Origin of the sequence: Janthinobacterium sp. TB1-E2, assembly GCF_036885605.1 — a bacterium.
Classification (GTDB): Bacteria; Pseudomonadota; Gammaproteobacteria; order Burkholderiales; family Burkholderiaceae_D; genus Janthinobacterium; species Janthinobacterium aestuarii.
In genome coordinates this window covers 4296998-4409686 of record NZ_CP142523.1, presented here as the reverse complement: position 1 = coordinate 4409686, position 112689 = coordinate 4296998, and the positions used below count along the sequence as shown (strand labels likewise).

Here is a 112689-nt window from a genome sequence, read left to right as displayed (position 1 = left end):
GGCGGGCCGGGCAATGCCACCACGTTCCTGTCGCAGTACCTGACGCAAAAGGCCGTGGGCCAGTTCGACTTGGGGCCGGCGTCCGCGTTTTCCCTGATCTATTTCCTCATCATCCTGCTGTTCTGCTTTGTGCTGTACACGTGGATGCAGCGCGTTGGCACGGGAGACCAGAAATGATGCACAAGAAAATGAGCAGCACCATCCTCGTCGTCTTCCTGCTCGCGTCCCTGTTGCCCATCTACTGGATGCTCAACATGTCGCTCAAGACCAACGAGGAAATCGTCGGCGTGCTGAGCCTGTGGCCCCAGCAATTGACGTTCGCCAACTACCACACGATCTTCACGGATCGGTCCTGGTACAGCGGCTACATCAATTCCATGATCTACGTGGCCTTGAACATGGTGATGTCGGTCACGGTCGCATTGCCGGCCGCCTATGCTTTCTCGCGCTACAACTTTGTCGGCGACAAGCATTTGTTCTTCTGGCTGCTGACCAACCGCATGACGCCGCCCGCCGTCTTCCTCGTACCTTTCTTCCAGCTGTATTCGACGGTGGGCCTGATGGACACGCACCTGGCCGTGGCGCTCGCGCACATGGTCTTCAACGTGCCGCTGGCCGTGTGGATACTGGAAGGCTTCATGTCCGGCGTGCCGAAGGAAATCGACGAAACGGCGTATATCGACGGCTACAGCTTTCCCCGCTTCTTCATCCGCATCTTCTTGCCGATGATCAAGTCGGGCGTGGGCGTGACGGCGTTCTTCTGCTTCATGTTCAGCTGGGTGGAGTTGCTGCTGGCGCGTACCTTGACGTCCGTCAATGCCAAGCCGATCGCCGCCACCATGACGCGTACCGTGTCGGCGGCCGGCATGGACTGGGGCGTGCTGGCGGCGGCCGGTGTGCTGACCATCGTGCCCGGCGCGCTGGTGATCTGGTTCGTGCGGCATTACATTGCCAAGGGTTTCGCGATGGGGAGGGTGTGACATGGAAAATACCGATAGCACGGCCAGCCTGTTCGGCTGGATGGCGTGGACGCCGGAAGTGGCCATCTTCTTCATTTGTATCGGCTTGATGCTGGCCGGCATGACTGTGTGGCAAATCCGTTCGCCCAGCATCGAACGCAAGGGTTTTTTGCCCATGCCGACCACGCGCGGCGACCGTTTGTTCATCGGGCTGCTCACGGCGGCCTATGTGAACCTGGCGTGGGCGGGGTTTACGGAAATGCAGCAGGCGATTGGTGCTGCCATCAGTTTTGTAGTGTTGTTAGTGGTAATGCGTTGGGGATAAGTCGTAGATGAGAACACTGGCCCGCTATCGCAGGCCAGATGACAACTAAAAAGGAGATTCACGATGAAATTGAAGTTCACGGTCTTCGCGGCTGCGGCCATGCTCGTGTCGAATGCGGCCCTGGCCGACGCCAAGCAGGCGCAAACCTGGATCGACAAGGAATTCCAGCCATCCAGCCTGAGCAAGCAGCAGCAGCTTGCTGAAATGAAATGGTTCATCGATGCGGCGGCCAAGCTGAAAGCCAAGGGCATCAAGGAAATTTCCGTGGTCTCGGAAACCATCGACACCCACGTCTACGAATCGAAGACCCTGGCCAAGGCCTTCGAGGAAATCACGGGCATCAAGGTGCGCCACGACATCATCCAGGAAGGCGACGTGGTGGAAAAGCTGCAAACGTCGATGCAGTCCGGCAAGAGCATCTATGACGGCTGGATTTCCGATTCCGATTTGATCGGCACCCACTACCGCTACGGCGCCGTCGAACCGCTGTCCGACTACATGGCCGCCAAGGGCAAGGAATTCACGAATCCGGGCCTGGACCTGAAAGATTTCATCGGCATCAGTTTTACCACGGCGCCCGATGGCAAGGTCTATCAACTGCCCGACCAGCAATTCGCCAACCTGTACTGGTTCCGTGCCGACTGGTTTGCGCGCAAGGATTTGCAAGCCAAGTTCAAGGCCAAGTATGGCTACGAGCTGGGCGTGCCGCAAAACTGGTCCGCGTATGAAGACATCGCCGATTTCTTCACGAATGACGTGAAGGAACTGGACGGCAAAAAAGTCTATGGCCACATGGATTACGGCAAGAAAGATCCGTCGCTGGGCTGGCGCTTCACCGATGCGTGGCTGTCGATGGCTGGCGCGGCCGACAAGGGCATTCCGAACGGCATGCCCGTCGACGAGTGGGGCATCAAGGTCGCGGCCGACAAGTGCACGCCCGTTGGCGCCTCGATGTCGCGCGGCGGCGCCACCAATTCGCCGGCGGCTGTCTTTGCGCTGACGAAATACATCGACTGGATGAAGAAATACGCGCCGCCGCAGGCGAACGGCATGAATTTCTCGGAATCGGGCCCCGTGCCGGCGCAGGGCGAAATCGCCCAGCAAATCTTCTGGTACACGGCGTTTACGGCCGGCATGACGAAACCGGGTTTGCCAGTGGTGAACAAGGATGGCACGCCGAAATGGCGCATGGCGCCGTCGCCGCACGGCCCGTACTGGAAAGAGGGCATGCAGAACGGCTACCAGGACGTGGGTTCCTGGTTCCTGTTCAAGTCCACGCCCGATGACCGCAAGGCCGCCGCCTGGCTGTACGCGCAATTCGTCACGTCGAAAACCGTGTCGCTGAAGAAATCGATCGTCGGCCTGACGTTTATCCGCGATTCCGACATCCGCCACGATTACTTCACGAAACACGCGAACGAATACGGCGGCTTGATCGAGTTCTACCGCAGCCCCGCTCGCGTGGCGTGGACGCCGACCGGCAACAACGTGCCCGACTATCCGAAGCTGGCGCAGCTGTGGTGGAAGAACGTGGCCACGGCGATCACAGCGGAAAAAACGCCGCAAGCGGCCATGGATAACCTGGCCGAGGAAATGGACCAGGTCATGGCGCGTTTGCAGCGTGCCGGCATGAAGGCGTGCGCGCCCAAGCTCAATCCGAAGGTCGATCCGAACCAGTATCTGTCGGACCAGCACGCTCCATGGAAAAAGCTGGCGAATGAAAAGCCGAAGGGTGAAACGATAGCCTACGACAAGCTGCTGCAAGCCTGGAAAGAAGGCAAGGTAAGGTAAACTGCCGCCGCAGTGCTGAGGGCACGGAGCTTGATGGCTCCGTGCCTGTTTTTACCCGTTTTTCGCACCACCAGACAATGACCAAATACATACTTGCTTTAGATCAGGGCACCACCAGTTCGCGCGCCATCCTGTTCGACCATGCGGGACGGCCGCACGCCAGCGCGCAGCGCGAGTTCCGCCAGATTTTCCCCCAGCCGGGCTGGGTCGAGCATGACGCGAACGAAATCTGGGCCTCGCAAGAGGGCGTGCTGCACCAAGTGCTGCGCGACAGCGGCGTGGCCGCGTCCGACGTGGCCGCCATCGGCGTGACCAACCAGCGCGAAACGACGGTGCTGTGGGACCGCGCCACGGGTGAACCCGTCGCCAACGCCATCGTCTGGCAAGACCGCAGAAACGCCGCTTACTGCGAGCAGCTGGTCGAGCAGGGCAAGGCGGACGTGATCCAGCAAAAGACGGGGCTCGTGCTGGACGCCTATTTTTCCGCCACCAAACTTAAATGGCTGCTCGACAACGTTCCCGGCGCCCGCGCGCGCGCCGAACGGGGCGAGCTGGCCTTCGGCACCGTCGACAGCTGGCTGATCTACAAGATGAGCGGCGCCCACTTGACGGACACGAGCAACGCGGCGCGCACCATGCTGTTCAATATCCACACCCTGCAATGGGACACGGACCTGCTGGCGCTGCTCGACATTCCCGCCTCCCTGCTGCCCGACGTCGTGCCCTCGAGCGGCGTGGCCGCGCACACGCATGCGGCACTGCTGGGCGTGTCCGTGCCGATCGCCGGCATCGCGGGCGACCAGCAGGCCGCTACCTTCGGCCAGGCGTGCCTGAAGCCGGGCATGGCCAAGAATACCTATGGCACGGGCTGCTTCATGCTGATGAACGTGGGCAAGCGCCCCTTGCCATCGAAAAACCGTCTGTTGACGACGGTGGGCTGGAGCCTGGGCGCGGGCAGCGACAAGACCGATTACTTGCTCGAAGGCAGCGCCTTTATCGCCGGTGCTGCCGTGCAATGGATGCGCGACGGCATCGGCATCATCCGCGACTCGTCCGAAGTGGAAGCGCTGGCCACCAGCGTGCCCGATTCGGGCGGCCTGGTCTTCGTGCCCGCGTTTGCCGGCTTGGGCGCGCCATACTGGGACCCGTATGCGCGCGGCACCCTGATCGGCATCACGCGCGGCACGGGCAAGGCCCACATCGCGCGCGCGGCGCTGGAGGGTGTGGCTTACCAGAACGTGGATGTACTGTCCGCCATGCAGGACGACGCGGGCATCGGGCTTTCCGAACTGCGCGTCGATGGCGGCGCGGCCCGCAACGACATGCTGATGCAGTTCCAGGCCGACATATTAAATGTGCCCGTGGTGCGCCCCGTGGTAACGGAAACGACAGCCTTGGGCGCCGCCTACCTGGCGGGCCTGGCCGTGGGTTTCTGGGAATCGCAGGAAGAAATCGCCGCCCAGTGGCAGGTGGGGCGCCGCTTCGAACCGAAGATGGCGGCCGATGAACGCTTGAGCCGGCTGCACAAGTGGCAGCGCGCCGTGGAAAGGTCGCGCGACTGGAGCGAGTAAATGTATTGGCTCAGTGCAGCGCAAAATACACGGCGTAACCTACCGTTTCGCGCGGCACCGAGTACACGTCGCGCAGCTCGAAATAGGGCGCATGCACGTTGCCGCTGACGGTGATGCCGCTGCGCTCCAGCGCCAGCCGGAAGCGGGGCACGTGAAAGTATTGCGTAGCCACCATGGCCGTGTGCCAGCCGTGTTGGCGCATCAGGGCTGCAGCGTTGCGGGCCGTGGCGTCCGTCGTCCAGCCTTGATTATCTTTGATGATGGCGCCAGCCGGCACGCCGCGCGATTGCAGGTAGCGGGCCATAGCTGCGGCCTCGTCAAAACCTTCCTTGCCCGTCGCCCCGCTGACGAGGATGCGCGGCGCCCTGTGTTCCTGAAATTGCTTGAGCGCGACGTCGAGTCGCGCCTGCAGCCGGGGGCTGGGCGTGCCGTCTGACAGGATCGTATTGCCCGGCACGACGATCACGTCGGCAGGGGCCAGTTTGTCGTTGAGTCCCGCCAGCACCAGGGCGGCGGTGGCCAGGAGGAAAACAGCAAGAGCACTCAAGCTCAGGAGTATGATTTTTCGCATCGTTGATGGTGAAACTTGTCGTGGACGCATCATACGCGCCCACTCCTGCATGTGTCAGTTCTGCAGGCGCGGTGAACGGCCAAGTAAAGTTGCAACTTAGTTCAGCGGGACAATCCTGGCATGCACATCGGCGTGCTCGCGCAACAGGTACAGTAAGGCTGATCCGTCTATCAGTTCGATCGGCTTATCAGATGAAAAAACATAGGCATCGGGTCCATAGCGGCTGGTCGTAACCAATATGCCTTTGTTCGCACCTTCATTCAGCATGGTTCCGTACAAATCGCGAACGGCGCTCACGCCAACCGCATCCTTATATCGTTTGGCCTGGATGACCACCTTGCCACCCAACACAGGACGGATATCAAATGCCACGGCGTCTACACCACCGTCGCGCGAACCGCGGGTGAGCTTGGTTTCGAGTCCCATTTTGCTGAACAAATTGGCGACCAGGTCTTCAAATTGCGATGGGCTTAGTTCGAGCAAGTTGGAGCGGTTTTCCAACTCGTTCAAGGAATTGCCCTGCACAATGAAGCGCTTGTCGACCATGTTGAATTCGATGATAGGTTTGACCGCGAGCAGTTCCTCGGGACGGGGTGAAACATGGGCGCCCAAGGTGCGCAAGCATGCAACGGGATCCGCCCGCTGCAAATTTATGGCAAGAAACGTGTCACGCGCCGTACGCACTGAAATAACGGGCACGCGGATGTCATGGCCCGTTGCGGGGTCATGGGTATTAATGATTCCCGTAAAGGCGAGTACTTTGATTGCCGATGCCTGATCCGCCTCAAACAGTTCATGCATGGTGCGCAGGGCGATTTCAGCGATCAGCTGCCGGTAAATATCCTGAATTTCCGATGGCTTGCGGATCTTTGATTCGATGCTGTCCTTACTTTTGACGTAGCGAAATTCGCTTGTCGTCGGCACGATGGAAATCAAGGGCAACTCATATTCGACAGCCAGTGTGCCATTCAAACCGTCATAGGCAACGCGAAATTCCTGGGGAAAGTCGTTCAGTGGGTATTCTGATCTGGATAGCACCATGTCGCAATAGGTGACCACGGCATCGCAGTCGTGCGAGAAATATTCCGCCTTGAACTGATCAATTGCACTGTTCCTTTCGGCTTGGCCAGCATGGAAGGCCGCTTTTCGCGCATCGTATTCGCGACGTTCTTGATCTTTGAAAAATTGTTTGGCGATTTCCTGGATACTGAAAGCGATTAACTGCCGGTGATAGTTTTCTGTTGAATTTTTTATTTTAAGTTCATGACGTTTTGCTACATGGGGCATGAATGCTGACCATGAAGGAGGCGGGTGGTGCAGAACTTCCTCCGGAGCGGAGGTGCTGAATAAACGGGGGGATATTTCAAACGGGGCGAATTTTTCTGTTGGCCGAAGACTGTCGAAACTGATCGTATCGTCGACATCAAGGGTGTGGGCCAGCACGCCGCGCAAACCAGCGAGGCAATCCTCAATCTCTTCATTCTTGTCTGCGACCTCCTGTTGCCTCAAATCCAGATAGTCGATCTTTGCCTGCTTTTCTGCCGCCTTTGTATCGCGCATCGATTGCGCAGCAGCCATGCGTTCGTTGCGTTCATGAACCCGCCGTATCGTGGCTGCGCCTCGTGCTTGTCTTGCTTGCTCTCTCTCGGCAGCTGCGATAGCTCTGCTCGTGGCACGGATGAAACCTTCCAATCCAGAGCGTCGGCCCATGTCATATCCCTAGTTCATTGTGGTAATAATAGAATACCGCAAGAAAGTTTTTATCTGGACAATAAATTGATATTCCCAAGTGATCATTGCATTTTTACCATATGCCCAGGAGCCCGCGAGGTTAACTAGGTGTATCTGCATTCAAAATGGATGAAGCGATTGCACCCAAAGATCTTGGCCTGCGATCAGGAATGACCTCCGGATGGATATCCTCATCGGCCGCGATGACATCCGTGGCCCGTTCCAGCTCAATAGCCTGAACCGTCCCACCGTGGTGATCAACCGCCGCAGCGGCGTGATCACGGTCGACGGCGTGATCAAGTTCAGCGGGCGCTGCGACGCCGATGACGGGCACCGGCGCTTTTAGTTACCGCGTCAGACGGACGCAGCCTTGCGCGCGCGCTGGTTCGACAGATAAATATTGTCGATTTCCAGCGGCTTGCCTTCGCTTACGGCCTTGAGCCAGTCCTGCGTGCTGGCGACGGCGGCGAAATTCGAGTGGAACACGGCGCTGAAGACGCGGTGGATTTCCTCGGCGCTGGCCGTGCCGCCCGCATTGGCGTAGGGCAGGGTACCGGTGGCGTCCTGCAGGAATTCCACCTGCAAGCCATCGTGCGCGGCCTGGTAGATGGTGGCCGCGTCGCAGTTGTGCGTCATGTAGCCGATGACGCTCAGGGTGTCGATGCCGTGACTATCGAGCCAGGCGCGCAAGTCCGTGCCCGCAAAGGCGCTGCCCATGGTCTTGTTGATGCGGTGGTCTGCGGCAAAGGCGGCCACTTGCGGATGCAGCTGCCAGCCGTCGCTGCCCTTGGCGAAAATGGGCGAGGCTTCCGGCGCGTCGTGCTGGACGACGATCACGGGTACGCCGGCGGCGCGCGCGGCGGCCATGGCCTGGACGATGTTGGGCAGGGAAATGTCGACGGACGGATATTCGATGGGCATGTCGCCCGTGAAGTATTCATTTTGTACGTCGATGACGAGCAGGGCGCGGCGTGGGGTGCTGGACATGGGTTCTCCTTGAGCGGTTGAAAGAGGAGACAGTTCCTCGATACAGCCATTTTCAAGCTGCGGGGCGTAAATAAAAAGTGGCCCGAAGGCCTATCTAAGATAAAATCGGGCCATGACTACTTCTCTTGCCTTTGCCGCTCCGTTGACGGTGGCCGTGATCGCCTTCGACGGCATGACGCCGTTTCACCTGTCCGTGCCTTGCCTCGTGTTTGGCGCCCAGACCGACGAGGCCGATCTGCCGCCTTTCCACGTGCGCGTGTGCGCCGCCGATCCCACACCGTTGCGCACGGCGGCCGGTTTCGGCATCACGCCCGAGTTCGGCCTGGAAGGACTGGACGGGGCTGATATCGTCATCATGCCGGCCTGGCACGACGATTGCCGCGATGCGGCCGCGCCCCTGGTCGCGGCGCTGCAAGCGGCCAGCCGGCGCGGCGCGCGCATGGTGGGCCTGTGCCTGGGCGCGTTTCCCCTGGCGCAGGCGGGCTTGTTGGATGGAAAGAGCGCGGCCACGCACTGGGGCATGGCGGACCGGTTGGCGGCCCGTTATCCCAAGGTCAGGGTGGACCGGGAAGTGCTGTATGTGGACGATGGCGCCGTGCTGACGTCGGCTGGCGTGGCGGCCGGCCTCGATTGCTGCCTGTATCTGCTGCGCCAGCTGGCGGGCGCCGAGGTGGCGAACCGGGTGGCGCGCCGCCTGCTGGTAGCGCCGCACCGCCAGGGCGGCCAGGCGCAGTTCATCGAGCGCCCGCTGCCCGTGTCCGGCAGCGAAGGGCGCTTTGCCGACGTGCTCGCCAGCGTGACGGCCAGCCTGGGCCAGGCGCACAGCATCGATGCGCTGGCCGAACAGGCCGCCATGAGCCGGCGCAATTTCACGCGCCACTTCCGCCAGGCCATGGGCACGTCGTTCAAGCAGTGGCTGCTGAACCAGCGCCTGGCGCATGCGCAAGGCTTGCTGGAAAAGAGCGCGGCCTCGATCGACATCGTCGCGCAAGAGGCCGGCTTCGGCACGGCCCTGTCGCTGCGCCAGCATTTCCGCGCGAACTTGCAGACGTCGCCTTCGGCGTATCGCAAGCTGTTCCGGCAGCAGCTAGGCCAGGTCGTGGGGCCATAGCGTGGCCGGGTCCCGGCTGCCCTGCGGCAGCCCCGCGCTGACGGCGATTTGCCGTGCGATGAAGGCGGCAGGATCGAAGGCGTAGCGTTCCTGGAACGAGACGGTTTCCGCGCTCATCAGTTCGGCATACGTTTGCATCAGGGTCGAGGCGCGTATCGAGTCGCCCTGGGCCAGGTAGTCGTCGATGGCAGCCAGCAGCACGCAATAATCCCCATTTTCCTTGCTGCCGCCAAAGTGGAACGACAACTGCCCGCAGGCGCGCCAGATGGGGTCAAGCTCCCCCTCCGGCACCGGCTGCGTGCGCAGCCATTGCAAGGCTTTCAGGGGCGGGCCGCCGAATGACGGGGGCGAGATGATGGCCTGGATGGCCACTTTGACGGCATCAGCGGTTCTTCCCGCGCGCACGTCCTGGCCGTGCAGCAGTATCAGGGCGTCCGTATATTCGGGAACGATGGCCAGCGCCGCTTCCAGCAAGGCGATGGCCGCCTCCGGCTTGCGCTGCGCGATCTGTTCCTTGGCTTCCAGGAAAACGGCGCGCGGCGAAGCGGGGTCGTCGGCCAGTGATGGCGTGCCGACATACTCATCCTCCGCTGCTGCGTAGGCTTGCAGAAACGCCGTCAGGCTGGAAAAGTGCGGCTGGATGCGCCACTCGTCGTGCCACGTTTCGACGACGATGGGTTCGCTCGCTTCGCGGCCGATGGGCCAGTACAGGCCGAACGTGTCGCCATTGCCCAGTGCACTTTCTGCAAACGGGGTGAAACCGAGCGGTGGATACGCAGTCGTGTGTTGCCAGTCTTGTTGCGCCGAGATGTGGGCGAGGCTTGCGGGTAATTGCATGGAAGCACCGGAGGAGAAAACGCCAGTGTAGGGCAAGAGGACGCGGCGGGCGCGCGCATCTGCGCATCAGCAAGCGATCACTGAGCTGATAAAATGGAGACTTCTTCGCCCAGGCGGTCTCGCCATGTCCAGTCCATCACAATCTACCATCGGCCTCAGCTTTCGCAGCTATGCGGACATCGGCGCGCCGGACCGCCACGATTTCGTACAGCTGGTGCTGCCCATCAGCGGACAGCTATTGCTGGAAATTGATGGCAGGCAGGGGAAAGTCGATACGCAGCTGGGCGTGGTGATTCCGGCGCACGCCTGGCATGTCCAGCATAGCCAAGTGGCCAATCATTCCATCATTGTCGACGTGGATGCGGCCGCCGTGGCGCACAGCGGCTGGCAACGCCTGCTTGACGGTCCCTACACGGCGATCGGGCCGGGCGCCCGCAAGCTGATGGATTACCTGGGCGTCATGGCGCAGCAGCGGGCGCTGACGCCGGCCATCGTCACGGGCTGGACGCCGCTGTTGCTCGATACCTTGTTGCTGGGAGAGCCGCAGCCCCGTTCGCGCCTGGGCGCACTGCTTACCCGTGTGCAAGCCGAGCCGGGCTTGCCGTGGTCGACGGCGTCGATGGCGCACTTTGCGAATCTCAGCGTCAGCCGCCTGCATGCGTTGTTTCGTGAAGAAATGGATGCCAGCCCGCATGCCTGGCTGTTGCAGCAGCGCTTAGGACGCGCCTGCGACTTGCTTGCCGCCGGCGATGCCAGCCTCGCCGAGATCGCGCTGGCGGCCGGCTTTTCCGAACAGAGCGCATTGACGCGCGCCATGCGCGACAGCATGGATGTCACGCCAGCGGCCTACCGGCGCGCTTGTCGCGATAAATGGGAGAAACGGTCAACAAGGCAGTAGTTGGCGCCAAGAATCGACGCGGCAGACTTGCCACAATCTCCTTTTCAGGAGATTGACCATGCATCAAGAAAACAAGAGCCGGCTGGGCATGCTGGCTGGCATCGCCGCAGGCGCACTGTGGGGGCTGGTATTCCTGGCGCCGGCGCTGATCCCCGCTTTCCAGCCGCTGGAACTGTCCGTGGGCCGCTACCTGGCGTATGGCCTGATCGCGGCCGTGCTCGTTGCACCGTCGTGGCGGCGCCTGCTGCGCGCCTTGAGCTGGCGTGAATGGCGCGGGCTCGTCTGGCTCAGCCTGACAGGCAATATCGTGTATTACGTGCTGCTGGCCAGTGCCGTGCAGACGGGCGGCGTGGCGATGACGTCGATGGTGATCGGCTTGCTGCCGCTGGTCGTCACGCTCGTCGGCAGCCGCGACCGGCATGCCGTGCCGCTGCGGCGCCTGCTCCCTTCCTTGCTGCTGAGCGCGGGCGGGCTGGCCTGCATCAGCTGGCAGTCGCTGGCCAGCCCCCGCCATGCGTCCCTGCTGGGGCTGCTGTGCGCGCTGGCGGCGCTGCTTTCGTGGACGGTGTATGCGGTCGGCAACAGCCGCTGGCTGGGACGGCTGCACTCGGTATCGGCGCAGGAGTGGAATTTGCTCACGGGCGTGGTGACGGGCGCTGCCGCGCTGCTGCTGGCCATTCCCGTCGCGCTTGCCGCACCTGCCGCGCATGGCGGCACGGCCTGGCTGCAGTTTGCGGGTGTCGTCATGGGTGTCGCGCTGCTGTGCTCCGTCGTCGGCAATGGCTTGTGGAACCATGCCAGCCGCGTGTTGCCGCTCACCCTGATGGGGCAGATGATCGTCTTTGAATTCCTGTTTGCCTTGCTGTACGGCTACTTGTGGGAGCAGCGCTGGCCTACGCTGGCCGAGGCAGTGGCCACCATGCTGTTGCTGGCAGGCGTGGCGGCATGCGCCGCGGCGCACCGGCCGCCTACTTGCGCGGCTCGTGTATCCGGAATTTCCTGACGATACCGGCCTGGTCGAACATGACGGCCACTTCGCGCGTGCCTTTTTCGCCGAGCAGGGGGATCAGCCGCGTCACCTTGGGCGCTTGCAGCTGGTTCTTGTAGACCCAGACTTCATAGCCGGGATCGAAGCTGACGACGGTGGCGTTGCCCAGGGCCGCGTCGAGGTCGAGGCGGGTGGTCTTGCCGACCTTGATGTTTTGATAGATGGCGCCATTGTCCGGCGCGCGGTTGACCTTGTATTCACTGGCGGTGCACATGGCCACGGCCAGGCCCGCGAGGCAGGAAGCTGCCAGTTTGATCAATGTGTTCATAGGGACTCCCAGTGTGCATCACTGCTTCCAATCTCAGAGGGGACGGGCGTGATGTCAGGAGAGGAGTGTGCTTGCGAACCAGGTAAAGTGCTACAAAATTATACAAAGGTGCAAAAAACGATGCCTTTGGTTCCGGCAGACGGTACTTTTATCGGCTCTGCAATACGTCGGTCGACAGCGCCAGGGTTTCCTTGATTTCTTCCATCACCACATAGCTTTTCGATTGCGCGGCGCCGGGCAGCTGCAGCAGCATGTCGCCCAGCAGCTTGCGGTATTCGGCCATTTCATGGATGCGCGCCTTGATCAGGTAATCGAAGTCGCCCGACACCAGGTGGCATTCCTGCACCTCGGGAATTTGCAGCACTTCGCGGCGGAATTGCTCGAAGGCGGACGCGGATTTTTGATTGAGCGTAATCTCTACAAAGACGAGCAGCTTGGCGCCCAGCGCGGCCGGGTTCACCTTGGCATGGTAGCCCGTGATGACGCCGTCGCGCTCCATGCGCTTGACCCGCTCGATGCAGGGCGTGATGGACAGTCCCACCTGTTCACCGAGGTCTTTCATCGAGATGCGGCCATCCTGTTGCAGGATGCGCAGGATGTGGCGGTCCAGCTTGTCGAGGCCACGTGCCGATTCTTTAAGGATTCTCATGATTTATTGCTGAATATCTCGATTTATACGTGAACAAATACTGGCTCTTTCCCAATATGATAGCGGTTAATCTGGCGTCAGCCTAAAAAAATATAATGAGGAAACTATGCGTATCGTGATTCTGGGTAGCGGCGTCATCGGCGTCACCAGTGCTTACTATCTGGCCAAGGCAGGACATGAGGTGACCGTCATCGACCGCCAGCCGGGCCCGGCACTGGAAACCAGCTTCGCGAATGCGGGGCAAATCTCGCCCGGCTACGCTTCTCCATGGGCTGCGCCCGGCATTCCCCTGAAAGCCGTGAAGTGGATGATGCAGCGCCACGCGCCCCTGGCCATCTCGCTCGACGGCAGCGCCGCTCAGCTGAAATGGATGTGGCAGATGTTGCGTAATTGCACACCGGAAGCGTATGCCGTGAACAAGGAACGCATGGTGCGCCTGGCCGAATACAGCCGCGACTGCTTCAAGGTGCTGCGCGCCGAGGCGGGCATCACCTATGAAGGCCGCCAGCAAGGCACGATGCAATTGTTCCGCACCGAAAAGCAATACAACGATGCGGCCAAGGATATCGAAGTGTTGAAAGACGCTGGCGTGCCGTACGAAGTACTGCAGCGCAACGAACTGTCGCGCGCCGAACCGGCCCTGGAAGCCGTCAAGGATAAGCTGTTCGGCGGCTTGCGCCTGCCCAACGATGAAACGGGCGATTGCCAGCTGTTTACCACGCGCCTGTCCGAGATGGCTGTGGCACTGGGCGTGAAGTTCCGCTATGGCGTATCGATCGACGCGCTGCTGACGCAGGGTGATGAAATCGCCGGCGTGCAGTGCGGCGCGGAAATCGTCAAGGCCGATTCCTATGTGGTGGCCCTCGGTTCCTATTCGACGGGCTTCATGAAGCCGCTGCTCGATATTCCCGTGTATCCATTGAAAGGCTATTCGATCACCGTGCCGATCGTCAACGCGGCCAAGGCGCCCGTGTCGACCATCCTCGATGAAACCTACAAGATTGCCGTGACCCGTTTCGATGACCGCATCCGCGTGGGCGGCATGGCGGAAATCGCCGGCTACAACCTGAACCTGAACCCGCGCCGCCGCGAAACCCTGGAAATGGTCGTCAACGACCTGTTCCCTGGCGGCGGCAACACGGCGGAAGCCACGTTCTGGACGGGCTTGCGTCCGATGACGCCGGACGGCACGCCGATCGTCGGCCGTACGCCGCTGCGCAACCTGTTCCTCAACACGGGCCACGGCACCTTGGGCTGGACCATGTCCTGCGGTTCGGCACAGTTGCTGGCCGACCTGATGTCGTCGAAGAAGCCGGCCATCCTGGCCGACGACCTGTCCGTCAGCCGCTACAGCGGCGCGCAGGGACATGGCAAACTGCAGCACGCGGCGGCCTGAGATGGGGGCCAGCATGCCTCCGAAGGAACGTAGCGGCGCCATCCTGACGGTGGACCTGGACGCCGTGCGCGCCAACTACCGCTTGCTGCGCGACAAGGCGCACCCGGCCGCCTGCTCGGCCGTCGTCAAGTCCGACGCGTATGGCCTGGGCGCCGCGCAAGTGGGCGCGGCCCTGTATGAAGAAGGCTGCCGCCATTTCTTCGTGGCGCACCTGGAAGAGGGCATCAGCCTGCGCCCGCACGTGGCGCCGGACGCGGACATCTTCGTGCTGCACGGTCCGCCCGTCGGCACGGAAGGCGAATTCACGGCCCATGGCCTGATTCCCGTGCTCAACAGCGAGCCGCAGGTGGCTGGCTGGCGCGCGCATGCGAAGGCGCTGGGCAAAACCTTGGAAGCGAATGTGCAGGTCGACACGGGCATGTCGCGCATGGGTTTGTCGCCGCAGGAAATCGACGCCTGGCTGCTGGACCCGCACTTTCTCGACGGCATCAAAGTGCGCTACCTCATGAGTCACCTGGCTTGCGCCGACGAGCGCAGCAACCCGATGAATGGCGAGCAGCTGGCACGTTTCACGGCCATCCGCGCCCGTTTGCCGCAATACCGCGCCAGCCTGGCCAATTCCTCGGGCATCTTTTTGTCGCCCGACTATCACTTCGACCTGGTGCGCCCCGGTGCCGCCCTGTACGGCATCGGGCCGCAGGGCGGCGAGCCGAATCCCCTGCGCTCCGTGGTGCGCCTGCAAGGCAAGGTTTTGCAGACGCGCACGATTGCCGCCGGCGACCACGTGGGCTATAGCCGCCGCTATACGGCCAGCGAGCCGCGCCAGGTGGCCACTGTTTCCGTCGGTTACGCCGATGGCTGGCTGCGCAGCATGAGCAACCAGGGCCTGGCCATCGTCGACGGGGTGAAAGTGCCGCAAATCGGCGCCATCTCGATGGATTCCATCACCTTGGACGTGAGCGCCATCGCCGAAGAACGCGTCGCGCCGGGCAGCCTGGTCGACCTGATCTGCGCCGAACACCCGGTTGACGCCGTGGCGGCCATGGCCAATACCATCGGCTACGAGGTATTGACGAACCTGGGCGGGCGCTATTACCGCGAATACCAGGGATTGGCTGGCGCACGCTAAACAGCGCGAAACCCATGATTGTGTGGCAAGATAGCCCCGGTGTGAACTCCACTCTGGGGCTTCTTTTTAACCATCATCGGGGATATATATGAGCCAATATAACGTTGCTATCATCGTCGGCAGCCTGCGCAAGGATTCCTTCAATCGCAAGCTGGCCGACGCCATCGTCAAGCTGGCGCCGCCCGAATTTTCCTTCAAGCACATCGAAATTGGCGACTTGCCGCTGTACAACCAGGATGACGATGGCGCACAGGCCGAGCAGGTGCTGCGCCTCAAATCCGACATTTCCGCCTCGCAAGCCTTGCTCTTCCTCACTCCCGAATACAACCGCTCGATTCCCGGCGTGCTGAAAAACGCGCTCGACCACGGTTCGCGTCCGTATGGCCAGAGCGTGTGGGGCGGCAAGCCGGGTGCCGTGCTCGGCGTGTCCGTCGGTGCCACCGGCACGGCCCTGGCGCAGCAGCATTTGCGCAATGTGCTGTCCTACCTGGACGTGCCGCTGCTGAACCAGCCTGAAATGTTTATCCAGGCCAAGGACGGCCTGTTTGACGAACATGGCGGCATCGGTCCGGCCAGCCTCGGTTTCTTCCAGGGCTGGATGCAGCGCTACGTGGACTGGGTCCGCAAGCACGCTATCCACGCTTGATGCAGATCAAAGCGGCAGCGTTCTGCGTTGCCGCTTGTACATTTTCTTTGACCATGGATGCCAACATTTCAATATTGGCACGGGCGTCTCGGTATAATGCGCTCTTTCTTTAGCGCAATACTTTCCTATTTCTTGCCGACCCCATGTGGACTAAACCTGTTCTGCGCATGAACCTGCGCCGTTTGATCGTGCTCGTGGCCTTTGCCAGCGCTCTGGTGTCTCTGGCCAATACGTTTTATGCCAGTTACAGCGTGCAGCGCCAGCTGCTGATCGATACGACCCTGGAAGCGAACCACGCGTATGCGAGCAAGCTGGCCAGCACGGCCGAGGATTTCCTGCAGTCGGCGCGTCAGCAATTGGCCTACAGCGCCGGCGGCCTGCCCTCGCGCATGGGCGACGATGGGTGGCTGACGGACGAGGCGCAGCGTTTGCGCCTGCAAACCAACAGTTTCAATTCCGTGCTCATCGTCAATGCGGACGGCAAGGTGCTGGGCGTATCGCCTGAAACCCTGGCCCTGAAAAACCGCACGCTCGACTCCGTCGGCGCCGTGCAGGCGTTGCGCGAACGGCGCCCGCTGGTGACGCAGCCCTACGTGTCCTCGGCCGGCAACCTGGTGGTCTTCATTTCGCATCCCATCATTGGCAAGGATGGCCGCTACCTCGGCTATGTGGGCGGCAGCATCTACCTGAAACAGAAAAACATCCTGTACACCATGCTGGGCCAGCATTACTACCGCGACGGCTCCTACCTGTACGTGGTGGACCAGAACCGGCGCCTGCTGTACCACCCGGACCCCGAGCGCCTGGGCGACCTGGCCGGCAAGAATGACGTCATCGACACCATCGTCGCGCAGCAGGGCGGCGGCAACCGGCGCATGAGCAACAGCCTGGGCGTGGACATGCTGGCCGGCTACGCCGTCATGCCGTCGACGGGCTGGGGCATCGTGGCGCAGCGTCCCACGGCCATGACCCTGGCCCCGCTGAACCAGCTGATGGCCAACACGGTATGGCATTCGCTGCCGATCGCCTTGCTGAGCCTGCCATTCATCTGGTGGCTGGCCAGCCTGATTTCACGCCCCCTGATGCAGCTGGCCGACGGCGCGCGGCGCATGGATGCGCCCGGCACGGCCGAGCACATCGCCGGTATCCGTGCCTGGTATGTGGAGGCGGCGCAAATCAAGAAAGCCCTGCTGAAGGGCTTGGCGTTGTTGCAGAACAAGATCGGCAAGTTGAAGACCGACGTGCAGACAGACCCGCTGACAGGCCTGTCGAACCGGCGCGGCATGGCGGCGGCGCTCGACGTCTGGCAGGCGCAGGCGCGGCCGTTTTCCGTCATCGCCATCGACATCGACCATTTCAAGCAAGTCAACGACCAGTGGGGCCATGCCGTGGGCGACGACGTCATCCTGCGCCTGGCGCAGCTGATGCGCGCCTGTTCGCGCGATGCCGACGTGCTGTGCCGTACTGGCGGCGATGAATTCATCATGCTGCTGCCCGACGCCGACCTCGACGCGGCCCTGCAGGTGGCCGAGCGTTTGCGCGCCAGGGTGGCCGCCGCCGTGATTCCCGGCGCGGGCGCCATCACGGTCTCGCTGGGCGTCGTGTCGTCGGAACAGGAGGCGGGCACCACGGACGCCGTGCTGCTGGCCGCCGATGCCGCGCTGTACGTGGCCAAGGAAAACGGACGCAATTGCGTGGGCATCACGGAGCCTGCCTGATAAACTGATCCGCTGTTTTCTGTTGCATCTGAGCCTGTCCGCTTTGCCCGCCAGCGCTTACCATGTGACCCTGATCAGCTACAACGAGGACAACGGGCATGGCAGGGATGGATATTGATGACGTTTGAGCAAGCACCTGGCATCCGTTGCGAAGTCGCTGGACAGCCGCACCCGCTGTCCTATCTGGGCTGCCGCGGACTCAACTATGGCCAGCACAGCGTGCTGCCGCTGCACCCGTTCCGCCTGAGCGTGCCGGAAGCGGCGCTGGCGGATTTGCTCGACGAGCCGTTCAACAGTTTTATCCAGACTTGCCGCGAGGACGACCTGCAGGACGAGGAAAGCGACTTGCCCGCGCTCAAGGAAGCGGGCTATCCCGACATCACGGCCATGCTGGCGTGCCACCGGCAGCTGCTGGCCGAAATGCTGTACGACTTCATGATCAGCGATTTAATGGACGCGATCGGGCGAGCCAGCGGCTACCGGAGTCAGGTTCCACGCTACTGGGGCGATGTGGAGGCGGCGGACAACCGCGCGTATTTCATCGTCAATGAAGTGGAGACAGTCTCCTTTGCCGATGGTCAGGTCATATTCGAAGGGCAGGGCTACTACGGCACCTACGTCATCTGGCTGACGCACGGCTATGTCCGTAAATAGGGGCTTGACCTTCCTCATGTGGGAAGGTTTATAGTTGTGCCATGAACCGTGCCTTTTTCCGCTTTCTCGCCCGCTCGCTGCTCTGGCTGCTAGCCGTCACGCTGCCCTTGCAGGGCTTTGCGTCGGCCATGCGCAGCTGCTGCGTGGATGAGCTGGCGGTCGCTGTCACGGTCACTGCTGCCGCAATGGAGGCGCCCCCGTGCCACGACATGACGGATATGCAGATGCAGGACCAGCCGATGAAAATGGCCATGGACGCTGGCGGCGCCACGCACCACGGTCACGATTGCAGCAACCATGGCGCTTGCACGGTGGGTGCCACGGCGCCGCCCGGCATGCCTGCCTTGCACGCCTTGACCCTGCGCGCGCCGCCTCCGGCGCTGGCGCCCGATTCCCTGTTCGCCGGGCATATCCCGCCTGGTCCCGAACGTCCCCCGAGAAGCACGCGCTCCGCCTGACCGCCCGTTGAACCTGGCGGTGCCGCCGTCGCACGTCCCAGCATCCTGAGCCTTGCACCGGCCGCGCCAGCGTTCCAGTCGCGCGCCCGCCGCGCCATACCCTGTCATTCAAGGAATACCATGAAACACCTGTTCAGCCTCGCGCTGGCTGTGCTGCCGCTGGCTGCCGCAGCGCAGTCCCAGCCCGCCCCGCAAGAGGCGCAAGCATCCGTGCCGGCCACCACCTACCGCTCCGCCTTCGCCGGCTACCGTCCCGCCGCCGAGGACGAGGCCACGCCCGACCAGACCTGGCGCGCCGTCAACGACAAAGTCGGCAAGGCCGGCGGCCATATGGGCATGATGAAAATGGATGGCCACAAGATGGATGGCCACAAAATGGAAGGGCACAAGATGCCGATGGCCCAGCCCAACCCCAACCCCAAGCCCGATGCCAAGCCTGCCCCGCAACATCAGCACCACCAGCATGAAGGACACTGACATGACGCGTTTCAAGAACCCGTATGGCCTTACGCCGCTGGCCCTGGCGGCCGTCCTGCTGCTCAGCGGCTGCGCCAGCTTCAGCCAGGATGGCGGCATGCAGACGGTCTCCGCGCTGGCCGACGCCCGCACGGGCGCCCCGGCGGCGCTGGCGGACAAGGGCGGCGAGGACAAGCTGACGCAATTGCTGGCCCAGCCCCTGGACGCCGACAGCGCCGTGCGCATCGCCCTGATGAACAACCACGGCATGAAGGTGGCGCTGGCCGAACTGGGCGCGTCCGAATCGGACCTCGTGCAAGCGGGGCGCTTGCGCAATCCCGGCCTGTCGTTCGGCCGCTCGCACGGCAGCCACGGCAATGAAATCGACCGCGGCGTCAGCTTCGACCTGGCTGGCCTGCTGACCATGCCGATGCGCGTGAACATCGAGCGGGGCCGTTTCGAGCAAGCCAAGCTGCAGGCCGCCAGCAGCGCCGTGCAACTGGCATCCGACACGCGCCGCGCCTACTTCAACGCCGTGGCCGCCGTGCAGACGGAAGCGTTCATGCAGCGCGCGCTGCTGTCGGCCGAGGCTGGCGCCGAACTGGCCACGCGCTTGCAGCAGGCGGGCAACTGGAGCCGCCTCGACCAGGCGCGCCAGCAAGTGTTTTATGCGGACGCCGCCGGCGACCTGGCGCGCGCCCGCCACCAGGCATTGGTGACGCGCGAGCACCTGACGCGCTTGCTGGGCCTGTGGGGCAAGCAGACCAGCTTTACTTTGCCATCGCGCTTGCCCGACTTGCCGGCCCAGGCGGCGGACGCGGGCAATATCGAGGCGCAGGCGATGGAGCAGCGCCTCGACGTGCAAAGAGCGAAACTCGACGTGCATGCGACGGCCGATGCGCTGGGCTTGTCCAAGGTGACGGGCTTCATCAATGTGCTCGACGTGGGCTACACCAACAAGAGCAGCAGCGAGGCGCCGCGCGAAAACGGCTATGAAGTGTCGCTGGAATTGCCGCTGTTCGACTGGGGCTCGGCGCGCAATGCGAAGGCGCAAGCCTTGTACGAGCAGTCGCTGCAGCGCACGGCGGGCACGGCTGTCAAAGCCCGCTCGGAAGTGCGCGAAGCGTATTCGAGCTACCGCACGGCCTACGACCTGGCGCGCCACTACCGCGATGAAGTCGTGCCGCTGCGCAAGACGATCTCGCATGAAGTATTGCTGCGCTACAACGGCATGCTGGCCAGCGTCTTCGAGCTGCTGGCCGACGCGCGCGAACAGGTCGCCAGCGTCAACAGCGCCATCGAAACCCAGCGCGATTTCTGGATCGCGCAAACCGAATTGCAGTCAGCCATCAATGGCAGCGGCCCAGCCAACAAGGAATAATGATGATTACACGTAGAAACTTTTTCATGAATGCGGGCGCCGTCGCCCTCAGTGCCGCGGCCGTCAGCAGAGTCGGTGCGGCATCGTTGCCGGAAGCCGTCAGCATGGCTGGCGCGGACACCAAGGCGCCGCCACCGCCGCCGAACGGGCGTCCGTACAACCCCGTCGTCACCCTCAACGGCTGGTCCTTGCCCTGGCGCATGAACAACAACGTCAAGGAATTCCATCTGGTGGCCGAACCCGTCGTGCGCGAACTGGCGCCCGGCATGCAAGCGAACCTGTGGGGCTATAACGGCCAGTCGCCAGGGCCGACGATTGAAGTGGTGGAGGGCGACCGCGTGCGCATCTTTGTCACGAATAAATTGCCGGAACACACGAGCGTGCACTGGCATGGTCAGCGCTTGCCCAACGGCATGGATGGCGTCACGGGCCTGACCCAGCCGGGCATCGCCCCCGGTAAAACTTTTGTGTATGAATTCGTTGCCAAGCGGCCCGGCACCTTTATGTATCACCCGCATGCCGATGAAATGACGCAGATGGCCATGGGCATGATGGGTTTCTGGGTCACGCATCCGAAAGACCCGAACTTCATGAAGGTGGACCGCGATTTCGTCTTCTTGCTCAGCAACTACGACATCGATCCGGGCAGCTACACGCCGAAGATCATGACCATGACGGATTTCAATTTGTTCACCTTCAACAGCCGCGTCTTCCCCGGCATCGACCCGATGGTCGTGCGCCAGGGCGACAAGGTGCGCGTGCGCGTGGGCAATCTCACCATGACGAACCACCCGATCCACATGCATGGCCACGAATTCGAGGTGACGGGCACCGATGGCGGCTGGACGCGCCCCGAATCGCGCTGGCCCGAAGTGACGACCGATATTGCCGTGGGCCAGATGCGGGCCGTGGAGTTTACCGCCACGGACCTCGGCGACTGGGCTTTCCACTGCCACAAATCGCACCACACGATGAATGCCATGGGACATGATGTGCCCACCATGATCGGCGTCGACCACCAGGGCGTGGCCGCGAAGATCAACCAGCTCGTGCCCGGCTACATGGTGATGGGCGAACGGGGCATGGCCGACATGGGTGAAATGCAGATGCCGATTCCCGACAATACCCTGCCGATGATGGCCGGAGACGGCCCCTTCGGCGCCATCGGCATGGGCGGCATGTTTACCACGGTCAAGGTACGCAAGGACCAGAAACCGGGCGACTACCGCGACCCGGGCTGGTACAAGCATCCGGCCGGCAGCGTGGCCCATGAATGGACGGGCGCCTTGCCGGCACCCGTGCGCGGCCAGGGCGCGGGCAAGCCGGCCACAAAAAGCGGCGTCGAGATGACGGTGCGCAAGCCGGGTGGGCACAGCGGGCATTGATGCGCCCCCTCCCGGGGACTTGCTAACACGGCAAGCCCCGGGGTGTGTTGCTTCAAATCAATGAATTGTTGGTTAGTGACAATCCGAGCATTTTAGTGACTGTTTTTTCCTTATATTCAAGTCATACGCTTGAATTATTGGCTATCGTCTTGCCTAGGAGGAAACATGTTGAATCAAATGAAAGTGGGGACGCGCCTGCTTGCAGCCTTCTTTTGCGTCGCGCTGATGGGAGCCATCGTGGCCGGCATCGGCATTTTCAACATGGGCAAGATCGATACCATGGCGGGGCAGATGTACAACCATGAGTTGCTGGGACTGTCGTACATCAAGGAAGCCAATATCGCCCTGATCAAGGTGGGCCGCGCGCGCAGCAATTTCCTGCTGGCTACCACCAGCGAAGAGCGCGCAGGGCGCCAGGCCGATATCGCCAAATACCTGGAAGAGAACAAGAACAACCTGGCCAAGGCCCAGCCGCTGTTCGTCACGCCGGCCGCCAAGGAGCTGTTTGCCCGCTTCGCCACCGTTGAGGCCGAGTATGTGAGCACCTTGCAGCAGTCGCTGGCGCTGGCGGCGGCCGAGCCGCTGGCGCAGCGCAGCGCGCAGCTGACGGCGCTGCTGGCCAAGACGCGCCAGCACGCCGATGAGCTCGATGGCGTGCTCGATAAATTGTCATTGCAGAAGGAAGCGCGGGCCAAGGCGGCTGCCGAGCAGGCATCGGGCGTGTACCAGGCCAGCCGCAGCTTCATGATCGCGCTCGTGCTGGGCAGCGTGGCGGCCGGTCTGGCGCTCGGGGCGCTGATCACGCGCGGACTGACGCGCCAGCTCGGTGGCGAACCGGCGTATGCCGTCAAGATCGCTGGCGCCATCGCCGAGGGCGACCTCACCGTCGAGATCCGCACGGCCAGCCACGACAGCGCCAGCCTGCTGTTCGCCATGAAAACCATGCGCGACAAGCTCGTGGGCATCGTCAGCCAGGTGCGCTCGGGCACGGACACCATCAATACGGCCTCGGGCGAAATCGCCCAGGGCAACCTCGACTTGTCGTCCCGTACGGAAGAGCAGGCCAGTTCGCTGGAAGAAACGGCGTCGTCGATGGAGCAGCTGACGTCGGCCGTGCGGCAGAACGCGGACAATGCGCGCCAGGCCAATGCGCTGGCCGGCGCCGCGTCCGACGTGGCCGGCAAGGGCGGCGCCGTGGTGGGGCGGGTGGTGCAGACGATGGAATCGATCAATGCGTCCTCGCGCAAGATCGTCGACATCATCAGCGTCATCGACAGCATTGCCTTCCAGACGAATATCCTGGCCTTGAACGCGGCCGTGGAAGCGGCCAGGGCGGGCGAGGAGGGGCGCGGATTCGCCGTCGTCGCAGCGGAAGTGCGCAACCTGGCGCAACGCTCTGCCAGTGCCGCCAAGGAAATCAAGACACTGATCGGCGACTCCGTCGAGCAGGTGGAAATCGGTTCCAGACTCGTGCATGACGCGGGCAAGACGATGGATGAGGTGGTCACCAGCGTGCGCCAGGTGGCCGACATCATGCAGGAAATCACGGCCGCCAGCGCCGAGCAAAGCGCCGGCATCGAGCAAGTCAACCAGGCCGTGCTGCAGATGGATCAGGTGACGCAGCAAAACGCGGCCCTCGTGGAAGAGGCGGCGGCCGCCGCCGAATCGCTGCAAGACCAGGCGCAGACCTTGACGGAACTGGTGGGCGTATTCCGCCTGCATGCCCAAGCGCAACAGATGGCCGTGCCGGCGGCCAGCAACGTCACGCCGCTGCGCCGCTCAGCGCCGGCCGCCAGGCAAGACGTGCGGCGCCTGGCCTGATAACGGCGGGCCCGGGCGCAATCGGCGCGGCGGTGGTAGGCTGTCGCTATTGCGCGTTTGCCACTTCCGGATCTTTCATGCCGTCTCCCCGCTTGCTTTGCTTATCTCTGCTGCTGTCCCTGGCGCCGCTGGCGCAGGCGCAGCAGGGTGATCCCGTCCTGCCTTACCGGCCTTCCGTAGCCAGTCCCGCCCAGCTGCCCGTGCCGGGCCAGCTGGAATTCGAGGCCGGCGGACTGCTATCGAAAACGGACGACACGCGCCGCGCCAGCCTGCCTTACGCTTTCAAACTTGCGTTCACGCCCGAATGGGGCGTGTTGCTCGAAGGCGAGGGTGTTGTGCGTGCGCACGACGGCACGGCGCGGCGCGAAACGGGCGTAGGCGACACGACGTTCGTGCTCAAGCGCGCCTTTTTGCTCGACAGCGCCACGGCGCTGGGCCTGGAGCTGGGGTGGAAGTTGCCCACGGCCAAGGACAGCATCGGCAGCGGCAAGAGCGACGTGTCGCTGAACGGTATTTTCAGCCGCGACCTGGGCGCCGTGCACGTGGATGCCAACCTGAACGCCACACGCCTGGGGGCGTCCGACCCGGATGCGGGCAGGGTGCAGACGGGCTGGGCGACCTCTTTTTCCACGCCCGTCAGCGGCCGCTGGGGCGCCACGGCGGAAGTGTCGGGCACGCGCCTGCGCGGTGCGCCGTCCACGGCGCAGCTGCTGCTGGCCGCCACCTACAGTCCCACGCCACGGCTGGCCATCGACATCGGCATGGCGCGCGGCTTGACGGCGTCGTCGCCGGACTGGTCGCTGTTCAGCGGTGTGGTCGTGCCCTTGGGCAAACTGTGGTGAGATTGCCACGGAGTTCCTTATGTGTCCTTGCGAACAAACAGTTAGTCACACAAGGTCTACAATGACGGCATAACTAAAAGGAGTGTCACCATGAAAACCCTGATTCTTGCCGCCGCCTTGCTGTCGGCAGCTACCGCCGCCGTCGCCCAAGTCGGCGTCTCCGTTACCGTCGGCCAGCCAGGCTTTTACGGACGCCTCGATATCGGCGACTATCCCGCGCCGCAATTGATCTATGCCCAGCCCGTCATCGTACAGCGCCCGCAATACTATTCGGCCCGTCCGATCTATCTGCGCGTGCCGCCCGGCCATGCCAAACACTGGTCCAAGCACTGCCGCAAGTATAATGCCTGTAACCAAGAGGTATATTTCGTCCAAGATAGTTGGTATAACAACCAATATGTGCCCCGTTACCGCCAGCAGCATGGCGACCATGGCCGTCCCGATTACGGCGACCGCGGCCGTCACGACTACAAGCATGATGACAAGCGCGACAAGCATGAAGGCAAGCGCGACAAGCATGATGACCATCCGGGCAAGGGCCATGGCAACGGCAATGGCCGCGGCAACGGCAACGGGCACAAGGATTAACAGGCAGGAGGATATTTGCATAGTAAAATCGTTATCGTAGGAGGAGGTGCGGGCGGCCTGGAGCTGGCCTGCAAACTCAGCCGCAAGCTCGGCCCCGGCCAGGTCACCCTGGTCGACAGCCGCCTGTACCACATCTGGAAACCGTCGCTGCATGAAGTGGCGGCCGGCACCCTGGACATTCATCAAGAGGGCCTGTCGTACCAGATGCTGGCGCATGACAATGGTTTTACCTATGTCTATGGTCCCTTGATCGCGCTCGACGCCGGCTCGAACAGCCTCACCGTGGGCGCCATCGCCACGGACAAGGACGAGCAGCTCTTGCCGCAGCGCACTGTCAGCTATGACCAGCTGGTGCTGGCCGTGGGCAGCACGTCGAATTACTTCGGCGTGCCCGGCGCCAAGGAAAACACGATTTCCCTCAATGCCACGGAAGACGCGGAACGTTTCCGTTTGACCCTGCTGAAACTGCTGGCCATGGCCGAGCAGCGCCAGGGCGACGCGGGCCATCCCGGTGTCGACATCGTCATCATCGGCGGCGGCGCCACGGGCGTCGAGCTGGCGGCCGAATTGCGCGAAGCGAGCGGCGTGTATGCCGCGTATGGTTTTCAGAATCTCAACGCCATCAAGGATGTACGCATCACCCTGCTCGAAGGGGCGCCGCGCATCCTCGCGCCGCTGCCCGAGCGCGTCTCCATTGCCGCCTCAAAACTGCTGCACCAGCATGGCATCACCGTGGTGACCGATACGCGCGTCACCACGATCGAAGCCGACAAAGTGACGGTGGCCAGCGGCACCAGCTATGCGGCCGACATCTGCGTGTGGGCCGCCGGCATCCGCGCGCCGGAATTCCTCGCCACTTTGGGCTTGCCAACCAACCGTTCCGGCCAGCTGGAAGTGACGGGCATGCTCAACGTGCAGGGCCATGCGAATATTTTCGCGCTGGGCGACTGCGCCGCCTGCACGGGGCCGGACGGCAAGCTGGTGCCGCCGCGCGCCCAGGCTGCCCACCAGCAAGCCGATTACCTGTTGAAAACATTCCTGCTGCAAGCGAAGGGCAGGCCGCCGCAAACGAAACCGTACGAATACCTGGACTACGGTTCGCTCGTGTCGTTTGGCCGTACCACCTCCGTCGGCACCCTGATGGGATCGCTGAAGGGCCTGAGCTGGTTCGTCGAAGGCTTTGTCGCGCGCATGATGTATGTGAGCCTGCACCTGATGCACCACAATGCCGTGCTGGGCAGCGTGCGCACGGCCGTCATGGCCATGGGCCGTTTCCTGATCAAGCGCAGCACGCCGCAGGTCAAGCTGCATTGATGTGCGGTAAGTAGGGAAATCCAACGGGGCCGCAGTGCCCCGTTTTTTATGGCAGCGTACGCATTGCGCGAGTGGCGTTGGCCGGGAACCGCAGCGCCGTCCCGCGGTCAGAACAAGGGCAAGCACACGCGCCATGAGCGGACAGCTTGATGAGGGGAGGCAGGCATGCCATCACGCTTACTGCAAGTCATTGCCCTGACCTTGACGGCCCTGGGGCTCGCGCCGGGTGCCGCCCATCTGCTGGAACTGCCCGTCAAGCTGGCGTATCCGCCAGCGCTGTATGCGCAGGTGACAAGCACGCTGTATGCCCTGTTTGGCCCGATAGGGGGCGCCGTGCAAATGGCCGCCATGGTGACCGTGGCCGTGCTGGCTTTTCGCTCCAGGCGCCTGCCCCAGGGCCGCCTGCTGGCCGCGTCGGCAGCCGCACTGCTTGCCTCCTTGCTGCTGTGGGCTTTCCTTGTCGCCCCCGTCAATGGGGAGTGGGGGAGTAGCGCCGACGTGAGCCAGGCGGAGTTTGCCGCAGCCTATGCGCGTCTGCGTGCACGCTGGGAGTATGGCCACGTGGCGGCCTTCATTGCCTGGTTCGCTGGCTGGCTGGGCATGGCCGCCGCCTTCACCATGCCGCCTCCTGCGGGTGCGGGCGTTCGCTTGCAGCCTTGACGCAAGAAGGGCCGCAAGATGCGGCCCTGGTTCCTGCCTTGACGCCGGTTGTTATTTGCTGCGCGGAATTGGCGCCGCTTCGCAGCGGCCCCGCGTCATGGGGAAATCGATAGTGGTGAGCTTGCCCTTCAAGGTGCCGGTAATGCTGGCGTGCAAGATGCGCTCGCTGTCGTGGCGGTAGATGATGCGGCTCGGGAAGTCATTATCCAGGTTGGCGAAGATGAATTCATTCGGCTTGTCCTGGCGCAGCAGGTTGAAGATCACGGGCGGCTCGCCCGACGGCTGCACGATGTAGGCCAGCTGGCCCGGCTCGGTGAGGCGGATCTGCACGAATTCAAACGCCGTCGTCTTGCCGCCCTTGACGGTGCGGCTGGTGCCGAGGATGGTGCCGCCGGCAGCCGTGCTCCATTGTTCTCCGGAACCGGGCTCGGCGCCGTCGACGTTCCAGCAGCCGGCCAGCCAGGCCAGCTTGTCCACGGTTTCCGGCGGCGGCACGGTATTGTCGGCGGCCTGGGCGGTGCCCATGGCCAGCAGCGCTGCCAGCAGGGTGGGGATCAGTCCTTGCATGCGGTCTCCTGTCGTCGAATCGTTCTGCGGTCCGGGGTGCCCCGGCAGTGTTCTGGCTTGATGTGGCCTGGCAAAGACTATTCTTTCGGAGCCACACGCGGCAAGACGACGGTCAGGGCCGTGCCGCCTTGCGGATTGGCCGCCAGGCTCAGGCTGCCACCGAGGTAATGCACGCGCTCGCGCACGGAGCGCAGGCCGTGCTTGCTCATTTCGACGGGCTCGCTGGCGGGCAAGCCCACGCCGTCATCCTTGACGGTCATCATCAGCGCTTCGTCATTGTCGTCGATGATGATGTCCACTTGCGTAGCATTGGCGTGCGCGGCGATGTTGCCGAGCGCTTCTTCCAGGGTGCGCAGCAGGGCCACGCCCACGTTGCGCGGGCAAATCAGTTCATCTTCGGGCAGGCTGCAGCGCACGGTGATGTTGTGCTGTTCGGCAAATTGCGTGGCCAGCTCGCCTAGCGCGACATTCACGCCGAGAAACTCGAGCTTGTCGTTCCACAGCTTCATCTGCATCTGGCGGTTGGTCTCGATCACATTGAGCAGCAATTGCTTCATGGTCGCCGCACGGTCGAGCAGGGCCGCTTCCTGCGGCATCTTTTGCGTCAGCAGCGACAGGTGCATGGTCAGTGCCGTCAGCGACGAGCCGAGGCTGTCGTGCAGCTGGCGCGACAGGGCGCGCCGTTCATTGTCCCAGCTGGTGTTGACATGGCCGAGCAACTCGCTGAGATCGGCGGCGCGTTCCGCATCGGCCTGGGCCGTTTCCTTGTTCGGATCTATTTGTGCGGACATAGCGCCCCGTGAATGGTGAAAGGTGGACCAAATTCAAGTTGTGGATCATACATGATGATTTCATCGCGGGGCGCATGGATGGAAAATTTCTGTCTTTTCGGCAATTTTGATCTCCTTCCATCACTTTTATATTGCAGGCAATATTATCGTTTGCCCCAGCAGCTGCCGTTCCTGCCGTTACGTACGGCTGCGCACATACCGGGGCGCCGCACGCTGCCATAGTGGTGTCATGCATTTTCTCCATGCAGCACAGGCCCGCTTACCGAAACGAAAGGACATGCCATGAATATCGATACCATCGTCGACCAGGAATACGCCGACAAAAGCTTCCGCGACATCGTCAATGCGCCCATCAGCGCCCTGCGCGGCGTCAGCCCGAAAGATGCCAAGGCCTTGCAGCAAGCGTTTGGCGTGCACACCGTGCGCGAACTGGCCAACCTCAATTTCGTCAAATGGGCCAGCGCATTGGCCATCCTGGCCGATGAAGAGGGCATGAGCGGCGAAGAGCGGGCCAAGGAAGAGCTGCTCGACGACGCCGTGGAAATGACTTTCCCCGCCAGCGACCCGATTTCCGTCGATGCCGGCATCACGCGCATCGAAGTGCCGCCCGAAACGGTCGACGCGCAAACGGACCACCAGCATGCGGGCCAGCATGAGGCAGCCGCTGGCAAGAAATAAAGCGTCCTGCGCATAAAAAAACCGGCTGGCCGTGAAGGCTTGCCGGTTTTTTTGCGTGCGGTGCGGTAAGAAAACTCAGGCGATCGACGGAATGTTGTTTTTTTGCATGTTTACTTGCGACTGCGCGGCGATCACCTCGTGCGGGATGCAGCAAAAGCGGTTCTTGCCGGCACGCTTGGCTTCGTACAGGGCCGTGTCCGCCGCGCCCAGCAGCGAGTCGACGGTACTGGCGTCGTCCGGGTAGATGGCGATGCCGATGCTGGTCGACAGGCGCAGGGTCAGGTCGTTGATGAAATACGGCTCGGAAATGACTTCGATCAGCTTGGCGGCCGGTTCGCGCGCGTCGCCCTTGCCGGCCAGGTTGCCCAGCACGATGACGAACTCATCGCCGCCGATACGCGCCACCGTGTCTTCCTTGCGTGAGGCGCCCACCAGGCGGGCCGCCACCATTTTCAGGATTTCATCGCCATAGCCGTGGCCGTAACTGTCGTTGATGGCCTTGAAGCCGTCCAGGTCCAGGTACAGGATGGCCGACTTGCCGCGGCTGCGGGCCGATTGCTGCAAGGTATGCTCGATGCGGTCTTCCAGCAGGCGCCGGTTCGGCAAGCCCGTCAGCGGGTCGTGCAGCGCCAATTCCTGCTGCTGTTTGCTGTATTGCGCCAGTTCCTTGTACAGCAGGCGCACTTCCAGCATGTTGTGGATGCGCTTGTGCACTTCCATCAGGTCGAAGGGTTTGCTGATGAAGTCGCGCGCGCCCGCTTCCAGGGCGGCGATCTTGAAACTCGGTTGGGCCGTCAGGGCCAGCACGGGCAGGTAGCCGCCATGCTCGATTTCCTTCAAGCCTTTCATGACCTGGAAACCATTGAGTTCCGGCATTTGCAGATCCAGCAAGATCAGGTCGTAGCAATGCTCCCGGTGCAGGGGGCAAACCTGGGCCGGACGCATGGTGGCCGTCACATTGGTATAGCCGGCATCGCGCAGGATTTCCAGCATCAGGTCAACATTGTCGGGTGAATCATCGACGACCAAAATTTTGGCTTTCAAAATCTCATCTTGGCTGGGCATGTAAGGTCTCGGTTATACGGTCTATGCAACGCTGGCTTCTACCGCAGATGATAGGCTGACGGCTGTGGAAAGATAGTAGCGCCTTGCAACAAGATAGGGCGCACAACAGCGCATGAGTTCGCTTCTGCCGTTCTCGCCGGCCAGGGCCGCCGTCTCCGGCCTGCCGTGCAGGTGTGCTTCTGCATTTCAGTGTAGCAAACTTTCGCTTAGTTGCTTGTAGGACAGTGCCGCGTCTGAAAGTAGGAAAGCTAACCCATGAAAATAGTCATTTTGTACTGCACTATGTATTTCTTTGCATCATCTTTTTAGGGGGGCGTATTGCGGCCCTGTTCAGGGCGGAGGGGACGTTCCGCGCTGCGCGGCCAGCTGCGCCACGGCCGCCAGCAGTTCGACCGGGTCTATCGGTTTCGAGATCCAGGCCTGGAAGCCGCTGGCCAGCGCCCGCTGGCGGTCCTGCGGTTGCGCGAACGCCGTCAGCGCCAGTGCCGGCAGACTGGCGGCATCGGGGGAGGCGTGCGCACGGATTTGCGCCAGCAAGTCGAAACCGTCGGCGTCGGGCATGCCGATGTCGCTGACCAGCACATGCGGGTGCACCTGGTCCAGCAGTTGCAGCGCTTGCGCCACGCTGCCCGCGCCATGTACGTCGGCGTGGCTGTCGCGCAGGATGCGCGCCGTCAGTTCGCGCGCATCGGCCTCGTCATCGACCAGCAGCACCGTAACGCCGCGCAAGTCGTGGCTGGCGGACAGCTCGCCGCCCTTCGGGCGCACCGGTGCGGCCCGCGTCCCCAGGGGCAGACGCACGGTAAAGCTGGCGCCCTGCATGTCGCCGGCGCTGCTGACCGTGACCGTGCCGCCATGCTGCTCCACCAGGTGCTTGACGATCGCCAGCCCCAGCCCCAGGCCGCCATGGCGGCGCGTGGTGGAGGCGTCGGCCTGGCGGAAACGGTCGAACACGTGGGGCAGGAAGTCTTTCTTGATGCCGACGCCGTTGTCGGCCACCGTGATGGCCAGGCGACTCGCCTCGCGGCGCACGCCGATCTCGACCCGCCCCCCTTGCGGCGTGAACTTCAGGGCATTCGACAGCAGGTTCCAGATCACTTGCTGGATACGGCTGGGGTCGCCCGTGATGGTGCCCGCATCGCTGGCGATGTTGCTGTGGATGGCGATGTGCTTGGCGTCGGCCGCCGGGCGCAGGGTTTCGATGGCCGAGGCGATGATGCTGGCGGGCACGATGGTTTGCAGGTCCAGCAGCACCTTGTCTGAGGTGATGCGGCTCATGTCGAGCAAGTCTTCGATCAGTTGCGCCTGCGCGCGCGCATTGCGTTCGATGCTTTGCAGGCCCCGGTGCAGGTCGGCCTGGTCGCGCGTGCCGCGCCGCAGCACCTGGGCCCAGCCCAGGATGGCCGACAGCGGCGTGCGCAGTTCGTGCGACAAGGTGGTGAGGAAATCGTCTTTCAGCTGGTTCGTGCGCTCGGCGTCGGCGCGCGCCTCGCGTTCGCTGTCGAGCAGCACCTTGCGCTCTTCGGCGGCGCGCGTGGCAGCCGCGTACAGGCGCGTATTGTCGAGCGCGACGGCGGCCTGGGCCGCGATGGCCGACACGATGCGTTCGCTGCGCGCGCTGAACATGCCCGCTTGCGGATGGCCGAGCAGCAAGCGCCCCAGCAACAGGCCCGAGCGCGAACTGACGGGCAGGCTCAGGCAGCTGCGCAGCGCCGGCGCGGCGCCGGCGCTGGCGTCGGGCGCGGCCAGCAAGTCGTTCTGGCGCATGGCCGCTCCCTGGCGCAGTTCCGTGGCGATGGCATCGGCCTCGCGCAGGCTGATGCCGTTGACGGCGCGTGCCGATGGCAGGGGGGCGACGCTGTCGTGGACCTCGCCCGCATCGTCATAATAAAAGGCGCCGAAGCGCGCGCCGCTGATGCGTGTGGCCGCATCGACGGTTTCCTGCAGCAGGGCCGGCAAATCGAGGGTGCTGGCCAGGGCCGCGCCCGTATTGTTGAGCAACTCGAGCACGCGCGTTTCATCGCGCAAGGCTTCCTGCGCGCGCTTGACCTGGTCGACGTCGGTGCTCGTGCCAAACCAGCGCAGCAGCTGGCCGCCCTGGTCGCGCACGGGATTGGCGCGCGTCAGGAACCAGCGGTACTGGCCGTCGGCGCCACGGATGGGGAACTCCATTTCGAAGGGCGTGCCATCGCGCAAGGCGGCCTTCCACGCTTGCAGCATGGGCGGCAGGTGTTGCGCGTCATAGGCGATGCTCCAGCCGTCGCCCGCCATCTGCTCGGCAGTGGTGCCCGTGTAGTCGTGCCAGCGCTGGTTGTACCAGGCAATGGTGCCGTCGAAGCTGGCGATCCAGGCCAGTTGCGGGATGGAATTGGCCAGCGCGCGCAAGTCTTCCTCGCTGTGGCGCAAGGTTTCCTCGGTCGCCTTGCGCTGGCTGATGTCCTGGATATACGTGGTCAAGCCGTCGCTGGAAGGGAAGATGCGCACTTCCAGCCAGCGCCCCAGCGGCGGATACAGCAGCTCGAAACTGCTGCTGTGCTGCTGCGCCATGGCGCGCCGGTACTGCGTTTCCAGTTCCGTACCCAGCAGGTCGGGGCAGGCTTGCCACAGGTTCTTGCCCGTCAGGCTCGCGCCAGGCGCGTGCTGCGGCGCCAGCATGGCGGCGCCGCGCGTATTGAGGTAGCGGATGGTCCAGTCGCGGTCGAGCAGGCAAAAGCCGTCGGTAATACTTTCCAGTAAGTTGGACAGGCGCTCGTCGGAGAGGCTCAGCGGCGCTGATGGGGGAAGCAGGTCTTGCTCGCGGTCATGCTTGGCCATCGGAAATCCTGCAACAGTGAGTCTGCCGCACGGGCACTTGCCCCGCCGGGCCGCCGCTAAGCTCAGTTAAATAGGTCATGATGCTCAATGCCCGCCGTCATGCATTAGGGGAGGCACAAACGCCCCTGTCTGGCTGGTATTGTAGCCCCAAGCGGCGCGCCGCCACCGCACGCTTGCGCGCCACCTGCAGATAGCACTGGACAGGCTGGAAAGCAGTCCCTATAATCCCGCTTCTTTCGAGACAGCAACTTCTCGATTCGCTGGGCGCCACTGTGAAAGCAGAAGTGTCCACTGATAAAAAGGCGTGCGCTTTTTGGCAGTGAAAAGGTAGTCGATGGAGCGGGGCGGTATTCTGCAAAATCAGCTAAGCGATTGAAAAATCGAACTTTTCAAAGCGAAATGAATACGCTATAATGTTTGCCTGCGCGGCTGTAGCTCAGCTGGATAGAGTACTTGGCTACGAACCAAGGGGTCGTGGGTTCAATTCCTGCCAGCCGCACCAGAATACTGAAAATCAGACTTTGCCTGGTTTTGTTGTAACAAGTTTCACCTCCATGTTGTTGATGGAATGTTGTAGAAGTTTTGCGGCTGTAGCTCAGCTGGATAGAGTACTTGGCTACGAACCAAGGGGTCGTGGGTTCAATTCCTGCCAGCCGCACCAGTATTGCCAAGACGGAGTTCGCTTCGTTTTGATGAAAGTTTCAAGCTTCGCGCCGTCCGGCGAAGTGTGTCAGAGTTTGCGGCTGTAGCTCAGCTGGATAGAGTACTTGGCTACGAACCAAGGGGTCGTGGGTTCAATTCCTGCCAGCCGCACCAGTATCAGCAGTAGTGAAAAAACCCGGAAAGTTCGCTTTCCGGGTTTTTTTTCGTCATCACGGCGCCTTCGCAGCGACCATGCTGGCGGCCTGGGCAATTGTGAAATATCCGCACGGCGCCCTTTGCCATTCTGCAAAGCCCTGCTATAATCTTGTCTTAGGCGGCTGTAGCTCAGCTGGATAGAGTACTTGGCTACGAACCAAGGGGTCGTGGGTTCAATTCCTGCCAGCCGCACCAGAATATTGGGGATCAGATTGTAAAATCTGATCCCCTTTTTCGTTTCCGAACGGATTTACGCCAAGTCTTTGGCGCCGTGCCGGTATTGCAGGCGAAACGCGCGCGGCGTGACGTGCTTGGCGGCGCGGAACTGGCGGTTGAAATGCGCGAGGTTGCGGTAGCCCGCCTCTTGCGCGATGACGGCAATGGCGAGATTGCTTTCGATCAGCTGTTGGCAGGCGCGCCCGATGCGCAGCCGCGCCAGATACTCGCCCGGCGTGCAATGCGCGTGGCGCTTGAAGCAGCGGTGAAACGCGCCCAGCGACAGGGCGGCCCGCTGTGCCAATGTTTCCAGTGCGATCTCTTCCCGGAAATGCGCGTGCATGAAGTCAAACACGATGGCCATGCGCTTTTGCTGCCCATCGGCATGCATCGGCGCCTGTGCTGTCGAGGCCAGCGGCCGCGCGGCGCCATCGGCCGCCAGGTCCAGCAGCACGTCGAGCAGCAGCGGCAGGCGCTGCGGCACGGGCAGGGCATTCAGTTGCAGCAATTGATGGGCGCAGCGCGCGCTCGTGTCCGCTGAAAAATGCAGGGCCGGGCCGGCGCGGGCCGCCAGCTGCCGCACGCCGTGCAACTCCGGAAAACAGGCCGCCAGCTGCTCCACCCACTCGAGCGAAAACCACACGACGACGGCCAGCATCGGTTGCGCGCTGTCGATGCGCTCGCTGGCCGACCACGTGTGCGGCAGATTCGGCCCCAGCAGCACCAGGTCGCCCGGTTCGAAGTCGCCCAGATGGTCGCCGATGTAGCGCTGCCCCCGCGCATTCACGGTCAGGGTCAGCTCGAATTGCGGGTGGTAATGCCAGATGAAGGGAATGGCATCGAGTTCGCGCCACAGCAAGCCCCAGGAGTGGCCCGTCGGGATCGTGACTTGTTCGAATAAAGGCGTCATCGTGACGTTTATTAGCTATGGATGATCAGGATAGTATCAGTATTGGTCGCTCCGCACGCATTTCCCTCTAATCTTCCGTCGCACAATCTGTCTCACACCAACACAGGAGACAGCGATGCAAGACCAGGTTCAGTATGTAAACCCGCAGTACGGCGAAGACCGTCCCGGCAACCCGTCCGTGGCCTACACGGAACAAACCCAGTTGCGCGACATCCGGAAACAGCTGCCGCTGCGCGTGCTGTCCGACAGCGACTTCTTGCACTGGCAAACCTACGGCTACGTCATCGTCAAGGATGCCGTATCGCCCGAGCAGGTGCGCCGCACAACGGACTTTCTGTGGGAATTCCAGGGACTCGATGAGAACGACCCGGCCACCTGGAACCGGGACCAGTTGCGCGACCACGCGATGAAGGAACTCAATGGTTCCGGCATGGTCGAGGCGTATCACAACCAGACCCTGTGGGATAACCGCCAGACCCAGCGCGTCTATGACGCCTTTGTCGACATATGGGACCGCGAAGACCTGTGGGTGACGATCGACCGCGCCAACCTGAACACGCCGAACAATGGCAAGCGCAAGTTTGGCGGCTTCATCCACTGGGATGCCGACACCACGCTCGACCCGCTGCCCGTCAACGTGCAAGGCGTGCTGGCCCTGTCCGATACGTCGCCCGAGAGCGGCGGTTTTCAATGCTATCCGGAACTGTTCAACAACTTGCTGGCGTGGCGCAAGACCGTGCCGCTTGACCGCAACCCATGGCAGCCGGACCTGGCGAAGGTGCCGTACCCGATGGAATTCATCGCCATGAAGAAAGGCGAGTTGCTGATCTTCAACAGCCTGCTGGCGCACGGCATCCGCCCGAACACGTCGACGGACCAGGTGCGCCTGGCCCAATACATTTCCTTTACGCCGGCCCAGGAAGACAATCAGTCCCTGCGCGACTGGAGGGTGCAAAGCTGGCGCGAGCGCAGCGCGCCGCAAGGCTATGCGTTTCCCGGCGACCCCGAGGAAAAGGAAAAGCTGCGTTATCCGCAAGCGCGCCTGACGGAGTTGGGCGGGAAAATCCTCGGCGCACGCGCTTGGTAAGTGTGGCGGCATTGCCTGCCGGATAGACAATTGCAGGCAAATGCACGATCATGGCTTGACTTGCCATCGACCGAGGAAACGCATGAGTATCATCACCAGCATCGAAGACTTGCGCGTGCTGGCCCAGAAACGGGTGCCGCGCATGTTTTACGACTACGCCGATTCCGGCTCCTGGACGGAATCGACGTACCGCGCCAACAACAGCGATTTCGCCAAGATCAAATTCCGCCAGCGCGTGGCCGTCAACCTGGAAAACCGCAGCCTGGCCTCGACCATGGTGGGCCAGCACGTATCGATGCCGGTGGCCCTGTCGCCCACGGGCTTGACGGGCATGCAGCATGCCGATGGCGAAATCCTCGCGGCCCAGGCGGCCGAGCGCTTCGGTGTGCCGTTTACCCTCTCGACCATGAGCATCTGCTCGATCGAGGACGTGGCGGCGAACACGACAAAGCCGTTCTGGTTCCAGCTGTACGTGATGAAGGACCGCGAATTCATCAACCGCCTGATCGACCGCGCCAAGGCGGCGAAATGCGGCGCGCTCGTGTTGACCCTGGACTTGCAGGTGCTGGGCCAGCGCCACAAGGACTTGCGCAACGGCCTGTCGGCGCCGCCGAAGCTGACGATTCCGAACATCATCAACATGGCCACCAAGCCGCGCTGGGTGGCGGGCATGCTGGGCACGAAGCGGCGCGGTTTTGGCAACATCGTCGGCCACGCCACGTCCGTGTCCGACATGTCGTCGCTGTCGGCCTGGACGCAGCAGCAGTTCGACCTGAGCCTGTCGTGGGCGGACGTGGAATGGATCAAGCAGCGCTGGGGTGGCAAACTGATCATCAAGGGCATCATGGACCCCGAAGACGCGCGCCTGGCCGTCGAAAGCGGCGCCGACGCGCTGATCGTCTCGAACCACGGCGGTCGCCAGCTCGATGGCGCGCAATCGTCGATCGAAGCCTTGCCCGCCATCGTCGACGCCGTCGGGAGCCAGATCGAAGTGCACATGGACGGCGGCATCCGCTCGGGCCAGGACGTGATCAAGGCCGTGGCCCTGGGCGCGAAAGGCGTGTACATCGGCCGCCCGTTTTTATACGGCCTGGGCGCCATGGGCGGGCCGGGCGTGACCAAATGCCTGGACATCATCCGCAACGAGCTGGACCTGACGATGGCCTTTTGCGGCTTGCGCGACTTGCAGCAGGTGGATAAAAAGATCCTGCTGCCGGGCACGTTTTAAGGCCAGTGGGGCGGCAATTGCCTGGCCGTGCTGTCACGTATCAGCGCCGGATGGAGGCCAGTCTGCCATTTGTGAAAAGCAAGGAACGCCTGCTTTCGTATAGCCACTCTTCGTGCGCGCCGGCCGCATCGGATTTTTTGTGCATGCTGACAGGTTTTCCCCAGCCGGAGGCGCGTACCTGCTTCGCGCTCATGCCAATGTTGACGTCGCCTTTTGCTCGCAGGGCGGTCTCGAAGATAATTTCCAGGATGCCTTCTTTGGCCTCTGCTATCTCGATATCTTTGGGTGGCGAGGTGAAAAGATACTCGACAAAATCCAACCGCGAGCGTTTGGCCGGATCGTAGACATTGCGAAATAGCGTCAGCGGTCCCGGCCTGGACTCGAATAGATAGAAGGAGAGCTCCAGCGCCGCGTCCTTGTCATCTTCGAAGACGATCCGCGCATAGTGCCGGAAGTCTTTATCTACATAGCTATGCACGGTGAAACTCGTCGTTTCCGTGACGACAAACTTTTTTCCAGCGGGATTCCCGTCCTCGTCCAATTCCTGGAACTCATAGCGCGAGATGGCTTGTGGATTGGGAACGATCCAATACCTGGTCTGTTTCAAGGACTCAAGCATCAATTTGGCCGCTGCCTCGTTCTTTGTCCGCGCGGCATCGACCGGCGCATATTGCGCCTGTGCGGATCCAGCCAGCAAGGCAAGCAGAATGGCCAGGCCGCTGCCGGCGAACTTCATTATTTTCACGGAGTGCTGTCCTGTTTCTTATTGTGAGACATGCAGAGTATCAGCCGAAACGAAGACATGTCAAAAAAAGCATCCTGGTCGAAAGTACACAAGCTCTTGCCGACAGCCAGCCAGGAAACATTAACGGCTTGTTTGAACGATGTAAAAACCTTCCGAAGCATCGGGCGGCACGAAGTGGCGCGTGATGGCGTCAAAATCAGCGTCGCTGGTGGAAAACGGGTGCAACCCGCTTTCATTGCGCTGGCGCAAGCGCGCCTTGCATTCTTCGTCCGGCACGTCCAGATAGTGCAGCACGTGCGCCACGTCCGCCTGCTGGAACAGCTCGCGCATCCAGGCGCGGCTGGCCGGCGTATTGGCGGGGAAATCGAGCACGACGGACACGCCCGCCTGCAGCATCTGCAGGGCCAAAGGAGCGATGGCCGCACGCAGCCGCGTAGCGCATGCCACGTAATCGGCCAGGCTGGCGATCTGGCCCGGATACAGCTGCGCCAGCAGGCTGTCTTCGCTGATGCGCACGGTCTGTGGCGCGCTGGCCAGCCGGGTTGTCAGAGTGGATTTTCCGGACGCGATCTTGCCGCAGACGAGGTGCAGGGTGGGGGAAGCGGGGGTGCTGGAAGTTGGGGGCATGGTCGCTCGCTAAAAAAGAAATGAAACCTGCGAGACGGTTTGACCAGTGACTGCACATCAAAGCCGCCTCTCAGGCGGCTTTGGCAATCACACTGCTGCTAAGCCACCATCGTTGGAATGGCGGCAATAATCGATGGCAGGGGAGGGAGTGGCGATTGCATGGGGCAACGATGCCATGCGATGGGCCGCGCTGTCAAGCCTCCCTTATGCGCGGCCATTTTCTTGGTCCATGGATGGAAAGCTTGTCGCGACATTATGGCTGCGGTTGCGATATGGCCGCGCGCTGGCTGGGCCGCAGCAGGTAGACGCCGTACAGGCACAGGGGCAGCACGGCCAGCAGGGCGATGTACGGCAAGATGGACGCACCGTCTTCGGCCGGGTTGGGCAAGGTGGCCGTCACCAGCGCGTAGTCCCACAGGCCATGCACGAGCACCATCGGCCAGATGGAGCGGGTGCGCAGGCGGATGGCCGCATAGCCGACGCCCTGCAAGGCGGCGGCCACGGCTTGCCACAAGGCGCCGCTGACGTCGCCCGTGGCCAAGCCGTTGGCCGTGTGGGCCAAGCCGAACAGCGCCGAGGAAATCAGCACGGCCGGCCAGACGGCGTAGCGGTCCAGCATGCCCTGCAACAAGATGGCGCGGAACATCAGTTCTTCCGAGATGGCCACCAGCGCCGCATTGCACGCCACGATCAGCAGCACGCGCGGCTGCGGCCAGCCGCCGGCCCAGGCCAGCAACAGCATCAGCAGCGCATACAGCAGGGGAGGGCAGACGAGCCACAGCGATTTCCATGGCTGCGGCGCGCCCAGGCCCGCTTCGCGGGGCCGGCTTGACGCCAGCAGCAGCGCCAGCGCGAACACTGCGGCCAGCGCCCACGACAGGCCGATACGGCCGGTGACGGCTGCGCCCGGCAAGGCGTAGCCGGCGGCTTCCAGCCAGCGGCCGCCCATGCTCAAGCCCAGCCAGACGGCCAGTGCGATGAGGGATAGCGGCATGGTGAGAGCGATTCTTTTCCCGGACATAAGCGGCCTCATGCTGCTGGTACGCCGCCGCTGACGCGGTTGCGGCCCGTGTTTTTCGACTGGTACAGCAAGGCATCGGCCTCGCGTATCAGCTCGCTGCTATCTGTGGGGCGGTCTTGGCCAGGCTGGAGCGTGGCCGCGCCCAGGCTGACGGTCACGACTGCGTTCGCGCTGGCCGCGTGGGGAATCTGCAAGCCTTCCACGGCCGCCCGGATCGCTTGCGCGACTTCCAGGGCGCCCGCCGCGCCGGTGCCGGGCATGATGACGGCGAACTCTTCGCCGCCGTAACGGGCCGCCAGGTCTTCGGCCCGGCCGACGCTGCGCGCCACGGCGCCGGAAACCGCCTGCAGGCACTCGTCGCCCGCCACGTGGCCATACTGATCGTTGAATTTCTTGAAGAAATCCACGTCCAGCATGATCAGCGACACTTCGTGCCCGCTGCGCTGGGCGCGCTTCAATTCATGCGCCAAGGTCTCGTCGAAACAGCGGCGGTTGGCCAGCCCCGTCAAGCCATCCTGCGAGGCCCGCGCCGCCAGGTCCGCATTGGCGTGCCGCAGCTCCGTCGTGGCCACGCGCAGGCTGGCTTCGATATGGTCGCGTACGGCAATCTGCCGCATCAGCTTGCGGAACAAGTAGATCAGCGCCGCGCCTGCCGCCAGCGACGCCAGCACGATTTGCATGCTCAAGCGCTGCCATTCGGCGAAAATATCTTCCTCCGATAGCCCCGCCGCCACGATGACGGGAAAGCGCTGCAGGTGGCGATAGCTGTACAGCCGTTCGATTTCGTCCACCTTCGCCGTCATCATGGCCGTGCCGACAGGCCCTTTTTCGCGGTAGGCGCGCAGGACTGCACCCGACGAAATATCCATGCCGATGACGCCGGGCTGGAATGGCCGGCGGTAGATCAAGGTGCCGTCGTCGAGGGCAAAGAAGGCCGTGCCCGTATTGCCAAGGTTGAGGCTATCGTAGATGCGTTCGAAGGAGGCGAGCCCGAGGGTGACCAGCACCACTCCCGCAAAGGAGCCGTCCGCCAATTCCACCCGGCGCGACACGGGCAAGACCCATTGCCCGCTGGATTTGCTGCGCACGGGCGCGCTGATGCGGCTGCCCAGCTGCGCATGCGTCTTGTGATAAGTAAAGTAGTCGCGGTCCGCATTGTTGCCGTCCTGCCCGGCGCCGGACGAGCTGGCCAGCCAGTCTCCGCGGCTGTCAAAAATGAAGACGCCGGCAATTTCCACGATATTCTTCGACAGCTGCTGCAGATGCGATTGCAGCCGCTCGCCGGTCGCGTCATTATTGCCTTCGTTGCGGATGTGCTCGACGATATCTTCCAGCATCACATCGGCGACTTCCAGCTCCATGTACGCTTGGGTCGCAAGGGTGCGCGCCATGTGTTCCGTCGTCGCCCTAGCCTCGTGCAAGCGCACTTCGCGCGAAGACCAGACGATCCAGATGGTCATGCCAAGCAGCATGGCGCACATGCAAAAGAAGGCGATGCTGGCCCAGACGATCACTGGCCGCTTGTGCTTGCTCAAGACCTCGGGCTGCGCCGGGATGGCGTCGGTATCTGCTGCTTCTTTTGTTGCGTGCATAGGCGGATCATGAAGTTGCATCTATGATATGGTGAAACATTGCCATACTACATTAAAATGCAAGATCACAAAGTTGCTACATCGTTATAGTTGCATGGAATAATAAGCATTGCCCCTTTGAACCTTTGATTGGAGTCGCATGGCCTACACGAAAACCATCACCACTGAACGCCTGATCCTGCGCAAACCGCAACCATCGGATGAAGCGGACTTCTTCGCCATGCATGCCGATCCCGAAGTGATGCGCTATTTCAGCGAGCCGCCATGGCAGGATGCCAGCATCGCCGCGCGCAAGCTTGCCGAGGACATCGCCGCTTTCGAGAGCGAGGAATTCTTCCGCTTCGCCGTCACGCTGAAGGCGACGGGCGAATATATGGGCAGCTGCAGCCTGTTTTCCGAGCACCGCCAGAACCGCCGTGCCGAAATCGGCTATGCGCTGGCGCGCCCGCATTGGGGCAAGGGCTATATGCAGGAAGCCTTGTCGGCGCTGCTGGAATACGCGTTCATCGAGCGCGACCTGAACCGCCTGGAAGCCGATATCGATCCGCTCAATACGGCTTCGGCCAGCGCCCTGGAACGCCAGGGTTTCAGCAAGGAAGGTTTCTTGCCCGAACGCTGGATCGTCGGCGGCCACGTCAGCGATACGGCCCTGTACGGCTTGCTGCGGCGTACGTGGGAGGCACGGCGCAAAGGCGCCGCGTGAGCCAGCAGGAAACCGAAGCGCTCGAGAGCTGGCTGGGCCGCGCCTTGCCGGCGTACTACCTGCGCTTTCTCCAGGACTGGCAGGAAGGTCTCCGTGGCGAACAGGTATTGCTGTATGGCGCAGAAAGTTTGGTGGAGCGTAACGAAACATATGACACGCTGCAATCCTGCCCCGGCTACATCACCATCGGCGACGACAGCGGCGGGCGCGCCGTCATGCTGGCGCTCGATGATGGCGACCGCGCCGTGTATCTGGTGGGGCATGGATCGATGCAGCGCGACGATTTCGAACTGGCTGCCGATGATTTCATGTCCTGGCTGGCCGCTGATTGCCCGCTGGATTGAGGAGGATGCCAAGCAATGAAAGCTGCCGATTTACCCGTTTCAGCCCATCCACTGGTGACGTTGCGCCAGCTGGAACGCAGTGACGCGCCTGCCTGGTATGCGTACCTGGCCGATCCTGTTGTCGTGGAACACACGAGCTGGGACTTGCGTTGCGCCGACGATCTGCAGGCCAATTTCGATGATTACGCCTCGGCCCAGCCAGCGTCGTCCATCCGCCTGGCCATCGTGCTGCGCGAGGGCGGCCAGCTGGTGGGCACGATCGGCTTCAATGCGATTTCCCCGCAGCACCGCACGGCCGAAATCGCCTACGATCTGTCTCCTGCCGTATGGGGGCAGGGCGTGGCCACGTCCATCGCCGCGTCGGTCATGGACTGGGGCTTCCAGCGCCTGGGCTTCCTGCGCATCCAGGCAACTGTGCTGGAGAGCAATGAACGTTCGATCCGCGTACTCGAGCGCTGCGGTTTCGAGCGCGAAGGCTATCTGCGCTGCTACCGGCAAATTCGCGGTAGGTCCGGCAATTTCTGGCTGTATGCGCGCATTGCCCACACTCCATGAATCGCTTGCCCCTGAGCATACTGCTGGTGGAAGACCACCTGGCCATCGCGCGCCAGGTGCTCGACTTCCTCGACGGCCTGGGCTGGCAGACCGACCATGCGGGCACGGGGGCGCTGGCCGTGCAATTGGCCACGCGCAACAGCTATGACGTGGTGCTGCTGGACCTGAACCTGCCCGACATCGATGGCTTGCAAGTGTGCCGCGCCATCAAGGTGGGGGCACCCAGCAATGTGCCGATCTTGATGCTGACGGCGCGCGATGCGTATGAAGACAAGGCGCGCGGCTTTCGCGACGGTGCCGACGATTACCTGAGCAAACCGTTCGACTTGCGCGAAGTGGCCTTGCGCTGCGAAGCGCTGGCGCGCCGGCACCAGCTGCATGTGCACCAGGAAATGCGCGTGGGCCCCTTCACCTTGCAGACGCGCGAAGGGCGCGCCCTGCTCGGTGACGTGGCGCTGCCGCTGACGCAGACGGGTTTTAAAATCTTGCTGCTGTTGTGCCGCGAGCATCCGCACGCCGTGTCGCGTTCGGCCTTGCTGCAGCATCTGTGGGGCAGCCAGCCGCCCGACAGCGATGCGCTCAAATCGCACATCTACGCGCTGCGCAAGCAGCTGGAGCTGGCCGGCGGCGCGGGCATGCTGGTGACCATACCGCAGCTGGGCTACCGCCTTGCCTTCGGCTCTGCGGCGTTTCCATGAGCAAGTCGATCCGGCAGCGCCTGTTCGCTGCCCTGGCCGGTTTCACCGTGTTGCTGTGCCTGTGCTACACGGGCCTGGCGCTGGTGATCGCCTACGTGACGGAAGACATGCTGGTGCAGCGCCTGCTCGAACGCGAAGCGGCGGTGGTCAGCCAGCATTTGCGCCAGCACGGTGAGCTTACGCCGTCTGGTAACGACCTCATCAAGACTTACGTCAACTACCATGATCTGCCTCAAGTGGTGCGCGAGCAAGTGCTGCCGTCAGCCCCGCGCGGGGAAGTGTTTACCACGACGGGCCAGCATTATCACGTGCTGGCGCTGGACCTCGTTGCCGCTGGCAAGCCGCAGCGCAGCTATCTGCTGGCCGACGTGGCGCCCGTGCTGGTGGTGCAGCGCCTGGCGCGGGAGGTGGGCGGTGTCGTGCTGGGCGTGGCGCTGGCGCTGATCGCCCTGGCCTTGCTGCTGGCGTACTGGCTGGCGCGGCGCCTCGTGCTGCCCCTGCAGCGCCTGGCCCAGGAAGCGCGCCAGCTGGCGCCCGGCAGCGCCGTCCATTTCAGCGAGCGCGATCGCCCCGACGAGATCGGTTTCCTGGCGCGCCGCCTGGAAACCACGTTTGCCGAACTGCAGGCGGTGTTGCAGCGCGAACAGGCCTTCGCCCGCGACGTCAGCCATGAGCTGCGCACGCCGCTGACCTTGATGCACAACACGCTGGCGCTGGCCGAGGCGCAGCCCCTGGGCGGGCAAGAGCAGGCGCAGCTGCGGCAATCCACGGACGAGATGCGCGCCACCATCGACGTGCTGTTCGCGCTGGCGCGGGCCGAGCAACTGCCGGGCGAGGTGGTGGAGTTGCGCGGCTGTATGGAGCAATGCCTGCTGCGCCTGCTCGACGAACATCCGTGGGACGCCAGCCTGCTGACCCTGGACTTGCCCGAGCGGCTGGACGTGGCCGGCAACGTCCAGCTGGTCATGTTGCTCATCAATAATTGCCTGGCGAATGCGCTGTTTCATGGCGGCCCCGATTGCCGCATCAGCATTGCGTTTGCGCAAGGCCACCTGAACATTGTCAATACCGTGCAGGCGGGGCAGCCACGGCGCGTCCACGGTTTCGCCCATGGCCAGAACCTGCTGCTGCGCCTGGCGCAAGCGATGCGCTGGGACATTGCTTTCCACCCCGGCGCGACGCAGTACCGTGTCGCGATCGTTCCCACCCAGGCTTAATAAAGTCAGCGGATTTCACCGCGATTTCACCTGCCCCTGCTTATGCTGGCTGCTCTTTGACTTGAAGGGAAGCCCATGAAAATCGCCATCAGCCTGTTGATCCTGTCCTGCGTTTGCACATCCGCGCCGGCCCAGGTGAGCAGCCTCGTCTACAAGGAAGACAAGCGCCGCTACATCGTCTACACGCCGCCGTCTTACCAAAGCGCGCCGCAGCAAGCCTTTCCCGTCGTCTTCAATTTCCATGGCGGCGGCATGAGCATGGCGGAACAAATGCTGTACACACAAATGAACAAGACGGCCGAGCGGCACCAATTCATCGTCGTGTATCCGCAAGGCATCAAGCAGGACTGGAACGTGGGCTTCGGCATGGATTACCTGGCGGGCACGGATGACGTCGGTTTCACGCAAGCCATGCTGAGCAAACTCAGGCAGGATTACCGCATCGATGACAAAAGAGTCTATGCGACGGGCCTGTCGCGCGGCGGTTTCTTTGCCCTGCGCCTGGCGACCGAGCTGCCGCAGCAGTTCGCCGCCGTCGCCTCGGTGGGCGCGCCCATGCCGGAACCCGTGGTGCGGCACCATCAACAGCGCGGCAAGGTCGGCATGCTGTTGATACAGGGGACGGCCGACAAGGTCGTGCTGTACGAAGGCAAGGCCGCCGGCTACCTGTCGGCGCAGGGCACCTTCGATTACTGGCGCAAGCACAACGGCATCGATGGCGTCACGCCGCAGCCGCGCCTGATTCCTAGCCCGGCTGGCGATACGACGCAAGTAAGCTGGCTGGAGCAGGGTGGCGATGACGGCGGCGCCAGCGTTGCCTTGCTCACCGTCAAGGACGGCGGCCACACGTGGCCGGGCGCCGATGCCTTCAATATCGGCCTGCCCATCGGCAAGACCACGCGCGCCGTCGACGCGAATGACGTCATCTGGGAATTTTTCAGCAAGCACCGGCGTTAAGGTGACGGGGACGCGGTTGCCTGTGGCACACTCTTGTCATATTGAATCTTGCACAAGGAAATGATGAACAGCCACCCCGTCACCGTATTCTGCCGCTCCTTGGCGCAGCTTTCCGCCATGCTCGACAAGACCGGCACCGCGCCATCGATGCTGGCGGCGCGTTTGCACCCGGACATGCTGCCGTTTGCCCAGCAAGTGCGCGCGGCAGTGAGCTTTTCCCTGCGCGGCTGCTGCCCTCTGGCAGGGCTGGACGTGGCCGATTTCAGCGCCGTCGCCAGCCTGCAGGAGCAGATCGCGCAGACCATACGCTACCTCAAGGATATTCCTGCTGAACGTTTTGACGGGCCGCCCGGGCGCATCTGCCGCGACCGCGCCGGCTTTGCCGACATCGCGCTGCCGGCCGATGAATTCTTGAACCTGTACATTCTGCCGAATTTCTACTTTCACTTCAGCATGGCGTATGCGATTGCCCGCAGCCAGGGAGCCAGCATCGGCAAGGGCGATTTCGACGGTTATCACGCGTATGCGCCGGGATTTTCCTTCGAGACGCCGGTGGCATCGTAAGAACTACAGTCCCGCTTCCTTCCAGGCGGAAAACCCCAGCCGTTTCAGCAGCCGGCCCGACAGCCCGCAACTCCAGCAGCTGATCTGGATTTGCCGGTGCCGTGCCGGGTTCGCATGCCAGGCTTGCTCGGCGTAATCGAGCAGGGCGTCGCTGAGCGCAGAAGTGTCGGCCACGGGCGGCAGGCGGCTCATCAGTTCGAACACGCCATAGGTGGTCTCCCTGATCTGCAGCAAACCGGCAAGCAGGTCGCGCAGCACGTCGCCGCCGATGGACCTGCTGGCTTGGGTGAAACGCTGCCGCCAGCACAGGCTGCGCGCCTGCCACAGGGCCAGCAGTGCGGGCACGTCGGCCACCCGCAGTTGCCCGATCAGCTCGTCCGCTTCGTGAAACAGGTCGAGGCGCTCGTATTCCTCGTCGTCGCCGCACAGCAGTTCATCGAGTTCGTGCAATACGCTCATGCCACCACGTTTGTGGGCGTGCCCCGTTCGAACGCCTCCACGTTGCCGATCAGGATGTCCGCCAGCTTTTGCATGGCTTCGCCACTGGCCCAGGCCGTGTGCGGCGTGAGGATGAAGTTGGGCAGGCGTAAATTCAACAGCGGATTGTCGGGCAGCGGCGGCTCCTTCGATAACACGTCGAAACCGGCGCCGGCGATCACGCCGTTCGTCAATGCCTGGGCCAGCGCCGCTTCATCGACAAGGCCGCCCCGCGCCGTGTTGATCAACAGCGACGTCGGCTGCATGCGGGCCAGTTCTTGCGCGCCGATGATGTTGCGCGTCTTGTCCGTCAGCGGCAGGTGCAGGCTGAGCACGTCGGACGTGGCCAGCAAGTCGTCAAAACTCACTTGCGTCACGCCGTCGTCCTCGACAGGCGAGCGGTTGTGGACTTGTACCTGCATGCCGAAGGCGCGCCCCAGCTGCGCGACGGACTTGCCCAGCGCACCGTAGCCGAGCAAACCCAAACGGCTGCCGGCCAGGTCGCGGATCGGGTGGCCGAACAGGCAGAAGCGGTCCGATGCCTGCCACAGGCCCGCTTCCACGTCGGCGCGGTAGGCAAGCAGCTGGCGGCGCAGGGCCAGCATCAGTGCCAAGGTATGTTCGGGCACGGTGGCGCGCGCATAGTCGCGGATATTCGCCACGACGATGCCCCGCTCGCGGCAGGCGGCCAGGTCGATGATATCCGTGCCGGTGGCGGCCACGGCGATCATTTTCAGGTCAGGTAGCTGCGCCAGCTCGGCCGCACGCAGCGGCACTTTGTTCGTGATGGCGATGCTGGCGCCTTGCAGGCGGGATACGGTCTGCTCGCTGCCCTTGGTATGCGGATACTCTTCCCAGATGTGCGCGAAGGCGGGCGGGCGCACGGTAGCGATCAGGCTGTCGCGGTCGAGAAAGACGATGCGGTGGGGCGATGTGCTTGCTGCGGTCATGGCTGGGCCTCGGTCAGGGTGGCGCGCGGGCTCGGGCTGGCGTTCTTGCCCTTGAGCTGCGTGGCCGGGTGGTTGGTAAACATGTCGGCGACCCATTCGACAAACACGCGCACCTTGGCGGACAGATGGCGGTTGGGCGGATAGATTACGTGGATGGGCAGCGGGTCGGATTCCCATTCACTGAGCAATTCCACCATTTTGCCCTGTTCTATCAGCGGCGCAAGCATGAAATGCGTCATTTGCACGATGCCCAGGCCGGCCAGGCCCGCGGCCGAGTAGGCATTCGAGTCGTTCAGGGCGATATGGCTGGGCATGGCGATCTGGATGCGTTCGCCGGCACGCGTGAAATCCCAGTCAAACGTTTTGCCCGTCTTGGCGGAGAAAAAATTCACGCCGCGGTGGCGCGGCAAGTCGTTCGGATGCAGCGGCGTGCCGTGGTGCGCCAGGTAGCCGGGCGAGGCGCACGTCATGAAGTGCAGCACGCCGACCCTGCGCGCGATCAGGTTCAGGTCGCCCAGTTCGCCGCCGCGCACGGCGCAGTCGACGCCTTCCTCGATCAGGTCGACGGGACGATCGCTGCAACCGAGCTCCAGCGAGATGTCCGGGTAGCGGGCAAAGAAATCGGGCAGGGCGGGGATGATCAGTTCGCTGGCCAGGGCCGTGGGCGCATCCACGCGCAGCCGCCCGCTGGGGCTCAATCGCGTGCGCGACAGCGATTCCTCGGCCTCGCGTACGTCCGACAGGATGCGCACGCAGCGTTCGTAATAGGCGGCCCCGTCGGACGTGATGCTGACGTGGCGCGTGGTGCGGTTGAGCAACTTGACCGACAGGCTCGCTTCCAGCGACTGGATCAGGGTTGACACGGTGGCTTTCGGCAGCTGCATGTTTTCCGCCGCGCGCGTAAAGCCGCCCGCATCGACGACTTGGATGAAAACTTCCATTGCTTGCAGCTTGTTCACTTGAATTCCTGTCACTTTATCCGTGATTATTCAGAATCCTGAACAATCAATTCGTCATTGCACTCTTTATCAGATTGTAGATCAAGTCTATAGTTGTTGTACTGCAGCATAAATGTGATGCCGCAGGCAGTACAACAGGAGAAACATCATGGCTTATCGGAATGGACACTTTGCAGTACCCGCCTTGGTTGCGGTTGCGCTCGCTCTGGCCGCGATGGTATCGACGGATGCGTATTCACTGGCGGCGCAAAGCGAAGCCAGTGCTTACAGCGCCCTGACCCATGAAGTGGGCGGCATCGCCCTGTTGTGCTTGAACGACACGGTACTCGATGCTGCGGTGCAGCCGGTGGTGGCGCAATGAGCGTTGCCGGCACCGTGGCCGAACTGGCTCCTGGCCAGGCGCTGAAGATACGCGATATCCAGGTGCAGGGCGCGCAGGATGCGCTCGCCGCGCGCGTCTACACGGCCGGCGTGCCGGGCGCCAAGCAGTCGAGCCTGATCGTCTTCTTCCATGGCGGCGGCTTTGTCGACGGCGACCTGGACGACGCGGACGACTTCCTGCGCTGCCTCGTGTTGAGCAACCCCGACCACGTGGTGCTGGCCGCGAACTACACCTTGGCGAAGGTGCGGCCATTCCCCGCCGCCGTGGAAGACGCGCATGCCGTGCTGCTGTGGGCAAAAAAGAACAAGTCCAAGCTGGGCTGGACGGGCAAGCAGATGGTGGTGTCGGGCATCGAAGCGGGCGCCAACCTGGCTGCCGTGTGCGCCATGATGTCGCGCGACCGGGGCGGACCGCCCCTCGCGGGCCAGGTGCTGATCATGCCGATGCTTGACCCCGGCCTGTCGACCTGCTCGATGCGCAACTTGCCGACGTGCCCAGACCTGGCGGAAGTGGCTGACCAATGCGCCGCCGCCTACCGTGGCTACCTGCCAAATGCCGCTGACCGTACCCATCCGTATGCGTCGCCATTGCAGTCGAGCCGATTGAAGAACCTGCCGCCGGCGCTCATCCTGTCCGGAGAAGACGACCCATTGCGCGATGAGGCTGAACAATACGGCAGCAAGCTGATCGCCTGCGGCATCAAGACCACGGTGCGGCGCATGCCCGCCGCGCCGCTGCAGGATGCGGGCGCGCGTAATGAGTGCGCTTGCAAGGTGCATGCCTTGAACGAGATTGCCAGCTTTGTCGCTGGACTGGGGCAGGAGCCCGAGTCATGACGCCGCCATCTGCGGCACCGCAAAAAAACTTACACTAATCAGTTTACTTTTTGAGTTTCGGTTGTTACACTACGGAGTGTAGTTCCCATCTTGCCTGAGTTGTGCGCTCGCACAGCCAGCTTTGTCGTCCCCGTCCGCTTTTAAACAGCTGGCGGCCTGTTTACCTTTGATCGAGCGCCGTCGGGCGCCATGGCACCACCATTCACTCTTTTTAGCTGGGTTGCTTCCTGCCGCCCATACCATTAGAAATTTTCATAAAACAGGGAAATAAAATGAAAAACGTTCAACAATTTTCCACTCTGCTCAAGCCCCTGGCTGCCTCGCTCGCGCTGGCGGGACTGGTGGCCGTGAGCCTGGCCGGCTGCGATTCGGCCAATAGCAAGGTGCCCGACGCGCCAGCGGCCGGCGGCCCGCCCATCTCGGCCGCCGCCGTCGTTGAAAAACAGATCACGGAAACGCAGGAATTCTCGGGCCGTCTGGAAGCGATCGAGCGCGTGGAAATCCGCTCGAGAGTCGGCGGTTTCATCACGGCCGTCAATTTCAAGCCGGGCAGCGAAGTGAAAAAGGGCGACGTGCTGTTCGTCATCGATCCGCGCCCATTCCAGGCCGAAGTGTCGCGCGCCGAAGGCACTGCCGCCTCGGCCCGCGCCAAGGCGGAACTGGCCAAGCTGGAACTGTCGCGCGCTGAAAAGCTGCTGGCTGAAAAAGCCATCGCCCAGCGCGAATTCGATGAAAAGGCGTCGGGCCTGAAAGAGCTGGATGCGAATGTCCGCTCGGCGCAAGCCGCGTATGAAGCGGCGAAACTGAACCTGTCGTACACGCAGGTGCAGGCGCCGATCAGCGGCCGCGTCAGCAAGGCGGAAATCACCGTCGGCAACCTGATCGACGCGTCCGCCATCCTCACCTCGGTGGTGTCGACGGACCGCATCTACGCCAGCTTCGACGGCGATGAAGATACGTACCTGCGCGTAGCCGGCACGGCGCAAAAGGGCACGCCCGTCACCGTCAAGGTCGGCCTGGCCAATGAAACGGGCTTCCCGCATGAAGGCAAGCTGGAATTCGTCGACAACCAGCTCGATCCGGCCACGGGCAGCGTACGCATGCGCGCCACCTTCGCCAACGCCGAGCGCCAGCTGGTGCCTGGCCTGTTCGCGCGCATCCAGCTCGACGGCGGCAACGGCCCGCAGGCGCAAAGCACGGCCCTGTTGATCAGCGACCGCGCCGTCGGCACGGATCAAAGCCGCAAATACGTCTACGTGGTGGGTGCCGACAACAAGGCCGAATACCGCGCCGTCAAGCTGGGCCCGACTTCGGACGGCTTGCGCGTGGTGCGCGAAGGCTTGAAGGCGGGCGAGAAAATCGTCGTCAACGGCTTGCAGCGCGTGCGCCCGGGCGCCCCCGTGACGCCGCAGATAGTGGCCATGGATTTCGATCCGACCGCGCCTGCCGCTCCTGCAAAACCTGAAGCAAAAGATGCCAAGATCGCCGCGAAAGCAGCATCGACTTCCAAGGAATAAACATGAACTTTTCCCGCTTTTTCATCGACAAGCCGATTTTCGCGGCGGTGCTGTCGATCGTCATATTCGTGGCCGGGCTGCTGTCGATTTTCGGCCTGCCCATCTCCGAATATCCTGACGTCGTGCCGCCATCCGTGGTGGTGCGCGCGCAGTACCCGGGCGCCAACCCGAAAGTGATCGCCGAAACCGTGGCCGCGCCGCTCGAAGAGCAGATCAACGGCGTCGAGAACATGCTCTACATGTCCTCGCAAAACACGTCCGATGGCGCGATGATGCTGACCGTGACCTTCAAGATCGGCACCAACGTCGAGCAGGCCGAAACGCAAGTGCAGAACCGCGTGCAGCGCGCCTTGCCGCGCCTGCCCGAGGAAGTGCGCCAGATCGGCGTGACGACCGTCAAGTCCTCGCCCAACCTGACCATGGTGGTGCACCTGGTCTCGCCGAACAAGCGCTATGACGATATGTATCTGCGTAACTACGCGGTGCTGAACGTCAAGGACCAACTGGCCCGCTTGCCCGGCATGGGCGACATCCAGATCTTCGGCGCCGGCGACTATGCCATGCGCATCTGGCTCGACCCGCAAAAGGTGGCGGCGCGCGGCATGACGGCCAATGACGTCGTCGACGCGATCCGCGAGCAGAACGTGCAGGTGGCCGCCGGTGTGATCGGCGCCTCGCCAGCGAAGAACTCGGACTTCCAGCTGACCGTCAATACCCAGGGCCGTCTGCAGACGCCCGAGGAATTTGGCGCCATCATCGTGCGCACGAATGCCGATGGCGCCGTGACGCACCTGAAGGACGTGGCGCGCGTGGAAATGGGCGCCAACAGCTACTCGCTGCGTTCGCTGCTGAACAATAATCCGGCCGTCGGCATGGGTATTTTCGAAGCGCCGAACGCCAACGCGCTGCAACTGTCTTCCGACGTGCGCTCCAAGATGGACGAACTGAAAAAAGACTTCCCGCAAGGCGTGGAATACCGGATCGAGTACGACCCGACGCAGTTCGTGCGTTCGTCCATCGAAGCCGTGATCCATACCCTGCTCGAAGCGATTGCCCTGGTGGTGCTGGTGGTGATCATCTTCCTGCAAACCTGGCGCGCATCGATCATTCCGCTGCTGGCCGTTCCCGTCTCCATCGTCGGCACCTTTGCCGTGATGCTGGGCTTTGGCTTCTCGATCAACACCCTGTCGCTGTTCGGCCTCGTGCTGGCCATCGGTATCGTCGTCGATGACGCCATCGTGGTGGTGGAAAACGTCGAGCGCAATATCGAGGAAGGCTTGTCGCCGCGCGACGCCACCATCCAGGCCATGAAAGAGGTCAGCGGTCCTATCGTTGCCATCGCCCTGGTGCTGTGCGCCGTGTTCGTGCCGATCGCCTTCGTGCCTGGTCTGTCGGGCGAGTTCTACCGCCAGTTCGCGCTGACCATCGCCATTTCGACCGTGATCTCCGCTTTCAGCTCGCTGACCCTGGCGCCAGCCCTGTCGGCCGCGCTGCTTAAACCGCACGATGCGCCGAAAGACGCGCTGACGCGCGGCATGGACATGGTCTTCGGCCGCTTCTTCGCCTGGTTCAACCGCTTCTTCGGCCGCGCTTCGCACCGCTATGAAGCTGGCGTAAAAGGCGTGTTGGGCCGCAAGAGCGCTTCGCTGGGTGTGTATGCGCTGCTGGTCGTTGCCGCCATCTTCACCTTCAAGTCCGTGCCGGCCGGCTTCGTGCCAGCGCAGGACAAGCAATACCTGGTGGGCTTTGCGCAATTGCCTGACGCCGCGTCGCTGGACCGCACCGAAGATGTCGTGCGCCGCATGTCCGATGTCATCAAGTCGGTGCCTGGCGTCGAATCGACCATCGCCTTCCCCGGCCTGTCGATCAACGACTTTACCAATGCGCCGAACGCCGGTATCGTCTTCGCCACCCTGAAACCGTTCGACGAGCGTACCAGCAAGGAATTGTCGGGCGGCGCCATCGCGGCCGAGATCAACAAGCGTCTGGGCGGTATCCAGGACGCCTTCATCATGGTCTTCCCGCCACCGCCGGTCAACGGCCTCGGTACCATCGGCGGCTTCAAGATGATGATCGAAGACCGCGGCAACCTCGGTTACGACGCGCTGTACAACGCCACCCAGGCGCTGGCCGCGAAAGCGTACCAGACGCCGGAACTGGCGGGCGTATTCTCGGGCTATCAGATCAACGTGCCGCAGCTGTTCGCCGACGTCGACCGCGTGAAAGCCAAGCAGATGGGCGTGCAGCTGCAAACGATTTACCAGACCTTGCAGATCAACCTCGGTTCGCTGTACGTGAATGACTTCAATCAGTTTGGCCGTACCTACCAGGTACGCGTGCAGGCCGATGCGGCGTTCCGTTCGCATGCGCAGGATATCGCGCAGCTGAAGGTACGCAACGACAAGGGCGAGATGATCCCGCTGTCGTCGCTGATGCGCGTCAAGGACAGCTATGGCCCGGACCGCGTGCAGCGCTACAACGCGTATGCCGCAGCCGACTTCAATGGCGGCGCAGCCCCTGGCGTATCGAGCGGCCAGGCGCAAGCCGCGCTGGAACGCATCGCCAAGGAAGTGCTGCCGCAGGGGATTTCGTATGAATGGACGGAGCTGACCTACCAGGACATCTTGTCCGGCAATACGATGATCTATGTGTTCCCGCTGTGCGTGCTGCTGGTGTTCCTCGTACTGGCCGCCCAGTACGAAAGCTGGACCCTGCCGCTGGCCGTGATCCTGATCGTGCCGATGTCGATCCTCTGCGCACTGCTGGGCGTGAAACTGACCGGCGGCGACAACAACGTGTTTACCCAGATCGCGCTGTTCGTGCTGGTGGGGCTGGCGTCGAAGAATGCGATTCTGATCGTGGAATTTGCCCGCGAACTGGAAGAGCATGGCCGTACCGTCGTGCAAGCGGCGCTGGAAGCGTGCCGTCTGCGTCTGCGTCCGATCCTGATGACGTCGATCGCCTTCATCATGGGCGTGGTGCCCCTGGTGTTCTCGAATGGCGCCGGTTCGGAAATGCGCCATGCCATGGGTGTGGCGGTCTTCGCCGGCATGCTGGGCGTGACCTTCTTCGGCCTGTTCCTGACGCCCGTGTTCTACGTACTGCTGCGCACCCTGGCGCAGCGTTTTGAGAAAAAACCAGCCGCCGTTGCCGCCAAGCCTGTCGCCGCGCCAGCGCTGGACCTGGAAGGAGATATATATTGAAAACCAAGGAAATCATCTGGCGCGTCAAGCCCGTGCTGACCGCCATGGCCGCAGCCGTGCTGCTGGCCGCCTGCGCGGCGCCGGAGTTCAAGCAGCCGCAGATCGAGACGCCGGCCGCGTTCAAGGAAGCGCAAACCTTGCCTGCCGTGCAGACGGCGGCCGACGGCACGCGCTGGAAGCAGGGCGTGCCGGCCGAGCGCCAGGCGCGCGGCGAGTGGTGGCTGGCGTTCAATGATCCGGCTTTGACCAGCTTGATCAACGAAGCGACGCAAGCGAATGCCAACCTGGCCATCGCCGCCGCCCGCGTCAAGCAGGCGAGGGCGATTGCTGGCATCGCCGAAGCGGACCGCATCCCGCAAGTGGGCGTGAACGTGGGCGGCCAGCGCAACCGTGCTTCCGCCGTGTCGCTCGGCTTGCCGAACGGCGCGCCGGTGGCGGCCACGAATGTCTACCAGGCCAACCTGACGGCCAGCTACGAAGTCGACTTGTTCGGCCGCGTGGCATCGAACGTCAGCGCCTCGCGCAGCGATGCGCTGGCCGTGGAAGCGACGTACCGCTCGGTGCTGCTGTCCTTGCAGGCCGACGTGGCGCAAACCTACTTCCAGCTGCGCGCCACGGACGCCGAACTGGCGACTCTGGAACAGACGGTGCGCCTGCGCGAAGAAAGCGTGCATGTGAACCAGCGCCGCTACGACCTGGGCGACATCGGCGAGTTCGATCTGTCGCGTGCCCGCACGGAGCTGTCGACCGTGCGTGCCGAAGCCATCGGCCTGCAGCGCCAGCGCGCCACCAGCGAACATGCGCTGGCTGTCCTGTTGGGCAAACCGGCCGCCAGCTTCACGGCGACCGTCAATCCGCTGCAGGATAGCGGCTTCCTGCCCGTGATCCCGGCCGGCATGCCATCGTCCTTGCTGGAACGCCGTCCCGACATCGCGTCGGCGCAGCGCACCATGGAGGCGTCGAATGCGCGCATCGGCGTGGCGAAATCGGCCATGTTCCCGGCCTTGACCTTGAACGCCTCCGGCGGCGGCGCGTCCGATACCTTCTCGGACATCTTCAAGTGGAGCAGCCGCTCCTGGCTGCTGGGCGCCCTGATGTCGATGCCGATCATCGACGGTGGCCGTAATAAAGCTGCCGTAAGCCGCAGCGAAGCGCAGCTGGAAGAGTCGGTGGCGACGTATCGCCAGAGCGTGCTGGTGGCCTTCGCCGAGGTGGAAGACAACCTGGCCGGCTTGCGCATCCTGTCGGGCCAGACGCAGCAGATCGACGAAGCCGTCGTCTCGGCGCGCCGCTCGGCCGACCTGGCGCAAAAGCTGTACGACGCTGGCCGTTCCAGCTACCTGGACCTGCTGGACGCGCAGCGCAACCTGGCGGCCATCGAGCGCAACGCCGTGCAATTGCGCGGCAACCGCGCCGTCACCACGGTGGCGCTGATCCGCTCCCTGGGCGGCGGCTGGGGCGAGGCGGAGCCGCAGGTCGCGGCCAACTAGTTTCCGGTCCGCGGCGATAAGCCTGTCGAAAACGGCGTCGTGCTTTGCACGGCGCCGTTTTTTTATGGCTTGCGCAGGCCGGCTTGGCATACAGCGCGGTAGGTCGGCTTAGCGCATAGCGCGTAAGCCGACACCACCCGCGCCCCCAATCAAGACCAGACCAAAAAAATAAATTGAATCCAATCCCCGGCCCACCGCGTAAATACTCCTGCAATCACGCAAACGCCGTCATCCAGGAGATACCATCATGCGCACCTTCGTTCCCGCAGCACTGTTCATCACTTCCATGCTGGCCGCCAGCGCCCCGTTTGCCGCCGACATGACGACCATGGTCGGTGGCCAGAGCATGTATCCGTCCAAGGACATCGTCGACAATGCCGTCAATTCGGCCGACCACACAACGCTGGTCGCTGCCGTCAAGGCGGCCGGCCTGGTCGACACCCTGAAAGGCAAGGGGCCATTCACCGTGTTCGCGCCGACGAATGCGGCCTTCGGCAAGCTGCCGGCCGGCACCGTCGAGAGCCTGGTCAAGCCGGAAAGCAAGGCGACCCTGACGAAAATCCTCACCTACCACGTGGTACCCGGCAAATACGACTTCAAGGCGCTGGCCAAGGAAATCAAGATGCATGACGGTAAAGCCACCTTGCCCACGGCCAGCGGCGGCAAGCTGATGTTCGCCATGAACGGCATGCACAACATCGTGGTAATGGATGAAAGCGGCAACAGCGCCAACATCAGCACCTATGACGTGTACCAGTCGAATGGCGTGATCAATGTCATCGACTCGGTGCTGATGCCTAAATAAGCGGGCGAAAAACGGACGAAAAAAAAGACAGGGAAAACCCTGTCTTTTTCATTTATGCCGCCGTGATTACTTGGCGGGCGCTGCTGGCGTTGCCGGCACCGCTGGTTCCGCAGGTGCTGCCTTGTCGGCTGGAGCGGCTTTCTTCGCCTTGTGATGCTTGGCTTTCTTGTGCGCCGCAGGCTTGACGGCGGCTGCCGGCGCTTCGGCCTTGACTACAGGGGCGACGACAGGAATCGGTGCCACTGGAGCGACTGGCGCAACGGCTGGCGTCTGGGCGAAAGCGGCGGTGGCGAACAGGCTGGCGATCAGGGTGGCGATAACTTTTTTCATGATGAGATCCTTGGTGTTTTTTCGGGTTGATGCAGTGAGAATGAATTACTTGGCTGCTGCTGGTGCCGCTTCGGCGGTGGCCGATGCCAGCTTTTCGTCAGCCTTGGTCTTGGTTTTCTTGGCCTTGTGATGTGCCTTGGCTTTCGTGGTAGCCGCTTCCGCTTTGGCGCTGGCCACTTCCGTTTTTGCGGCGACGACTGCTTTCGCTTCTTTGGCATCCGCTTTGACGACGGCTTGCGCTTCCTTGGCGTCCGCTTTCACGACAGCCTTGGTATGGGCCGCTTCCACTTTGGCAGGAACCGAGGCTGCAGGAGCGGCTGCAGGTGCTGCCGGGGTTTGGGCGAAGGCGGCGGTTGCGAACAGGCCGGCGATCAGGGTAGCGCTCAGGTTGAAAATGCGTTTTTTCATGGTGCAGTCCTCAGTGGTGGTTTGTCTGGTATGTCTGTTGGTGCAGGGATGATTCCCGTGTCACTGAGCATAAAACGCGGCCCGGATCGCTGCCGTTGACGGTCATTACAAACGCTTACATCTGCGTGGCATCCGCCTTCAGGATGGCCTTCAGGATGTCTTCCGAACGGCGCTGTCCATAGGGTTTGCCATACGCGCCGGACGCGATGCTGACCACCATGCGGCGCGCAGGTATCACGTAGATCTTGTTGCCGCCATTGCCCGAGGCGAAATGCACGGCGATCTTTTGGCCTCCGATGTCCTGCGTCTTCGCGTACCAGAAATAGCCGTAGCTGTCGGCATAGCGGTCGCCGGCGCCGATGGCCACGCGCGGCGCCAGCGCTGCGTGCAGCCAGGCCGTATCGATCACCCTCTTGCCGTCAACTACGCCGTCGTCGAGCACCATCTGGCCGATTTTTGCCGTGTCGCGTGCGCGCAGCGACAGATTGCCCTGGCCCTTCGGATGGTTGGCCACGTCGCGGCCCCAGCGCCAGCGCGTGATGCCCAGCGGCGCGAACAGCGCCTTGGCGGCGACATCTTCCAGGTCGGCGCCGCTGGCGCTTTCCACCACTCTGCCCGCGATATACGCGCCCAGCGAGTTGTAGCGGTACGTGCTGCCCGGCGCCGTTGCAGACGGCACGCCGCGCACGAAGGCGGCAGGGTCGGGCGCCGCATCGAGCTTGTCTTCATTGCCTGGCGACTGCTCGTCTTCATCGAAGGCGGCCAAGCCCGAACGCATGGTCAGCAGGTCGTCGATGAGCACCTTGCCTGCCGGGCTGCCAGCCACTTCAGGCCAGTAATCTCCCACCGTCTTTGTCGTCGCCAGCTGGCCGCGCGCCACGGCCGCACCCACCAGCAGTGCGGTGATGCTCTTGCCGGCCGAGCGGATGTCGTGCAGGGTGTCGGCCGTCTCGCCGTTGTAATAGCGTTCGGCGACGATGGCGCCATTGCGCAGCACGACGACGGCCCGCAAGTCGCCATGGCTGTCATGGTCCTGGGCGAGCAGGACTTGCTCGAGGGCGGTGGGGGCGTTTTGCGCATTGGCGGCGCAAGGCAGGGACAGGGCGGTAATCAGCAGCAGGTGGCGCATGGAATAGGCTTCGCGGCGATGGTCGGAGTGCCAGTGTCCACCATCTGCGCCGCTTTGTCGTGCGCAAGCTGCTTTGTTCGCTGAAGTTTGCATGAAGGCGCGCCATGCAAAAAGGACAGCCGAAGCTGTCCCAGGGAATGCCGGCGAAGTGCCCACGCAAGCGCAGACCCGGCGGATGCGCTTGCGTGGCGTCGTTCGCGCTTACTTCGCTGGCGCTGCCGGTGCTGCCGGAACGGTTTCCGCCGCTTTCGCCGCATCCGCTTTTACTTTGGCTTTGTTCGCCTTGTGATGGGCCTTGGCCTTGGTGGCTTTGGCGTCGGCCTTGGCGCTGGCCACGTCTGCTTTTGCATCGGCGACGACGGCCGCTTCTTTTGCATCGGCTTTCACGACGGCCTTGGTTTCCTTGGCTTCAGCCTTGACCACGGCTTTCGTGTGGGCAGCTTCCGCCTTGGCTGGAGCCGATGCTGCCGGAGCCGCAGGGGTTTGAGCGAAGGCTGCGGTTGCGAACAGGCCGGCGATGAGGGTGGCGATAACTTTTTTCATTGTATTTTCCTGGCGAGTGATAAGCGATTGTGTGGGGAATTACTTGGCTGCTGCAGGTGTGGCTGGTGCTGCTTCGGCGGTGGCCGATGCCAGCTTTTCGTCAGCCTTGGCTTTGGTTTTCTTGGCCTTGTGGTGTGCCTTGGCTTTCGTGGTGGCCGCTTCCGCTTTGGCGCTGGCGACTTCCGTTTTTGCAGCGACGACTGCTTTCGCTTCTTTTGCATCCGCTTTGACGATGGCTTGCGCTTCCTTGGCGTCCGCTTTCACGACAGCCTTGCTGTGGGCCGCTTCCACTTTGGCAGGAACCGAGGCTGCAGGAGCTGCCGGGGTTTGGGCAAAGGCTGCGGTTGCGAACAGGCCGGCGATCAGGGTAGCGCTCAGGTTGAAAATGCGTTTTTTCATGGTGCAGTCCTCAGTGGTGGTTTGTCTGGTATGTCTGTTGGTGCAGGGATGATTCCCGTGTCACTGAGCATAAAACGCGGCCCGGAAGGTTACCGTTGACCTTGTTTACACTTTCTTACAATCGGCTGATTTAAGCGACGTTAATTGAAGAAGGCGGTGTAAAAATGCAAAAAGACAGCCGAAGCTGTCTTTTTGCATGGCGCATGAAACGCGCTGTATGGATTATTTGGCTGCTGCCGCGGTCGCTTCAGTTTTGGCTTCGTCAGCTTTGGCCTTGGCTTTTTTCGCTTTGTGATGGGCCTTTTCCTTGGTGACTTTGGCGTCGGCCTTGGCGCTGGCAACATCGGCTTTCGCATCGGCGACGACGGCCGCTTCCTTGGCATCGGCTTTGACTACGGCCTTGGTTTCCTTGGCTTCCGCTTTTGCCACTTCCTTGGTGTGCTTGGCTTCGGCCTTGGCAGGCGCGGCTGGCGTTTGAGCAAAGGCTGCGGTAGCGAACAAGCCGGCGATCAGAGTAGCGATTACTTTTTTCATGGTGCAGTTCCTCAAGAAGTGGGGTTGTAGTTCAGGAGATCAGTCCCCTGTCACTGAGGCAAAAACGCGCCGTGCGGCAATACCGTTGACACGTTTTTTTCTAATTACAAACACTTACATTTGCCGCGGCAGGCACTCTGTTAGCTGGCGTACCGCGCCATGACCTGCAGCGGACTAGACTCGAAGCCATCATCACCGCATGGGGCCGCCATGAAAGCCGCCTTGAAAACGTATCAAGCCAAACGCAATTTCGCCGTCACGCCCGAGCCTGCAGGAGGCGACGAGGCTGCAAACGACGTGCTCACCTTCGTCATCCAGAAGCACTGGGCCAGCCGTTTGCACTATGACTTTCGGCTGGAACTCGACGGCACGATGAAAAGCTGGGCCGTGCCGAAAGGCCCCAGCTACGACCCGCGCGACAAGCGTATGGCCGTGCAGGTGGAAGACCATCCGATTGCGTATGCCAGCTTTGAAGGCACGATCCCCGAAAAACAGTATGGCGCGGGCAAGGTCATCATCTGGGATAAAGGGACGTGGCAGCCCCAGCCAGCCACGCCCGATGCGCGCAAGGCGCTGGCGGCCGGCGAACTGAAATTCACCTTGCATGGCCACAAGATGCATGGCAAGTGGGTGCTGGTGCGCATGAAGGGCCGGGGAGACAAACGCAGCGAAAAGCAGCCTGCCTGGCTGCTGATCAAGGAAAAAGACGACTATGCGCGGCCGGTACAGGAATTTTCTGTCGTGGACGAGTTCCCCGACAGCGTCAGGAACAAGGCCATGCCCAAGCGCAAGGTGGCTGCCGCGCCGCCGGCTGCCGAGTTGCCCGCCACCCTGTCGCCCCAGCTGGCCACCCTCGTCGATGCACCGCCGCCGGATGCGCAAGACTGGATTTTCGAGGTGAAATTCGACGGCTACCGCATCCTCGCGCGTTGCGATGGCGATCATATTGCGTTAATCACGCGCAATGGCAATGACTGGACGGCAAAACTGCCGAAGTTGCGGCAGGCGTTGGAACAGTTGAGCTTGCCGCCCGGCTGGTATGACGGTGAAATCGTCGTCAACGATACCAGCGGGCACCCGGATTTTGGCGCCTTGCAGCGCGCGTTCGACGCGGAAACGACCAGCGAGATCGTGTATTACCTGTTCGACGTGCCGTACTTCGATGGCCACGATCTGCGGGGCCAGCCCGTCGAGGCGCGCAGGGCGCTGCTGCAAGGGCTGCTGCAGAGCTTGCCCGCGTCGCCCCTGGTGCGCTTCAGCGACGCGCTCGATGCCGCCTCGCAGCGGCTGCTGGACCACGCCTGCCGCCTGGGACTGGAAGGGGTGATCGGCAAGCGGCGCGGCGCGCCCTATGTCACGCGCCGCTCGGGCGACTGGATCAAGCTCAAATGCGGGCTGCGCCAGGAATTCGTCATCGGCGGCTATACGGCGCCGCAGGGCGCGCGCGAAGGGATCGGTTCGCTGTTGCTGGGCGTGCATGATGAGCAGGGCAAGCTGCGCTATGCAGGCAATGTGGGCAGCGGCTTTGACGATGCCAGCCTGCGCGACTTGCGGCGCCGGCTCGATGCGCTGGCTATCGAGACGAGTCCGTTTGAAGGCAAGGCGGGCGGCGTGCGCCAGCCCATCTGGGTCCGGCCGCAATTGGTGGCCGAAGTGAGTTTTGCGCAATGGACCAGTGGCGGCGCCGTGCGCCATGCCGTGTTTCACGGCTTGCGTGAAGATAAAAAGCCGGCCGCCATCGTGCGCGAGCGGGCGCGGCGAATCGAGAAGGAGAAGACAATGGAGAGCAAATCCATGCCGGACTGTGCCTTGCCGGCCAGTTTGAAGGTCAGTCATGCGGATCGCGTGATCGACAGCGACAGCGGCGCCAGGAAGATCGACCTGGTGTGCTATTACGCGCTGGTGGGCAAGCTGATGCTCGTACACCTGCGCGGGCGCCCCGTGTCGCTGGTGCGTGCACCCGCTGGCGTCGGAGGCGAGCTATTTTTTCAGAAACATGTTGACACTTCGACAATGCCGGGCATCAAACAGCTCGATGCACGGCTGGACCCGGAACACCCGCCCATGCTGGAAGTGGCCAGCCTGCAAGGGCTGTTGTCCGCGGCGCAGTGGAATGTGGTGGAATTTCACACGCAAAACGCGCTGGCCAGCGCCTACGACACGCCGAACCGCCTGGTGTTCGACCTGGACCCGGGCAAGGGCGTGGCCTGGCCCGCCATTCGCGAAGCGGCCATGCTGCTGCGCGCCTTCTTGACGGAACTGGGCTTGCCCGCCTGGCTGAAAACCAGCGGCGGCAAGGGCTTGCACGTGGTCGTGCCGATCCGGCCCAAGCACGACTGGGACACGGTAAAAGCGTTTTCGCAAGCCATCGTGGCGCACATGGCGCGGCACATCCCGGAGCGGTTTGTCGTCAAGAGCGGTCCCGCAAATCGCGTCGGCAAGATTTTCATCGATTATTTGCGCAACGGCCGGGGCGCCACCACCGTGTGCGCGTGGTCGGCCCGCACCCGCTCGGGGCTGGGCATTTCCGTGCCGCTGGCCTGGGAGGAACTCGACGAGCTGGAGGCGGGCGACCAGTGGAACGTGGGCAATGTGCACAGCCGTCTCGGCGTGGGCAATACCCCGTGGGACGGCTATGCGCGCAGCGCGAAAGGCCTCGACGCGGCCATGAAAAAGCTGGCTTTTACGCCTCCGGCTTGAGCGGCAGGGTGGCGCGCGCCAGTTGCAGGGCTTCCTCGATGGCAGCGTTGAGCTGGGGAATCTCGACAGGTTTGGTCAGGTAGCGGAAAAAGCCCGAGGCCAGGCCATGCCGGATGTCGCCCTTCATGGCGTTGGCCGTCAGGGCGATGACGGGGATGTGCGCCGTGCGCGCATCGTTGCGCAGGATGCGCTGCGCCTGGTTGCCATTCATGCCGGGCAGGTTGATATCCATCAGGATGACGTCGGGATGGCGTTCCAGCGCCAGCGCGATGCCCTGGCGCGCGTCGGTGGCCGAGATCATGCGCAGGTGGGGCAGGAAGCTGACGATGTCTTCCACCAGGCGCAGGCTGGCCGGATTGTCTTCCACGTACAGCAGCAGCGCCTGGCCGCCGTCATCGTCCCCGCTGTCGCCGGCGGGCTCGGGCAGATATTCCGTGTCCGGCTGCCGGCTGGCGGGCGGCGCGGTCGTGGTGCCCAGCTCGATCCAGAATACGCTGCCTACGCCAATGCAGCTGTGCACGCCCATGTTGCCGCCCATCAGTTCGACCAGGCGCTTGGTGACGACCAGGCCGATACCCGTGCCTTCCTCGCTGCCCGCCTCCTGTCCCAGGCGGTTAAATGGCTGGAACAGTTCCGCCACCTGCGCCTCGTCCAGGCCCTTGCCCGTGTCGCGGATGGCGATGCGCACGTGCTGCGCATCGGGCTGCGAAATTTCCAGCTCCACCTTGCCGTCCGGGCGGTTGTACTTGATGGCGTTCGACAGCAGATTCAGCAGCACTTGCTTGAGGCGCGTATGGTCGGCCCGGACCGTGAGCGGCTCGCAAGCGGGAAAAACCAGGTGGATATGACGCTGCTGCGCCTGCTCTTCCACCATCACGCGCACTTCCTCGATCAGCGCGGGCAGCGTCACCGCTTCCATCGACAGGCTCAGGCTGCCTGATTCGATCTTAGCCAGGTCGAGGATTTCATTGATCAGGGTGAGCAGGTGGCGCCCCGAGGTGACGATGTTCTGCACGAAGGCGCGCTTTTGCGGCACGGTGGCGGGCAAGGATTCGTTGGCCAGCAGCTGGGCAAAGCCGAGGATGGCGTTCAGCGGCGTGCGCAGTTCGTGCGACATGCTGGTGAGAAAGCGGTCTTTCGCCTGGCTGGCCCGCTCGAGTTCTATTTTCTGTTCGTTGAGCGTGCGTTCGATGCGCTTGCGCTCGGTGATGTCGCGGATGGCCGACGAGACCAGCACGCCTTCGTCCGTTTCCAGCGGCGACAGGCTGATTTCGACGGGAAACTCGGTGCCATCGCGGCGCAAGCCGTACAGTTCCAGGCCCGCGCCCATGGAGCGGGCGCGCGGCGCCGTGGAAAACGACTGGCGGTGGCGTGGGTGATCGTGTGCATAGCGGGCCGGGATCAGCACTTCCACGTTGCGCCCCAGCAGTTCCGCGCGCGAGTAGCCGAACAGGCGTTCCGTCTGCGAATTGACGAGCACGATTTCGCCATCGCCGTTGACGATGACTATGGCGTCCGGCGCCGATTCGAGCAAGCCGCGGAATTTCTGCTCGGCACGGCGGCGGTCGCTGACGTCGCGGATGGCGCTGATGACGAAGGTGCCGATCTCCGTCTGGATCGGCGACAGGCTGATTTCGACGGGGAACTCGATGTTGTCCTTGCGCAAGCCCAGCAATTCCAGGTCGGCGCCCATGGTGCGCGTGCGCGGCTGGTCGAAATAGCGCGAGCGGTGCGCCACGTGCGAATGGCGCAGGCGTTGCGGCAGCAGGCTATCGATTTGCCTGCCGTTCAATTCGCCTTCCGCGTAGCCGAACAGGCGTTGCGCCTGCTGGTTGGCCAGCACGATGGCGCCCGTGGCATTGACCATGATGACGCTGTCCGGCGTCGATTCGAACAGCACGCGGTAGCGCACGTCGACGAACTGGGCGTCGCGCGCCGCCTTCAGCAAGGTCGTGTCCTTCATGGTGGAAATCAGGTAGCGGGGGGCGTCCACCCCGGCCTGTGCCGTCTGGCACGCGACGTCGACGTAGATGAGCTCGCCATCCTTGCGCCGCCGCAGCGATTCGCGGTCGTAGCTGCCGTGCACGGCCAGCTGCTCGTCGATCAGCGGGGACGCTTCCGCCTGTCCCGGCAAGGAAATCAGTTCCCACAGCGTGCGGCCCAGCGCTTCGTCGCTGGCATAGCCGAAAATGCGCTGCGCCCCGGCCGTCCAGCGCACGACGGCATGCTCTTCGTTCGTGATGACAACGCCGCCAGGGGCGCCGTTGAGGATAAGCTGATCTAACTCGGCATCCATTTTTTCCCGCACGCATGACAGGGCTTGCCGGGTGGCAGGCCTGTGCATAACGTAGCGAGAAGCTTGATCAAAGTCAATGCATTTATATTATTGAGGACTCTCCCGGGCCGCATGGATGGTTCAGGCCGCCTTGCGCCTGGCGGGCGATGGTTTGCGGGCAGTGGACGAGGCCGCGCGCTTGCGGGCCGGTGCGGCGGGCGCTTTCTTGCCCAGGCTTTGCTGCAGCAGGGCGACCAGGTCGATGACGTTGCTGCCTTGCTCTTCTTCCGGCTCGGGCGCGGGCGGCGTGATGGTCTTGGTCTGTTTAGCCTTGATTTTCTTCTTCACCAGCGCCAGCACGTCTTCGCGGTAGCTGTCGTGGTATTGCCGGGGTTCCCATTGCTCGCTCATGCCTTCGACCAGCGACAGTGCCATTTTGAGTTCCTTGTCGGAAATACCTGCCGCCCTCATGGTGTTGGGCGGCAAGTCCAGGTCATCCGTGGGGCGGATTTCATCGGCGTAGCGCAGGGTGTTGAGCACGATGGTGTCGCCCACGCACACGAGCGCGCACAAATGCTGCTTGGTGCGCATGACCACGCTGGCGATGGCTACCTTGTTGGCCTTGCGCAAGGTTTCGCGCAGCAGCGCATAGACTTTCTCGCCGCCCTTGGCGGGCAGCAAATAATACGGGTGTTCGTAAAAGGTCAGCGGCACCTCGGCCGCATCGACAAAGGTGTCTATGTCGATGGTTTGCGTGGCCTTCACATTGGCTTGTCGTAAATCTTCCTCGGACAGCACCACGTACTCATCCGTCTTGTATTCATAGCCCTTGATGATGTCGTCCCACTCGACTTCCTTGCCCGTCTTCTTGTTGTAGCGCTTGTAGCCGATGGGGGCGAAGTCGCGCCGGTCCAGCATGGACAAGTCCAGTTCATGGTCGAGACTGGCGGAAATCAGCTCGACAGGGATGTGCACGAGGCCGAAACTGATGGCGCCTTTCCACAGTGCGCGCGCCATCGCTTATTCCCCCACGCTGCCGGTGATGGGCAGGACGATGCCGCTGATGTAGCTGGAACAGGCGGGCGAGGCCAGGAAGACGTAGGCGGGCGACAGTTCTTCCGGCTGGGCCGGGCGGCGCATGTCCGTGTCCTGGCCGAATTTCTGGATATCCTCGGGCGACTTGTCGGCCGGGTTGAGCGGCGTCCAGACGGGGCCGGGCGCGATGGCGTTGACGCGGATGCCCTTGTCGAGCAAGTTGCCTGCCAGCGCCATGGTAAACGCATGGATGGCGCCCTTGGTGGTGGAATAGTCGAGCAAGTGCTTCGAGCCTTGCAAGCCCGTCACCGAGCCCGTGTTGATGATGGACGCGCCCCGCTGCAAATGGGGCAGCACGGCCTTGGCCATGTGAAAGTAACCGTAGACATTGGTTTTCATGGTGAGGTCGAAGCGTTCCTCGCTCAGGTCGAGCAGCGACTCGGCATGTTCCTGGAAGGCGGCGTTGTTCACCAGCACGTCGATATGCGTGAACTTGGCCAACACCTGGCTGACGGCTTCCTGGCAAAAGCCCTGGTCGCGCACATCGCCGGGAATCAGGAGGCAGCTTTGGCCTTCCGCTTCCACGTAGCGCTTCGTTTCGTGGGCATCGGCGTGTTCGTTCAGGTAAATAATGGCCACGTCGGCCCCTTCGCGCGCATACAGCACGGCTACGGCGCGGCCGATGCCCGAATCGCCGCCCGTGATGACGGCCACCATGCCGGCCAGCTTGCCGCTGCCGCAGTAGTCGGGCGCCAGGAAGCGCGGTTGCAACTGCATCTCGCCTTCGATGCCCGGCTTGTCCAGGTGCTGGGCGGGCAGGGGCGGGGCAGGCTGGCTGCGGTGGCCCGTCTGCACGGGCTGCTTGCTTTCCTGGCCGGATTTGGCTGCATCGTGCTGCTGATCGTGCTGATCCTGCTCCTGTTGGATGCTGCGCTGCAAATTGCCGGCGGACTGGTCCTTGTTCTCGTTCATGCTGGCCTCCTTGTAAACGAAGGTCCAGTATCGGCGCGGCACCCGCATCAAACGGTGCGCTCGCTAACAGAGTGGCGAAAACGGGCGTAAAGTTATATGATGGTTGACATAAATATGGGAGGGCAGCATGAAAGTAAGCAGGGAGCAGGCGGCGCTGAACCGCGAGCGCATCGTGGACGTGGCGGCCAGATTGTTCCGTGAAAAGGGTTATGACGGCATCGGCGTGGCCGACCTGATGAAGAACGCGGGCCTCACGCATGGCGGCTTCTACGGCCATTTCGCGTCCAAGGAAGACTTGATGATCGAGGCGTGCCAGCATGCCCTGGAGAAATCGCTGGAAGGCTGGCGGGCGAAGGTCGCCAGCGACCCGCAACGGGCGCTGCCGGCGATTATCGACAATTACCTGACCACCCGGCACCGCGACCAGCCCGGCGGCGGCTGCCCGGCGGCCGCCATGGGCGTCGATGCGGCGCGCATGTCGCCCGGCGCGCGTCCCGTGTTTACGAAGGCGACGCAGCAGCAGTTCGCGCTGCTGGAAGGCTTGCTGCCCGACGGCGCACCGGAAGAGCGGCGCCAGCAGGCGATCGCCACGTTCGCCGCCATGGTGGGCGCCATGGTGCTGGCGCGCTGCGTCGATGACGAGGTGTTATCGGCGGAAATCCTCGACGCCGTGAAGGCGCAATTGCTGCAAGAGTAAGCACGTCCCCCTGTCAGCCGGCCTCGTCACATGATAGGCTTCGGTTTTCAGATTTTGGGATCATCCATGCTGCTCTGGCTCAGGCAATACCGGCGTCCTCTGTTGGCCGGAGACATCACTGCCGGTATCGTTGTCGCCATGATGATGGTGCCGCAAGGCATGGCTTACGCGCTGGTGGCGGGCTTGCCGCCCGTGGTGGGCATCTACGCCAGCATCCTGCCGCCCGTGCTGTACGCCTTGTTCGGCAGCAGCATGACGCAATCGGTGGGCCCGATGGCCATCGTTTCCCTGATGACGGCCGCCGCCCTGGCGCCGCTGGCCGATCCCGGCTCCTCCCTGTACGTCGTGCTGGCCGCCCAGCTGGCCTTCATCAGCGGCCTCGTCCTGCTGCTGTGCGGCGTGCTGCGCCTGGGTTTCATGGCCAGTTTCCTGTCACGCCCCGTGATCAGCGGTTTCAGCAATGGCGCCGCGATCCTGATCATCTGGGGGCAGATCACGCCGCTCCTGGGCGCCACCTGGCCCCATTGGCACACGCCCAGCCTCGTGCTCGGGCTGTCCGGCCTGCTGTTCCTGTGGCTGGCCAAGCGCTATTTGTCGCGCCTGCTGCAACGCTGCGGCCTGAACAAGGTGGCGGCCGACGTGGGCGCGCGCCTGGCGCCGATGGCACTGGTGCTGGCCGGCATCGCGCTGGTCGCCTATGGCGGCCTGGAAGCGATGGGTGTGCAGACGACGGGCCACGTGCCCAGCGGCTTGCCGGGCCTGAACCTGGCCACCTCGAGCGCCCATTGGCGCACCTTGCTGTCGCCGGCGCTGCTGATCGCCTTCATCATCTTTTTGATGAGCATGTCCGCCGCCCAGACCCTGGCGCAAAAACGCGGTGAAAAGCTGCATACGAACCGCGAACTGCTGGGCCTGGGCGCGGCCAACGTGGCCAGCGCGCTGTCGGGCGGCTTCCCCGTCACGGGCTCGATTTCGCGCTCGGCCGTCAATTTCCAGGCGGGCGCCAACACGCCGCTGGCCAGCATCATCACGGCGGGACTGCTTGCGCTGGCGCTGGTGGCGCCCACGGGCTGGCTGGCGCTGCTGCCGCTGCCGGTCTTGGCGGCCACCATCATCTTTGCCGTCAGCAGCCTGCTGGACTGGGACACCTTGAAACTGTCGTGGCGCTACGACCGCAGCGATGCGCTGGCCCTGCTGGCGACGACGGCCGGCGTGCTGGTGCTGGGCGTGGAAGCGGGCGTGGTGATTGGCGTGCTGCTGTCGATGGGCACCCTGATCTGGCGCGCCAGCCGCCCGCACATTGCCGTGCTGGGCCGCATCCCGAACAGCGAGCACTTCCGCAACGTGGAGCGCTATGAAGCGCAAACCCTGCCGGACGTCTTGCTGCTGCGCATCGATGCGGGCCTGTTCTTCGGCAATGTGGAAGCCGTCACGGAGCGCGTGGAAGACGAGTTGCGGGGCCACCCGACGGCGCGCCACCTGGTGCTGGTGCTGTCGGCAGTCAACCAGATCGACAGCACGGCCTTGCTGGGCTTGATCGAACTCAACAGCGCGCTGGCCAAGCGCGGCATCAGCCTGAATCTGGCCGAAGTGAAGGGCCCCGTGATGGACCGCCTGCGCCAGAGCAGCCTGCTGCACGACCTGAGCGGCAAGCTGTACCTGAGCACGGCGCTGGCCATGGATGACCTGAGGGGGGAAAAAGCATGACGATGGAACTGAATCTGCATGGTGAGCCGCGTGTGGTCGATAGCATCCCTATGCTGGAACAGGCGCTGCTGGAAGCGCGCACGCTGGCCCAGTGCGAGCTGTGGCTGACCATGGCCGAAGATGCGGAGCAGGGCCCGGCCCTGTGCATGTTGCGCAATGGCGGCAATGCCTGGCTGATGTATCTGTCGGGACAGGACGACCTGAGTTTTCACTCCTTGGGAGACGAAGAGGAAACGGGCGAATGCAGCTATCTGCTGTCGAACGGGCAGGTGGACGTGTATCCGGAAGCGTGGTGCGTGGATGTGGATTTATGCCAGCGCGCCTTCGTCGCGTTTTTCAAGACGGGCGGCGCGCGACCGGCTGGCATTGCGTGGGAAGCGGATTGAAATGCTAACCCGCTGGACCTGGACGACGAGCAAGTGCCCTGATCGCGAAGCTGCAGCAATGCCTGGCCGAGTCCGAAGCTGCTGCCAGCAAAGACTGACGGCTCAGGCGGTTACCAGCTGTTTTTCCATCGCCACGCTGGCCAGGCTGATGCCGCTGGGATGCGCATACGCTTCCTCGCGCAAGGAGATAAATCCTGCGGCCCGGTAAAACGGCACAGCGTTCAGCGACGCGGACAGGTGCAGGCGCGCAATGCCGCGCCCGCGCGCCAGTTGCTCCAGCGCCGCCAGCAGCCGCTTGCCGATACCGAGCCCCGCGCGCGCGGGATCGACAAACACGGCATCGACTTCGTGTTTATCTACGTCCAGCATGGCATAGCCGGCAATGGCCTCGCCCTGCATCGCCACAATGCCGCCACCCGCAGCCAGCATGGCGGCATAAGCTGGCGGCACGGGCGAAGCCGTCCACACAGTAATTTGCTCCGGCGCATAATGCGTGGCGCAACTGACGCGCACGGCCACCGTGCGCAGGGCCCACAGGGCGTCGATATCAAGGGGCAGGGCGGGGCGCAGGGTGATGGGCATGGAAGCTTTCGGGGCAAAAGGATCATGCTAGCGCAATGGCTGGCACGGCGCCAGCATGAGCTTATTCAGCTGTCACTGCGCAGGCTTGTCCGGATCGATGTAGTACGAACCCGGCGGCGCACCCGGCACCTTCACCCGGAACTTCAGGCCGGACAGCAGCTTGTCCCACAAGGCAATCGCCTCCTCGTCAGTCAGCGACGATGCGTCGGCGGCGCCGACCAGGTTGTGGGCGACTTTGGTGTACATCTTGACTTCCAGCACAGACGGATTTGCGATGTCTTTCGGTTTGCCTACCAATGCCCATTCAAAATCATGGACACCATCGGTACGCCGTATCAGCGACTCTTCGCCTTTCCAGTGTTGAACAGTGCGCTTGCCTTCGCGCAGCAAGGTGCGCTTGGGATAGTTATTGCCTTGCATTTTTTTTGCGTCTTGTATGCGATTGAGCAGTGATAATTCCCCACGCAACCTTGATTCAAATTCTGTCGGCGGGTAGTCACCGTATGCATCCTTATTTGAACTGATGGAGAAAGTAACATCTGGCAAGCTGGGTAAATAAATACCTATGTCGTCTATTTCTTGATATTTATACTGATTTTCACTTATGAATCCATGCTCTACGCAAAGGCCTGGGGTGACAGGAATTTCTTCAGTAGCACGCAAACGCAGACTTTTTGCTTGAAGGAATTGTCTTTCCGCTGTTGCTCTTTCGGTGTCGCCATTATCTACTGCGTCGCCTATGGTAAATATGAAATCCCCTTTGTTGATTAATGTTCGATAAATTATGAAATTGTCTTTTTTGGCTGATTTGCTATTGTAGTATCGAAGTTGCCAACTATTTTCTATTGGGCCATTCCCATTATAAATAATTTCAGGGGAAATATTCAAAGATCGTATTTTTTTTAAATCAATTTCCGCTTGGTTTTTTAAGGATTCAGGTCCTCCTTTAAATAGTTCAACTTCAGAATTTCCGATTATTAATTCTGCCTCGTTTGGTAGATTTAATAAATATCTTCCAAAGCAAAGTTTTTTTGTTTTTTGAAATAAATTTTCTATTTTTTTTATTGTTTTTGTGTGTATATGCATTTTATTTTCCTCATGTTTTTTATTTGACATTGCTTTATTTGCCATTGTTTTTGATGGTAGTGCAATTATTGAAATAATTGAAATAATGAGAATTTTTTTATAATTTAACATTTTCATTTCCATTCTGCTTTTTTGGCAATCTGCACAATTGAATAGAGCATAGATGCCAGGACATGTGGATGAGAGTAGCTATTTTGATGTTCATATCCATTTTCAGATTTGGCGCCATGGGAAAATTTTTCCCCAGGTATGTGTTTTGCTGAGCGATCCGATGGGACGGTTTCATCGCCAGTAGAATTTGGTGGTTGTAATTTTATTTTCAAAACACGTGTTCCTGCTTGTACAGTAAGGTTACCTTTTGCATCGTCAGTCAATAGCTGCCACTTATTTGGTGATGGTATAATTTTTTCTGGATCGGATGAGTTTTTAATTTCTAAACCCTCGGTAACTTTGAAAGTGATTTCTCCATAGCTTAAGAATTCTTTTGAGGCACAATAGCTTGCATATGTATTTGGATGAAATATTTGTTCTATTTCCTTTAGTAATTCTGATGCATCTTTCAATCGTCGCATGACATTGTTGATGCCTCCCCCTTTTTTTGGCGGAATATTTGCAGGATTCACCCAGGAAGGATTTATCATCCTCCACCAAGCATTCGCAGGTTGTAAATAGATACTTTCCACCGCACTATCCTTACCTCGTGGCCAGCTCCAAAGTAATTTATCTGTTGCATCAACAACCTTGATCCATTCTTGACCATATGCCATGCTTGGCAACATTTCTAATGGTGCAGGTGCATTTGCGAGAATTGCGGTGGTGTGTTCACCATCAATGCCAAGAATTTGGGCTTCGAGAGTATTAATTGGACCACCCTTTTCCTTAAAGCCGAAACGCATGCGTTTGTATGCACTGGCGGCCCCTAAGGTAGGCATCACATTATGATATATTCCAAGTATTTTTACACTTTTATCATTAAGCATATTTCCATATCTAGGATGCATTAAGGCTCGGGCGAGCAGACCTCCCATGCTATGTGTGACGAGAATGACCTCACTGCATTTGAAGCCGCATTTCTGATAGCCTATTACTATGCCGCGTATGCGTTTGGCAATAATAATAGCAGTAATGGCATTGCTCTGCAGGAAGTTGTATCCCAACGCATGAACCGGATACCAGCATGGGGAAATTTTTAGCATGTCGGAAGTGTTAATTGGTGCTCCGGACGAACCACCAAATTCTTTCGGATTTTGTATTAGGAGCTTAGCAATAGGCGGATAGGCTTGTTGACCAAATGAATATCGTCCAGTAACTTGATCGGAAGGATCAATTTTCCAATGAGGTAAAATTTCTCCTTTTTTTATTATATTATTCATGAAGAATTCTGTTTTTTTAAGCATTTCGCCATAGGCGCCGGCGAAAAGAACTTCGCTCCATCCACGCCACCGTGCAATATGCGCTGGAGTTTCACGTATTTCTCGGGGAATAAATTTTCCCGCTACACCAGGTTTCTGAATTGCATCTACCTGAGCATTTTTTTTAGGACTAACAGAAATCAATGGAGGAACACCAGGAAAATCGTCAGGAACGTTGTTATGACGTGCGTCAGATCCTTTGGTTACGTCTCCACCAGGGAAGAAACGCTCATTTTCGATAGAATATTGATAGTACTCAACTTCAGTTTCATTTGGATCAAAGACCAATTGTCGATCTCTGGGAGATGCTCCCCTAAACCAACCACCTAAACCACTACCGGTTGCAACCGCCAAATTACCAGATTTGTCGACCATGTCATCTGGCCTCCATGATCTGTTATCCTGTCGCTTCAGATCATCTTGGCGTTGTTTTGTCATTCTTAAATTGCTACCCATAACGCCGGGTAAAAATATAATCGGTATGATTTTTCTGGGTGGAATCGTGACGTCATGACGAATCGTATCTTCTATTTCCGTCATATGAACGGTGTATTCAGCCCACCCACCAACACTCTGCCGAAACTCGCCTTGATGATTGCCGTGTTCATTCAAGTCGTCATCATCACTCATGGCAGTTCCCCCTTGTAACGTATCGTATAGCTGTCCATGCCATCTCCTTTTTGTAATGGCGTCAGCCCGTCGGCGCCGCTTTTTTCGCTAATAATGTTGCCGTCGTCACGTATGAGTTCAAAGGCAATATCGGATGCAGGTTTCCCGTCCACTTCCAGCAAGCGGATGGCCTGATCAAAACGGGTCACGGGCCTCTCATTAAATTCCTGCGACACGCTCTTCGGCGCCAAGGTTTCCAGGTTGCCGTTGAAGAGCACGGGGGAAGAGGTGAAGAACTGCACCTTGTCGCTGATTTCCAGCATGTGGTTGGCGCCGTGCAGGCGTACGCCTTTCTTGCCCTTGATGTTGACCCAGTCCGCTTCGCTGATCAGCGACAGGACTTTCTGGGCGAGGATTTCCACCTCGTCGCTGTGCGCCTGGATGGACACTTTGCCGCTGGCTGCGATCAGTTTCATGCCGGCCTTGTGCACGAACAGGCTGAAGGTCTTGGCGATGCTGGCAAACATGCTGTCGCCGCTGGCGAGTGAAATATGCTTGCTGCTGGTGAGCGCCACATGCTCGCTGGCGGCCAGGTGCATGGACTGGGCCGTGCTCAGCTCGATGCCGGCCGGACTGGCCAGCAGCAAATGCGGTTCGGACAGCTCCGGGAAATCGCCGCTGGCGCCTTTGATGGCGGCGTTTTGCCGCTGGATGGACTCGGCGACGGCGCCTTGTTGCGCTGCGCTGTCTTGCGCCCCCGCATCAACGGCCATGCCGGCCAAGCTTTGCTGCAGTTGGCGTGCTTGCGCCAGGCGGGCCTGTGTTTCGTCGAGTTGCTTGACGGAGCCGGCGCCTGCCAGCGTTTCGGTGGTGATCAGCATGCCTTTGGCTGCGCGCAGGGCGCCCCAGGCGCTGCTGGCCAATTCAAAGCCCACACCGCGCGCTTCCCTGCGGCCGGCGTTGTCGTCGATGCGGGTGATGTTGCCCAGTGAAAGGCGGCTATCCTGGTGCTCGCTGCGCAACTGCGCCTGGATCGCGCCCTTGGTATCGTCGAGTACAAGGTGGTTGGCGCTGCGGGCGCCCAGTTCGCGGCTGCGCAAGCCGGACAGGGCGCGTTGCTGCGGCAGTTGCCAAGGCGGTGGATTGGCGCTGTTGTAGACCACGCCAATGACAATCGGATGGTCGATATTGCCGTCCTGGAATTGCACGACGACTTCCTGGCCCACGCGCGGCAGGGCGATTTGTCCCATCTGCGGACCCGCCATCGGCATCATGACCCGTATCCAAGGCGAGCTGCGCTCATCGAATTCACCGAGGCGGTCCCAGTGAAATTGCAGGCGGATACGCCCCAGTGCATCGGTATGGATTTCCTCCCCGGCCGGTCCGACGACCAGCGCCGTCTGTACACCGGCAACGATGCATGGCGTGCTGTTGTAGCTGCGTCCCGGGCGCCAGCGGATGTCCCGGCGCACGCACAGCATATTGTTGACATAGTGGGAGGGTGCGTTCGGACCGACCTGATAATTATTGCTGGCGCTATGCTCGACTGACAGGATCAGGTACTCGCGTTCGGCAATACTGTCCGGGCGTTCCTCGCCAGGCTGATAGCGCTTTTCCTCGGCGCTGAAATGTCCATCGAGCCGGAAACAAAGACCGGGCTGCGCGCCACGGTGATTGCCGGCCGCCTCGAAATACTGGCGCAAATGGTCGCTTTCCTCCATGCGGCGTTGTGCCAGAGCTTCCCCGGCATCGACATCCTTATAGCCATAGGCGCCCGTGTTTTCGTACAGTTCGTGGGCAAATACATCACCCTGACGATTCAGCGAGTAGCCGCTGGCAAGGCGCGGTTGCGGATTTTTATAGTCGAAACTGGCCAAGGTCAGTTGCCCGGAGCCGATCCGGCGCACGGCTTGCCACTGTTGCAGGCCGTCGTCTTCCATGGAGCCCGACTCTGAGTGAAAACGCATGGCGCCGTCGCCGGCCGCCGTGGCGATCATGTCAGCCAGGGTGGTGTTGTCCGCGAGCCATAGCGTATGGCCATCTGCGCGGTGCTCGTACCAGTAATGCCAGCCCAGCGCCTCCCAGCGCCGGTGCAGGTGGTTGTAGTCGGTTTCATTGTGCTGGTTGGCGCAGGTGATCTGCGGGTCGTCGCCATGGATGCTGGTTTTCCAGTCGCGCTGCTCGTAGTGGGCAAACGTCGTTTCGGTCAGCTGCATTACGCTTTGGCCATGAAAGGACACATTGTCCTGGCGCAGCCTGGCGAAGGCCAGCCATGGTTGCAGCACCATCCGGTACCACGCAAAGCCGCCATCGGCGCGCAGCAGGCAAAACTCGCCCACATAGCCGTTAAAGTAGCGCAGCGTACCATCGTCGCGCACCATGGAAATGGTCACCATGCGGCCCATCATGGCCTTGAGCGCAATATGCGCATCATCGGACAGTAATTCGGCCTCGAAACGGAAGTCACGCGACACTTCCTCCCTGGCGGTCAGCGAATTGACCAGCAGGATGGCGCCGGCAGGCCCATCTTCATGGGGAAAGTCGATCTTCAACAGGCGCCGTTCTTGCGCGGCGAGGTCGAAGGCCGACAGTGCCGCCTGGATGTTTGCATGCATGGCCTGCCTCCGTTACAGGGATGTGATCAGGTGGGCGCCACAGGCGGTGACGTCGCCGTCATAGGCGTACGGCTTGCCCATGTGTTTTGCGCCGGCGCCATCGGGCGTGATCGGGAAGTTGCCCTTGCACTTGGGGCAGAAGGTGGTGTCATCGGCCAGCGCCGCCGTCTTCCCCATCACGGTGCTGCCTGATGAGGCGCTGGTGACCTTGCCGCCGTGATCGGTTGCGTCTCCGAGCCGGATGACGCCGCGTCCCGCATGTTTCATGCTTGCCTCGCTTTCCAGTGATGGGCTGCTCAGGTCAGTTGCAGCAGATAACGCACTTCGGCGCCGCGTACCTTGCCTGGTGTTGTCTGCAAGAACGTCGTCCAGCCAAGCAGCCGTCTTTCTGACGGGTTGGAGCTCAGCAGCAGGGGAGTAATGCATGGCGGACTCAATATCAGCCGCACTTCATATTGCAAGTCTGGTACGCCAAACAGCGCCAGCATCTTTGCCAGTGCCGCCGCGCCTGTACTGCGCGGCAGGAAGCGTTGCAGGCCGGCGGGATCCAGCGGGCCGATATGCAGGCAGACGCGCATGTCCTGACGCCAAAGCCGCAGGCCAAGCGTTGCGCCGCGTGCCAAGGTAAAGTTGACACTGCGCAGCAGGCTGCGCCGGTTTTTTTCCAGATAGTCCCAGCCACCGACAAATTGTTGCACGGTGACGGGGACGCCGCAGTACTCGGCCAGCACGGGGCCAATCGCCTGCGCGGAGACGGGGCGGCAGCGCAGCAGACCCGCATACCAGGCCGCGACTTCCTGCGTCACGGCGTCAGCTTCGCCGCTCGACGGCAGCGCACCGCGCCGCACGCCGGCCAGTGCCGTCAGCAAAGGCAGTTGTACATCCCTTGCCTGGGTCTGGAGCGTGGATTCCAGTCGATACTTTTCCCATGCCAGGTAATACAGCGTGAGCATGCGGTGCGAAAAGATATCGAGGAAGGCCGAGACGCCAGCATCTTTGCTCGAAAAACGGTAGGCGGCGATGCGTTCAGAGTGGTGCAAGGGCAAGGTGCCGCCGACGCCGAGAAAACGCATGAACGTCGGCGTCAGGGTCAGTTGTTCATTGCCGTCGAGCGATAGCTGTTCGATTTCACTGGCGGGAAAACTCAAGGACAAGCTGTTCTTGAAGCGCAACACCTGGCCGAAGGCTTGCGCATGGGACACGTTCTGCTCGCGTAGCCAGCACAGCAGAATTCGCACCGCCTGCACGAACTGGTAGCGGTACGGTTCGGCCAGCAAGTGTTGTACTACACCAGATTCTGCAGTCCGCTTCTTGGTTTGCATCGGATCAGCTCCTCTCCGCTTTGCCCTGACAGCACCACCAGTTCGATGAAACTGTTGATTTGCACATACAGCCCAAGAAAGTGATCGATCACCTGCACAAACAGGTGCATGCTGCTGCCGACGAACGCTTCTTCGTCCAGCGTGATGCGCACCTCCACGCCATGCGCCAGCGAGGTACCGCGCTTGTGCCGCAGCCATGCCGTGGCCGGCGAGTGCGCGAGCGCGACGATGCCGCCGATCTGGCGTTGCGAGCTTGCCGATTGAGACAGGTCATACAGTGTCAGCATTTCACGCAGTGCTGGCAGGCCTTCCTGAACCAGCGCGTGATGATTCAGCGTCAAGTGCGAAATCAGCCGCCAATGCAGGCCCGCGCCCGGTGAAAAGCATCGCGGCTGGCTGGGGCGTCGCAGCATGTGCAGTGCAGGTCCGCCGCCGCACGGTTGCAAGTCTCCTTGCGGCTGGCCGTATTTGAGCGACAGTGGAAGGTCGCGGTTACTGCAGGTCAGCGACAGCGACAAGCTGGCTTTTTCGTTGATCAAGGGATTGAAGTCACTATCGACCAGCGTGATTTTCTTTTCGTGGCCAGGACTTTTCATGGCCAAAGCCATGTCGTGGCGCACGATCCAGTAATGGCCTTGTTGCGCCGCGCCCTCACCATGGCGCAGGCTGTACAGCGGGCGAAATTCGGTCAGCGTGCTTTCGCCTCCCCGTTGGCGCAGCAAACGCACGGCATCGACAGTGACGACTTCGTAACCATGGGCATGGGTAGCATGGGCCAGTACGGGATAGTCGATTTTTTGCCGGGAGATGGCGATCGGCACGCCCTCCTGGCGGAAGAGGTTGATCGCCGGACTGCAGCCCAGCCTTAAGTTGTCGCTGGAAATACTGGACAACATGCGCGCCGCAGCGCAATCGGAGCGCAAACCGGCTATGCACAGATGCAGGGTAAAGCGCTGGCAACCAGGCGGCAGGGCAGCGCTCAGCGCCGCGATATCGATGTCGAAGAAATTGAATTTTTCCGGATACGCAAAATACTCGCTCAGGATGCGGTAGGCCGGTTGCGAACGGGCACCGAAAGGTATCAAGGCATCCGTGTCGGCGAAGCCGACGGGCGCCAAGGGGACGGCGGGCAGGGCCATCCACTGCGCCGCGTCGATCGACACAAAAGCGCAGACTGCATGCATGAACAGGGCATCGCGCAAGGCGGCGGAAAAAGAAGCTTCGCCATCGATGAAGACGCGCAGTGACGCGGGCGCTGTGTCGAGATGCCGGATGCCGATGTTCAGCGAGGAACTGGCTGATGCTGGCAGGCGTACGCCTGGCGGCGGCTTGATCATCGCATCGAAAACCGCGCTTTCCAGTACCGATGCTCCGGTCGTCATGTCGTAGACCGTCTTGAAGCGGCAGCGCACGCCACGCACAGGCATTGCGTCCATTTCACTGCCAGCCGGCAGGTGCATTACACCCGCTCCAGCCTCTGGGACAGACTGATGGACGATGGTGGACGATGGGAAGGGGCGCAGATAATGTGGAAACAGGGCTTCGAACAGGGCTTCGGTAAATTGCGGGTAGTCGTCATCGAGCCGTTTCGAGATGCGTGCCGCCAGCATGGCCACCGATTCGATCAAGTGTTCGACGTGCGGATCCTCGCAAGACTCGCCGGACATGTGCAATTTGCCGGCGATTCTCGGATAGCGCTCGGAGAACTCACGGCAATGCCGCCTTAGCATCACCAGCTCGCGTTCGAAATACGGCAGCAAGTCCTCCATCTCTCTTTTCCTGTGTCTTCGCGGCGGAATGGTCAGTATCCGAGCGTTTGCTCCAAGGTAAATTGCGTTTGCGCAATAATTGAACAGGGTTGCTGCGCAACATCAAGGACTTTCAAACTGGCAACATCAGACTGGCAAGGCAGCATGATTCCAACCGCCAACATGGAGAACGCCATGACATTGCCATCCAAATTACTGTGGTCCGAGGGGCTGGCCATCGGCCCCCAGCAATTCCAGCAGCTGGACCGCTACCATGAAGCGCGCCTGCAGCGTCTGGCTTCACTCATCAATCCACATCTATGGGGTGTGCACGGCGTCAGCTGGAATGTGGATGCACTGGCCAACAATAGCCTGCGGGCGGACGCCATGTCGCTCGTCTTTCAGGATGGAGAATTCTTTGAGGCGCCGCTTGGCGATGTATTGCCCAGTGCGGTTGACCTGTCCAAGCTGCCTTCCAGTGAACATAGTTTCACTTTTTACGCCGCGTTGCCGACGCTGCAGGCACACGGCGGCAATGTGAGTTCTGCCGGCGCGCGCTATGTCCAGGCGGATATCGAAACCCCGGATCTGTACAGCGAGGCAGTCAGCATCGATGTGGCTTACCTGAAGAAGCGCGTGTATCTGCTGTCGCAACTGGATCCGCTCCATGATTATCTTGCCATCCCGGTGATCCGTTTGTACCGCGCTGGCAATGGCAGCTTTGAAATCGATGCCTCCTTCATTCCGCCTGGCCTGACCATCAGCGCCGAGTCTTCGCTGCAGAAAATGCTCGATTCGCTGATCGACCGCATGGGCGCGAAAATTGAGGCGCTGTACAGCCGCCACCGTCAACCCGGTAACAATACGGTTGAATTTCATGGCGGGGATGTTTCCTCATTCTGGATGCTCAATACATTGAGCACGGCCAGCGCCACGCTCAGTCATTGCGCCAGTTACCGGCGCCACCATCCCGTGTATTTGTTTGAAAAATTGATGGCATTGGCCGGCGGCTTGATGACGTTCTCGAAAAAGTACACGCTGAGCGACTTGCCGGCGTATTGTCACGATGACGCGGCTCCCGGTTTCGGCAAGCTCGATGGCATCATTCGCGACTTGATCGATACGGTGCTCCTGTCGCGTTACTTCCCGATTCCACTGTCCAATGACACGCAACAAAACACCCACTATCACGGTTTGCTCGATGCCAAGCGGATTGACCGTCAGACTGAACTCTGCCTTGCGGTCAACGCCGATATGCCGGCGTTGGAACTGGTCGCCACGGTGCCGTTGCAGTTCAAAATATCGTCTCCGGACAATATCGAACTATTGCTTGGCAGGGCACTTCCGGGTGCCGAGTTGCGTCATATGGCCCAGGTTCCTGCTGAAGTGCCAGTGCGGCCCAATACGTATTACTTTTCGATCGATAACAAGGGCAGCATTTATGACAGCATGATCAAGGCCCAGGCGATTGCGATTTATGTGCCGTCTGGCATAAAAGGGCTGAAGCTGGAATTATTCGGCATCAGCGGTACCGCCGCGTAACGATGGTTGTTTTGTCAAAAGATTGCCCTAAGCAATAGACTTGCCCCGGCAGTTGACGTTATCATGTTTTTGTAAGTGTCGGTCGCTGAGCAGTCAGCGCAATGGTGAAACATGGTGACAGCGAGAGTGAGCATGGGCATGGCGAATGATGCGTGATGTGCCTGGCGGCGGGATGGGCAGGGCAGCGGTGCGCCGCTGCGGCCGCGCATTGCTGCTGGCGTTGTGTGTCGCCGCGGCCCCTGCGGCCATGCCGGCTGCACCACCGCATCAGGGGCAGCGCGTGCTGGTTCTCAACGCCTATGATTACGGCCGCGCCGGCGTGGAATCGTACACGCGCACCTATGTGGCCGCCATGGCCGCAGCGGGCCTGGCCAGCGAAGACATCATGGTCGAGCACCTGAACCTCAATACCCAGGGCGACCCGGCGCTGCGCAACGAGATGCGTGATTTGTTGCTTTTAAGATACACCCAGATGATGGGGCGCAAGGCTGACCTGATCGTTGCCATGCAGCAGCCGGCGCTCGATTTTTTGCTGTCGGACCTGGCGCCGCTGGCGCGCGGCGTGCCCGTGCTGGCGATTAACACCTCGGGCAAGGCCTTGCCGGTAGGCAGCCCGCTGGCCATCTGGCAGCAAAAGGCGAACGTCGATTTTCCCGGCACCCTGGCGCAAGCGATGGCGCTGTTCCCGGAGACCAAAACCATCGTCATGGCCGTCGGCGCCAGCGAAGCCGACCAGGCCTTGAAGCGCAGCATGCAGCAGGCGGCGCAGGCGTGGCAGGGTATCGTTTTCATGGAGTATCTCGACGGCCTGACCCTGGCGCAGATGCGCGCGAAGGTGGCGCGCCTGCCCGCAGATACGCTGCTGGTGACGGGCAATGTCAACCGCGACGTGGACGGCGCCATCGCCACCCCCGTGCAGTTTGCCGGGGAACTGGCGCGGCTGGCGAACGTGCCCGCCTTCGGCATGTACAACACAAACGTGGGCAAGGGCATCCTCGGCGGCTCCATCCTGCACATCGAAGGGGCCGCGCAGCAGGTGGCGCAGATGTCGCTGGCCGTGTTGGCCGGCAAGGCGCCAGCCGCACCGGGCGCCTTGCTGCCGCCGGTCCGTCCCGTGCCCATGTATGACTGGGAGCAGCTGCAGCGCTGGGATGCCGACATCAGCCGGCTGCCGCCGAACACCCTGTTCTTCAACCGTCCGCCGCAGCTGTGGCACGAGCACCGCGCGGCCGTGCTGTCGGCTGGTGCCGTGTTTCTCGCCATGGCGTGCATGCTGAGCGCCTTGCTGCTGCAGCGCCGTCGCTTGCGCCGCGCCGAGGGCGATGCGCGCGAAAGCGAGCAGCGTTTCCGCATCCTCGTCGAGCATGCGCCCGAAGCCATCGTCGTGTATGACCTGGACCTGGACCGTTTTATCGACGCCAACAGCAGTGCGCAGCGCATGCTGGGCATGTCGCGCGAAGCGCTGCTGGCGCGCGGACCGTTCGACCTGTACACGGGCGAGCAGCCCGATGGTCTGCCGCTGGGACTGATGATGGAAGAGCATCTGCGCCGCGCCATGCTCGGTGAACCCATCCTGGTCGAGCGCAATGTGCGGCGCGCCGACGGCAGCATCTTCCCTTGCGAAGTGCGGCTGGTGCGCTTGCCGATGGAAGGGCGGCGCCTGGTGCGCAGCGGTATCGTCGACATTTCCGAGCGCAAGCAAAGCGAGCAGGAACTGCTCGGCTACCGCGACCACCTGGAGGAACTGGTGCAGCAGCGTACGGCCGCCCTGTCGGTGGCCGTCACCGAGGCTGAATCGGCGAACCGCGCGAAAAGCGTCTTCCTCGCCAACATGAGCCATGAGTTGCGCACGCCCTTGAATTCCGTGATCGGCTTTTCGCAGATGATGGCCGATTCGAGCAGCATGTTCGAGGAAGAAAAGCATAACCTGGCCATCATCAACCGCGCCGGCCACCATTTGCTCACCTTGATCAACGACATCCTGGAATTGTCGAAAATCGAGGCGGGCCGCATGCAGCTGCAAGCGGGGCCCGTGGATTTGAACGGTTTGCTCGACGAAGTGCTCGAGATGGTGCGCATGCGGTCGAGCGACCAGGGCATCGCGTTGCGGCTCGAACGTGCTGGCGTGCCGCCGCTGGTGCGCCTCGATGGCGCCAAGCTGCGCCAGGTGCTGCTCAATTTGCTGTCGAACGCCCTCAAGTTCATCAAGCAGGGCAGCGTGACCCTGTCGCTGGCCTGCCAGGCGGAGGACGATGGGCAAGTGGCGCTGGCCTTTGCCGTGCGCGATACGGGCAGCGGCATCGCGGAAGAGGACCTGGAGCGCATCTTTGAACCGTTCGTGCAGGCCGACAGCGCCGTGGCGCAGGCCGGCACGGGACTGGGCCTGACCATTTCGCGCGAATTCGTGCGCTTGATGGGCGGCGAGCTGCGCGTCGAATCGACCCTGGGGGCTGGCTCCATGTTCCATTTCGACTTGCGCGCGCCCTGCGTACAGTGCCCGGCCGTCGCGCCGCTGGCGCCGGGCCGCGTGGCGCGCCTGCCGGCGGCCCAGCGCGGGCGCACGGTGCTGCTGGTCGACGATGATGACAACTGCCGCAAGCTGCTGACCGGCTTGCTGGAGCCGCTGGGCTTCCAGCTGCAGGAGGCGGCGGGCGGCGTGCAGGCGCAAGCCATGCTGGCGGCGCAGCGCTACGACATCGTGCTCAGCGACTGGCGCATGCCGGACATGGACGGCCTGGCGCTGACGCGCTGGCTGCGCGCGCAGCCGGCGCTAGTGCAGCCGCGCCTGGTGATCATGACCGCTTCCGCCTTCGAGGAAGAAAAGCAGGAGGCGCTGGCGGCCGGCGCCGATGGCTTCCTGCGCAAGCCGATCGAGCAGGAACACCTGTTCGCCATGCTGGAGCAGCAGCTGGGCGTGCGCTTCCAGCGCACCGGCGCCGTGCCGCCGCGCGTGCCGGTCGCGCCATTTGACCTGCAGCAGTCGCTGGGCCAGTTGGGCGCGGACGAGCGCCAGGCGCTGCTCGCATCCGTGCAAGCCCTCGATTTGCGGCGCAGCGCCATCGTGCTGGCCGGCGTGGCGACCAGCCTGCCGCAGTTGGCCGCGCACATCGCCGCCATGCTGGAACAGCATCAATACCAGCCGCTGTGCGCCTTGCTGGCGCAGCTGGCCAGCGAGCCGCAGGGCGAAGACGCATGACGCTTCACCCATCCAAGGGCGCGCGCCTGGGCGGCGTGTCCATCGTGCTGGCCGTCAGCGTGGCGCTGACCTTTGTCGTCACCGCGCTGCTGCTGGTGTTTGCCGTGCTGTTTTACCAGTCCGAACGCGAGCAGCGCTGGCAGCAACTGCAGCGCAGCCTGTCCGTCAGCGCGGACCAGCTGGCCGTGGCCATCGAACTGCCCTTGTGGAATCTCGATGAAAAGCAGATGCAGGCCATCATGCGCAGCATGCTGGGCAAGCGCGACCTGGTGGCCAGCTCGCTGACGCCGGGCATCGGCAAGGAAGCGCTGGTCCTGCGCCGCACCGCGGACGGCGCCATCGGCAGCTTTTCCTCGCTGTCCGCGGAGCCGGACTGGCTGGTGCAGCGGCGCCCCGTGACGATGGGCGGACAAGTCATCGGCAGCGTTGCCGTGTATGCGACGCCTGCTTTGCTGCACGCGCAGCTGCGGCAACGCGCGCTGGGCATCGGCGCCATGATCGTGGCGCTCGACGTGATCCTCGTGGCCAGCATCTGGCTGCTCATGTGGTGCCTGATGCTCAAACCCCTGAAGGCGATCGGCCAGTATGCGGCCGGCATCCAGGCAGGGCAGGGCGAAGCGTTCGGCACGCCGCCGAAAGCGTGGTTCCTGGGCGAGCTGCGTACGCTGTACCGTTCCATCCGCGACATGGTGGCGCTGCTCGACAGCCGCTACCGCGCCTTGCAGCGCAGCGAGGAGCGCGTGCAGATGGCCACGGGCGCGGCCAGCATCGGCATCTGGGACTGGAACGTGATCAACGGCGCCTTGCAGTGGGACGAGCAGATGTACGCGCAGTTCAGGGCCGATGCGGACAGCGGCACGGCGCCGGCGGCGATCTGGCGCGCGGCGTTGATGCCCGACGACGTGCCGGCCGCCAAGGAGGCCCTGCGCGCCGCGCTGGGCGCCGGCCAGGCGTTCACGCACGAATACCGCATCCTGTGGCCCGATGGCGCCATCCGCTACATCAAGGTCGACGCCGTGATCTTCCGTGACGGGCAGGGCCAGCCCATGCGCCTGGTGGGGTCGAACTACGACATCACGGCGCACCGCGAGGCCGAACTCGAACTGCTGCGCCACCGCCATCACCTGGAAGAACTGGTGGCCGAGCGCACGAGCGCCCTGTCGGTGGCCGTCAGCCAGGCGCAGGCGGCGAACCGCGCCAAGAGCACCTTCCTGGCGAACATGAGCCATGAACTGCGCACGCCCTTGAATTCCGTGATCGGCTTTTCGCGCCTGATGGCCGCCTCGCCCAATATGCACGACGATGAAAAGCGCAACCTGGCCATCATCCACCGCTCCGGCAATCATTTGCTTACCCTGATCAATGAAATCCTCGAACTGTCGAAGGGCGAGGCGGGGCGCCTGCAGGCGCAGACGGCCGTGGTGGCGCTGGCGCCCCTGTTGCAGGAAGTGATGGACATGCTGGGCATGCGCGCCGAGCAGCAGGGGCTGGCCCTGCGCCTCGATTGCGCGGGCCTGCCGGAGGCCGTGCTGCTCGACGCGACGCGCTTGCGCCAGGTGCTGCTGAACCTGATGTCGAACGCCGTCAAGTTTGCCGGCGGCGGCGAAGTCACCCTGCGCGTGCGCGGCGAGCGGCGCGATGGCGATCAATGGATGCTGTCGTTCGCCGTCAGCGACACGGGTATCGGCATCGCCCCGGAAGACCAGCAGCGCATTTTCGAGCCCTTCGTGCAGGCCGACAGCGCGGGACCGAAAGATGGCACGGGCCTGGGCCTGGCCATCTCGCGCGAATTCGTGCAGCTGATGGAAGGCGAACTGACGGTGGAATCGACGCCGGGGCAGGGCGCCGTCTTCAGCTTCAGCATTCCCGCGCAGGCGGCCGAGGCGCCGCTGCAGGTGCCCGTGCCGCAGCCCGTGTCGCCGGCGCCCGAGGCGCGGCCGGCACTGCGGGCGCAAGATTTGCTGCTGTTGACCGGGGAAGAGCGCGCCGCCTTGCTGGTGGCGCTGCGCGAATTGAACCTGGCCAGGGTGGCGCAGCTGCTGGCGGCCCTGCCCGCAGTGGCGGCGCCGTTACTGGCGCCGCTGCAAGCCATGCTCGACCAGCATCAGTACCGCCAGCTGTGCGACTTGCTGGAGAATGAAGGCGTGCTGGCGCACGCTTGAAAGTGTGGGCTGACAACATCGGATTCGCTGAAAAGAACGACTAAGTAGCGCCGATGGATGGTGCTAAATTGCAATAAAGATTATGATGATAGTACGTAGTTCATCGCAAAGAAATGTCTTGTCCAGCGTGGCAACCGACCGCCGCGCCTCATCCAAAGCTGAGAGAACTGCTACATGCACCGCGATTTTTCGGAAGTGAACTCGAAGGGCGAAGTACTGATCGTTGAAGATACGCCGGCTTCGCTGAAGCTGTTGAGCGATTTGCTGGGCGGCGCCGGCTATGCCGTGCGCCAGGCGCCGAACGGTGAGCTGGCCTTGTGGACGGCCCAGGCGCGCCCGCCCGAGCTGATCCTGCTCGACGTGCGCATGCCCGGCCTCGACGGCTTTGAAGTGTGCCGCCGCCTGAAGGAAATACCGTCCCTGCGCCAGGTGCCGGTGATCTTCCTGTCGGCCCAGTACGATACGGACGACAAGGTGCGCGGCTTTGCGCTGGGCGCCGTCGATTTCATCGCCAAACCTTTTCAGGCCGAGGAAATTCTGGCCCGTACGGACGCCCACGTGCGCCTGGCGCGGGCGCAGCTGCAGCTGGCGCAGGAGCGCGCCAACCTGGAGCGGAGGGTGGCCGAACGCACGGCCGAACTGGAGCAGGTGGCCAGCACACTGGCGCGCGAAGTGCAGATCCGCCGCGCGAATGAAGAATTGCTGCGCCTGTCGGGCCAGGTCTTCGAAGCGACCCAGGACGCCATCCTGATTACCGATGCGGCCGGCGTCATCGTCACGGCCAATCCCGCCTTTACGCGCATCACCGGCTACGCGGCGCAGGAAGTGGTGGGTACGGACATCATGCGCCTGCACGCCGAATACACGGGCGAAGCGGTGCTGCTGGCCCTGCGCCAGGGCTTGCGCAGCAGCGGCTGCTGGTCGGGCGAGGTGCAAACGCGGCGCAAGAGCGGCGACACCTATCCCTGCCTGCTCAGCGTCTCCACCGTGCACGGGCCCGATGGTGCCGTCGTCAACTATATCGGCGTCTTCCTCGACATCAGCGAACGCAAGGCCGAGCAGCATCTGATCGATTTCCTTTCCTACCACGATGCGCTGACCGGTTTGCCGAACCGCGTGCTGCTGCGCGAGCGCTTCGAGCAGGCGCGCGCGAACGCCGTGCGCGACAGCCAGCAGGTGGTGCTGATGTGCCTCGACCTGGACCGTTTCAAGAATATCAACGATTCGCACGGCCAGGCCGTCGGCGACAAGGCGCTGCAAGTGGTGGCGCGTTTCCTGTCCGGCTGCGTGCGCGAAGGCGACACGGTGGTGCGCCAGGGCGGCGACGAATTCCAGATACTGCTGCAGGACGATGCCCTGCTGGGGCGTACCCTGGGGCTGGTGCAAACCATCCTGGCCGGCCTGCGCGAGGAACTCAGCGTCGATGGTGAACGCCTGGCGCTGACGACCAGCATCGGCATCGCCATGTGCCCGGCCGACGGCGACAGCCTCGATGACGTGCTGCGCCACGCCGACACGGCCCTCGTGCGCGCCAAGGAAATGGGGCGCGACCATTACGCCTTCTTCACGGAGCGCATGGGCAGCGATATCCGCGCCCGCCTGGCGATGCAGCAGCAGCTGCGCGGCGCCATCTGCCGCGATGAATTCGAAGTGCACTACCAGCCGCAGATGTGCTTGCGCACGGGCGCCTTGCTGGGCGCGGAAGCCCTGCTGCGCTGGGATAACCCGGTGCTGGGCAAGGTGCCGCCCGGCCTGTTCATCGCGCTGGCAGAGGAATACGGCTCGATCACGGCCATCGGCGAATGGGTGCTCGAAAGCGTGTGTGCGCAAATCCGCGCCTGGCACGACGCGGGCCTGGGCAGCATCAAGGTGGCCGTCAACCTGTCCGGCAAACAGTTCGCACAGGACCGCACGGTGCCGTTCGTCGAGGCGGCCTTGCGCAAATACGGCATCGCGCCCGCCTGCCTCGGCATCGAGATCACGGAAAGCACGGTGATGGGCGACCCTGACAAGGCCGTGGCGGCCCTCACGCGCCTGAAGGATATCGGCGTGGGCATTTCGCTCGACGATTTCGGCACCGGCTATTCCAGCCTCGGCTACCTGAAACGCTTCCCCATCGACGTGCTGAAGATCGACAAATCCTTCGTCGACGACGTCACCACCAGCAGCAGCGACGCGGCCATCGCCCGCTCCGTCATCTCGCTGGCGCACAACCTCGACATGCGCGTCATCGCCGAAGGCGTGGAAACGCGCGAACAGGTCGACTTCCTGACGGAACACGGCTGCGATGAAATGCAGGGCTATTTTTTCAGCCGCCCCTTGGCCGCGGAAGCCTTCACGGCCTTGCTGCGCGAACGGCGCACCCTGGCCGTGACAGTGACAGTGGCCTGAGCGCCGCGGTGCGGCAGATGCACCATGCCGGTGCGCCCGCCGCAGCGCGGTGCACGATTCTCACTTTTCCTTCCCCTGACGCTGGCACATATCCTGCTTAGGTAATCGCTTATTTACGCGATTGCCCCGCATGCCAGACAGCACCCGACCAGTCACGCCTTTACCAGCCAGCGCGCACAGCGCCTGGCAGGCGCAGCTGCGCCTGGGCTTTGCCTTGCACGATGGCGTCAGCCGCCTCGTCGAGCGCACGCATAGCGGCCCCCTGCGCGTGCAAAAGCCCCTGTACCCGGAAGGCGGCGCCGTCTGCCACGCCATCATCATCCATCCGCCCGGTGGCGTCGTGGGCGGCGACCAGCTGGCAGTCGACGCCACGGTGGGCGAGGGCGCGCACGCCTTGCTCACGTCGCCGGGCGCGGCCAAATGGTACCGCGCCAATGGCCATATCTCGCGCCAGCACATCGTGCTGCGCGCCGGTAGCGGCGCGGCCATCGAGTGGCTGCCACAGGAAAGCATTTTCTTCGACCAGGCCTGCGTGCGCCTGCGCCACGAAGTGGAACTGGCGCCGGACGCCCGCTATATCGGCTGCGACATCGTCTGCCTGGGCCGCAGCGCCTCGGGCGAAGTTTTCAATACGGGCAGCATCAGCCAGCAGGTGCAGATCCGCCGTGGCGGCAAGCTGCTGTGGTGGGAACAGGGCGTGCTGGCCGCCGGCGGCGCGCTGATGGCCAGCCCACTGGGATTGGCGGGGCACACCGTGTGCGCCACCCTGATCGCCGTCGGCGCCCCCGTTCCTGCCGCCGTGCTGGCGGCCGTGCGCGGGATCGCCGTGCCGGCCGGCGCCGCGTTTGGCGCCACGCACATGAAATCGCTGGTGGTGGTGCGCCTGTTGTGCGGCGACAGCGAGGCGGCGCGCCGCGTCATGCTGGCCGCCTGGCAGCTGCTGCGCCCCGCCATGCTGGGACGCGATGCCGTCGTGCCTCGCATCTGGAACACTTAATCAGGAAAGAACAAGGAAAAGCATGGACCTGACTCCCCGCGAAAAAGACAAGCTGCTCATTTTTACGGCCGCGCTGCTGGCTGAACGGCGCCTGGCGCGCGGCTTGAAATTGAATTATCCGGAAGCGGTGGCCCTGATCAGCGCCGCCATCATGGAAGGCGCGCGCGATGGCAAGTCGGTGGCGCAGCTGATGTCGGACGGTACCAAGATCCTCTCGCGCGCCGACGTCATGGACGGCATCGCCGAGATGATCCCCGACATCCAAGTGGAAGCGACCTTCCCCGATGGCAGCAAGCTGGTGACCGTGCACCACCCGATACCGTAGTTTTTTGAGAAGGAGCCCATCATGACCCCAGGCGAATACCAATTGGAAGAAGGCGAAATCAGCTTGAATGCCGGGCGCGCCACGGCCACCGTGGTGGTGGCCAACCGGGGCGACCGGCCGATACAGGTCGGCTCGCACTTCCATTTTTTTGAAGTCAATCCGGCGCTGGCTTTCGAGCGCTGGCGCGCCTACGGCATGCGCCTGAACATCACGGCCGGCACGGCCGTGCGCTTCGAGCCGGGCCAGCAGCGCACCGTGGAACTGGTGGCGCTGGCGGGCGAGCGCAAGGTCTACGGCTTCAATGGCGAAGTGATGGGCGAACTGCAAGACACACCACCGGGAAAGGATTGAGATGGCCAGCATTCCCCGTAGCGCGTATGCCGAAATGTTCGGCCCCACCAAGGGCGACCGTATCCGCCTGGCCGACACGGAACTGTTCATCGAGATCGAGCATGACTATGCGATCTACGGCGAAGAGGTGAAATTCGGCGGCGGCAAGGTGATCCGCGACGGCATGGGCCAGTCGCAGCGCTGCGCGGCCGAGGTGATGGATACCGTCATCACGAATGCCGTCATCCTCGACCACTGGGGCATCGTCAAAGCCGACATCGGCTTGAAAAACGGCCTGATTTTCGGCATCGGCAAGGCGGGCAACCCGGACATCCAGCCCGGCGTGACCTTGCCCATTGGCGGCGCCACGGAAATCATCGCCGGCGAAGGCATGATCGTCACGGCCGGCGGCGTCGACACGCATATCCATTTCATCTGCCCGCAGCAGATCGAGGAAGCGCTGATGAGCGGCGTGACCACCATGCTGGGCGGCGGCACGGGACCGGCCGTGGGCACGGCCGCCACCACCTGCACGCCAGGACCGTGGCATTTGCACGCGATGCTGGCGGCCGCCGACGCCTTCCCGATGAATTTGGGCTTCATGGGCAAAGGCAACGTCAGCTTGCCGCTGCCGCTGGAAGAACAGGTGCGCGCGGGCGCCATCGGCCTGAAACTGCACGAAGACTGGGGCAGCACGCCGGCCGCCATCGACAATTGCCTGTCCGTCGCGGATCGCATGGATATCCAGGTGGCGCTGCACAGCGATACCCTCAACGAGGGCGGTTTTCTCGAGCACACGCTGGCTGCCTTCAAGGACCGCACCATCCACACGTTTCACACGGAAGGGGCGGGCGGCGGCCATGCGCCCGACATCATCGCCGCTGTAGGGCAAGCCAACGTCCTGCCCTCGTCGACCAACCCGACGCGCCCATTCACCGTCAACACGCTCGACGAGCATCTGGACATGCTGATGGTGTGCCACCACCTGGATCCGGCCATTGCCGAAGACGTGGCCTTTGCCGAGTCGCGCATCCGCCGCGAAACCATCGCCGCGGAAGACATCCTGCACGACATCGGCGCCATCTCGATGATGTCGTCGGACTCGCAAGCGATGGGGAGAGTGGGCGAGGTGATCATGCGCACCTGGCAGACGGCGCACAAGATGAAGGTGCAGCGGGGCGCGCTGGCGCCCGATACGGCGCGCAGCGACAATTTCCGCGCCAAGCGCTACATCGCCAAGTACACGATCAATCCGGCCATCACGCACGGGATTGCGCATGTGGTGGGCTCGATCGAGGCGGGCAAGATCGCCGACATCGTGCTGTGGAAGCCGGCGTTTTTCGGCGTCAAGCCGTCGATGATACTGAAGGGCGGCATGATCGCGGCCGCGCAGATGGGCGACCCGAACGCGTCGATCCCCACGCCGCAGCCCGTGCACTACCGCATGATGTTCGGCGCCTTCGGCGGCGGCCTGAAAAAGTCGTTTACGTTTGTCTCGCAGGCGGCCTACGACCTCGATATCGGGCATCAGCTGAAACTGAACAAATCCGTCATCGCCGTGAAGAACATGCGCGGCTTGCGCAAGCACGACATGATCCACAACAGCGCCACGCCGCACATGGAAGTGGACCCGGAAACCTATGCCGTGCGCGCCGACGGCCAGCTGCTCGTGTGCGAAGCGGCTGCCGTGCTGCCGATGGCGCAGCGCTATTTTCTATTTTAAGCGGGAGACAAACATGCTGACTTTGCATACCAAGTTGGGACCAGAAGACCAGCGCGCACCGTTTGCGCAATTGGTTCTACCCTACGATCAGCGCGAAAAATGCCGGCTGCGCGCCGTGCTGTCGAATGGCGACGACGTGGCCGTGTTCACCGTGCGCGGCACGGTGCTGCGCGACGGCGAGCGCATGACGGGGCCGGAAGGGCAGGTGGTGCGGATCGTCGCCGCGCGCGAACCGACCTATCTGGTGCAGTGCGCCGATGCGCATACCCTGCTGCGCTGCGCTTTCCACCTGGGGAACCGCCACACGCAGGCGCAGGTGGGCGACGGCTTTTTGCGCATCCGCAAGGACGTCGTGCTGAAGGAAATGCTCGAAGGCTTGCAGGCGATGGTGACGGAAGAAAGCGCGCCGTTCGAGCCCGAGGCGGGTGCGTACGGCGGCGGCCATGGCCACCACGATGGCCACGGCCAGCACTTGCTGGCGCCCGTGCCGCTGCGGCAGAAAATCCACCGTCCCGGCGATGTGCCAGGCGCTGCATGATGATGGCGTCGGCCCTGCTGCACCTGCTGCAGTTCGCCAGCCCGGCCTTGCCGATCGGCGCCTACAGCTATTCGCAGGGACTGGAAGCGGCGCTGGAATCCGGCCTGGTGCACGATGCGGCCACGGCGCGCGCGTGGATCGCCGAGCATCTGGCGCAGGTGGTGGCGCGCTGGGAAGCGCCCCTGTGCTGGCGCTTGATGCAGGCGTTTGAAGCGCAGGATTTGCGCGCCGTGCAGCGCTGGAGCGAGCGTTTCATCGCGTCGCGCGACACGGCGGAATTTCGCGCCGAAACCATCCAGATGGGCTATTCCTTGACCAAGCTGCTGGCCGAACTGGGCGTGGCCGACGGCGTCCTGATCGACATGCTGCAGGGCCAGCCGGAAGTGGCCTTGCCTACCGCGTATGCCTGCGCCGTGGCGGCATTGGCGATTCCCCGCGAAGAGGCGCTGCTGGCCATGCTGTTCGCGTGGGCCGAAAACCAGGTGCTCGTCTGCGTGAAATCCGTGCCGCTGGGGCAGGTGGCCGGTCAGCGCCTGCTGCTGTCGCTGCGGCCGGACCTGGAAGCAGCGGCGCTGACGGCGCAAACCTTGCAAGACGACGAGATGGGTAACTGGGCGCCAGGGCTGTCGCTGCTGTCGATGCGCCACGAAGTGCAGTACAGCCGCCTGTACCGTTCCTGAACATGACAACGAGAGACCATACTATGACATCGATCACCTCCAATCCGCTGCGCGTGGGCATCGGCGGGCCCGTCGGCTCGGGCAAGACGGCCCTGTGCGAAATGCTGTGCAAGGGCATGCGCGAGCGCTACGACATGGCCGTCATCACGAACGACATCTACACCAAGGAAGACATGGAAATCCTGCTGCGCGCGGACGCCTTGCCGGCCGAGCGCCTGATGGGCGTGGAGACGGGCGGCTGCCCGCACACGGCCATCCGCGAAGACGCCTCGATCAACCTGGAAGCGATCGCGCGCATGCAGGCGGATTTTCCCAACCTCGATTTGATCCTCGTCGAATCGGGCGGAGACAATTTGGCCGCCACTTTCAGCCCGGAATTGTCGGACCTGACGATTTACGTGATCGACGTGGCGGGCGGTGAAAAAATTCCGCGCAAGGGCGGGCCCGGCATCACGCGTTCGGATTTGCTGATCATCAACAAGACGGACCTGGCGCCATACGTGGGCGCCAATCTCGACATCATGGCGCAGGACGCCCAGCGCATGCGCGGCGCGCGTCCCTTCGTATTTACCAACCTGCGCAGCGGCGACGGCGTACAGGTGGTCATCGATTTTATCCGCGAGCAAGGTTTGCTCGATCAACCAGGCAAGGAGCTGCAATGAGCGCAACACTGATGAAGAAAACGGCCGCCGTGGCTGCCCTGTGCCTGCTGGCCGTGCCCGCCATGGCGCATCCCGGCCATGGCGAGAGCGTGGGATTCCTGGCCGGGTTCGCCCATCCGTTCACGGGCATCGACCATTTGCTGGCCATGCTGGGCGTGGGCATCTGGGGCGGCCAGCAGCGCCGCGGCCTGGCGCAGCCCGCCACGTTCCTCGGCATGATGCTGCTTGGCGCGCTGGCCGGCATGGCGGGCTTGAGCATTCCCGGGCTGGAAACGGGCATCGCAGCCACGGTGGCGCTGGTAGGCCTGGCCATCGCGCTGGCGCTGGCCTTGCCGAACTGGCTGGGCATGGGACTGGTGGGCCTGTTTGCGCTGGCGCATGGCAATGCGCATGGACAGGAATTGCCGGCCGCCTCGGCCGCGTGCGGCTTCATGCTGGCCTCGGCCATTTTGCTTGGGGCGGGGCGTTTCACCGGCCAGGTGCTGGCCGAGCGCATGCTGCGGGTGGCCGGCGTGGCCTTGACGGCCGCCGGCGTGGTGCTGATGGGAGTTGCTTAGGCGCCGGGGCGGCGCTCCGACAGCACGATGGGCGCCGCCTTTTCAGGATGCAAGCCCTGGTGGCCCGCATACACGGCGGCAATGGCCGCCATGTCGGCATCCTTGTCGCCCGTCAGATATAAATGGTCGACGACGCCCAGCACCTTGTTCGGGTAGTCGATGTAGACCAGCAGCAAGGGCACCTTGGCTGCGACGGCCAGGTGATAAAAGCCGCTTTTCCAGTTCGGGCGGTAGCTGCGCGTCGCTTCCGGCGTGATGGCCAGCCAGTACCAGTCTGCCGCCAGCATGCGTTCGGCCTGGCGCTGTATCGTGCCGCTGGTGGTGCTGCGGTCGACGGGTTCGCCGCCCAGGTAGCGCAGCACCTTGCCCATGGGGCCGCGGAACAGCGAATCCTTGGCCAGCCAGCGGAACGGCAGCGACAGCGCCCATTTGCCGAACAGGCCGACGATGAAATCCCAGTTGGACGTGTGCGGGTAGACGACGGCGATGCCGCGCGGCCCCGGCAAGGGGCGAAAGCGCATGCGCCAGCCGAACAGGTGCAGCACGCGCAGCGCGCAGCGCTGGTGCCAGGTCGGCAAGTCGCCCGCTTGTACAAATAAATCGTCCATTGATACCCTTCAGTGACACTGTTCTTAATGGGATGGCGCTGGTGGCCATTTTCCTTGAAGCAAAAATTCTGCGCAGGCATTCTATACGGGGCTGGCGGTGGCGACAAGCAGCCGAGGCCGCTATTCATGCGGTGCCGCGGCTGTTACCGTTGCTATTTTAACGATGCTTTGCCACGGTGTCGGGCACTAAATGCGCACAATGTGGTCAAAACTTGATGCAAGGTTGATCCACCCGATAGGGAGCCATGGCATGAAAAACAATATCGATGATGGACATGGGCAGCAAGTCCGAACGGACAAAGTGATGGCCGAGCTCGTAGAGCGTGGCGTGGCGTTTCATCATGCGCTGGGGCGAACGGTGGCAACGGCCTACCTGCGCGAGCACGCGGTGCCGGCCGAGGTGATACGCCGTGTCTTCAGCAGCGTGCAGGCGCGCCGTCCGGCAAGGCCGGCCCGGCGCCGATGGCGCTGAAGGGCAGAAAAAACGGCGGGCGCCGCGATCGTCACGCAGTTAGTTGCGTTGGTATCGTTGCGCCCGCCGCTGGGGGGAGCCGCTAGTTGCTGCTCAGGGTGCCGTTCAGCCGTGGGCCGCCAGCGCCGGGTAGTCCGTGTAGCCGGCCGCGTCCGGCGCGTACAGGGTTGCCGGGTTCAGCGGGTTCAATGGCGCGTCGCTGTGCAGGCGGATGGGCAGGTCGGGGTTGGCGATGAACCACAGGCCAAAGGCGACGGCATCGGCTTCGCCCTTGGCCAGCAGGGCTTCGGCCGCCGCCTTGTCCATTTTTTCGTTGGCAATGTACACGCCGCCGAATTCCTGTTTCAGGTAAGGGCCCAGGCGGTCGTCGCCGAGCGCTTCGCGCGCGCAGATGAAGGCGATGCCGCGCTTGCCCAGTTCGCGTGCCACATAGCCAAAGGTGGCGCGCGGGTCGGAATCGCCCATGTCGTGCGCATCGCGGCGCGGCGCCAGATGCATGCCGACCTTGTCCGCGCCCCATACTTCGATACATGCGTCCGTCACTTCCAGCATCAAACGGGCGCGGTTTTCAATTGAGCCACCATAGTTGTCGGTGCGCAAGTTGGTGCTGTCTTGCAGGAACTGGTCGAGCAGATAACCGTTAGCGCCGTGGATTTCCACGCCGTCGAAGCCCGCTTTTTTCGCATTTTCCGCGCCCAGGCGGTAGGCCGCGACGATACCGGGAATCTCTTCCACATCGAGCGCGCGCGGCGTGACGAATTCCTGTTGCGGGCGCACCAGGCTTACATGGCCGGCCGGCTTGACGGCGCTGGGCGCCACGGGCAGGTCGCCGTCGAGGAAGAGTGGTGCGGAAATGCGGCCCACGTGCCACAGTTGCAGCACGATCAGGCCGCCCGCGTCATGCACGGCCTTGGTGATGTGTTTCCAGCCTTCCACCTGTTCCTCGGACCAGATGCCCGGGGTGTCGGCGTAGCCCACGCCCTGCGGCGTGACGGCCGTCGCTTCCGAGATGATCATGCCGGCCGAAGCGCGCTGCGTGTAGTACTCGGCCATCAGGGCGTTGGGCACGCGGCCCGGATTGCCGGCGCGCGAACGCGTCAGCGGCGCCATGATGATGCGGTTTTTCAGTTGCAGGCTGCCAATGGTGATGGGATCGAATAAAGTTGCCATGATGGTTGTCTTTCCTGTCGAGAGTGCCGCGTGCGGCGATGTGGATGGGGTTGCTGTTACAAACCTTGCTGCATGTGATCGAGAAAGGCCTGGATGGTCGCTTCATTGCGGCTGAAGAAACTCCATTGGCCCACCTTGGTGGCCGAAATCAGGCCCGCCTTCTGCAAGCTGGCCAGGTGTGCCGACACCGTCGATTGCGACAGGTTCAGGCGCCGGTCGATCAGGCCGGCGCACACGCCCAGGTGCAGCGGGTGATCCTGCTCCTGGAAATACTGTTCCGGCTCCTTCAGCCATTGCAGGATCTGCCGCCGCACGGGATTGGCCAGCGCCTTGTGGATGGCGTCGATATCCATATTGTTTCTCCTGAACATACAATTCGCTTTTCAGCGATGTATATATCGTGTTTGTTCAATCCTAATATCGCTGTTTTACGATATGACTATCTTACGATATAAATGAAAAGCGTGCTGGCGGCACGCATTTTTGACGGATTCAGGCGGGAAGGGGATTGCGTTGCAGCACGGCCGGACCTGTCAGCACGATGCGCACCAGGTCCACCTGGCGCTGGGCGCCGGCCTTGGCGGTGGCGCTTTTGATCTGCGTGCGCGCCGTGTGGATGGAAATGCGCTGGCGTTCGGCGTATTCCTGCAGAGAATAGCCGTTGACGAGCGCTTCCGTCAGGCGCGCCTCGGCCACCGTCATGCCATAGAAATTGCGCAAGGTGGCGGCCAGCGAGGTGATCAGGTCGCTGCTGTCGCTGAGGAAAACGGCGATGGCGCTGGCCGAACCGAATGGGCTGTGCCAGGAGGGCAGGGGCGTGACGCGCAGGCGCAACTGTTCGCCCGTCAGTCCGTTCAGATTGAGCACGCCGCCGGGGCCGCCTGCCGCCGTCGTGCCCGTTTGTGCGGCCTCGTGCAGCAGGCGCCGTAGCGCGCCGTTGTCCGCTTCGCGCGGGCAATACAGGGGCGCGCCTTCGCGCAGCTGCAGCAGCCGCGTCGAAGCCGTCATGGCCAGCGCCCGCTCGTTGGCGTACAGCAATTGTGACGTGGCGTCGAGCAGCAGCACGCCAAACGGCAGCAATTCCAGTACCTGGGTGGAACTCTGGGACAGCACTTCCAGCCGGCGCAGCTTGCGCTGCAGGGCAAACGCCGTTTGCAGATGCGGCATCAGCTTGCGCATCAGCGCCAGCTCGCCCGCGTCGTAGGCACCCGCCCGTTCGCGGCGCACCACGGTGACGTTGGTGGAGCGTTCGGCGCGCAATTCGACGATGGCCGCCGCCGTATAAAAGATGTCTTGCGGGCGCAGCCAGTCCGTCCAGTATTCGGTTTTCTTCAGGCAATGGTCGGGAAACAGCATGGAGCCGGTGACGACGGCGCCTTCGCGGTGCAGGGAGGCGTCTTCCAGCCAGACGTTGCGCGCACCGTAATAGCTGGCAAAGCTGGCCATGGCGTCCGATTCGAAGCCATACGTGGCGGCCAGACCGCTGCCCGGCAGCTGGACATCGACTGAGCGGTTGCTGAAATCATTGGCCCAGATCAAGCCTGCGTGCGACTGCAACTGTTGCGCCAGGGCGGCCAGGAATTGCGACCAGGCACCATGTTGTGTGGCCGCTTCGTAGATCAGGGTAATCAGTGCCTGGCTGGCGACGGCGAGCGATGGCGTCATTGGCGATCCTCATGGCGGCAAGCGGTGGGCAAGACAGACAAGGGCGGCCTTTGCTTCGGCCGCCCGGCTTTCTTAACGCGATTCCAGCCAGCTTTTGCCGCCGGACGTGCACGTGCTGAGGCTGGCGTACTGGCTCACATAGTTATAGCCGCCGCCACAGCCGCCTTCGCCCGATTTGACGGGGCCGTAGCAAGCGCCTTCATAGCTGAGCTTACCATTGACGGTGGTACTTTTGACACAGAAATTGTAGTTGCTTGCCGTGGTGTTGTTGGGCAAGGTGGTGCCATTGTTTTGCCCGCAGCCCAGTTCCTTGCTCACGCTGCGCGCGTAGTCGACCATTTTCTGGTACGTGCCGCTGTAGTAGGCATCGGCCTTGGCTTTTTCTCCCAGCTTGCAGGCGGCGATCACGCTGTCGTAGCCGGAATCGGCCTGCGCATAGTTGCCCGATACCTGGATGCCGCAGGCGCTGGCCTGCTTGCGTTCCGCGTCGCTGATCAGATTGCTGTACTGGCAGTTTGCCGAGGTGCCGCTGGTGCCGCCGGCGCTGGTGGAACCGCTGCCCGAGCTGGTGTCGTCGCTGCCGCCGCCACCGCAGGCGGACAGCATGAGGCAGCCGAGTAAAGTGACGGCAAAGGTGGTTGGATGTGCTTGCATGATTTCCCCTGTGGACTGTGACGTGCCACCATGTATCTGGTGGTATCTTTTTTATTGCTACAAGGAATTGTATCGGGCATGTTTTTTGGAAACATCACCCATATGGGGTATGCGCGGGCAGCACGGAGTGGGGGAGGGCGGCCGGCTGGCCGCCCCGGCAGCCATCAGGCGAAGTGGAACAGCAGCAAGGCGATGACGGCAGGCACCGTTTGCAGGTAGAGGATGCGCGTCATGACGGTGGCCGCGCCCCACACGCCGGCCACGGCGATGCACGCCAGGCCGAACACGGTGAATGCATAAGCGATGGCCGCGTCCGGGTGAAAAAAGCCCAGCGCCAGCGCGGCGACAAGAAAGCCGTTGTAGCAGCCCTGGTTCGACATGGCGGGACGCACGATCTCCGCCTTTTCCTTGGACAGGCCAAACACCTTGCGTCCGCGCGCATCGAACAGCACGGTTTCCAGCAGCACTATATACACGTGCAGCAACAGGATGAGGGCGGTAAGGATTTGGGCCAGTAGCAACATTGTTGTTCCCGAAAGTGAATGGATGCGGCAATTATGCTGCCAAGTGCATGTTTTTTGGCAACTTTCGATTAGAGCGATGGTACTAGCGCAAAGTGTGCTTGGGGCAAGATTTTTCACCCAATGGTATACTTTTCCCTTTGCTCCTGTGGGGACGACCCCGCTCGATGTGGGGGCTGTATGGCGGGGACGACCCTGCCGCCTCGGGAGAAAAGTATGGCATGGATCATTCTGGTATTGGCGGGTTTGCTGGAAATCGGCTGGGCCATCGGCCTCAAATACAGCGCCGGCTTTACGCGGCTCGTGCCTTCCGTGCTGACAGCTGTTTCCATGGTGGGCAGCGTGGTGATGCTGGGCCTGGCCTTGCGCACCTTGCCGCTGGGCACGGCCTACGCCATCTGGACGGGCATCGGCACCGTCGGCACGGCCATCTTCGGCATCATGGTGCTGGGCGAGCCGGCCAGCGCCGCGCGCATCGCCTGCATCGCCCTGATCGTGTCCGGCATCCTGGGCTTGAAACTGCTCAGCCCACAATAAGGAGGCCAGCATGAGTCTCGCCATGACCTATTTCTACCTGGCCATCGCCATCATCGCCGAAGTGATCGCCACCAGCGCCTTGAAGGCCTCCGAGGGCTTCAGCCGCTTGTGGCCCAGTGTCATCACCGTGGTTGGCTACAGCATCGCCTTCTGGTGCTTGTCCCTGACCCTGAAGGTCATTCCTACCGGTATCGTGTATGCGATCTGGTCGGGCGTGGGCATCGTGCTCATTTCCGCCGTCGGCTGGTTCTGGTTCAAGCAGAGCCTCGACACGCCAGCCTTGATCGGCCTGGGGCTGATCATTGCCGGCGTGCTCGTGATTAACTTGTTTTCCAAGTCCGTCGGGCACTAGGAGCCTATCCCAGTAGATGAATACATCCCCTGCTGGCGCCCCTCAGAAGCGGGGACTGCGTTGATCGTCGTCGCGTGGCTCGCCACGCGTCCTCCTCACGCCTTGTCCGCGCTCCTGATGAACTACCAGCAGATGACGCTCCCTACTGGAATAGGCTCTAATCAGAAACTGCTGGCAACCCGCGCCAGGTAATACCACTCGGCATTGGCTTGCGCGTTGACGTCCGGGAACAGGATGTAGGCGTCGAACTCGGCCGTCACGGGCGTGCCGTCCGCGCGCACGCCGATCTGCTCGCCCTGTTGCACCTTGTCAAAGCTGGACCAGGTCTTGATGAAGCAGTCGCCTGCATCGAGCTTGTCGTGCACGACAACCATGTTCAGCGCTTCCATGTCGGCGTCGGCGATCGCTTCCGGCTGCGGCGCGTCGATGAAGCCGAGGAAGGCGAGCGTATTCATGATGGCGCGGTAGGCAACGTCCGGCGCGGCCGGGTCCGCGTGCTGGCCGCATTCCAGGGTCAGCGCATAGCCGCCCGTCGAGCGCATGTATTCGGTCGTGCCCACGCCGTAGCGCAAGACCATGCCCACCTGGTCGCTGCTGCCCAGGCGGCGCTGTACGCCGGCGCCATACGTTTGCAGCCAGCCATCGACGAAGCGGCGTACGCCCAGGCGGCGCGCCAGCGCGCGTTCCTTGTCTTCGTGCTTGAACGGTTGCAGCGGGCCATCGTTGTTGCGCGGTCCCACCATGACGAATGGCTGGCTGTCGGCATTGAACGAGTGCAAGTCCAGCAGCACGTCATGCTGGCCCAGCAGCGGGCACAGCCAGTTGGCGATGCGGTCTTCGAAATCCTGTGGATTGTCATTCGGGAACAGGTTGCGGTTCAGGTTGCGGTCGCCGCTGCGCACGCCCTTGGCGTAAGCGAGCGGGTTGGTGATGGGCACGAACGTGACGCTGCCGGCCACGATGGAGAGGGCGCCGCTGTCGAGTTCAGCCATCACGCGGTGGATGCCCTTGGTGCCGCAGGTTTCATTGCCGTGTACGGCGCCGGTGACGATCAGGCGCGGGCCGCTGCCTTGGCCCGTGTAGTTGATGGACTTGAAGTGGAGTGCGCTGCTCATGCTGGACATATCCTATGCTGTTGCGGGAAGGGAAAGCGGGGTCGGCATATTTTAGCGGGATTCGCCACAGGCTCCCGTAAAAATGTGCGCATCGTCGGGCCCGGCATGGCATGATCGGCGCCACCGTTGTTTTTACTTGCCGAGATCCATGTCTTCTTCATCTTCTTCGCGCCTGTCTGGCCTCGATACCTTGCGCGCGCTGGCCATCGTGCTCGTCTTCATGAATCATTATTTGCTGTTCGTCAGCGAGGGGGCGTTCGGTTTCTGGGGCGAAATCGGCTGGACGGGCGTGGACCTGTTCTTTGCCCTCAGCGGCTATCTGATCGGCAACCAGATCTTTGCGGCCTTGCGCAGCGAGCACGGCTTTTCCTTGCCGCGTTTCTATGCGCGGCGCTTCCTGCGCACCTTGCCCAGTTTCTACGCCGTGCTGGCCCTGTATTACTTGTGGCCCGCGTTTCGCGGCGATAGCGCGTTATTGCCGCTGTGGAAATTCCTGACCTTTACGCAGAATATCAATCTGACGCCGGGTACGGCGTTTTCGCATGCGTGGTCGCTCTGCGTGGAAGAGCAGTTCTACGTGCTGCTGCCGGCCGTGGCGCTGTTGATCGCCGCCTGCCGCAAGTCCCTGCTGTGGGCCTGGCTGGCCGTGGCCGCCAGCTTTATCGTCGGCATGCTGGTGCGCGCCTATTTGTGGGATGAGTATGTGCAAGTGCCACGCGGTGGCCTTGGCTATTACAAGTATATTTATTACGCGTCGTGGTGCCGCTTCGACGAGCTGGTGGCGGGCGTGGCGCTGGCGCTGCTGAAGAATTACCATCCGGCCGCCTGGACGCGCCTGACATCCCATGGCAACCGCAGCTTGCTCGCGGGAATCGCGGGCACGGCGCTGATGTTTTATGTATTCCTGAACGATCACTATGGCTACTGGGTGACGGTGTTCGGCTATCCGGCCCTGGCCGCCAGTTTTACCCTGCTGCTGATCGCGGCGCTCAGTCCAGCCAGCGCACTCTATCGACTGCGCGTGCCGGGCGCGGCCAGTCTGGCCCTGTGGTCGTATGCGATTTACTTGCTGCACAAGCAGCTGTGCATCTTATTGCGGCCCTATTTGCAAGGCGTTGGCCATGGCGCCGATAGCCTCACAGCGATACTGGCCAGTATTGCTGCCAGCATCGCCACGGGCTGGCTTTTATATGCTTTGGTGGAAACGCCGTTCATGCGCTTGCGGGCGCGCTACGTTCCCGCCACCCACGCCTGATTTACATATCGATGACGTCGAGCCCGCGCGGCGTGCCCACCAGCAATTCCAGGATCGCATGCACGCGCAGGTTCGTGTCCTCGTGTTCCGTGTTGAAGATCAGGGTGCGCAGGCCGGGCACGGCTTCCGTGATGTGGTCGCTGGCGTAGGCGTTGATCAATAACAAGACCAGGTCCGTGGCGCCCGCGCCGGGCTGGCGCCGCAGCCGGTCGTGGATCACGTTCAGCAGCGCGCGCTGCATGCGCGGCGTGGGGTTGGTGATGTAGGCGAAGACGCTCGGCGTGTTGGCGATGGCCGCGCAGATGCGCCGCTCGATCTCGTCGGGCTTCACGTCGGAGGCAATATCGAAATACGCGGCGTCCCAGCGCGTGCGCGCATACGGATGATGGGGCGGGAAAGAGTCGGCCGTTTCAAAACCGCAAATGCGGCTCAGGGTTTTCAGCCAAGTTAGTATGGTGGAATTCATGCCCCGATTCTAGCGGCATTCAAGGCGCTGCGGGCCCCCTCCATATAAAGGAGGCTGACGCCCGGAGAATGATTAAAGTTTCCTGTAAAACAGCCCTTGTCATTCTGGGAAAGCCTCTCTATAATGCTGGTCTTCGGGGCGGTTAGTTCAGCTGGTTAGAATACTTGGTCGACATCCAAGGGGTCGGGGATTCGAATTCCTCACCGCCCACCAGAATTTGGCAGTAGATGGTTTTAAAGGCGATTGCTGATGCAGTAATCGATAAAAAAGTTTTACGGGCGGTTAGTTCAGCTGGTTAGAATACTTGGTCGACATCCAAGGGGTCGGGGATTCGAATTCCTCACCGCCCACCAGAATGCAGTTAGAGAGAAAGGGTAAACCGGTTATGACACCGCGAACTACTACCAAGCTTTGGGAGTGACGCTAGTCGAACGGGTTTCCTTTGTCTCAAGAAAGTGAAAAACGCGGCTAGTCCGCGTTTTTTTGCGTCCGCGTTTTCCTTTCAGTTTTTCAGTCCACACCACATTGCAGTTTTACCTGGCGCCAGCGCCGATATGGAGATCAATATGCTTACAATCCGACTTCCCGATGGTTCCGCCCGTCAATTCGACGGTCCGGTCACCGTGGCCCAGGTTGCGGCCAATATTGGTACCGGCCTGGCCAAGGCTGCCCTGGCCGGCAAGGTCGATGGCAAGCTGGTCGATACTTCCTATCTGATCGAGCAAGACGCGGAACTGGCGATCGTGACGGACAAGGACGCCGATGGCCTGGAAGTGATCCGCCACTCGACGGCCCACTTGCTGGCGTATGCCGTCAAGGAATTGTTCCCCGACGCGCAAGTGACCATCGGTCCCGTGATCGACAACGGTTTCTACTATGACTTCGCCTACAAGCGTCCGTTCACGCCCGAAGATCTGAGTGCGATCGAAAAGAAAATGGCGGAACTGGCCAAGAAGGATGAGCAAGTCACGCGCAAGGTTGTCGCGCGCGACGAAGCCATCGAGTACTTCAAAGGCATCGGCGAAGCGTACAAGGCTGAACTGATCGGTTCGATCCCGGCCGACCAGGAAGTGTCGCTGTATTCCGAAGGCAAGTTTACGGACTTGTGCCGCGGCCCGCACGTGCCATCGACGGGCAAGCTGAAAGTGTTCAAGCTGATGAAGCTGGCCGGCGCCTACTGGCGCGGCGACTCGAAAAACGAGATGCTGCAGCGTATCTATGGCACGGCCTGGGCCAAGAAGGAAGATCAGGAACTGTATTTGCACAACCTGGAGGAGGCGGAAAAGCGCGACCACCGCAAGCTGGGCAAGCAGCTCGATTTCTTCCATTTCCAGGAAGAAGCGCCGGGCCTGATCTTCTGGCACCCGAAAGGCTGGTCGATCTGGCAGCAAGTCGAGCAATACATGCGCAATGTGTACCAGGTCAATGGCTATCAGGAAGTCAAGGCGCCGCAAATTCTCGACCGTGGCCTGTGGGAAAAAACGGGCCACTGGGACAATTACCGTGAAAACATGTTCATCACGGAATCGGAAAACCGCGCCTATGCGCTGAAGCCGATGAATTGCCCTGGCCATATCCAGATTTTCAACAATGGCATGCGCAGCTACCGCGACCTGCCATTGCGTTACGGCGAATTCGGCCAATGCCACCGCAACGAGCCGTCGGGCGCCTTGCACGGCATGATGCGCGTGCGCGGCTTTACGCAGGATGACGGCCACATCTTCTGCCTGGAAGAGCAGATCGCCGGCGAAGTGACGGCGTTCCACCAGCAGGCGATGGATGTGTACACGGCTTTCGGCTTCACGAATATCGATGTGAAACTGGCTTTGCGCCCTGATAACCGCATCGGCACGGAAGAGTCGTGGGATTTCGCCGAGGAATCCCTGCGTTCGGCCCTGCGCGCCTGCGGCGTGGAATGGACGGAATTGCCGGGCGAGGGCGCGTTCTACGGTCCGAAGATCGAATACCACCTGAAGGATAGCCTGGGCCGCGCATGGCAAGTGGGCACCGTGCAGATCGATCCGTCGATGCCGGGCCGCCTGGGTGCTGAATACGTGGCCGTGGACAACACGCGCCAGGTGCCGATCATGCTGCACCGCGCGATCGTCGGTTCGCTGGAACGTTTCATCGGCATCCTGATCGAACACTATGCGGGCGCCATGCCGTTGTGGCTGTCGCCGGTGCAAGTGTCGGTGTTGAATATTTCCGACGCTCAAGCCGACTATGTACAGGAAGTTACAACAAAACTGCGCAAAGCGGGGCTGCGTGTACAGGCTGATTTGCGTAACGAGAAGATTACCTATAAAATACGTGAACATTCCGTACAAAAATTGCCTTACATCTTAGTGATTGGCGACAAAGAGCGGGATGCGAATACAGTGGCCGTGCGGGCGCGGGGCAATGTCGATCTGGGCGTGATGTCCGTCGATGCCCTGATAGAGCGACTCAAACATGAAGTCGACACCAAGGCCTGACGAGGAAACTCGCTGCACGACCGTCTTACAAGATTTTTAAAGGAAATTACAATAGCTACTGACAAGTCACATCGCATCAATGGCGAAATCACTGCCCCTGAAATGCGTTTAAGCGGGGTCGATAACGAGCCACTCGGTATCGTAAGTTTGGCTGAAGCCTTCCGCCTGGCGGAAGAGGCAAACGTCGATCTGGTGGAAATTGCGCCTACCGCGCAGCCACCGGTGTGCCGTTTGATGGACTACGGCAAATTTAAGTATTCGGAGCAAAAGAAAGCTCACGAAGCCAAATTGAAGCAAAAGATCATCCTCGTGAAGGAAGTCAAATTCCGTCCGGGGACTGATGATGGTGACTACAATATCAAGTTGCGTAATCTCATCAAGTTCCTCGAAGATGGCGATAAAACCAAGATCACCTTGCGTTTCCGCGGTCGTGAGATGGCGCATCAGGATATTGGCTTCCGCATGCTGGAACGTCTGAAAGCCGATCTGGAGCCGTACGGCCAGGTCGAGCAGTTCCCGAAGATGGAAGGCCGCCAAATGATCATGGTTCTTTCGCCTAAGAAGAAGAAGTAAGATACAATAGCGTTTTACTGTGGATCGACGTGGTTTGTGCCTGCATGGGCGCGACACCAGATTCCAGGCAGAATTTGCGCGGCCCGGTCAGCAATGCCCGGGCCGCGTGAACTGTAGTGGACTCGCATCCGCTGCACAACATGTGAAAGCAGGCATCTAAGCGCAGCGTCGTGTTGCCACCTGCAATCCTGTTATAAATGGAGCTGTCCGTAAGAGGACAGATTGCTATGCCTAAAATGAAGACCAAAAGCTCCGCGAAAAAACGTTTTCGCGTGCGTCCAGGTGGAACAGTCAAGTCGGGTCACGCGTTCAAACGCCACATCCTGACCAAGAAAACCACCAAAAACAAACGTCAGTTGCGCGGTACCCGTAACATCAACGCATCGGATGTCACATCCGTCATGCGCATGATGCCGACTGCTTAATCTCACACTCAATTTAAGGAGTTACTATGCCTAGAGTAAAACGTGGGGTTACAGCTCGTGCCCGTCATAAGAAGATTCTTGTTCAAGCTAAAGGCTACCGTGGTCGCCGCAGCCGTGTATACCGTGTTGCCAAGCAAGCAGTTATGCGCGCTGGCCAATACGCTTACCGCGATCGCCGCAACAAGAAGCGCGTTTTCCGCCGCCTGTGGATCGCCCGTATCAACGCCGCTTCCCGTGAGCATGGCGTAACGTACAGCGTATTCATGAACGGCTTGAAAAAAGCAAATATCGAACTGGACCGTAAAGTCCTGGCCGATATGGCTGTGATGGACAAGCCAGCATTCGCTGCGATTGTCAACGCAGTTAAAGCAAAAATCGCTGCGTAAGCATCGGTCATTGCACAACGTCATCCGTAGGGTGACGTCATAAAGAGCGGGGCAGGGGTGTGAACCTTATGCCCCGTTTCCGTTTTTGATTGTTGGACTTTTGATAATCGAGTCCAGAATTGATGTCCAAAACAGGAAATGCCGCATGAACTCCCTAGAAGAACTCGTCGTCTCGGCCCAGGCTGACTTTATCGCCGCCGCAGACGCTGCCGCACTTGAAAACGCCAAAGCCCGCTACCTGGGCAAGACTGGCCAGATTACCGAAATGATGAAGGGCCTGGGCAAGCTGGACCCGGACGCGCGCAAGGCGCAGGGCGCCTTGATCAACGCCGTCAAAGTGCAGATCGAAGACGCGCTGACGGCGCGCCGTGATGCGCTGGCCGATGCCCAGATGCAAGGCCGTCTGAACGCCGAAGCGATCGACGTGACCCTGCCAGGCCGTGGCCGCATGCCAGGCGGCATTCATCCCGTGATGCGCACGTGGGAGCGGGTCGAGGAAATCTTCCGCTCCATCGGTTTCGACGTGGCCGACGGCCCTGAAATTGAAAACGACTGGACCAATTTCACGGCGCTCAACAGCCCGGAAAACCATCCAGCCCGTTCCATGCAAGACACGTTCTACATCGATGGCAACGACACCGATGGCAAGCCTTTGCTGCTGCGCACGCACACGAGCCCGATGCAGGTGCGTTATGCGCGCACGCATACGCCGCCGATCAAGGTCATCGCGCCGGGCCGCACCTACCGCGTCGACAGCGATGCCACCCATTCGCCCATGTTCCACCAGGTCGAAGGCTTGTGGATCGCCGAAGACATCAGCTTTGCCGACCTGAAGGGCGTGTACCTGAACTTCGTCAAGGCCTTCTTCGAGACGGACGACCTGCAGGTGCGCTTCCGTCCATCGTACTTCCCGTTCACGGAACCGTCGGCAGAGATCGACATCGCCTTTGGCTCGGGCCCGTTGAAGGGCCGCTGGCTGGAAGTGTCGGGCGCCGGCCAGGTGCATCCGACCGTCGTGAAGAACTTCGGCCTCGATCCCGAGAAATTCATCGGTTTCGCTTTCGGCTCCGGCCTGGAACGCTTGACGATGCTGCGTTATGGCATCAACGACCTGCGCCTGTTCTATGAAGGCGACTTGCGTTTCTTGAAGCAATTCAACTAAGCGTTGTTCCGTTTGATTCATGGCGCTTGAGCGCCTGTGCGCTCGCGCTGTGAGCTTTGACCCTTTGAAGGCTTGATTATGCAATTTTCCGAAAACTGGCTCCGTACCATGGTCGATCCGAAGATGACTTCGGACGAACTGGCCCATCTGCTGACCATGTCCGGTCTCGAAGTCGAGGACGTCGATCCTGTCGCGCCCCCGTTCTCGAACGTGGTGGTGGGCCTGGTCCTGGAGATGGAAAAACATCCGAACGCGGACCGCCTGAATGTATGCCAGGTCGACGTCGGCACGGGCACCATGCTCAACATCGTCTGCGGCGCGCCGAACGTGCGCCCGGGCTTGAAAGTCGTCTGCGCGATGGCCGGCGCCGTGCTGCCGCCTGGCGCCGATGGCAAGCCGTTTGAAATCAAGGTGGGCCAGCTGCGCGGCGTCGAGTCGCAAGGCATGCTGTGCTCCGCACGCGAATTGAAATTGTCGGAAGAAAACGCCGGCTTGATGGAATTGCCGGACGACGCGCCGATCGGCCAGAATTTCCGCGATTACTTTGCGCTCAACGACTTGAAATTCACCATCAAGTTGACGCCGAACAAGGCGGACTGCCTGTCCGTGCTGGGCGTGGCGCGCGAAGTGTCGGCACTCACGGGCGTGCCCCTGAATGCGCCGCAGTTCCGCACCGTGCCTGTTTCCAGCGACGAAATCCTGCCCGTGAAAGTCAGCGCGCCGGACCTGTGCGGCCGTTTCACGGGCCGCGTCATCCGCGGCTTGAACGCCAAGGCAGCCACGCCGGACTGGATGAAGCAGCGCCTCGAGCGCAGCGGCCAGCGTCCGCTGTCGGCCCTGGTCGATATCTCGAACTATGTCATGCTGGAACTGGGCCGTCCCAGCCACGTGTTTGACCTGGCCAAGATCCACGGCAGCCTCGACGTGCGTTGGGGCAAGGCGGGCGAATCCGTCAAGCTGTTGAATGGCAACACCATCGCCGTCGACGAGTGGATCGGCGTCATTGCTGACGATAAAGAAATCGAATCCTTGGCCGGCATCATGGGCGGCGACGCCAGTTCCGTGTCGGATGATACGGATAGCATTTATCTGGAAGCGGCATTCTGGTGGCCGAACGCCATTCAAGGCCGCGCGCGCCGTTTGAATTTCTCGACCGATGCGGCGCACCGCTTCGAGCGCGGCGTCGATTTCGCCACCACCGTCGAGCACATCGAACGCATCACCGCGCTGATCGTGGAAATTTGCGGCACGCCAGCGACCACCGTCGGCCCCGTCGACGACCACGTGGTGAACTTGCCGCAACGCCCGCCCGTATCGATGCGCACGGCGCGCGCGCAAAAAGTCATCGGCGTGCCGCTCAACGATGAGCTGATCGCCGATATCTTCACGCGCCTGGCCCTGCCATACACCTTGGCGGACGGCGTGTTTTCCGTGACCTCGCCCAGCTACCGTTTCGACATCGAGATCGAGGAAGACCTGATCGAGGAAGTGGCGCGCGTGTACGGTTTTGAAAACATCCCGACCTTGCCGCCCGTGGCGGCGAACGTGATGCAGATTGCACCGGAAAATACCCGCTCGCTGTTTGCGGTACGTCATGAACTGGCCGACCTGGGTTTCCAGGAAGTGGTTAACATGAGCTTTGTCGATACGGCATGGGAGCGCGATTTCTCGGGCAACACGAACCCGATCAAATTGCAGAACCCGATCGCCAGCCAGATGAGCGTGATGCGCTCATCGCTGATCGGCAGCCTGATCGCCAATGTGCGCTACAACCTGAACCGCAAGACGAACCGCGTGCGCATCTTCGAAGTGGGCGCCATCTACCAGCGCGACGACAGCGTGGAAAACGGCCCGTTGTCGGTGGCTGGCTACGCCCAGCCCAAGCGCGTGGCCGCCATGGCCTACGGCGCGGTTGCCGACGAGCAGTGGGGCCAGGCTGCGCGCACGGTCGACTTCTTCGACGTGAAGGCGGACTTGGAGGCGCTGTTCGCGCCGCTGGTCTTGCGTTTCACCAAGGCGGAGCATCCGGCCCTCCATCCGGGCCGTTCGGCCAACGTGGAGCTCGATGGCAAGGTCATCGGTTTCATCGGCGAATTGCACCCGCGCTGGATGCAAAAGTATGACTTGCCGCTGGCGCCCGTGCTGTTCGAAGTCGACGCCGCTGCCTTGACGCAAAGAGTCGTGCCCGCGTACCAGGAAATCTCGAAATTCCCTGGTGCCAGCCGCGACCTGGCCGTGGTCGTCAAGCAATCGGTGGCCGTGCAGGATCTGCTCGACAGCTTCCACGCGGCAGCGAAGGGGAGCCCGGCAGCGCGTATCGTGCAAGCCATTGTTTTATTTGATGAATATCGTGGAAAAGGTCTGGAAGCGGATGAAAAAAGCCTTGCTTTCCGGATTAGCTTGCAAGATACTCAAAACACCCTGCAAGACGATGTCGTCGATGGCCTGATGGCTGTCCTGATCGATGCGGCCAAGCAGGGCCACGACGCGAAACTGCGTTCGTAATTATCGGACTGGCCGTCGCCTTGCGTGACGGCCTTTCCGTCGTCAATCGTAGACGAGCTTGCCATGTGGCGAGCTCGGGCGCACAGAAAAGGCAGGGCAGGAAAATTAATAACAGCGACGTTGATTCCGCCGTACTGCAATCCGCACTGGCCGCCGATTTGCATCGGGCCATGCTGGTTGCCAAAGTGCGCCAGGAAGCGGAAAAAGATTTACCGACCTTGACCAAGGCGGAACTGGCCGAACTGTTGTTCGAGCAAGTGGGCCTGAACAAGCGCGAAGCGAAGGATATGGTCGAGACCTTTTTCGACGAAATCCGCAACGCGCTCGAGCGTGGCGAGGCCGTCAAGTTGTCCGGTTTCGGCAATTTCCAGTTGCGCGACAAGCCGCAACGGCCGGGCCGCAATCCGAAGACGGGCGAAGAGATCCCCATCACGGCGCGCCGTGTCGTGACCTTCCATGCGAGCCAGAAGCTGAAAAGCATGGTCGAAGAGACCAGTCCGCTGGCACGTGCTGCCTGAGTGAGTGGCGATGAACGAGCGCATCAGTAAAACCGAGTTGATCGCCCTGCCGCCCATTCCGGCGAAACGCTATTTCACGATCGGCGAGGTGAGCGAGTTGTGCGGCGTCAAACCGCACGTATTGCGCTACTGGGAGCAGGAGTTTTCCCAGCTCAAGCCGGTCAAACGACGTGGAAACCGCCGTTATTATCAGCACCATGAGGTGCTGCTGATACGCCGCATCCGCGAATTGCTGTACGAGCAGGGCTTTACCATCAGCGGAGCGCGCAACAAGCTCGACAGCCGTGGCGCTTCGCATGCCATCGCCGACGAGCTGCCGGTCATGCCTGCCGTGCCGCAGGAAGCGCCGTTGGACCGCGTGTGGATACGCAATGAATTAATGGCGATTTTAACCTTGCTAAAATAAGATTTGTACCAATATAGGTGGGGTTGTCCGGTAGCAGTTGACCAAGTTGACTATACTGCATGGGCGCCCAGCCTTGGCGCTCACGCTACCGTACGGCGCGCCATATTTTGAATATAATGTTAATGTTGCGTTTTTGTTAGTGACGCTGAACCGGAGCAGCGTTCAGGTTCCGGTAGTCTTTCCCAGGCCAGGAAAATTTAAGGGGAAACAATGATACGCGTTGCCATTTGTGATGATCACCAAATAGTACGAGCTGGATTCAAACAGATTTTTTCGTCTTCTGACGATTTCAGTGTGGTGGCGGAAGCCGGTACGGGGCGCGAAGCGCTCGATATCGCCCGCCGCGAAATTTGCGATGTATTGCTGCTCGATATAGCCATGCCCGATCAAAGCGGCATCGATACCTTGCGCACGATCCGCCAGGGCCAGCCGGAATTGCCCGTGCTGATACTCAGCGGCTATCCCGCGCAGCAATACGCGCTGAACCTGTTCAAGATGGGCGCGAACGGCTATCTGAACAAGGAATGCGAAGCCGACGAGCTGATGACGGCCGTGCGCACCGTATTCCAGGGACGCCGCTATGTCAGCTCCACCGTGGGCGAGTTGCTGGCGCAGTCGTTCGACCGCGACACGAATGCGGCCCTGCATACGGAATTGTCGGACCGTGAGTTCCAGGTCTTCTTGCGCCTGGCGCGCGGCGCCACCGTGTCCGATATCGGCGTGGCCTTATCGCTGAGCATCAAGACGGTCAGTACCTACCGTACGCGCATCATGGAAAAAATG

General features: G+C 62.0%; 110 protein-coding genes and 6 tRNA genes (2 of these 116 only partly in view). 74 read left to right on the top strand and 42 right to left on the bottom strand.

Annotation, left to right across the window (positions count from 1 at the left end; genetic code table 11):
• From OPV09_RS19805 to glpK, 5 genes are all read left to right on the top strand, one after another.
• Positions 1-177, top strand: partial view of a carbohydrate ABC transporter permease gene (locus OPV09_RS19805; protein WP_034754965.1) — the 3' end only. The gene continues 708 nt to the left of window position 1, outside the view; only the last 177 of its 885 coding nucleotides appear in the window; its start codon lies beyond the left edge, outside the window; its stop codon occupies positions 175-177.
• Positions 174-980, top strand: coding sequence for a carbohydrate ABC transporter permease (locus tag OPV09_RS19800; protein WP_034754968.1), 807 nt, complete (start codon positions 174-176; stop codon positions 978-980). Before OPV09_RS19805 ends, OPV09_RS19800 begins: the two co-directional genes overlap by 4 nt.
• Position 981: 1 nt before the next feature.
• Positions 982-1284 (top strand): DUF2160 domain-containing protein, encoded by a 303-nt coding sequence (locus OPV09_RS19795; protein WP_338679184.1) that lies wholly within the window; start codon positions 982-984, stop codon positions 1282-1284.
• A 63-nt stretch (positions 1285-1347) separates the two neighbouring features.
• The gene (locus OPV09_RS19790) at positions 1348-3075 is read left to right on the top strand and encodes an ABC transporter substrate-binding protein (protein WP_034779106.1); all 1728 of its coding nucleotides are present in this window, start codon (positions 1348-1350) and stop codon (positions 3073-3075) included.
• 77 nt (positions 3076-3152) lie between these two features.
• Entirely contained in the window at positions 3153-4646 is a 1494-nt protein-coding gene (gene glpK, locus OPV09_RS19785; RefSeq protein ID WP_338679183.1) for a glycerol kinase GlpK, read from the top strand.
• A gap of 10 nt (positions 4647-4656) precedes the next feature.
• Here glpK and OPV09_RS19780 read toward each other — a convergent pair whose 3' ends face one another.
• Positions 4657-5193, bottom strand: a complete 537-nt coding sequence (locus tag OPV09_RS19780) for a YdcF family protein (RefSeq protein ID WP_338679182.1) — start codon at positions 5191-5193, stop codon at positions 4657-4659.
• 120 nt (positions 5194-5313) lie between these two features.
• Positions 5314-6927 (bottom strand): restriction endonuclease, encoded by a 1614-nt coding sequence (locus tag OPV09_RS19775; RefSeq protein WP_070302010.1) that lies wholly within the window; start codon positions 6925-6927, stop codon positions 5314-5316.
• Positions 6928-7129: 202 nt separating this feature from the next.
• On the opposite strand from OPV09_RS19775, the gene OPV09_RS19770 reads away from it, so the two are divergent.
• On the top strand, positions 7130-7294 hold the full coding sequence (locus OPV09_RS19770; protein ID WP_161781513.1) for a hypothetical protein: 165 nt from the start codon (positions 7130-7132) through the stop codon (positions 7292-7294).
• Between the two features lie 8 nt (positions 7295-7302).
• Here OPV09_RS19770 and OPV09_RS19765 read toward each other — a convergent pair whose 3' ends face one another.
• Positions 7303-7935 carry a cysteine hydrolase family protein gene (locus tag OPV09_RS19765; protein ID WP_034754976.1) on the bottom strand — a complete coding sequence of 211 codons (633 nt, stop codon included), beginning with the start codon at positions 7933-7935 and terminating at the stop codon, positions 7303-7305.
• A gap of 142 nt (positions 7936-8077) precedes the next feature.
• Here OPV09_RS19765 and OPV09_RS19760 point away from each other — a divergent pair, with 142 nt between their 5' ends.
• Positions 8078-9046 (top strand): GlxA family transcriptional regulator, encoded by a 969-nt coding sequence (locus OPV09_RS19760; protein WP_425324059.1) that lies wholly within the window; start codon positions 8078-8080, stop codon positions 9044-9046.
• Here OPV09_RS19760 and OPV09_RS19755 read toward each other — a convergent pair.
• Positions 9023-9883: a hypothetical protein gene (locus OPV09_RS19755; RefSeq protein WP_338679180.1), complete on the bottom strand. Its 861-nt coding sequence runs from the start codon at positions 9881-9883 to the stop codon at positions 9023-9025. The two genes, OPV09_RS19760 and OPV09_RS19755, sit on opposite strands and share 24 nt — an antisense overlap.
• A 124-nt stretch (positions 9884-10007) precedes the next feature.
• Here OPV09_RS19755 and OPV09_RS19750 point away from each other — a divergent pair, with 124 nt between their 5' ends.
• Both OPV09_RS19750 and OPV09_RS19745 read left to right on the top strand, forming a co-directional pair.
• Positions 10008-10781 carry an AraC family transcriptional regulator gene (locus OPV09_RS19750; protein ID WP_338679179.1) on the top strand — a complete coding sequence of 258 codons (774 nt, stop codon included), beginning with the start codon at positions 10008-10010 and terminating at the stop codon, positions 10779-10781.
• A gap of 58 nt (positions 10782-10839) precedes the next feature.
• Positions 10840-11784: a DMT family transporter gene (locus OPV09_RS19745; RefSeq protein ID WP_338679178.1), complete on the top strand. Its 945-nt coding sequence runs from the start codon at positions 10840-10842 to the stop codon at positions 11782-11784.
• Here OPV09_RS19745 and OPV09_RS19740 read toward each other — a convergent pair.
• Together OPV09_RS19740 and OPV09_RS19735 are read right to left on the bottom strand one after the other, a co-directional pair.
• A complete protein-coding gene (locus OPV09_RS19740) occupies positions 11750-12097 on the bottom strand; it encodes a hypothetical protein (RefSeq protein ID WP_034754978.1) in 348 nt (115 codons plus the stop codon). The two genes, OPV09_RS19745 and OPV09_RS19740, sit on opposite strands and share 35 nt — an antisense overlap.
• Positions 12098-12245: 148 nt before the next feature.
• Positions 12246-12746, bottom strand: a complete 501-nt coding sequence (locus OPV09_RS19735) for an Lrp/AsnC ligand binding domain-containing protein (RefSeq protein ID WP_034754979.1) — start codon at positions 12744-12746, stop codon at positions 12246-12248.
• A gap of 106 nt (positions 12747-12852) precedes the next feature.
• Here OPV09_RS19735 and OPV09_RS19730 point away from each other — a divergent pair, with 106 nt between their 5' ends.
• From OPV09_RS19730 to OPV09_RS19665, 14 genes are all read left to right on the top strand, one after another.
• Positions 12853-14142 (top strand): D-amino acid dehydrogenase, encoded by a 1290-nt coding sequence (locus OPV09_RS19730; protein ID WP_034754980.1) that lies wholly within the window; start codon positions 12853-12855, stop codon positions 14140-14142.
• Between the two features lie 13 nt (positions 14143-14155).
• Entirely contained in the window at positions 14156-15271 is a 1116-nt protein-coding gene (gene alr / locus OPV09_RS19725) for an alanine racemase (RefSeq protein WP_331776117.1), read from the top strand.
• 88 nt (positions 15272-15359) lie between these two features.
• Complete coding sequence (locus OPV09_RS19720; RefSeq protein ID WP_219327269.1) at positions 15360-15917, top strand: NADPH-dependent FMN reductase; 558 nt, start codon at positions 15360-15362, stop codon at positions 15915-15917.
• Positions 15918-16060: 143 nt separating this feature from the next.
• On the top strand, positions 16061-17635 hold the full coding sequence (locus OPV09_RS19715; RefSeq protein WP_338679176.1) for a sensor domain-containing diguanylate cyclase: 1575 nt from the start codon (positions 16061-16063) through the stop codon (positions 17633-17635).
• 117 nt (positions 17636-17752) lie between these two features.
• Positions 17753-18289, top strand: a complete 537-nt coding sequence (locus tag OPV09_RS19710) for a hypothetical protein (RefSeq protein WP_338679175.1) — start codon at positions 17753-17755, stop codon at positions 18287-18289.
• 41 nt (positions 18290-18330) lie between these two features.
• Positions 18331-18747 carry a hypothetical protein gene (locus OPV09_RS19705; protein WP_338679174.1) on the top strand — a complete coding sequence of 139 codons (417 nt, stop codon included), beginning with the start codon at positions 18331-18333 and terminating at the stop codon, positions 18745-18747.
• Between the two features lie 120 nt (positions 18748-18867).
• Positions 18868-19224 carry a hypothetical protein gene (locus OPV09_RS19700; protein WP_338679173.1) on the top strand — a complete coding sequence of 119 codons (357 nt, stop codon included), beginning with the start codon at positions 18868-18870 and terminating at the stop codon, positions 19222-19224.
• 1 nt (position 19225) lies between these two features.
• Positions 19226-20584 carry a TolC family protein gene (locus tag OPV09_RS19695; RefSeq protein WP_338679172.1) on the top strand — a complete coding sequence of 453 codons (1359 nt, stop codon included), beginning with the start codon at positions 19226-19228 and terminating at the stop codon, positions 20582-20584.
• Between the two features lie 2 nt (positions 20585-20586).
• Positions 20587-21969: a copper oxidase gene (locus OPV09_RS19690; RefSeq protein ID WP_338679171.1), complete on the top strand. Its 1383-nt coding sequence runs from the start codon at positions 20587-20589 to the stop codon at positions 21967-21969.
• A gap of 165 nt (positions 21970-22134) precedes the next feature.
• A complete protein-coding gene (locus OPV09_RS19685) occupies positions 22135-23790 on the top strand; it encodes a methyl-accepting chemotaxis protein (protein ID WP_338679170.1) in 1656 nt (551 codons plus the stop codon).
• Between the two features lie 77 nt (positions 23791-23867).
• The gene (locus OPV09_RS19680) at positions 23868-24632 is read left to right on the top strand and encodes a transporter (protein ID WP_338679169.1); all 765 of its coding nucleotides are present in this window, start codon (positions 23868-23870) and stop codon (positions 24630-24632) included.
• Between the two features lie 90 nt (positions 24633-24722).
• Entirely contained in the window at positions 24723-25220 is a 498-nt protein-coding gene (locus tag OPV09_RS19675) for a hypothetical protein (RefSeq protein WP_070301995.1), read from the top strand.
• Between the two features lie 15 nt (positions 25221-25235).
• Positions 25236-26534 (top strand): NAD(P)/FAD-dependent oxidoreductase, encoded by a 1299-nt coding sequence (locus tag OPV09_RS19670; protein WP_034754989.1) that lies wholly within the window; start codon positions 25236-25238, stop codon positions 26532-26534.
• Positions 26535-26699: 165 nt separating this feature from the next.
• Positions 26700-27194, top strand: a complete 495-nt coding sequence (locus OPV09_RS19665) for a hypothetical protein (protein WP_338679168.1) — start codon at positions 26700-26702, stop codon at positions 27192-27194.
• A gap of 51 nt (positions 27195-27245) precedes the next feature.
• Here the strand turns inward: OPV09_RS19665 and OPV09_RS19660 are convergent, their stop codons facing one another.
• Positions 27246-27761, bottom strand: coding sequence for a DUF6265 family protein (locus tag OPV09_RS19660; RefSeq protein ID WP_338679167.1), 516 nt, complete (start codon positions 27759-27761; stop codon positions 27246-27248).
• Positions 27762-27838: 77 nt separating this feature from the next.
• On the bottom strand, positions 27839-28552 hold the full coding sequence (locus OPV09_RS19655; RefSeq protein WP_331776125.1) for a sensor histidine kinase: 714 nt from the start codon (positions 28550-28552) through the stop codon (positions 27839-27841).
• Between the two features lie 282 nt (positions 28553-28834).
• Between OPV09_RS19655 and OPV09_RS19650 the strand changes: the two genes are divergently transcribed.
• A complete protein-coding gene (locus OPV09_RS19650) occupies positions 28835-29230 on the top strand; it encodes a hypothetical protein (RefSeq protein ID WP_034754991.1) in 396 nt (131 codons plus the stop codon).
• A gap of 75 nt (positions 29231-29305) precedes the next feature.
• Here OPV09_RS19650 and OPV09_RS19645 read toward each other — a convergent pair whose 3' ends face one another.
• Positions 29306-30295, bottom strand: a complete 990-nt coding sequence (locus OPV09_RS19645) for a GGDEF domain-containing response regulator (RefSeq protein WP_034754992.1) — start codon at positions 30293-30295, stop codon at positions 29306-29308.
• 330 nt (positions 30296-30625) lie between these two features.
• Positions 30626-33109 carry a hybrid sensor histidine kinase/response regulator gene (locus OPV09_RS19640; protein WP_338679166.1) on the bottom strand — a complete coding sequence of 828 codons (2484 nt, stop codon included), beginning with the start codon at positions 33107-33109 and terminating at the stop codon, positions 30626-30628.
• Positions 33110-33534: 425 nt separating this feature from the next.
• Between OPV09_RS19640 and OPV09_RS19635 the strand changes: the two genes are divergently transcribed.
• The 4 genes from OPV09_RS19635 to OPV09_RS19620 all read left to right on the top strand — a co-directional run bounded on the left by OPV09_RS19635 (position 33535) and on the right by OPV09_RS19620 (position 34162).
• Positions 33535-33611 (top strand) — tRNA-Arg (locus OPV09_RS19635).
• Between the two features lie 82 nt (positions 33612-33693).
• Positions 33694-33770: transfer RNA gene (locus tag OPV09_RS19630), tRNA-Arg, on the top strand.
• Between the two features lie 78 nt (positions 33771-33848).
• Positions 33849-33925 (top strand) — tRNA-Arg (locus OPV09_RS19625).
• 160 nt (positions 33926-34085) lie between these two features.
• Positions 34086-34162: transfer RNA gene (locus OPV09_RS19620), tRNA-Arg, on the top strand.
• Positions 34163-34217: 55 nt separating this feature from the next.
• Here the strand turns inward: OPV09_RS19620 and OPV09_RS19615 are convergent.
• On the bottom strand, positions 34218-35093 hold the full coding sequence (locus tag OPV09_RS19615) for an AraC family transcriptional regulator (RefSeq protein WP_338679165.1): 876 nt from the start codon (positions 35091-35093) through the stop codon (positions 34218-34220).
• Between the two features lie 115 nt (positions 35094-35208).
• Here OPV09_RS19615 and OPV09_RS19610 point away from each other — a divergent pair, with 115 nt between their 5' ends.
• Both OPV09_RS19610 and OPV09_RS19605 read left to right on the top strand, forming a co-directional pair.
• Entirely contained in the window at positions 35209-36180 is a 972-nt protein-coding gene (locus OPV09_RS19610; RefSeq protein ID WP_338679164.1) for a phytanoyl-CoA dioxygenase family protein, read from the top strand.
• An 82-nt stretch (positions 36181-36262) separates the two neighbouring features.
• Entirely contained in the window at positions 36263-37408 is a 1146-nt protein-coding gene (locus tag OPV09_RS19605) for an alpha-hydroxy acid oxidase (protein WP_070304600.1), read from the top strand.
• 40 nt (positions 37409-37448) lie between these two features.
• Here OPV09_RS19605 and OPV09_RS19600 read toward each other — a convergent pair whose 3' ends face one another.
• The 4 genes from OPV09_RS19600 to OPV09_RS19585 form a co-directional block, all read right to left on the bottom strand.
• Positions 37449-38153 carry a hypothetical protein gene (locus tag OPV09_RS19600; protein WP_139143480.1) on the bottom strand — a complete coding sequence of 235 codons (705 nt, stop codon included), beginning with the start codon at positions 38151-38153 and terminating at the stop codon, positions 37449-37451.
• 120 nt (positions 38154-38273) lie between these two features.
• Positions 38274-38780, bottom strand: coding sequence for an AAA family ATPase (locus OPV09_RS19595; RefSeq protein WP_219327255.1), 507 nt, complete (start codon positions 38778-38780; stop codon positions 38274-38276).
• 253 nt (positions 38781-39033) lie between these two features.
• The gene (locus OPV09_RS19590; protein WP_338679163.1) at positions 39034-39774 is read right to left on the bottom strand and encodes a CPBP family intramembrane glutamic endopeptidase; all 741 of its coding nucleotides are present in this window, start codon (positions 39772-39774) and stop codon (positions 39034-39036) included.
• Positions 39775-39809: 35 nt separating this feature from the next.
• The gene (locus OPV09_RS19585; protein ID WP_338679162.1) at positions 39810-41393 is read right to left on the bottom strand and encodes a sensor domain-containing diguanylate cyclase; all 1584 of its coding nucleotides are present in this window, start codon (positions 41391-41393) and stop codon (positions 39810-39812) included.
• Positions 41394-41532: 139 nt separating this feature from the next.
• Between OPV09_RS19585 and OPV09_RS19580 the strand changes: the two genes are divergently transcribed.
• The 7 genes from OPV09_RS19580 (at position 41533) to OPV09_RS19550 (ending at position 46431) form a co-directional block, all read left to right on the top strand.
• Entirely contained in the window at positions 41533-42096 is a 564-nt protein-coding gene (locus OPV09_RS19580; protein ID WP_034751971.1) for a GNAT family N-acetyltransferase, read from the top strand.
• A complete protein-coding gene (locus OPV09_RS19575) occupies positions 42093-42440 on the top strand; it encodes an SMI1/KNR4 family protein (RefSeq protein WP_034751970.1) in 348 nt (115 codons plus the stop codon). Before OPV09_RS19580 ends, OPV09_RS19575 begins: the two co-directional genes overlap by 4 nt.
• A gap of 15 nt (positions 42441-42455) precedes the next feature.
• Positions 42456-42995 carry a GNAT family N-acetyltransferase gene (locus OPV09_RS19570; RefSeq protein ID WP_034751969.1) on the top strand — a complete coding sequence of 180 codons (540 nt, stop codon included), beginning with the start codon at positions 42456-42458 and terminating at the stop codon, positions 42993-42995.
• Entirely contained in the window at positions 42992-43693 is a 702-nt protein-coding gene (locus tag OPV09_RS19565) for a response regulator transcription factor (RefSeq protein ID WP_338679161.1), read from the top strand. The genes OPV09_RS19570 and OPV09_RS19565 overlap by 4 nt, the downstream gene beginning before the upstream one ends.
• Positions 43690-44910: a HAMP domain-containing sensor histidine kinase gene (locus OPV09_RS19560; protein ID WP_338679160.1), complete on the top strand. Its 1221-nt coding sequence runs from the start codon at positions 43690-43692 to the stop codon at positions 44908-44910. Before OPV09_RS19565 ends, OPV09_RS19560 begins: the two co-directional genes overlap by 4 nt.
• Before the next feature lie 75 nt (positions 44911-44985).
• Positions 44986-45867 carry an alpha/beta hydrolase family esterase gene (locus tag OPV09_RS19555; protein WP_338679159.1) on the top strand — a complete coding sequence of 294 codons (882 nt, stop codon included), beginning with the start codon at positions 44986-44988 and terminating at the stop codon, positions 45865-45867.
• A gap of 60 nt (positions 45868-45927) precedes the next feature.
• Positions 45928-46431, top strand: coding sequence for a DUF1993 domain-containing protein (locus OPV09_RS19550; RefSeq protein WP_338679158.1), 504 nt, complete (start codon positions 45928-45930; stop codon positions 46429-46431).
• 3 nt (positions 46432-46434) lie between these two features.
• Here OPV09_RS19550 and OPV09_RS19545 read toward each other — a convergent pair whose 3' ends face one another.
• From OPV09_RS19545 to OPV09_RS19535, 3 genes are read right to left on the bottom strand one after another with little or no spacing between them, the layout of a single operon-like run.
• Complete coding sequence (locus OPV09_RS19545; protein WP_338679157.1) at positions 46435-46890, bottom strand: hypothetical protein; 456 nt, start codon at positions 46888-46890, stop codon at positions 46435-46437.
• On the bottom strand, positions 46887-47858 hold the full coding sequence (locus tag OPV09_RS19540) for a D-2-hydroxyacid dehydrogenase (RefSeq protein WP_338679156.1): 972 nt from the start codon (positions 47856-47858) through the stop codon (positions 46887-46889). The genes OPV09_RS19545 and OPV09_RS19540 overlap by 4 nt, the downstream gene beginning before the upstream one ends.
• Positions 47855-48817, bottom strand: a complete 963-nt coding sequence (locus OPV09_RS19535) for a LysR family transcriptional regulator (protein WP_034751962.1) — start codon at positions 48815-48817, stop codon at positions 47855-47857. The genes OPV09_RS19540 and OPV09_RS19535 overlap by 4 nt, the downstream gene beginning before the upstream one ends.
• A gap of 148 nt (positions 48818-48965) precedes the next feature.
• Between OPV09_RS19535 and OPV09_RS19530 the strand changes: the two genes are divergently transcribed.
• From OPV09_RS19530 to OPV09_RS19505, 6 genes are all read left to right on the top strand, one after another.
• Positions 48966-49178 (top strand): hypothetical protein, encoded by a 213-nt coding sequence (locus tag OPV09_RS19530; RefSeq protein WP_139143481.1) that lies wholly within the window; start codon positions 48966-48968, stop codon positions 49176-49178.
• On the top strand, positions 49175-50035 hold the full coding sequence (locus tag OPV09_RS19525) for an alpha/beta hydrolase (protein WP_034751961.1): 861 nt from the start codon (positions 49175-49177) through the stop codon (positions 50033-50035). The genes OPV09_RS19530 and OPV09_RS19525 overlap by 4 nt, the downstream gene beginning before the upstream one ends.
• A gap of 272 nt (positions 50036-50307) precedes the next feature.
• Positions 50308-51552 (top strand): efflux RND transporter periplasmic adaptor subunit, encoded by a 1245-nt coding sequence (locus OPV09_RS19520; protein WP_070304626.1) that lies wholly within the window; start codon positions 50308-50310, stop codon positions 51550-51552.
• Positions 51553-51554: 2 nt separating this feature from the next.
• Positions 51555-54755 carry an efflux RND transporter permease subunit gene (locus tag OPV09_RS19515; RefSeq protein WP_034751959.1) on the top strand — a complete coding sequence of 1067 codons (3201 nt, stop codon included), beginning with the start codon at positions 51555-51557 and terminating at the stop codon, positions 54753-54755.
• Between the two features lie 44 nt (positions 54756-54799).
• On the top strand, positions 54800-56245 hold the full coding sequence (locus OPV09_RS19510) for an efflux transporter outer membrane subunit (RefSeq protein WP_338682323.1): 1446 nt from the start codon (positions 54800-54802) through the stop codon (positions 56243-56245).
• 247 nt (positions 56246-56492) lie between these two features.
• The gene (locus OPV09_RS19505) at positions 56493-57050 is read left to right on the top strand and encodes a fasciclin domain-containing protein (protein ID WP_425323998.1); all 558 of its coding nucleotides are present in this window, start codon (positions 56493-56495) and stop codon (positions 57048-57050) included.
• Between the two features lie 66 nt (positions 57051-57116).
• Here the strand turns inward: OPV09_RS19505 and OPV09_RS19500 are convergent, their stop codons facing one another.
• From OPV09_RS19500 to OPV09_RS19475, 6 genes are all read right to left on the bottom strand, one after another.
• On the bottom strand, positions 57117-57380 hold the full coding sequence (locus OPV09_RS19500; RefSeq protein ID WP_046684064.1) for a hypothetical protein: 264 nt from the start codon (positions 57378-57380) through the stop codon (positions 57117-57119).
• Positions 57381-57425: 45 nt separating this feature from the next.
• On the bottom strand, positions 57426-57788 hold the full coding sequence (locus OPV09_RS19495; RefSeq protein WP_034751955.1) for a hypothetical protein: 363 nt from the start codon (positions 57786-57788) through the stop codon (positions 57426-57428).
• Between the two features lie 115 nt (positions 57789-57903).
• The gene (locus OPV09_RS19490; RefSeq protein ID WP_034751954.1) at positions 57904-58917 is read right to left on the bottom strand and encodes a serine hydrolase domain-containing protein; all 1014 of its coding nucleotides are present in this window, start codon (positions 58915-58917) and stop codon (positions 57904-57906) included.
• 201 nt (positions 58918-59118) lie between these two features.
• Positions 59119-59460, bottom strand: coding sequence for a hypothetical protein (locus tag OPV09_RS19485; protein ID WP_072453066.1), 342 nt, complete (start codon positions 59458-59460; stop codon positions 59119-59121).
• 39 nt (positions 59461-59499) lie between these two features.
• Entirely contained in the window at positions 59500-59859 is a 360-nt protein-coding gene (locus OPV09_RS19480) for a hypothetical protein (protein WP_338679155.1), read from the bottom strand.
• A 222-nt stretch (positions 59860-60081) separates the two neighbouring features.
• Positions 60082-60393, bottom strand: coding sequence for a hypothetical protein (locus tag OPV09_RS19475; protein WP_034751951.1), 312 nt, complete (start codon positions 60391-60393; stop codon positions 60082-60084).
• Between the two features lie 210 nt (positions 60394-60603).
• Here OPV09_RS19475 and ligD point away from each other — a divergent pair, with 210 nt between their 5' ends.
• Positions 60604-63093 (top strand): DNA ligase D, encoded by a 2490-nt coding sequence (ligD, locus tag OPV09_RS19470; protein ID WP_338679154.1) that lies wholly within the window; start codon positions 60604-60606, stop codon positions 63091-63093.
• Here ligD and OPV09_RS19465 read toward each other — a convergent pair.
• The 3 genes from OPV09_RS19465 to OPV09_RS19455 all read right to left on the bottom strand — a co-directional run bounded on the left by OPV09_RS19465 (position 63077) and on the right by OPV09_RS19455 (position 67375).
• Positions 63077-65389: a PAS domain S-box protein gene (locus tag OPV09_RS19465; protein ID WP_338679153.1), complete on the bottom strand. Its 2313-nt coding sequence runs from the start codon at positions 65387-65389 to the stop codon at positions 63077-63079. The genes ligD and OPV09_RS19465 overlap by 17 nt on opposite strands.
• Positions 65390-65509: 120 nt before the next feature.
• Positions 65510-66385, bottom strand: a complete 876-nt coding sequence (locus tag OPV09_RS19460; RefSeq protein ID WP_338679152.1) for a Ku protein — start codon at positions 66383-66385, stop codon at positions 65510-65512.
• A gap of 3 nt (positions 66386-66388) precedes the next feature.
• A complete protein-coding gene (locus OPV09_RS19455) occupies positions 66389-67375 on the bottom strand; it encodes an SDR family oxidoreductase (protein ID WP_219327239.1) in 987 nt (328 codons plus the stop codon).
• A 127-nt stretch (positions 67376-67502) separates the two neighbouring features.
• Between OPV09_RS19455 and OPV09_RS19450 the strand changes: the two genes are divergently transcribed.
• From OPV09_RS19450 to OPV09_RS19440, 3 genes are all read left to right on the top strand, one after another.
• Complete coding sequence (locus tag OPV09_RS19450; RefSeq protein WP_338679151.1) at positions 67503-68072, top strand: TetR/AcrR family transcriptional regulator; 570 nt, start codon at positions 67503-67505, stop codon at positions 68070-68072.
• 66 nt (positions 68073-68138) lie between these two features.
• Positions 68139-69779 (top strand): SulP family inorganic anion transporter, encoded by a 1641-nt coding sequence (locus OPV09_RS19445; RefSeq protein WP_338679150.1) that lies wholly within the window; start codon positions 68139-68141, stop codon positions 69777-69779.
• On the top strand, positions 69776-70165 hold the full coding sequence (locus tag OPV09_RS19440) for an Imm1 family immunity protein (protein WP_034751946.1): 390 nt from the start codon (positions 69776-69778) through the stop codon (positions 70163-70165). The genes OPV09_RS19445 and OPV09_RS19440 overlap by 4 nt, the downstream gene beginning before the upstream one ends.
• Before the next feature lie 102 nt (positions 70166-70267).
• On the opposite strand, the gene OPV09_RS19435 is transcribed toward OPV09_RS19440, so the two are convergent.
• The 7 genes from OPV09_RS19435 to tssF all read right to left on the bottom strand — a co-directional run bounded on the left by OPV09_RS19435 (position 70268) and on the right by tssF (position 79560).
• A complete protein-coding gene (locus OPV09_RS19435; protein ID WP_034751945.1) occupies positions 70268-70747 on the bottom strand; it encodes a GNAT family N-acetyltransferase in 480 nt (159 codons plus the stop codon).
• A 72-nt stretch (positions 70748-70819) separates the two neighbouring features.
• Entirely contained in the window at positions 70820-71944 is a 1125-nt protein-coding gene (locus OPV09_RS19430) for a T6SS immunity protein Tli4 family protein (RefSeq protein ID WP_338679149.1), read from the bottom strand.
• Between the two features lie 2 nt (positions 71945-71946).
• The gene (locus tag OPV09_RS19425) at positions 71947-73875 is read right to left on the bottom strand and encodes a hypothetical protein (protein WP_338679148.1); all 1929 of its coding nucleotides are present in this window, start codon (positions 73873-73875) and stop codon (positions 71947-71949) included.
• A complete protein-coding gene (locus OPV09_RS19420; protein ID WP_338679147.1) occupies positions 73872-76469 on the bottom strand; it encodes a type VI secretion system Vgr family protein in 2598 nt (865 codons plus the stop codon). The genes OPV09_RS19425 and OPV09_RS19420 overlap by 4 nt, the downstream gene beginning before the upstream one ends.
• A 12-nt stretch (positions 76470-76481) precedes the next feature.
• Entirely contained in the window at positions 76482-76736 is a 255-nt protein-coding gene (locus OPV09_RS19415) for a PAAR domain-containing protein (RefSeq protein ID WP_046684079.1), read from the bottom strand.
• Positions 76737-76765: 29 nt separating this feature from the next.
• Positions 76766-77791, bottom strand: coding sequence for a type VI secretion system baseplate subunit TssG (gene tssG, locus OPV09_RS19410; protein ID WP_051991246.1), 1026 nt, complete (start codon positions 77789-77791; stop codon positions 76766-76768).
• Entirely contained in the window at positions 77755-79560 is a 1806-nt protein-coding gene (tssF, locus tag OPV09_RS19405) for a type VI secretion system baseplate subunit TssF (protein ID WP_338679146.1), read from the bottom strand. The genes tssG and tssF overlap by 37 nt, the downstream gene beginning before the upstream one ends.
• Positions 79561-79704: 144 nt before the next feature.
• On the opposite strand from tssF, the gene tssK reads away from it, so the two are divergent.
• The 12 genes from tssK (at position 79705) to OPV09_RS19345 (ending at position 94642) form a co-directional block, all read left to right on the top strand.
• Positions 79705-81081 (top strand): type VI secretion system baseplate subunit TssK, encoded by a 1377-nt coding sequence (gene tssK, locus OPV09_RS19400; protein WP_338679145.1) that lies wholly within the window; start codon positions 79705-79707, stop codon positions 81079-81081.
• 280 nt (positions 81082-81361) lie between these two features.
• A complete protein-coding gene (locus OPV09_RS19395; protein WP_338679144.1) occupies positions 81362-84277 on the top strand; it encodes an ATP-binding protein in 2916 nt (971 codons plus the stop codon).
• A complete protein-coding gene (locus OPV09_RS19390) occupies positions 84274-86439 on the top strand; it encodes a sensor histidine kinase (protein WP_338679143.1) in 2166 nt (721 codons plus the stop codon). Before OPV09_RS19395 ends, OPV09_RS19390 begins: the two co-directional genes overlap by 4 nt.
• Before the next feature lie 174 nt (positions 86440-86613).
• Positions 86614-88830, top strand: a complete 2217-nt coding sequence (locus tag OPV09_RS19385) for an EAL domain-containing response regulator (protein WP_338679142.1) — start codon at positions 86614-86616, stop codon at positions 88828-88830.
• Between the two features lie 130 nt (positions 88831-88960).
• Positions 88961-89827: an urease accessory protein UreD gene (locus OPV09_RS19380; protein ID WP_338679141.1), complete on the top strand. Its 867-nt coding sequence runs from the start codon at positions 88961-88963 to the stop codon at positions 89825-89827.
• Positions 89828-89849: 22 nt separating this feature from the next.
• Entirely contained in the window at positions 89850-90152 is a 303-nt protein-coding gene (locus tag OPV09_RS19375) for an urease subunit gamma (protein ID WP_034751936.1), read from the top strand.
• Positions 90153-90173: 21 nt separating this feature from the next.
• A complete protein-coding gene (locus OPV09_RS19370) occupies positions 90174-90503 on the top strand; it encodes an urease subunit beta (protein WP_034751935.1) in 330 nt (109 codons plus the stop codon).
• Position 90504: 1 nt separating this feature from the next.
• Positions 90505-92205 carry an urease subunit alpha gene (ureC, locus tag OPV09_RS19365; protein WP_072453119.1) on the top strand — a complete coding sequence of 567 codons (1701 nt, stop codon included), beginning with the start codon at positions 90505-90507 and terminating at the stop codon, positions 92203-92205.
• A 13-nt stretch (positions 92206-92218) separates the two neighbouring features.
• Positions 92219-92743 (top strand): urease accessory protein UreE, encoded by a 525-nt coding sequence (gene ureE, locus OPV09_RS19360; protein ID WP_338679140.1) that lies wholly within the window; start codon positions 92219-92221, stop codon positions 92741-92743.
• On the top strand, positions 92743-93423 hold the full coding sequence (locus OPV09_RS19355) for an urease accessory protein UreF (RefSeq protein ID WP_338682320.1): 681 nt from the start codon (positions 92743-92745) through the stop codon (positions 93421-93423). The genes ureE and OPV09_RS19355 overlap by 1 nt, the downstream gene beginning before the upstream one ends.
• Before the next feature lie 23 nt (positions 93424-93446).
• Positions 93447-94085, top strand: coding sequence for an urease accessory protein UreG (gene ureG, locus OPV09_RS19350; RefSeq protein WP_219327223.1), 639 nt, complete (start codon positions 93447-93449; stop codon positions 94083-94085).
• Positions 94082-94642 (top strand): HupE/UreJ family protein, encoded by a 561-nt coding sequence (locus tag OPV09_RS19345; protein WP_338679139.1) that lies wholly within the window; start codon positions 94082-94084, stop codon positions 94640-94642. The genes ureG and OPV09_RS19345 overlap by 4 nt, the downstream gene beginning before the upstream one ends.
• Here the strand turns inward: OPV09_RS19345 and OPV09_RS19340 are convergent.
• The gene (locus tag OPV09_RS19340) at positions 94639-95250 is read right to left on the bottom strand and encodes a 1-acyl-sn-glycerol-3-phosphate acyltransferase (protein WP_034751930.1); all 612 of its coding nucleotides are present in this window, start codon (positions 95248-95250) and stop codon (positions 94639-94641) included. The genes OPV09_RS19345 and OPV09_RS19340 overlap by 4 nt on opposite strands.
• Before the next feature lie 304 nt (positions 95251-95554).
• Here OPV09_RS19340 and OPV09_RS19335 point away from each other — a divergent pair, with 304 nt between their 5' ends.
• Positions 95555-95722 (top strand): hypothetical protein, encoded by a 168-nt coding sequence (locus OPV09_RS19335; protein WP_166446719.1) that lies wholly within the window; start codon positions 95555-95557, stop codon positions 95720-95722.
• 105 nt (positions 95723-95827) lie between these two features.
• Here OPV09_RS19335 and OPV09_RS19330 read toward each other — a convergent pair whose 3' ends face one another.
• The 5 genes from OPV09_RS19330 to OPV09_RS19310 all read right to left on the bottom strand — a co-directional run bounded on the left by OPV09_RS19330 (position 95828) and on the right by OPV09_RS19310 (position 99735).
• Positions 95828-96892 (bottom strand): alkene reductase, encoded by a 1065-nt coding sequence (locus OPV09_RS19330; protein ID WP_034751928.1) that lies wholly within the window; start codon positions 96890-96892, stop codon positions 95828-95830.
• Positions 96893-96948: 56 nt separating this feature from the next.
• Positions 96949-97245, bottom strand: a complete 297-nt coding sequence (locus OPV09_RS19325; RefSeq protein WP_034751927.1) for an ArsR/SmtB family transcription factor — start codon at positions 97243-97245, stop codon at positions 96949-96951.
• Positions 97246-97384: 139 nt separating this feature from the next.
• Positions 97385-98557 (bottom strand): helix-turn-helix transcriptional regulator, encoded by a 1173-nt coding sequence (locus OPV09_RS19320; protein ID WP_338679137.1) that lies wholly within the window; start codon positions 98555-98557, stop codon positions 97385-97387.
• Between the two features lie 72 nt (positions 98558-98629).
• Positions 98630-99211: a hypothetical protein gene (locus OPV09_RS19315; RefSeq protein ID WP_139248212.1), complete on the bottom strand. Its 582-nt coding sequence runs from the start codon at positions 99209-99211 to the stop codon at positions 98630-98632.
• Between the two features lie 164 nt (positions 99212-99375).
• Positions 99376-99735 carry a DUF1304 domain-containing protein gene (locus OPV09_RS19310; protein ID WP_034751924.1) on the bottom strand — a complete coding sequence of 120 codons (360 nt, stop codon included), beginning with the start codon at positions 99733-99735 and terminating at the stop codon, positions 99376-99378.
• 213 nt (positions 99736-99948) lie between these two features.
• Between OPV09_RS19310 and sugE the strand changes: the two genes are divergently transcribed.
• Both sugE and OPV09_RS19300 read left to right on the top strand, forming a co-directional pair.
• Entirely contained in the window at positions 99949-100269 is a 321-nt protein-coding gene (gene sugE, locus OPV09_RS19305; RefSeq protein ID WP_046684095.1) for a quaternary ammonium compound efflux SMR transporter SugE, read from the top strand.
• Between the two features lie 22 nt (positions 100270-100291).
• Positions 100292-100621: an SMR family transporter gene (locus tag OPV09_RS19300; protein WP_070217979.1), complete on the top strand. Its 330-nt coding sequence runs from the start codon at positions 100292-100294 to the stop codon at positions 100619-100621.
• A 161-nt stretch (positions 100622-100782) separates the two neighbouring features.
• On the opposite strand, the gene OPV09_RS19295 is transcribed toward OPV09_RS19300, so the two are convergent.
• Positions 100783-101745, bottom strand: a complete 963-nt coding sequence (locus OPV09_RS19295) for a succinylglutamate desuccinylase (RefSeq protein WP_425323997.1) — start codon at positions 101743-101745, stop codon at positions 100783-100785.
• A 139-nt stretch (positions 101746-101884) separates the two neighbouring features.
• Between OPV09_RS19295 and OPV09_RS19290 the strand changes: the two genes are divergently transcribed.
• A complete protein-coding gene (locus OPV09_RS19290) occupies positions 101885-102991 on the top strand; it encodes an acyltransferase (RefSeq protein WP_319991189.1) in 1107 nt (368 codons plus the stop codon).
• Position 102992: 1 nt separating this feature from the next.
• On the opposite strand, the gene OPV09_RS19285 is transcribed toward OPV09_RS19290, so the two are convergent.
• On the bottom strand, positions 102993-103457 hold the full coding sequence (locus OPV09_RS19285) for a hypothetical protein (protein WP_070304716.1): 465 nt from the start codon (positions 103455-103457) through the stop codon (positions 102993-102995).
• Between the two features lie 136 nt (positions 103458-103593).
• Here OPV09_RS19285 and OPV09_RS19280 point away from each other — a divergent pair.
• The 11 genes from OPV09_RS19280 to OPV09_RS19230 all read left to right on the top strand — a co-directional run.
• Positions 103594-103670, top strand: a tRNA-Val gene (locus OPV09_RS19280).
• A 63-nt stretch (positions 103671-103733) separates the two neighbouring features.
• A tRNA-Val gene (locus OPV09_RS19275) sits at positions 103734-103810 on the top strand.
• Between the two features lie 213 nt (positions 103811-104023).
• Complete coding sequence (gene thrS / locus OPV09_RS19270; RefSeq protein WP_070304825.1) at positions 104024-105931, top strand: threonine--tRNA ligase; 1908 nt, start codon at positions 104024-104026, stop codon at positions 105929-105931.
• Positions 105932-105943: 12 nt separating this feature from the next.
• Positions 105944-106504, top strand: coding sequence for a translation initiation factor IF-3 (gene infC / locus OPV09_RS19265; RefSeq protein WP_205711303.1), 561 nt, complete (start codon positions 105944-105946; stop codon positions 106502-106504).
• Between the two features lie 227 nt (positions 106505-106731).
• Positions 106732-106929, top strand: coding sequence for a 50S ribosomal protein L35 (rpmI, locus tag OPV09_RS19260; protein ID WP_038493025.1), 198 nt, complete (start codon positions 106732-106734; stop codon positions 106927-106929).
• Between the two features lie 26 nt (positions 106930-106955).
• Positions 106956-107315, top strand: coding sequence for a 50S ribosomal protein L20 (gene rplT / locus OPV09_RS19255; RefSeq protein WP_010399214.1), 360 nt, complete (start codon positions 106956-106958; stop codon positions 107313-107315).
• A gap of 145 nt (positions 107316-107460) precedes the next feature.
• On the top strand, positions 107461-108477 hold the full coding sequence (pheS, locus tag OPV09_RS19250) for a phenylalanine--tRNA ligase subunit alpha (protein ID WP_034751917.1): 1017 nt from the start codon (positions 107461-107463) through the stop codon (positions 108475-108477).
• Between the two features lie 78 nt (positions 108478-108555).
• A complete protein-coding gene (gene pheT / locus OPV09_RS19245; protein WP_338679134.1) occupies positions 108556-110982 on the top strand; it encodes a phenylalanine--tRNA ligase subunit beta in 2427 nt (808 codons plus the stop codon).
• A gap of 170 nt (positions 110983-111152) precedes the next feature.
• Complete coding sequence (locus tag OPV09_RS19240; RefSeq protein ID WP_010399205.1) at positions 111153-111500, top strand: integration host factor subunit alpha; 348 nt, start codon at positions 111153-111155, stop codon at positions 111498-111500.
• Between the two features lie 10 nt (positions 111501-111510).
• Entirely contained in the window at positions 111511-111906 is a 396-nt protein-coding gene (locus tag OPV09_RS19235; protein ID WP_338679133.1) for a MerR family transcriptional regulator, read from the top strand.
• A 210-nt stretch (positions 111907-112116) separates the two neighbouring features.
• Positions 112117-112689 carry the 5' portion of a response regulator gene (locus OPV09_RS19230; RefSeq protein WP_010399201.1) on the top strand. The gene runs 60 nt beyond the window's last position, so 573 of the gene's 633 nt are visible here — the first part of the coding sequence; the start codon lies at positions 112117-112119; its stop codon lies beyond the right edge, outside the window.

Excerpts from the sequence above, each read along its gene's own strand:
- OPV09_RS19800 (WP_034754968.1), top strand. The coding sequence starts at position 174 with ATGATGCACAAGAAAATGAGCAGCACCATCCTCGTCGTCTTCCTGCTC.
- OPV09_RS19795 (WP_338679184.1), top strand. The coding sequence starts at position 982 with ATGGAAAATACCGATAGCACGGCCAGCCTGTTCGGCTGGATGGCGTGG.
- OPV09_RS19790 (WP_034779106.1), top strand. The coding sequence starts at position 1,348 with ATGAAATTGAAGTTCACGGTCTTCGCGGCTGCGGCCATGCTCGTGTCG.
- glpK (WP_338679183.1), top strand. The coding sequence starts at position 3,153 with ATGACCAAATACATACTTGCTTTAGATCAGGGCACCACCAGTTCGCGC.
- OPV09_RS19775 (WP_070302010.1), bottom strand. The coding sequence starts at position 6,927 with ATGGGCCGACGCTCTGGATTGGAAGGTTTCATCCGTGCCACGAGCAGA.
- OPV09_RS19770 (WP_161781513.1), top strand. The coding sequence starts at position 7,130 with ATGGATATCCTCATCGGCCGCGATGACATCCGTGGCCCGTTCCAGCTC.
- OPV09_RS19765 (WP_034754976.1), bottom strand. The coding sequence starts at position 7,935 with ATGTCCAGCACCCCACGCCGCGCCCTGCTCGTCATCGACGTACAAAAT.
- OPV09_RS19755 (WP_338679180.1), bottom strand. The coding sequence starts at position 9,883 with ATGCAATTACCCGCAAGCCTCGCCCACATCTCGGCGCAACAAGACTGG.
- OPV09_RS19750 (WP_338679179.1), top strand. The coding sequence starts at position 10,008 with ATGTCCAGTCCATCACAATCTACCATCGGCCTCAGCTTTCGCAGCTAT.
- OPV09_RS19745 (WP_338679178.1), top strand. The coding sequence starts at position 10,840 with ATGCATCAAGAAAACAAGAGCCGGCTGGGCATGCTGGCTGGCATCGCC.
- OPV09_RS19740 (WP_034754978.1), bottom strand. The coding sequence starts at position 12,097 with ATGAACACATTGATCAAACTGGCAGCTTCCTGCCTCGCGGGCCTGGCC.
- OPV09_RS19735 (WP_034754979.1), bottom strand. The coding sequence starts at position 12,746 with ATGAGAATCCTTAAAGAATCGGCACGTGGCCTCGACAAGCTGGACCGC.
- OPV09_RS19730 (WP_034754980.1), top strand. The coding sequence starts at position 12,853 with ATGCGTATCGTGATTCTGGGTAGCGGCGTCATCGGCGTCACCAGTGCT.
- alr (WP_331776117.1), top strand. The coding sequence starts at position 14,156 with ATGCCTCCGAAGGAACGTAGCGGCGCCATCCTGACGGTGGACCTGGAC.
- OPV09_RS19720 (WP_219327269.1), top strand. The coding sequence starts at position 15,360 with ATGAGCCAATATAACGTTGCTATCATCGTCGGCAGCCTGCGCAAGGAT.
- OPV09_RS19715 (WP_338679176.1), top strand. The coding sequence starts at position 16,061 with ATGTGGACTAAACCTGTTCTGCGCATGAACCTGCGCCGTTTGATCGTG.
- OPV09_RS19710 (WP_338679175.1), top strand. The coding sequence starts at position 17,753 with ATGACGTTTGAGCAAGCACCTGGCATCCGTTGCGAAGTCGCTGGACAG.
- OPV09_RS19705 (WP_338679174.1), top strand. The coding sequence starts at position 18,331 with ATGAACCGTGCCTTTTTCCGCTTTCTCGCCCGCTCGCTGCTCTGGCTG.
- OPV09_RS19700 (WP_338679173.1), top strand. The coding sequence starts at position 18,868 with ATGAAACACCTGTTCAGCCTCGCGCTGGCTGTGCTGCCGCTGGCTGCC.
- OPV09_RS19695 (WP_338679172.1), top strand. The coding sequence starts at position 19,226 with ATGACGCGTTTCAAGAACCCGTATGGCCTTACGCCGCTGGCCCTGGCG.
- OPV09_RS19690 (WP_338679171.1), top strand. The coding sequence starts at position 20,587 with ATGATTACACGTAGAAACTTTTTCATGAATGCGGGCGCCGTCGCCCTC.
- OPV09_RS19685 (WP_338679170.1), top strand. The coding sequence starts at position 22,135 with ATGTTGAATCAAATGAAAGTGGGGACGCGCCTGCTTGCAGCCTTCTTT.
- OPV09_RS19680 (WP_338679169.1), top strand. The coding sequence starts at position 23,868 with ATGCCGTCTCCCCGCTTGCTTTGCTTATCTCTGCTGCTGTCCCTGGCG.
- OPV09_RS19675 (WP_070301995.1), top strand. The coding sequence starts at position 24,723 with ATGAAAACCCTGATTCTTGCCGCCGCCTTGCTGTCGGCAGCTACCGCC.
- OPV09_RS19665 (WP_338679168.1), top strand. The coding sequence starts at position 26,700 with ATGCCATCACGCTTACTGCAAGTCATTGCCCTGACCTTGACGGCCCTG.
- OPV09_RS19660 (WP_338679167.1), bottom strand. The coding sequence starts at position 27,761 with ATGCAAGGACTGATCCCCACCCTGCTGGCAGCGCTGCTGGCCATGGGC.
- OPV09_RS19655 (WP_331776125.1), bottom strand. The coding sequence starts at position 28,552 with ATGTCCGCACAAATAGATCCGAACAAGGAAACGGCCCAGGCCGATGCG.
- OPV09_RS19650 (WP_034754991.1), top strand. The coding sequence starts at position 28,835 with ATGAATATCGATACCATCGTCGACCAGGAATACGCCGACAAAAGCTTC.
- OPV09_RS19645 (WP_034754992.1), bottom strand. The coding sequence starts at position 30,295 with ATGCCCAGCCAAGATGAGATTTTGAAAGCCAAAATTTTGGTCGTCGAT.
- OPV09_RS19640 (WP_338679166.1), bottom strand. The coding sequence starts at position 33,109 with ATGGCCAAGCATGACCGCGAGCAAGACCTGCTTCCCCCATCAGCGCCG.
- OPV09_RS19615 (WP_338679165.1), bottom strand. The coding sequence starts at position 35,093 with ATGACGCCTTTATTCGAACAAGTCACGATCCCGACGGGCCACTCCTGG.
- OPV09_RS19610 (WP_338679164.1), top strand. The coding sequence starts at position 35,209 with ATGCAAGACCAGGTTCAGTATGTAAACCCGCAGTACGGCGAAGACCGT.
- OPV09_RS19605 (WP_070304600.1), top strand. The coding sequence starts at position 36,263 with ATGAGTATCATCACCAGCATCGAAGACTTGCGCGTGCTGGCCCAGAAA.
- OPV09_RS19595 (WP_219327255.1), bottom strand. The coding sequence starts at position 38,780 with ATGCCCCCAACTTCCAGCACCCCCGCTTCCCCCACCCTGCACCTCGTC.
- OPV09_RS19590 (WP_338679163.1), bottom strand. The coding sequence starts at position 39,774 with ATGCCGCTATCCCTCATCGCACTGGCCGTCTGGCTGGGCTTGAGCATG.
- OPV09_RS19585 (WP_338679162.1), bottom strand. The coding sequence starts at position 41,393 with ATGCACGCAACAAAAGAAGCAGCAGATACCGACGCCATCCCGGCGCAG.
- OPV09_RS19580 (WP_034751971.1), top strand. The coding sequence starts at position 41,533 with ATGGCCTACACGAAAACCATCACCACTGAACGCCTGATCCTGCGCAAA.
- OPV09_RS19570 (WP_034751969.1), top strand. The coding sequence starts at position 42,456 with ATGAAAGCTGCCGATTTACCCGTTTCAGCCCATCCACTGGTGACGTTG.
- OPV09_RS19565 (WP_338679161.1), top strand. The coding sequence starts at position 42,992 with ATGAATCGCTTGCCCCTGAGCATACTGCTGGTGGAAGACCACCTGGCC.
- OPV09_RS19560 (WP_338679160.1), top strand. The coding sequence starts at position 43,690 with ATGAGCAAGTCGATCCGGCAGCGCCTGTTCGCTGCCCTGGCCGGTTTC.
- OPV09_RS19555 (WP_338679159.1), top strand. The coding sequence starts at position 44,986 with ATGAAAATCGCCATCAGCCTGTTGATCCTGTCCTGCGTTTGCACATCC.
- OPV09_RS19550 (WP_338679158.1), top strand. The coding sequence starts at position 45,928 with ATGATGAACAGCCACCCCGTCACCGTATTCTGCCGCTCCTTGGCGCAG.
- OPV09_RS19545 (WP_338679157.1), bottom strand. The coding sequence starts at position 46,890 with ATGAGCGTATTGCACGAACTCGATGAACTGCTGTGCGGCGACGACGAG.
- OPV09_RS19540 (WP_338679156.1), bottom strand. The coding sequence starts at position 47,858 with ATGACCGCAGCAAGCACATCGCCCCACCGCATCGTCTTTCTCGACCGC.
- OPV09_RS19530 (WP_139143481.1), top strand. The coding sequence starts at position 48,966 with ATGGCTTATCGGAATGGACACTTTGCAGTACCCGCCTTGGTTGCGGTT.
- OPV09_RS19525 (WP_034751961.1), top strand. The coding sequence starts at position 49,175 with ATGAGCGTTGCCGGCACCGTGGCCGAACTGGCTCCTGGCCAGGCGCTG.
- OPV09_RS19520 (WP_070304626.1), top strand. The coding sequence starts at position 50,308 with ATGAAAAACGTTCAACAATTTTCCACTCTGCTCAAGCCCCTGGCTGCC.
- OPV09_RS19515 (WP_034751959.1), top strand. The coding sequence starts at position 51,555 with ATGAACTTTTCCCGCTTTTTCATCGACAAGCCGATTTTCGCGGCGGTG.
- OPV09_RS19510 (WP_338682323.1), top strand. The coding sequence starts at position 54,800 with ATGGCCGCAGCCGTGCTGCTGGCCGCCTGCGCGGCGCCGGAGTTCAAG.
- OPV09_RS19505 (WP_425323998.1), top strand. The coding sequence starts at position 56,493 with ATGCGCACCTTCGTTCCCGCAGCACTGTTCATCACTTCCATGCTGGCC.
- OPV09_RS19500 (WP_046684064.1), bottom strand. The coding sequence starts at position 57,380 with ATGAAAAAAGTTATCGCCACCCTGATCGCCAGCCTGTTCGCCACCGCC.
- OPV09_RS19495 (WP_034751955.1), bottom strand. The coding sequence starts at position 57,788 with ATGAAAAAACGCATTTTCAACCTGAGCGCTACCCTGATCGCCGGCCTG.
- OPV09_RS19490 (WP_034751954.1), bottom strand. The coding sequence starts at position 58,917 with ATGCGCCACCTGCTGCTGATTACCGCCCTGTCCCTGCCTTGCGCCGCC.
- OPV09_RS19485 (WP_072453066.1), bottom strand. The coding sequence starts at position 59,460 with ATGAAAAAAGTTATCGCCACCCTCATCGCCGGCCTGTTCGCAACCGCA.
- OPV09_RS19480 (WP_338679155.1), bottom strand. The coding sequence starts at position 59,859 with ATGAAAAAACGCATTTTCAACCTGAGCGCTACCCTGATCGCCGGCCTG.
- OPV09_RS19475 (WP_034751951.1), bottom strand. The coding sequence starts at position 60,393 with ATGAAAAAAGTAATCGCTACTCTGATCGCCGGCTTGTTCGCTACCGCA.
- ligD (WP_338679154.1), top strand. The coding sequence starts at position 60,604 with ATGAAAGCCGCCTTGAAAACGTATCAAGCCAAACGCAATTTCGCCGTC.
- OPV09_RS19465 (WP_338679153.1), bottom strand. The coding sequence starts at position 65,389 with ATGGATGCCGAGTTAGATCAGCTTATCCTCAACGGCGCCCCTGGCGGC.
- OPV09_RS19460 (WP_338679152.1), bottom strand. The coding sequence starts at position 66,385 with ATGGCGCGCGCACTGTGGAAAGGCGCCATCAGTTTCGGCCTCGTGCAC.
- OPV09_RS19455 (WP_219327239.1), bottom strand. The coding sequence starts at position 67,375 with ATGAACGAGAACAAGGACCAGTCCGCCGGCAATTTGCAGCGCAGCATC.
- OPV09_RS19450 (WP_338679151.1), top strand. The coding sequence starts at position 67,503 with ATGAAAGTAAGCAGGGAGCAGGCGGCGCTGAACCGCGAGCGCATCGTG.
- OPV09_RS19445 (WP_338679150.1), top strand. The coding sequence starts at position 68,139 with ATGCTGCTCTGGCTCAGGCAATACCGGCGTCCTCTGTTGGCCGGAGAC.
- OPV09_RS19440 (WP_034751946.1), top strand. The coding sequence starts at position 69,776 with ATGACGATGGAACTGAATCTGCATGGTGAGCCGCGTGTGGTCGATAGC.
- OPV09_RS19435 (WP_034751945.1), bottom strand. The coding sequence starts at position 70,747 with ATGCCCATCACCCTGCGCCCCGCCCTGCCCCTTGATATCGACGCCCTG.
- OPV09_RS19430 (WP_338679149.1), bottom strand. The coding sequence starts at position 71,944 with ATGTTAAATTATAAAAAAATTCTCATTATTTCAATTATTTCAATAATT.
- OPV09_RS19425 (WP_338679148.1), bottom strand. The coding sequence starts at position 73,875 with ATGAGTGATGATGACGACTTGAATGAACACGGCAATCATCAAGGCGAG.
- OPV09_RS19420 (WP_338679147.1), bottom strand. The coding sequence starts at position 76,469 with ATGCATGCAAACATCCAGGCGGCACTGTCGGCCTTCGACCTCGCCGCG.
- OPV09_RS19415 (WP_046684079.1), bottom strand. The coding sequence starts at position 76,736 with ATGAAACATGCGGGACGCGGCGTCATCCGGCTCGGAGACGCAACCGAT.
- tssG (WP_051991246.1), bottom strand. The coding sequence starts at position 77,791 with ATGCAAACCAAGAAGCGGACTGCAGAATCTGGTGTAGTACAACACTTG.
- tssF (WP_338679146.1), bottom strand. The coding sequence starts at position 79,560 with ATGGAGGACTTGCTGCCGTATTTCGAACGCGAGCTGGTGATGCTAAGG.
- tssK (WP_338679145.1), top strand. The coding sequence starts at position 79,705 with ATGATTCCAACCGCCAACATGGAGAACGCCATGACATTGCCATCCAAA.
- OPV09_RS19390 (WP_338679143.1), top strand. The coding sequence starts at position 84,274 with ATGACGCTTCACCCATCCAAGGGCGCGCGCCTGGGCGGCGTGTCCATC.
- OPV09_RS19385 (WP_338679142.1), top strand. The coding sequence starts at position 86,614 with ATGCACCGCGATTTTTCGGAAGTGAACTCGAAGGGCGAAGTACTGATC.
- OPV09_RS19380 (WP_338679141.1), top strand. The coding sequence starts at position 88,961 with ATGCCAGACAGCACCCGACCAGTCACGCCTTTACCAGCCAGCGCGCAC.
- OPV09_RS19375 (WP_034751936.1), top strand. The coding sequence starts at position 89,850 with ATGGACCTGACTCCCCGCGAAAAAGACAAGCTGCTCATTTTTACGGCC.
- OPV09_RS19370 (WP_034751935.1), top strand. The coding sequence starts at position 90,174 with ATGACCCCAGGCGAATACCAATTGGAAGAAGGCGAAATCAGCTTGAAT.
- ureC (WP_072453119.1), top strand. The coding sequence starts at position 90,505 with ATGGCCAGCATTCCCCGTAGCGCGTATGCCGAAATGTTCGGCCCCACC.
- ureE (WP_338679140.1), top strand. The coding sequence starts at position 92,219 with ATGCTGACTTTGCATACCAAGTTGGGACCAGAAGACCAGCGCGCACCG.
- OPV09_RS19355 (WP_338682320.1), top strand. The coding sequence starts at position 92,743 with ATGATGGCGTCGGCCCTGCTGCACCTGCTGCAGTTCGCCAGCCCGGCC.
- ureG (WP_219327223.1), top strand. The coding sequence starts at position 93,447 with ATGACATCGATCACCTCCAATCCGCTGCGCGTGGGCATCGGCGGGCCC.
- OPV09_RS19345 (WP_338679139.1), top strand. The coding sequence starts at position 94,082 with ATGAGCGCAACACTGATGAAGAAAACGGCCGCCGTGGCTGCCCTGTGC.
- OPV09_RS19340 (WP_034751930.1), bottom strand. The coding sequence starts at position 95,250 with ATGGACGATTTATTTGTACAAGCGGGCGACTTGCCGACCTGGCACCAG.
- OPV09_RS19335 (WP_166446719.1), top strand. The coding sequence starts at position 95,555 with ATGGCCGAGCTCGTAGAGCGTGGCGTGGCGTTTCATCATGCGCTGGGG.
- OPV09_RS19330 (WP_034751928.1), bottom strand. The coding sequence starts at position 96,892 with ATGGCAACTTTATTCGATCCCATCACCATTGGCAGCCTGCAACTGAAA.
- OPV09_RS19325 (WP_034751927.1), bottom strand. The coding sequence starts at position 97,245 with ATGGATATCGACGCCATCCACAAGGCGCTGGCCAATCCCGTGCGGCGG.
- OPV09_RS19320 (WP_338679137.1), bottom strand. The coding sequence starts at position 98,557 with ATGACGCCATCGCTCGCCGTCGCCAGCCAGGCACTGATTACCCTGATC.
- OPV09_RS19315 (WP_139248212.1), bottom strand. The coding sequence starts at position 99,211 with ATGCAAGCACATCCAACCACCTTTGCCGTCACTTTACTCGGCTGCCTC.
- OPV09_RS19310 (WP_034751924.1), bottom strand. The coding sequence starts at position 99,735 with ATGTTGCTACTGGCCCAAATCCTTACCGCCCTCATCCTGTTGCTGCAC.
- sugE (WP_046684095.1), top strand. The coding sequence starts at position 99,949 with ATGGCATGGATCATTCTGGTATTGGCGGGTTTGCTGGAAATCGGCTGG.
- OPV09_RS19300 (WP_070217979.1), top strand. The coding sequence starts at position 100,292 with ATGACCTATTTCTACCTGGCCATCGCCATCATCGCCGAAGTGATCGCC.
- OPV09_RS19295 (WP_425323997.1), bottom strand. The coding sequence starts at position 101,745 with ATGTCCAGCATGAGCAGCGCACTCCACTTCAAGTCCATCAACTACACG.
- OPV09_RS19290 (WP_319991189.1), top strand. The coding sequence starts at position 101,885 with ATGTCTTCTTCATCTTCTTCGCGCCTGTCTGGCCTCGATACCTTGCGC.
- OPV09_RS19285 (WP_070304716.1), bottom strand. The coding sequence starts at position 103,457 with ATGAATTCCACCATACTAACTTGGCTGAAAACCCTGAGCCGCATTTGC.
- thrS (WP_070304825.1), top strand. The coding sequence starts at position 104,024 with ATGCTTACAATCCGACTTCCCGATGGTTCCGCCCGTCAATTCGACGGT.
- rpmI (WP_038493025.1), top strand. The coding sequence starts at position 106,732 with ATGCCTAAAATGAAGACCAAAAGCTCCGCGAAAAAACGTTTTCGCGTG.
- rplT (WP_010399214.1), top strand. The coding sequence starts at position 106,956 with ATGCCTAGAGTAAAACGTGGGGTTACAGCTCGTGCCCGTCATAAGAAG.
- pheS (WP_034751917.1), top strand. The coding sequence starts at position 107,461 with ATGAACTCCCTAGAAGAACTCGTCGTCTCGGCCCAGGCTGACTTTATC.
- pheT (WP_338679134.1), top strand. The coding sequence starts at position 108,556 with ATGCAATTTTCCGAAAACTGGCTCCGTACCATGGTCGATCCGAAGATG.
- OPV09_RS19240 (WP_010399205.1), top strand. The coding sequence starts at position 111,153 with ATGCTGGTTGCCAAAGTGCGCCAGGAAGCGGAAAAAGATTTACCGACC.
- OPV09_RS19235 (WP_338679133.1), top strand. The coding sequence starts at position 111,511 with ATGAACGAGCGCATCAGTAAAACCGAGTTGATCGCCCTGCCGCCCATT.